General features: G+C 59.5%; 100 protein-coding genes, 2 tRNA genes and 2 pseudogenes. 53 read left to right on the top strand and 51 right to left on the bottom strand.

From position 1 onward, the window contains the following. Positions 1-26: 26 nt before the first annotated feature. Complete coding sequence (locus AC3WN7_RS12915; RefSeq protein ID WP_095964525.1) at positions 27-914, bottom strand: LysR family transcriptional regulator; 888 nt, start codon at positions 912-914, stop codon at positions 27-29. Positions 915-1,042: 128 nt separating this feature from the next. On the opposite strand from AC3WN7_RS12915, the gene lysM reads away from it, so the two are divergent. Beyond that, positions 1,043-1,483 (top strand): peptidoglycan-binding protein LysM, encoded by a 441-nt coding sequence (gene lysM, locus AC3WN7_RS12910; protein WP_102673942.1) that lies wholly within the window; start codon positions 1,043-1,045, stop codon positions 1,481-1,483. Between the two features lie 129 nt (positions 1,484-1,612). On the opposite strand, the gene yrfG is transcribed toward lysM, so the two are convergent. Next, entirely contained in the window at positions 1,613-2,275 is a 663-nt protein-coding gene (yrfG, locus tag AC3WN7_RS12905; protein ID WP_015093038.1) for a GMP/IMP nucleotidase, read from the bottom strand. 88 nt (positions 2,276-2,363) lie between these two features. Here yrfG and nudE point away from each other — a divergent pair, with 88 nt between their 5' ends. Together nudE and cysQ are read left to right on the top strand one after the other, a co-directional pair. Next, on the top strand, positions 2,364-2,930 hold the full coding sequence (gene nudE / locus AC3WN7_RS12900) for an ADP compounds hydrolase NudE (RefSeq protein WP_095964526.1): 567 nt from the start codon (positions 2,364-2,366) through the stop codon (positions 2,928-2,930). After that, positions 2,927-3,754 (top strand): 3'(2'),5'-bisphosphate nucleotidase CysQ, encoded by an 828-nt coding sequence (cysQ, locus tag AC3WN7_RS12895; protein WP_102673941.1) that lies wholly within the window; start codon positions 2,927-2,929, stop codon positions 3,752-3,754. The genes nudE and cysQ overlap by 4 nt, the downstream gene beginning before the upstream one ends. A 132-nt stretch (positions 3,755-3,886) precedes the next feature. Here the strand turns inward: cysQ and AC3WN7_RS12890 are convergent, their stop codons facing one another. The 4 genes from AC3WN7_RS12890 to rfbC all read right to left on the bottom strand — a co-directional run bounded on the left by AC3WN7_RS12890 (position 3,887) and on the right by rfbC (position 8,222). After that, on the bottom strand, positions 3,887-4,342 hold the full coding sequence (locus AC3WN7_RS12890) for a YiiD C-terminal domain-containing protein (RefSeq protein WP_095964528.1): 456 nt from the start codon (positions 4,340-4,342) through the stop codon (positions 3,887-3,889). A 41-nt stretch (positions 4,343-4,383) separates the two neighbouring features. After that, complete coding sequence (locus AC3WN7_RS12885; RefSeq protein ID WP_102673940.1) at positions 4,384-5,778, bottom strand: sigma-54-dependent transcriptional regulator; 1,395 nt, start codon at positions 5,776-5,778, stop codon at positions 4,384-4,386. Further along, a complete protein-coding gene (locus AC3WN7_RS12880; protein ID WP_102673949.1) occupies positions 5,775-7,583 on the bottom strand; it encodes a sensor histidine kinase in 1,809 nt (602 codons plus the stop codon). Before AC3WN7_RS12880 ends, AC3WN7_RS12885 begins: the two co-directional genes overlap by 4 nt. A gap of 93 nt (positions 7,584-7,676) precedes the next feature. Further along, positions 7,677-8,222, bottom strand: coding sequence for a dTDP-4-dehydrorhamnose 3,5-epimerase (gene rfbC, locus AC3WN7_RS12875; RefSeq protein ID WP_095964530.1), 546 nt, complete (start codon positions 8,220-8,222; stop codon positions 7,677-7,679). A gap of 272 nt (positions 8,223-8,494) precedes the next feature. Here rfbC and AC3WN7_RS12870 point away from each other — a divergent pair, with 272 nt between their 5' ends. The 3 genes from AC3WN7_RS12870 to AC3WN7_RS12860 all read left to right on the top strand — a co-directional run bounded on the left by AC3WN7_RS12870 (position 8,495) and on the right by AC3WN7_RS12860 (position 13,265). Beyond that, positions 8,495-11,407: an aminotransferase gene (locus AC3WN7_RS12870; protein WP_102673939.1), complete on the top strand. Its 2,913-nt coding sequence runs from the start codon at positions 8,495-8,497 to the stop codon at positions 11,405-11,407. A 294-nt stretch (positions 11,408-11,701) separates the two neighbouring features. After that, positions 11,702-12,808: an agmatine deiminase gene (gene aguA / locus AC3WN7_RS12865; RefSeq protein ID WP_095964532.1), complete on the top strand. Its 1,107-nt coding sequence runs from the start codon at positions 11,702-11,704 to the stop codon at positions 12,806-12,808. Between the two features lie 244 nt (positions 12,809-13,052). Beyond that, positions 13,053-13,265, top strand: a complete 213-nt coding sequence (locus tag AC3WN7_RS12860; protein WP_007972820.1) for a hypothetical protein — start codon at positions 13,053-13,055, stop codon at positions 13,263-13,265. Between the two features lie 177 nt (positions 13,266-13,442). Here AC3WN7_RS12860 and AC3WN7_RS12855 read toward each other — a convergent pair whose 3' ends face one another. Beyond that, positions 13,443-15,536, bottom strand: coding sequence for a TonB-dependent receptor (locus AC3WN7_RS12855; protein WP_102673938.1), 2,094 nt, complete (start codon positions 15,534-15,536; stop codon positions 13,443-13,445). A gap of 263 nt (positions 15,537-15,799) precedes the next feature. Here AC3WN7_RS12855 and AC3WN7_RS12850 point away from each other — a divergent pair, with 263 nt between their 5' ends. The 7 genes from AC3WN7_RS12850 to AC3WN7_RS12820 all read left to right on the top strand — a co-directional run bounded on the left by AC3WN7_RS12850 (position 15,800) and on the right by AC3WN7_RS12820 (position 20,683). Then, positions 15,800-16,471, top strand: coding sequence for a DsbA family protein (locus tag AC3WN7_RS12850; protein WP_102673937.1), 672 nt, complete (start codon positions 15,800-15,802; stop codon positions 16,469-16,471). A gap of 260 nt (positions 16,472-16,731) precedes the next feature. Further along, positions 16,732-18,018: an OprD family porin gene (locus tag AC3WN7_RS12845; RefSeq protein ID WP_102673936.1), complete on the top strand. Its 1,287-nt coding sequence runs from the start codon at positions 16,732-16,734 to the stop codon at positions 18,016-18,018. 166 nt (positions 18,019-18,184) lie between these two features. Further along, a complete protein-coding gene (locus tag AC3WN7_RS12840) occupies positions 18,185-18,499 on the top strand; it encodes a type II toxin-antitoxin system RelE/ParE family toxin (protein ID WP_095964536.1) in 315 nt (104 codons plus the stop codon). Then, positions 18,499-18,789, top strand: a complete 291-nt coding sequence (locus tag AC3WN7_RS12835) for a helix-turn-helix domain-containing protein (protein WP_095964537.1) — start codon at positions 18,499-18,501, stop codon at positions 18,787-18,789. Before AC3WN7_RS12840 ends, AC3WN7_RS12835 begins: the two co-directional genes overlap by 1 nt. 264 nt (positions 18,790-19,053) lie before the next feature. Then, positions 19,054-19,275 carry a tautomerase family protein gene (locus AC3WN7_RS12830; protein ID WP_008046542.1) on the top strand — a complete coding sequence of 74 codons (222 nt, stop codon included), beginning with the start codon at positions 19,054-19,056 and terminating at the stop codon, positions 19,273-19,275. Beyond that, positions 19,272-19,928, top strand: coding sequence for a DsbA family oxidoreductase (locus tag AC3WN7_RS12825; RefSeq protein WP_102673935.1), 657 nt, complete (start codon positions 19,272-19,274; stop codon positions 19,926-19,928). The genes AC3WN7_RS12830 and AC3WN7_RS12825 overlap by 4 nt, the downstream gene beginning before the upstream one ends. Before the next feature lie 44 nt (positions 19,929-19,972). Continuing rightward, a complete protein-coding gene (locus tag AC3WN7_RS12820) occupies positions 19,973-20,683 on the top strand; it encodes an SDR family NAD(P)-dependent oxidoreductase (RefSeq protein ID WP_007972810.1) in 711 nt (236 codons plus the stop codon). A gap of 216 nt (positions 20,684-20,899) precedes the next feature. Here AC3WN7_RS12820 and AC3WN7_RS12815 read toward each other — a convergent pair whose 3' ends face one another. From AC3WN7_RS12815 to AC3WN7_RS12750, 14 genes are all read right to left on the bottom strand, one after another. After that, a complete protein-coding gene (locus tag AC3WN7_RS12815) occupies positions 20,900-21,523 on the bottom strand; it encodes an HNH endonuclease (RefSeq protein WP_102673934.1) in 624 nt (207 codons plus the stop codon). Positions 21,524-21,527: 4 nt separating this feature from the next. Then, entirely contained in the window at positions 21,528-22,163 is a 636-nt protein-coding gene (locus AC3WN7_RS12810; protein ID WP_102673933.1) for a hypothetical protein, read from the bottom strand. Beyond that, complete coding sequence (locus AC3WN7_RS12805) at positions 22,160-24,442, bottom strand: sensor histidine kinase (RefSeq protein WP_102673932.1); 2,283 nt, start codon at positions 24,440-24,442, stop codon at positions 22,160-22,162. Before AC3WN7_RS12805 ends, AC3WN7_RS12810 begins: the two co-directional genes overlap by 4 nt. A gap of 6 nt (positions 24,443-24,448) precedes the next feature. After that, a complete protein-coding gene (locus AC3WN7_RS12800; protein WP_102673931.1) occupies positions 24,449-25,720 on the bottom strand; it encodes an N-6 DNA methylase in 1,272 nt (423 codons plus the stop codon). A gap of 367 nt (positions 25,721-26,087) precedes the next feature. Further along, entirely contained in the window at positions 26,088-26,363 is a 276-nt protein-coding gene (locus AC3WN7_RS12795) for a hypothetical protein (RefSeq protein WP_102673930.1), read from the bottom strand. Continuing rightward, positions 26,360-27,340, bottom strand: coding sequence for an integrase domain-containing protein (locus tag AC3WN7_RS12790; protein ID WP_102673929.1), 981 nt, complete (start codon positions 27,338-27,340; stop codon positions 26,360-26,362). Before AC3WN7_RS12790 ends, AC3WN7_RS12795 begins: the two co-directional genes overlap by 4 nt. 911 nt (positions 27,341-28,251) lie before the next feature. After that, positions 28,252-29,574, bottom strand: coding sequence for a tyrosine-type recombinase/integrase (locus AC3WN7_RS12785; protein WP_102673928.1), 1,323 nt, complete (start codon positions 29,572-29,574; stop codon positions 28,252-28,254). A 171-nt stretch (positions 29,575-29,745) separates the two neighbouring features. Further along, a tRNA-Thr gene (locus tag AC3WN7_RS12780) sits at positions 29,746-29,821 on the bottom strand. 78 nt (positions 29,822-29,899) lie between these two features. Next, complete coding sequence (locus AC3WN7_RS12775; RefSeq protein ID WP_102673927.1) at positions 29,900-30,724, bottom strand: FkbM family methyltransferase; 825 nt, start codon at positions 30,722-30,724, stop codon at positions 29,900-29,902. A gap of 343 nt (positions 30,725-31,067) precedes the next feature. Continuing rightward, complete coding sequence (locus AC3WN7_RS12770) at positions 31,068-32,297, bottom strand: methyltransferase (RefSeq protein WP_102673926.1); 1,230 nt, start codon at positions 32,295-32,297, stop codon at positions 31,068-31,070. Continuing rightward, entirely contained in the window at positions 32,278-32,967 is a 690-nt protein-coding gene (locus AC3WN7_RS12765) for an ABC transporter permease (protein WP_015093059.1), read from the bottom strand. Before AC3WN7_RS12765 ends, AC3WN7_RS12770 begins: the two co-directional genes overlap by 20 nt. Then, the gene (locus tag AC3WN7_RS12760) at positions 32,964-33,659 is read right to left on the bottom strand and encodes an ABC transporter permease (RefSeq protein WP_015093060.1); all 696 of its coding nucleotides are present in this window, start codon (positions 33,657-33,659) and stop codon (positions 32,964-32,966) included. The genes AC3WN7_RS12765 and AC3WN7_RS12760 overlap by 4 nt, the downstream gene beginning before the upstream one ends. A gap of 72 nt (positions 33,660-33,731) precedes the next feature. Beyond that, positions 33,732-34,481, bottom strand: coding sequence for an ABC transporter substrate-binding protein (locus tag AC3WN7_RS12755; RefSeq protein WP_095964553.1), 750 nt, complete (start codon positions 34,479-34,481; stop codon positions 33,732-33,734). 13 nt (positions 34,482-34,494) lie between these two features. Next, on the bottom strand, positions 34,495-35,268 hold the full coding sequence (locus tag AC3WN7_RS12750; protein ID WP_007972784.1) for an ABC transporter ATP-binding protein: 774 nt from the start codon (positions 35,266-35,268) through the stop codon (positions 34,495-34,497). Positions 35,269-35,831: 563 nt separating this feature from the next. Here AC3WN7_RS12750 and gabP point away from each other — a divergent pair. Then, positions 35,832-37,223: a GABA permease gene (gene gabP, locus AC3WN7_RS12745; RefSeq protein WP_102673925.1), complete on the top strand. Its 1,392-nt coding sequence runs from the start codon at positions 35,832-35,834 to the stop codon at positions 37,221-37,223. Positions 37,224-37,305: 82 nt separating this feature from the next. Here the strand turns inward: gabP and AC3WN7_RS12740 are convergent, their stop codons facing one another. The 5 genes from AC3WN7_RS12740 to AC3WN7_RS12720 all read right to left on the bottom strand — a co-directional run bounded on the left by AC3WN7_RS12740 (position 37,306) and on the right by AC3WN7_RS12720 (position 40,570). After that, positions 37,306-37,512, bottom strand: coding sequence for an AbrB/MazE/SpoVT family DNA-binding domain-containing protein (locus AC3WN7_RS12740; protein ID WP_102673924.1), 207 nt, complete (start codon positions 37,510-37,512; stop codon positions 37,306-37,308). Next, on the bottom strand, positions 37,509-38,009 hold the full coding sequence (locus tag AC3WN7_RS12735; RefSeq protein ID WP_102673923.1) for a hypothetical protein: 501 nt from the start codon (positions 38,007-38,009) through the stop codon (positions 37,509-37,511). Before AC3WN7_RS12735 ends, AC3WN7_RS12740 begins: the two co-directional genes overlap by 4 nt. A gap of 6 nt (positions 38,010-38,015) precedes the next feature. Next, complete coding sequence (locus AC3WN7_RS12730; protein ID WP_102673922.1) at positions 38,016-38,432, bottom strand: hypothetical protein; 417 nt, start codon at positions 38,430-38,432, stop codon at positions 38,016-38,018. A gap of 36 nt (positions 38,433-38,468) precedes the next feature. Further along, positions 38,469-39,443, bottom strand: a complete 975-nt coding sequence (locus tag AC3WN7_RS12725; RefSeq protein WP_102673921.1) for an alpha/beta hydrolase family protein — start codon at positions 39,441-39,443, stop codon at positions 38,469-38,471. A 68-nt stretch (positions 39,444-39,511) separates the two neighbouring features. Continuing rightward, positions 39,512-40,570: a PDDEXK nuclease domain-containing protein gene (locus AC3WN7_RS12720; protein WP_102673920.1), complete on the bottom strand. Its 1,059-nt coding sequence runs from the start codon at positions 40,568-40,570 to the stop codon at positions 39,512-39,514. A gap of 254 nt (positions 40,571-40,824) precedes the next feature. Between AC3WN7_RS12720 and AC3WN7_RS12715 the strand changes: the two genes are divergently transcribed. After that, positions 40,825-41,274: a hypothetical protein gene (locus tag AC3WN7_RS12715; protein WP_095964557.1), complete on the top strand. Its 450-nt coding sequence runs from the start codon at positions 40,825-40,827 to the stop codon at positions 41,272-41,274. Positions 41,275-41,304: 30 nt separating this feature from the next. Here AC3WN7_RS12715 and AC3WN7_RS12710 read toward each other — a convergent pair whose 3' ends face one another. From AC3WN7_RS12710 to AC3WN7_RS12680, 7 genes are all read right to left on the bottom strand, one after another. Then, on the bottom strand, positions 41,305-42,111 hold the full coding sequence (locus AC3WN7_RS12710) for a TSUP family transporter (protein WP_095964558.1): 807 nt from the start codon (positions 42,109-42,111) through the stop codon (positions 41,305-41,307). Between the two features lie 72 nt (positions 42,112-42,183). Further along, complete coding sequence (locus tag AC3WN7_RS12705; RefSeq protein WP_102673919.1) at positions 42,184-43,263, bottom strand: hypothetical protein; 1,080 nt, start codon at positions 43,261-43,263, stop codon at positions 42,184-42,186. 315 nt (positions 43,264-43,578) lie between these two features. Next, a tRNA-Phe gene (locus AC3WN7_RS12700) sits at positions 43,579-43,654 on the bottom strand. Positions 43,655-43,757: 103 nt separating this feature from the next. Continuing rightward, on the bottom strand, positions 43,758-44,030 hold the full coding sequence (locus tag AC3WN7_RS12695; protein ID WP_007972770.1) for an oxidative damage protection protein: 273 nt from the start codon (positions 44,028-44,030) through the stop codon (positions 43,758-43,760). After that, positions 44,027-45,094: an A/G-specific adenine glycosylase gene (gene mutY / locus AC3WN7_RS12690; protein ID WP_095964560.1), complete on the bottom strand. Its 1,068-nt coding sequence runs from the start codon at positions 45,092-45,094 to the stop codon at positions 44,027-44,029. Before mutY ends, AC3WN7_RS12695 begins: the two co-directional genes overlap by 4 nt. Beyond that, positions 45,091-47,322, bottom strand: a complete 2,232-nt coding sequence (locus AC3WN7_RS12685; RefSeq protein ID WP_095964561.1) for an AsmA family protein — start codon at positions 47,320-47,322, stop codon at positions 45,091-45,093. Before AC3WN7_RS12685 ends, mutY begins: the two co-directional genes overlap by 4 nt. 78 nt (positions 47,323-47,400) lie before the next feature. Beyond that, positions 47,401-47,805, bottom strand: coding sequence for an acetyl-CoA sensor PanZ family protein (locus AC3WN7_RS12680; protein WP_095964562.1), 405 nt, complete (start codon positions 47,803-47,805; stop codon positions 47,401-47,403). 230 nt (positions 47,806-48,035) lie between these two features. Between AC3WN7_RS12680 and AC3WN7_RS12675 the strand changes: the two genes are divergently transcribed. From AC3WN7_RS12675 to AC3WN7_RS12645, 7 genes are all read left to right on the top strand, one after another. Next, positions 48,036-49,700, top strand: coding sequence for an OFA family MFS transporter (locus AC3WN7_RS12675; protein WP_102673918.1), 1,665 nt, complete (start codon positions 48,036-48,038; stop codon positions 49,698-49,700). Between the two features lie 269 nt (positions 49,701-49,969). Then, positions 49,970-50,563 (top strand): imidazoleglycerol-phosphate dehydratase HisB, encoded by a 594-nt coding sequence (gene hisB / locus AC3WN7_RS12670; protein WP_003186751.1) that lies wholly within the window; start codon positions 49,970-49,972, stop codon positions 50,561-50,563. Further along, positions 50,563-51,201, top strand: coding sequence for an imidazole glycerol phosphate synthase subunit HisH (gene hisH, locus AC3WN7_RS12665; protein ID WP_102673917.1), 639 nt, complete (start codon positions 50,563-50,565; stop codon positions 51,199-51,201). Before hisB ends, hisH begins: the two co-directional genes overlap by 1 nt. After that, positions 51,202-51,462 carry a DUF2164 domain-containing protein gene (locus tag AC3WN7_RS12660; protein ID WP_095964564.1) on the top strand — a complete coding sequence of 87 codons (261 nt, stop codon included), beginning with the start codon at positions 51,202-51,204 and terminating at the stop codon, positions 51,460-51,462. 92 nt (positions 51,463-51,554) lie between these two features. Continuing rightward, positions 51,555-52,304: a 1-(5-phosphoribosyl)-5-[(5-phosphoribosylamino)methylideneamino]imidazole-4-carboxamide isomerase gene (gene hisA / locus AC3WN7_RS12655; RefSeq protein WP_095964565.1), complete on the top strand. Its 750-nt coding sequence runs from the start codon at positions 51,555-51,557 to the stop codon at positions 52,302-52,304. A gap of 88 nt (positions 52,305-52,392) precedes the next feature. Further along, positions 52,393-53,163, top strand: a complete 771-nt coding sequence (gene hisF / locus AC3WN7_RS12650) for an imidazole glycerol phosphate synthase subunit HisF (RefSeq protein ID WP_007972752.1) — start codon at positions 52,393-52,395, stop codon at positions 53,161-53,163. A 78-nt stretch (positions 53,164-53,241) separates the two neighbouring features. Next, positions 53,242-53,997, top strand: a complete 756-nt coding sequence (locus AC3WN7_RS12645) for a substrate-binding periplasmic protein (RefSeq protein ID WP_102673916.1) — start codon at positions 53,242-53,244, stop codon at positions 53,995-53,997. 147 nt (positions 53,998-54,144) lie between these two features. On the opposite strand, the gene AC3WN7_RS12640 is transcribed toward AC3WN7_RS12645, so the two are convergent. From AC3WN7_RS12640 to gpmI, 4 genes are all read right to left on the bottom strand, one after another. Beyond that, positions 54,145-54,921 carry a divergent polysaccharide deacetylase family protein gene (locus AC3WN7_RS12640; protein ID WP_102673915.1) on the bottom strand — a complete coding sequence of 259 codons (777 nt, stop codon included), beginning with the start codon at positions 54,919-54,921 and terminating at the stop codon, positions 54,145-54,147. Positions 54,922-54,923: 2 nt separating this feature from the next. Continuing rightward, positions 54,924-56,240: a S41 family peptidase gene (locus tag AC3WN7_RS12635; protein WP_015093079.1), complete on the bottom strand. Its 1,317-nt coding sequence runs from the start codon at positions 56,238-56,240 to the stop codon at positions 54,924-54,926. Between the two features lie 31 nt (positions 56,241-56,271). Next, positions 56,272-57,567, bottom strand: coding sequence for a murein hydrolase activator EnvC family protein (locus tag AC3WN7_RS12630; RefSeq protein WP_102673914.1), 1,296 nt, complete (start codon positions 57,565-57,567; stop codon positions 56,272-56,274). Positions 57,568-57,818: 251 nt separating this feature from the next. Then, positions 57,819-59,348, bottom strand: coding sequence for a 2,3-bisphosphoglycerate-independent phosphoglycerate mutase (gene gpmI, locus AC3WN7_RS12625; RefSeq protein WP_102673913.1), 1,530 nt, complete (start codon positions 59,346-59,348; stop codon positions 57,819-57,821). A 153-nt stretch (positions 59,349-59,501) separates the two neighbouring features. On the opposite strand from gpmI, the gene AC3WN7_RS12620 reads away from it, so the two are divergent. The 3 genes from AC3WN7_RS12620 to secB are packed head-to-tail and all read left to right on the top strand — an operon-like array spanning position 59,502 to position 60,713. Further along, the gene (locus AC3WN7_RS12620; RefSeq protein ID WP_095964570.1) at positions 59,502-59,915 is read left to right on the top strand and encodes a rhodanese-like domain-containing protein; all 414 of its coding nucleotides are present in this window, start codon (positions 59,502-59,504) and stop codon (positions 59,913-59,915) included. Between the two features lies 1 nt (position 59,916). Beyond that, the gene (gene grxC / locus AC3WN7_RS12615; RefSeq protein WP_007972741.1) at positions 59,917-60,171 is read left to right on the top strand and encodes a glutaredoxin 3; all 255 of its coding nucleotides are present in this window, start codon (positions 59,917-59,919) and stop codon (positions 60,169-60,171) included. A gap of 56 nt (positions 60,172-60,227) precedes the next feature. Then, positions 60,228-60,713 carry a protein-export chaperone SecB gene (gene secB, locus AC3WN7_RS12610; protein ID WP_015093084.1) on the top strand — a complete coding sequence of 162 codons (486 nt, stop codon included), beginning with the start codon at positions 60,228-60,230 and terminating at the stop codon, positions 60,711-60,713. Between the two features lie 132 nt (positions 60,714-60,845). Here the strand turns inward: secB and AC3WN7_RS12605 are convergent, their stop codons facing one another. Then, complete coding sequence (locus AC3WN7_RS12605) at positions 60,846-61,301, bottom strand: tRNA (cytidine(34)-2'-O)-methyltransferase (RefSeq protein ID WP_102673912.1); 456 nt, start codon at positions 61,299-61,301, stop codon at positions 60,846-60,848. On the opposite strand from AC3WN7_RS12605, the gene AC3WN7_RS12600 reads away from it, so the two are divergent. Beyond that, positions 61,300-61,740 carry a hypothetical protein gene (locus AC3WN7_RS12600; RefSeq protein ID WP_102673911.1) on the top strand — a complete coding sequence of 147 codons (441 nt, stop codon included), beginning with the start codon at positions 61,300-61,302 and terminating at the stop codon, positions 61,738-61,740. The two genes, AC3WN7_RS12605 and AC3WN7_RS12600, sit on opposite strands and share 2 nt — an antisense overlap. A gap of 536 nt (positions 61,741-62,276) precedes the next feature. On the opposite strand, the gene ntrC is transcribed toward AC3WN7_RS12600, so the two are convergent. From ntrC to glnA, 4 genes are all read right to left on the bottom strand, one after another. Beyond that, complete coding sequence (ntrC, locus tag AC3WN7_RS12595) at positions 62,277-63,713, bottom strand: nitrogen regulation protein NR(I) (protein ID WP_102673909.1); 1,437 nt, start codon at positions 63,711-63,713, stop codon at positions 62,277-62,279. Beyond that, entirely contained in the window at positions 63,710-64,795 is a 1,086-nt protein-coding gene (gene glnL, locus AC3WN7_RS12590) for a nitrogen regulation protein NR(II) (RefSeq protein ID WP_095964571.1), read from the bottom strand. The genes ntrC and glnL overlap by 4 nt, the downstream gene beginning before the upstream one ends. 307 nt (positions 64,796-65,102) lie before the next feature. Then, positions 65,103-65,618, bottom strand: a complete 516-nt coding sequence (locus AC3WN7_RS12585; protein ID WP_095964572.1) for a DUF4124 domain-containing protein — start codon at positions 65,616-65,618, stop codon at positions 65,103-65,105. Positions 65,619-65,917: 299 nt separating this feature from the next. Further along, on the bottom strand, positions 65,918-67,324 hold the full coding sequence (glnA, locus tag AC3WN7_RS12580) for a glutamate--ammonia ligase (RefSeq protein WP_007970634.1): 1,407 nt from the start codon (positions 67,322-67,324) through the stop codon (positions 65,918-65,920). A gap of 328 nt (positions 67,325-67,652) precedes the next feature. Here glnA and thiI point away from each other — a divergent pair, with 328 nt between their 5' ends. Beyond that, positions 67,653-69,107 carry a tRNA uracil 4-sulfurtransferase ThiI gene (gene thiI / locus AC3WN7_RS12575; protein WP_015093090.1) on the top strand — a complete coding sequence of 485 codons (1,455 nt, stop codon included), beginning with the start codon at positions 67,653-67,655 and terminating at the stop codon, positions 69,105-69,107. A gap of 139 nt (positions 69,108-69,246) precedes the next feature. Further along, positions 69,247-71,067, top strand: coding sequence for a translational GTPase TypA (typA, locus tag AC3WN7_RS12570; protein ID WP_007970631.1), 1,821 nt, complete (start codon positions 69,247-69,249; stop codon positions 71,065-71,067). Between the two features lie 218 nt (positions 71,068-71,285). Here the strand turns inward: typA and AC3WN7_RS12565 are convergent, their stop codons facing one another. Next, a complete protein-coding gene (locus AC3WN7_RS12565) occupies positions 71,286-71,723 on the bottom strand; it encodes a YkgJ family cysteine cluster protein (protein WP_007970630.1) in 438 nt (145 codons plus the stop codon). Between the two features lie 254 nt (positions 71,724-71,977). Between AC3WN7_RS12565 and AC3WN7_RS12560 the strand changes: the two genes are divergently transcribed. The 5 genes from AC3WN7_RS12560 to AC3WN7_RS12540 all read left to right on the top strand — a co-directional run bounded on the left by AC3WN7_RS12560 (position 71,978) and on the right by AC3WN7_RS12540 (position 81,050). Then, on the top strand, positions 71,978-74,428 hold the full coding sequence (locus AC3WN7_RS12560) for a glycogen/starch/alpha-glucan phosphorylase (protein ID WP_095964574.1): 2,451 nt from the start codon (positions 71,978-71,980) through the stop codon (positions 74,426-74,428). A gap of 156 nt (positions 74,429-74,584) precedes the next feature. Continuing rightward, positions 74,585-77,788: a DUF2339 domain-containing protein gene (locus AC3WN7_RS12555; protein ID WP_102673908.1), complete on the top strand. Its 3,204-nt coding sequence runs from the start codon at positions 74,585-74,587 to the stop codon at positions 77,786-77,788. Continuing rightward, positions 77,785-79,158, top strand: a complete 1,374-nt coding sequence (locus tag AC3WN7_RS12550) for a DUF3999 domain-containing protein (RefSeq protein WP_102673907.1) — start codon at positions 77,785-77,787, stop codon at positions 79,156-79,158. Before AC3WN7_RS12555 ends, AC3WN7_RS12550 begins: the two co-directional genes overlap by 4 nt. Before the next feature lie 275 nt (positions 79,159-79,433). After that, positions 79,434-80,444 carry a class 1 fructose-bisphosphatase gene (locus tag AC3WN7_RS12545; protein WP_007975526.1) on the top strand — a complete coding sequence of 337 codons (1,011 nt, stop codon included), beginning with the start codon at positions 79,434-79,436 and terminating at the stop codon, positions 80,442-80,444. Positions 80,445-80,447: 3 nt separating this feature from the next. Then, positions 80,448-81,050 (top strand): DUF924 family protein, encoded by a 603-nt coding sequence (locus AC3WN7_RS12540; protein ID WP_007975528.1) that lies wholly within the window; start codon positions 80,448-80,450, stop codon positions 81,048-81,050. A 117-nt stretch (positions 81,051-81,167) separates the two neighbouring features. On the opposite strand, the gene AC3WN7_RS12535 is transcribed toward AC3WN7_RS12540, so the two are convergent. Further along, complete coding sequence (locus AC3WN7_RS12535) at positions 81,168-81,932, bottom strand: methyl-accepting chemotaxis protein (protein ID WP_371317842.1); 765 nt, start codon at positions 81,930-81,932, stop codon at positions 81,168-81,170. A gap of 93 nt (positions 81,933-82,025) precedes the next feature. Further along, a pseudogene (locus AC3WN7_RS12530) lies at positions 82,026-83,048 on the bottom strand (HAMP domain-containing protein); the annotation flags it as partial. Positions 83,049-83,345: 297 nt separating this feature from the next. On the opposite strand from AC3WN7_RS12530, the gene AC3WN7_RS12525 reads away from it, so the two are divergent. Continuing rightward, positions 83,346-83,600, top strand: a complete 255-nt coding sequence (locus AC3WN7_RS12525) for a hypothetical protein (protein WP_007975531.1) — start codon at positions 83,346-83,348, stop codon at positions 83,598-83,600. Between the two features lie 30 nt (positions 83,601-83,630). Further along, complete coding sequence (locus AC3WN7_RS12520) at positions 83,631-84,200, top strand: lipocalin family protein (protein ID WP_095964579.1); 570 nt, start codon at positions 83,631-83,633, stop codon at positions 84,198-84,200. 122 nt (positions 84,201-84,322) lie between these two features. Here AC3WN7_RS12520 and AC3WN7_RS12515 read toward each other — a convergent pair whose 3' ends face one another. After that, complete coding sequence (locus AC3WN7_RS12515) at positions 84,323-85,687, bottom strand: formimidoylglutamate deiminase (protein WP_095964580.1); 1,365 nt, start codon at positions 85,685-85,687, stop codon at positions 84,323-84,325. Positions 85,688-85,833: 146 nt separating this feature from the next. On the opposite strand from AC3WN7_RS12515, the gene hutC reads away from it, so the two are divergent. Next, positions 85,834-86,544, top strand: coding sequence for a histidine utilization transcriptional repressor HutC (gene hutC / locus AC3WN7_RS12510; RefSeq protein ID WP_162135916.1), 711 nt, complete (start codon positions 85,834-85,836; stop codon positions 86,542-86,544). 10 nt (positions 86,545-86,554) lie between these two features. Then, positions 86,555-87,127 carry a HutD/Ves family protein gene (locus AC3WN7_RS12505; protein WP_102673906.1) on the top strand — a complete coding sequence of 191 codons (573 nt, stop codon included), beginning with the start codon at positions 86,555-86,557 and terminating at the stop codon, positions 87,125-87,127. Positions 87,128-87,133: 6 nt separating this feature from the next. Here the strand turns inward: AC3WN7_RS12505 and AC3WN7_RS12500 are convergent, their stop codons facing one another. After that, positions 87,134-88,771 carry a methyl-accepting chemotaxis protein gene (locus AC3WN7_RS12500; RefSeq protein ID WP_207258347.1) on the bottom strand — a complete coding sequence of 546 codons (1,638 nt, stop codon included), beginning with the start codon at positions 88,769-88,771 and terminating at the stop codon, positions 87,134-87,136. 452 nt (positions 88,772-89,223) lie between these two features. On the opposite strand from AC3WN7_RS12500, the gene hutU reads away from it, so the two are divergent. The 16 genes from hutU to mdoH all read left to right on the top strand — a co-directional run bounded on the left by hutU (position 89,224) and on the right by mdoH (position 110,678). Beyond that, positions 89,224-90,906, top strand: a complete 1,683-nt coding sequence (gene hutU / locus AC3WN7_RS12495) for a urocanate hydratase (protein WP_095964583.1) — start codon at positions 89,224-89,226, stop codon at positions 90,904-90,906. Positions 90,907-91,069: 163 nt separating this feature from the next. Further along, positions 91,070-92,539, top strand: coding sequence for a purine-cytosine permease family protein (locus AC3WN7_RS12490; RefSeq protein WP_095964584.1), 1,470 nt, complete (start codon positions 91,070-91,072; stop codon positions 92,537-92,539). Positions 92,540-92,608: 69 nt separating this feature from the next. Next, entirely contained in the window at positions 92,609-93,577 is a 969-nt protein-coding gene (locus tag AC3WN7_RS12485) for an ABC transporter substrate-binding protein (RefSeq protein WP_095964585.1), read from the top strand. Positions 93,578-93,647: 70 nt separating this feature from the next. Further along, the gene (locus AC3WN7_RS12480) at positions 93,648-94,499 is read left to right on the top strand and encodes an ABC transporter permease (RefSeq protein WP_007975541.1); all 852 of its coding nucleotides are present in this window, start codon (positions 93,648-93,650) and stop codon (positions 94,497-94,499) included. After that, positions 94,496-95,326: a quaternary amine ABC transporter ATP-binding protein gene (locus AC3WN7_RS12475; protein WP_015093103.1), complete on the top strand. Its 831-nt coding sequence runs from the start codon at positions 94,496-94,498 to the stop codon at positions 95,324-95,326. The genes AC3WN7_RS12480 and AC3WN7_RS12475 overlap by 4 nt, the downstream gene beginning before the upstream one ends. 150 nt (positions 95,327-95,476) lie before the next feature. After that, on the top strand, positions 95,477-97,000 hold the full coding sequence (gene hutH / locus AC3WN7_RS12470) for a histidine ammonia-lyase (protein WP_102673904.1): 1,524 nt from the start codon (positions 95,477-95,479) through the stop codon (positions 96,998-97,000). A 119-nt stretch (positions 97,001-97,119) separates the two neighbouring features. Continuing rightward, positions 97,120-98,652 carry a histidine ammonia-lyase gene (gene hutH / locus AC3WN7_RS12465; protein ID WP_007975546.1) on the top strand — a complete coding sequence of 511 codons (1,533 nt, stop codon included), beginning with the start codon at positions 97,120-97,122 and terminating at the stop codon, positions 98,650-98,652. Positions 98,653-98,761: 109 nt separating this feature from the next. After that, entirely contained in the window at positions 98,762-100,171 is a 1,410-nt protein-coding gene (locus tag AC3WN7_RS12460; RefSeq protein ID WP_102673903.1) for an amino acid permease, read from the top strand. A 17-nt stretch (positions 100,172-100,188) separates the two neighbouring features. Then, positions 100,189-101,394, top strand: a complete 1,206-nt coding sequence (gene hutI, locus AC3WN7_RS12455) for an imidazolonepropionase (protein WP_102673902.1) — start codon at positions 100,189-100,191, stop codon at positions 101,392-101,394. Positions 101,395-101,404: 10 nt separating this feature from the next. Next, on the top strand, positions 101,405-102,208 hold the full coding sequence (gene hutG / locus AC3WN7_RS12450) for an N-formylglutamate deformylase (protein WP_095964590.1): 804 nt from the start codon (positions 101,405-101,407) through the stop codon (positions 102,206-102,208). Between the two features lie 255 nt (positions 102,209-102,463). Continuing rightward, positions 102,464-103,411 (top strand): choline ABC transporter substrate-binding protein, encoded by a 948-nt coding sequence (locus tag AC3WN7_RS12445; protein WP_102673901.1) that lies wholly within the window; start codon positions 102,464-102,466, stop codon positions 103,409-103,411. A gap of 152 nt (positions 103,412-103,563) precedes the next feature. Beyond that, positions 103,564-104,469 carry an alpha/beta hydrolase gene (locus AC3WN7_RS12440; protein WP_102673900.1) on the top strand — a complete coding sequence of 302 codons (906 nt, stop codon included), beginning with the start codon at positions 103,564-103,566 and terminating at the stop codon, positions 104,467-104,469. A gap of 104 nt (positions 104,470-104,573) precedes the next feature. Beyond that, positions 104,574-105,545, top strand: a complete 972-nt coding sequence (pip, locus tag AC3WN7_RS12435; RefSeq protein WP_095964593.1) for a prolyl aminopeptidase — start codon at positions 104,574-104,576, stop codon at positions 105,543-105,545. Beyond that, positions 105,542-105,979 carry a D-aminoacyl-tRNA deacylase gene (dtd, locus tag AC3WN7_RS12430; RefSeq protein ID WP_015093112.1) on the top strand — a complete coding sequence of 146 codons (438 nt, stop codon included), beginning with the start codon at positions 105,542-105,544 and terminating at the stop codon, positions 105,977-105,979. The genes pip and dtd overlap by 4 nt, the downstream gene beginning before the upstream one ends. A gap of 321 nt (positions 105,980-106,300) precedes the next feature. Continuing rightward, positions 106,301-108,115 (top strand): glucan biosynthesis protein G, encoded by a 1,815-nt coding sequence (locus tag AC3WN7_RS12425; RefSeq protein ID WP_095964594.1) that lies wholly within the window; start codon positions 106,301-106,303, stop codon positions 108,113-108,115. Beyond that, positions 108,108-110,678 (top strand): glucans biosynthesis glucosyltransferase MdoH, encoded by a 2,571-nt coding sequence (mdoH, locus tag AC3WN7_RS12420; RefSeq protein ID WP_102673899.1) that lies wholly within the window; start codon positions 108,108-108,110, stop codon positions 110,676-110,678. Before AC3WN7_RS12425 ends, mdoH begins: the two co-directional genes overlap by 8 nt. Positions 110,679-110,878: 200 nt before the next feature. On the opposite strand, the gene AC3WN7_RS12415 is transcribed toward mdoH, so the two are convergent. From AC3WN7_RS12415 to AC3WN7_RS12400, 4 genes and pseudogenes are all read right to left on the bottom strand, one after another. Beyond that, on the bottom strand, positions 110,879-111,592 hold the full coding sequence (locus tag AC3WN7_RS12415; protein ID WP_371317841.1) for a methyl-accepting chemotaxis protein: 714 nt from the start codon (positions 111,590-111,592) through the stop codon (positions 110,879-110,881). A gap of 141 nt (positions 111,593-111,733) precedes the next feature. Further along, positions 111,734-112,795, bottom strand: a pseudogene (locus AC3WN7_RS12410) (methyl-accepting chemotaxis protein); the annotation flags it as partial. A 205-nt stretch (positions 112,796-113,000) separates the two neighbouring features. Next, entirely contained in the window at positions 113,001-113,708 is a 708-nt protein-coding gene (locus tag AC3WN7_RS12405) for a 16S rRNA (uracil(1498)-N(3))-methyltransferase (RefSeq protein WP_102673897.1), read from the bottom strand. Further along, positions 113,705-113,938, bottom strand: a 234-nt coding sequence (locus tag AC3WN7_RS12400) for a twin-arginine translocase subunit TatC (RefSeq protein WP_173862061.1), incomplete at its 5' end; no start/stop codon positions are given. The genes AC3WN7_RS12400 and AC3WN7_RS12405, both read right to left, overlap by 4 nt.

Genomic DNA, 113,938 nt, shown 5'->3' with positions numbered 1-113,938 from the left:
ACTGATCTACCGATAGATGCCGTCGATCAAGCGCTCGCCAGTGATTGCTGATAGATCGCGAAACAGGCTTCCGCCAAGGCCGAGCGTGGCGCGCTGCGACGCATGATCAGCCCCAGGCGGCCAAGGGTCTGGGCGTTCTCGATCGGTTGCAGGCGCAAGTGTTCGGTCAGTCCTTCGAGGCCGCCGTCCAGGGGCATCACGGCGCAACACAGGCCGCCGTGCACGGCTTGAAGCAGTTGATGGACGGCATCGGTCTGCAGCAAGGGTTGTGGGGTGAGGCCGCGGCTATGGAAGTTATGGTCGATGGACTGGCGAAAGTGCATGCCGCTGGTGAGCATGCCCAGTGGCAGTTCGATCAACGATTCCCAGCTCAGCGGCGCCTCGCCAAAGGTGAAGAAGCGTTGGTCGTAGAGCAGACCCATGCGGGTTTCGCTGAAGGCCAGGGAGTCGAAATGTTCGGCGTCCAGGCGTTCCAGGTAGGAAACACCGAGATCCAGGCGATTGTTCGCCAGTTGTTCGAGGATCTGTTCCGAACTCAACGCTGAAAGCTCGAAGCGCAGGTTCGGGTGTTGGGCGTGCAGGCGTTGCAGCAGGGGCAGCGGATCGAAGTTCGACAACGGCACCATGCCCAGGCGCAACGTGCCGACCAGATTGCCGCGACAGGCAGCGGCCTCGGCATACAAGCCGTCATAGGCCGCCAACACCGTGCGCGCCCAGGCCAGCACCCGCTCGCCCGGCGCGGTGAAGCCTTCGAAGCGCTGGCCGCGATTGACCAGCGGCAGCTCGAGTTCTTCTTCGAGGCTGCGCAGGCGCATGGACAGGGTCGGCTGGGTGATGTGGCAGCGTGCGGCGGCCTGGCCGAAATGGCGGGTTTCGTCGAGCGCGATGAGGAATTTCAGCTGCTTGATGTCCATCTTCGCTCCTGGGCGCGGGAAGGGGCGGATTCTATCGCAAGCGGGGTCATTGGTCGGGTTGGATTCGCAAGTGGCGGCCGTGGTCTAGGCTTTTGCGTCTGGAACCCCAACCCCAAGGAGAGTGCACCATGAGTCTTTTGAGCTTTGTGAAGGAGGCAGGCGAAAAACTGTTGGATTTGCTGACGCCAGGCAACGCCAATGCCAGTGAGCAGTTGAAGGAGCACATCAAAAAGGTCGGGCTGGGCAACCCGAATGTGCAGGCGACGGTCGATGGTGACAAAGTGACCGTGACCGGCGAAGTGGCAAGCCAGGAAGAGAAGGAAAAAATTCTGTTGGCCGTGGGCAATATTGCCGGGGTTGGCAGCGTGGATGATCAGATCACTGTGACCGGGCCGGTGGTGAAGGCCGCGGTGTTTGTCACCGTCGTGAAGGGCGACACCCTCAGCGCGATTTCCAAGCGCGTGTACGGCGATGCCAACAAGTACAACAAGATTTTCGAAGCCAACAAACCGATGCTGTCGCACCCGGACAAAATCTACCCGGGGCAGTCGTTGCGGATTCCCGAGTAAGTCGTCAAACCGCGTGATGGCCATCGCGGGCAAGCCACGCTCCCACAGAGTCTGAGCCGTTTCACAATGGATGCGAACGACGCAGATCCTGTGGGAGCGTGGCTTGCCCGCGAAGCAGGCGCCTCGGTATCAAAGTCCTGCAATCAAATCCCGATAATCCCCGACCGCCGCAAACTCCGCCGTATCCTTCGGCCCCTTGCGACTATCCGGCTCGCGCACGGCCAGCAAATGCGCCACACCAAAATCCCGCGCACTGCGCAGGATCGGCAAGGTGTCGTCGATGAACAGGCTGCGCGCCGGATCGAAATCGATATCGGCTTGCAGCGCATCCCAGAACTGCGGGTTTTCCTTGGGGAAGCCGTAGTCATGGGAACTGATCAGGCGTTCGAAGTAGGGTGCCAGTTCGATTTTTTCCAGCTTCAACGACAGCGCATCCCGATGGGCATTGGTGATCAGCACCACGCGCTTGCCGGCCCGTTTGATGGCCGTCAGAAAGGTATCGGCATCCGGGCGCAGGGCGATCAGATGCGCGGTTTCCAGTTTCAGGTCGCGCACCGACAGCTTCAGTTCGGCACTCCAGAAGTCCAGGCAGTACCACTGCAACTGGCCGGCATTGCGCTCGAACAACGGCTGCAATTCCATCTCGGCCATGGCCCGGCTGACCCCGTGCAATTCGGCGTAACGCTGGGGCAGGTGCTCCATCCAGAAGTGGTTGTCGAAATGCAGGTCAAGCAACGTGCCGTCCATGTCCAGCAGAACGGTATCGATGTCGGACCAGGGTAATGAAGGCATGGCAACGTCTCGGGCAGTAGAAAGATTTCTGGCGTAAACAAACGGGAAAGCCGCGTTATAGTAGCGCGTTCACGCCAAGGAGCTTTGCATGCGCCAGAAACCCACCATACTCGCCCGCGAAATTGTCGCCACCAGTCGATTGTTCTGCGTGGAGGAGCTGAAGCTGCGCTTTTCCAATGGCGTGGAGCGTACGTATGAGCGCCTGGTTGGCAAAGGGGCCGGGTACGGCGCGGTCATGATCGTGGCGATGCTCGATGCCGAGCATGCGGTGCTGGTCGAGGAGTATTGCGGCGGCACCGATGAATACGAAATGTCTTTGCCCAAGGGTTTGATCGAGCCGGGCGAAGACGTGTTGGCGGCGGCCGAGCGTGAGCTCAAGGAAGAGGCCGGGTTCGGCGCGCGACAGCTGGAGCACCTGACCGAGTTGTCGCTGTCCCCCGGTTACATGAGCCAGAAGATTCAGGTGGTGCTGGCCACCGACCTCTACGAAGCGCGCCTGGAAGGCGACGAACCCGAGCCGATGCGGGTGGACAAGGTCAATCTGCGTGAACTCTCGGCGCTGGCGCAAAACCCGCAATTTACCGAAGGCCGTGCCTTGGCGGCGCTGTACCTGGCCCGAGACCTGTTGGCTCAGCGCGGAGCGTTCCAGTCATGAATTTCCCGCATCCGTTGATGGCACCGGTCATTGAGCTGGCCCTGCGAGCCGGTGATGCGATCCTGCCGTTCTGGCGTACAGGCACGGCCGTCACGGCGAAGGCTGATGATTCGCCGGTGACCGCTGCTGACCTGGCCGCGCACCACCTGATTCTGGCCGGACTGACGGCGCTGGATCCGGGCATCCCGGTGCTCTCCGAAGAGGACGCCAACATTGCGCAAAGCGTGCGGGCCGGATGGCAGCGCTGGTGGCTGGTCGATCCGCTGGATGGCACCAAGGAGTTCATCAGCGGCAGCGAAGAGTTCACCGTCAACATCGCCCTGATCGAAAACGGTCGGGTGGTGTTCGGCGTAGTGTCGATGCCGACCAATGGGCGTTTTTACGTTGGTGGTGCGGGGCTCGGCGCCTGGCGCGGCGATAAAGGTGGTACGCCCGTGGCGATCAAGGTGCGTGATGCATTAGCGCCCGGAGAGTCGTTCACCGTGGTGGCCAGCCGTCGCCATTCGAGCCCGGAGCAGGAACGTTTGCTGGCCGGATTGAGTGCCAGTCTTGGCGAGCTGCAACTGGCCAACATCGGCAGTTCGCTGAAATTCTGTTTGCTGGCTGAAGGGGGCGCGGATTGCTATCCGCGTCTGGCACCGACTTCGCAGTGGGACACGGCGGCGGCGCAAGGTGTGCTGGAAGGCGCCGGCGGTGAAGTGCTGGAGTTGAGCGGTGAGCCGTTCAGCTATCCGGCGCGGGAGTCGCTGTTGAATGCGTTCTTTCTGGCGCTGCCGGCGAAAGCGGCTTGGCGGGAGAAGCTGCTGGAATTGGCACGCTCCTGAGATTCACACCGTTCTGTGGCGAGGGAGCTTGCTCCCGTCGGGTCGCGAAGCGGCCCCCATGTTTTGTTGCGGCTACTGCGTAGCCGAGCGGGAGCAAGCTCCCTCGCCACAGGGTTTCTACTGATCTGAAGTTCAGCGGTGCAACACGTACTGCCCGACAAACCTCACCGCATCTTCATCACGACCTTCATTGACGACCCGCGTATGCAGCGTCAACCGCGCTCGGCTGTACCGCTGGAACGTGGTCAGAAATTTCTTCCAGATCACCGGATCCGGCGCCTGGCAAATGGCGTTGGCATCGCCCGTCACCGGCAGCGGATAGCTGATCTGCCCTTCCTGAATCACGATGTGCCCGTCCGTGATGCCTTCTTCCTTCAGGCGCAGATGCAGCCAGCCCCAACCGGCCAGGACCGCGCCGCAATACAGGCTGCCGCCGAACATGGTGCTCTTGTGGTTGACGTTGGCGTCCAGCGGCAAGTGCAGGCGCAGTTGCTGGTCATGCCAGTCGAGCACTTTGAGGCCCATGTCCCGGGTGAGGGGAATGTCGTGATGGAGGACTGATTCCAGTTGTCGACTGTCGCGGCTCATTCAGGGGGCCTCTTGCTTGAAGTGGATGATTGGACGGTAGCTCAGTCGAGGTCGTCAGGGTGGGCCGAAGCGCCACTGTCCGAGAAGCTCAAACCGTGCTTGCGCAGTTTGTCGTGCAGGGTCTTGCGCGGAATGCCGAGGGCTTCGGCGACGCTGCGCACGGAGCTGTGCGAGCGCGCGAGTTCGGCGGCGATGAGGGTTTTTTCGAAGTTCTCCACTTGCTCGCTCAACCCACCGCTGACCACTTCGGCCATAGGGCCAGCGCCGCCTTCCGGCGTGCTGTTGTCGAGGGCCAGTTCCAGCCCGAGGGCAAAACGCTCGGCCGCATTTTGCAGCTCGCGTACGTTGCCGGGCCAGGTGTGGCGCAGCAGCAAGGCACGTTGTCCCGGTTGCAGTTCATGGGGCGGCAAGCCGTGGCGGGCACTGGCTTCATCGGCGAAATACTGGAACAGCATCAGCGCGTCTTCGCCCCGTTCGCGCAAGGGTGGAATCCGCAGCGGCGCGACGTTCAGGCGGTAATACAAGTCGGCACGAAAGCGCCCTTGGTCCGCTGCCTGGCGCAGGTCTTCCTTGGTCGCGGCGATGATGCGGATGTCCAGGGGGATCTGTTGATTGCCGCCCAGGCGTTCGACCACGCGCTCCTGCAGCAAGCGCAGCAATTTGACCTGCACATCCAGGCTCATGCTTTCGATTTCATCGAGGAACAAGGTGCCGCCATTGGCGAATTCGAACTTGCCGATGCGGCGTTTCTGCGCGCCGGTGAAGGCGCCGGGCTCGTGGCCGAACAGCTCGCTTTCGACCACTGATTCGGCCAGGGCACCGGCATTGATCGCCACGAACGGACCGTTGCGACGGCTTGATAGATCGTGCAGCGCCCGGGCCACGACTTCTTTGCCGGCGCCGGTTTCGCCGAGGATCAGCACGTCGGCCTTGGTCGCCGCCAAGGCGCCGATCTGCTCGCGCAGGCGCAGCATCGAAGGTGAATGGCCAACCAGGCGGGCGCTCAGCTCGTTGCGGTCGCTCAAGGCCAACCGCAGGCTGCGGTTGTCCAGCACCAGCCGGCGCAGGGCCAGCGCGCGGCGCACGCTGTCGAGCAAGGCGTCGCTGGCGAACGGCTTCTCGAGAAAGTCATAGGCCCCGGCGCGCATGGCCTGCACCGCCAGTGGCACATCGCCGTGGCCAGTGATCAGCAGCACCGGCAATTCAGGGTCCTGGGCGTGCAGTTCGGTCAGCAGTTCCAGACCGTCCATGCCAGGCATGCGGATGTCGCTGACCACCACACCCGGCCAGTCGCGCTCCAGTTGCCCGGCCAGGCCCTTGGCTTCGGCCAGCGGCAGGATCTTCAGGCCGGCCAGATCCAGCGTCTGGCTCAAGGCCTGGCGCAAGTGGGGATCGTCGTCGATCAACACGACCTGAATGCGGTTGTCGATGGTCATGCACTTCGGTCCTCGGACGGTTGCAGGCTCACGCCTGGTGCGCCTGCGCGCAGCTTCAGGGTAATCAGGGCGCCGCCTTCCTTGTGGTTGGCGAACGACAGTTCACCGCCGAAGGCGCGCATCAGGGTTTCGCAAATCGCCAGCCCCAAACCCAGGCCCTGGGTTCGAGTCTTGGTGGTGTAGAACGGCTCGCTGGCGCGTCCAAGGGCCTCCATGCAAAAGCCCGGGCCGTTGTCGCGAATGTACAGGTTGACGCCTTCGGTCGTGGATTGGGCACTCAACCAGAGTTTGCGTGGCGGGCCTTTTTCCGTCAGGGCATCCAGGGCGTTGGCCAGCAGATTGCCGAGCACCTGGCGCAGGCGGGTTTCCCCGGCCTCGACCCACAGGGTGGCGGCGGGCAGATCACGGATCAGCTCGACGTCCATGCTGCGTCGGCGCTTGGCCAGCAAGGCCAGGGCATCATCCAGCGCCGGTTGCAGGGCCACGCTTTCCGGGGCATGCCGGTCGCGCCGGGCAAAGGCGCGCAGGTGGGCGATGATCGAGGCCATGCGACCGGTCAATTCGCTGATCAGCTTGAGATTGCCGCGGGCATCGTCGGTGCGCTGGTGGTCGAGCAATATCTCGGCGTTTTCCGCATAACTGCGAATGGCTGCCAGTGGCTGATTGAGTTCATGGCTGATGCTCGCCGACATGGTGCCCAGTGCCGACAGTTTGCCGGCCTGGACCAGATCGTCCTGGGCGCGGACCAGCTCCTGCTGGGCCTGCTCGCGTTCCAGTACTTCCTGTTTCAGGCGCCGGTTCAGGCCTTCGAGATCGCTGGTGCGCTCGGCGACCCGGCCTTCCAGTTCGCGGCGGGCCTTGGCTTCGAAAGCAATGCGATCAAGGTAATGGCGGCGGCGCTGCATCATCAGGCCAAGCAACAGCATCACCACCAGCAGCGTTGCACCGCCGATGGCCACCACCGTGCGCACCGGGCGGTCGATCAAGGTGCGCGGGGCGAGGATGCTGACATTCCAGCCGGTTTCGGCGATCTGCTGGGTCTGGGTCAGCCAGGCGTTGGGGTTGAGCTCCAGCGGTTTGGGATCGCGGGTTGGATAGGGCTGGATCGCAGTGATGGCTTTGCTTTCGGCCTCGCTCAACGGACGGGTCGAGCGGAATCGCCACTCCGGTCTCGAGGTGAGAATGACCACCCCGTTGTGGTCGGTCAGCAGCAGTTGTTCCGGGGTTTTGCCCCAGAGGCTTTCGGTGTGGTCGAGGTCGACCTTGACCACCAGCACCCCTACGATTTTTTCGCCATTGCGTACGCCGGCGGCGAAGAAGTAACCGCGCTTGGCGGAGGTGGTACCCAAACCAAAGAAGCGCCCGAGCCGCCCGGCCATGGCTTCGCTGAAATACGGCCGGAAGGAAAAATTGCGCCCGACAAAGCTGTCGTGTTTGTCCCAGTTGGAGGCGGCCAGCGTCTTGCCGGTGGCGTCCATCAGGTACATGACTTCGGCACCGGTCTGGGTGGCGATATTTTTCAGCAGGCGGTTGGCATTGCCCTGGGTGACGCCATCGTCCGGTGCACCGACAACAGCGCGCAGGGCCGGCAGGTCACCGAGGATTTGCGGCAACACTTCATAGCGGTGCAGGGTGCCCAACAGGTTGGCGACATAGAGGTCGAGGGTCTGACGATTCTGGCTGGCCAGTTCGCTGCGGTAATAGCGCTCGGCCAGGTGCTCCAGCGGCCACAGCAATGGCGCCAGGCACAGTGCCAGCAGGGCCAGGCTGCGCCAACGGGGTCTGGGGGGGAGAGTTGGTTTCATGAGCAGCATGCGCCTATGGGTACAGGCGCATTATGCCTAGGCTTGCCCGCCTTGGGTCAGCGGCATCTTGAAAGGCGAGTTTCAGCCGGTCTTTCAGGCAAAGACGTCGGCGTCCTTGAAAAACACGCCGGCCTGATCTTTAGCCGACAGTTGCGGTGTGCCTTCGAGTTGCCAGTCGATGGCCAGGTCCGGGTCGTCCCAGCGAATGCTGCGTTCGGCCGATGGCGTGTAGTAGTCGGTGGTTTTGTACAGGAACTCGGCAAATTCGCTCAGTACGACGAACCCGTGGGCAAAGCCTTCCGGGACCCAGAGCTGCCGATGATTGGCGGCGGACAGCCGCACGGCGACCCATTTGCCGAAGTGCGGCGAGCTGCGACGGATGTCCACGGCGACGTCCAGCACTTCACCGACGGTGACGCGGACCAGTTTGCCCTGGGTATTTTCCAGCTGGTAATGCAGGCCGCGCAGTACACCCTTCTGCGAACGGGAGTGATTGTCTTGAACGAACTCAGTGTCCACCCCGGTGGCCTCTTTGAAGGCCCGGGCGTTGAAACTCTCGTAGAAGAAACCACGCTCGTCACCAAAGACCTTGGGTTCGAGGATCAGAACACCGGGCAGGTCGGTGGTCACTACGTTCATGGTGGGCTCTCCAGTTGCATGCGTTTAATGGCCGCCATTCTTGCGCAAAGTGCCATTCGAGGCGAGTGCCAGAACCAAAACCTGTGGGAGCGGGCTTGCTCCGGGCGGCGTTCCGACGAAGGCGGAGTGACAGGCAACCTGAATGTGACTGACACGCCCTCTTCGCGAGCAAGCCCGCTCCCACAAATGCCCTCATAGCAGCTTGCGGGGGGTTGCGTATCGCCCGAAGCAGTGGCGATATAGGCGCCTAATAAAATTTCAGGGGTTGTTGTATGCCGCTCGCCACGTTGATTCATCGCGCCAGTTTGCCCAGCCCGCAGGTGTCTGCGGAGCAAGCGCTAGAGCTCCTGGAAGAACATTACGGGTTCAGCGGCAGACTTCAGGCCCTGGGCAGCCAGCAAGACCTGAACTACCGCGTCGACAGCGAGCGGGGACGTTTCGTCCTGAAAATCTGCCGTGGCGACTACTCGGTCGTTGAGCTTCAGGCACAGCATGCCGGGCTCAAGCATTTGGGCGCGCACCCCGATGTCCATGTGCCGCGTGTTATCGCGGCGAAAAACGGTGCAGACCTGCTGTCTCTGGACGTGGGTGGCCAGGCCGTGCACGTTCGTCTGCTCGACTACATCGAAGGCCAGCCGCTGACGAGCCTCGGTCATTTCAACCCGACGGTGGTGTCCGGTTTCGGTCGCCTGTGCGGTGAAATGGACCTGGCCCTGGCGGATTTCGACCATCCGGGCCTGGTGCGAACCCTGCAATGGGACGCCCGCCATGCTCACGCCCTGATCGCGCACTTGCTGCCGGTGATCAAGGATGAAGCCCAGCGCAAACTGATCGTCGAAGCGTCTGCACAAGCCGAGCGGCATTTGCAGCCGCTGGAAGCCAGGCTGCCGGTGCAGGCCATTCACATGGACATCACCGACGACAACGTGGTGTGGCAGCGCGATGCGCAACGCCATTGGCAACTGCAAGGCGTGATCGATTTTGGTGACCTGGTGCGTACCTGGCGCATTACCGATCTGTCGGTCACCTGCGCCGCGCTGCTGCATCATGGCGAGGGCGATCCGTTCTGCATTTTGCCGGCAATCCAGGCGTACCACGCGGTCAACCCCTTGCAACACGAAGAGCTGCTGGCGCTGTGGCCGCTGATCGTCGCCCGTGCGGCGGTGCTGGTGCTCAGTGGCGAACAGCAGGTCAGCATCGATCCGGGCAATGCCTACAGTCGCGATAACCTGGTCCATGAATGGGAAATCTTCCGGGTGGCCGCGTCGGTGCCGTTGGCATTGATGGAAGCGGCGATCCTCACTGCCGTCGGCCAGAACCTGCCCACCATCGGCAGTGAAGGCTTTGCACCGCTGTTGCCAAGTCTGGTGGGGCGAGAGTTCGCCTTGATCGATCTGGGGGTGCTCAGCCCGCATTTCGAGGCCGGGAACTGGGAGCAGGAGGGTGTCGATCAGCGCCTGCTGGATGAAGCGGCCGTGGCTCATGGTCTGGCGGCCAGTCGCTATGGACAGTACCGCCTGTCCCACACCCGCCCGGACAGCGCCACCGAACCGGACACTTGCCCCTTGCACGTTGAACTGCGTGTACCTCAGGGCACGACGGTCGAAGCACCGTTTGCCGGTGTGGTGCACCACCCGTCGACGGGCGTGCTGCAACTGGACGGCCCGCAATTGAGTGTGCGGCTTTGGGGTGTCACGCCGTCGCTGCACAGTGGCGCGGCACTGGTCAAAGGCCAGGTACTGGGTTCGGTCAGCGGGCCGTTGATCGTGCAGTTGAGCCGTGGCGCGTCGATCGATGCGCCGTTGTTTTGCACGCCATCGCGCGCCGCTGCCTGGCAGGCACTGTGCCCATCACCCGCGGCACTGCTGGGGCTGGCCTGTGATGCCGAAGCAGAACTCGACGGCGCGACCTTGCTGGCCCGGCGTGACGCCAGTTTCGCCCGTACGCAAAAACATTATTACGTCGACCCGCCGCGCATCGAGCGTGGCTGGCGCAACCATTTGATCGACATGCAGGGGCGTTCCTACCTCGACATGCTCAACAACGTCGCGGTACTGGGCCACGGTCATCCGCGCATGGCGGCGGTCGCCAGCCGCCAGTGGTCGTTGCTCAACACCAACTCGCGTTTCAACTACGCGGCCGTGGCCGAGTTCTCCGAACGCTTGCTGAAACTGTCCCCTGACGGCATGGACCGCGTGTTCCTGGTCAACAGCGGCAGCGAGGCCAACGACCTGGCGATTCGCCTGGCGTGGGCCTACAGCGGCGGCCGCGACATGCTCAGCGTGCTGGAGGCCTATCACGGCTGGACGGTGGGCGCGGACTCGGTGTCGACCTCGATTGCCGACAACCCCAAAGCCTTGAGCAGCCGCCCGGACTGGGTACATCCGGTGACCGCGCCAAACACTTATCGCGGTGAGTTCCGCGGCCCCGACAGTGCGCCGGATTACGTGCGCAGCGTCGAGCACAACCTGGCGAAAATCGCCGAACAGAAACGCCAATTGGCCGGCTTCATCTGCGAACCGGTGTACGGCAATGCCGGCGGTATCTCGCTGCCACCAGGCTATTTGAAGCAAGTCTATGGCATGGTCCGGGCCCAAGGCGGCGTGTGCATCGCCGACGAAGTGCAGGTCGGCTACGGACGCATGGGCGATTTCTTCTGGGGCTTCGAAGAGCAAGGTGTGGTGCCGGACATCATCACCATGGCCAAAGGCATGGGCAACGGCCAGCCACTGGGCGCGGTCATCACCCGCCGGGAAATCGCCGAGGCGCTGGAGGCCGAGGGTTATTTCTTCTCCTCCGCCGGTGGCAGCCCGGTCAGTTGTCAGGTCGGCATGGCCGTGCTGGACGTGATGGAAGAGGAAAAGCTCTGGGAGAACGCTCAGGTCGTTGGCGGTCACTTCAAGCAGCGCCTCGAAGCGTTGATCGATATTCATCCGTTAGTGGGCGCGGTGCACGGTTCCGGTTTCTACCTGGGCGTCGAGTTGATCCGCAACCGCGAAACCCTGGAGCCGGCCACCGAGGAAACCACCGCGCTGTGTGATCGTTTGCGTGAGCTGGGGATCTTCATGCAACCGACCGGCGATTACCTGAACATCCTCAAGATCAAGCCGCCGATGGTCACTTCGCGCCAGAGCGTGGATTTCTTCGTGGACATGCTGTCGAAGGTGCTGGCGGAAGGCCTGTAAACACATTCCCCCTGTAAATGCGGGCCAATGTGGGAGCGGGCTTGCTCGCGAAAGCGGCATTCCAGGCTCAATATTTGCGTCGGATGTACCGGCCTCTTCGCGAGCAAGCCCGCTCCCACAGGAAGGGTGGTGTTAATTCGATTGATATCGGCTTTTTGTCGATTATTTTTGTAGCTACGGATTGACGGTGCTTTAAAAGCCGATATTTATCGGATATAAAGTGACCAGTCCACGGCGTGTACCCATGCGCTTTCTTTTCTGTCAGGCATCAACGCCACTCCGGAGTCCTGAGTCATGACCACGTTGAACAGCACCCCTCGCGCCGACGGCTTCTACATGCCAGCCGAATGGGCCCCCCAAACCCAGACCTGGATGATCTGGCCTGAGCGCCCGGACAACTGGCGCCTGGGTGGCAAACCGGCACAGGCCGCCCACGTGGCCGTGGCCAAGGCCATCGCCCGTTTCGAGCCGGTCACCGTGGCGGTTTCAGCCGGCCAGTACGAAAACGCCCGTGCCCGTCTGGACGTGCCGAATATTCGCGTAGTGGAAATGTCCAGTGACGACGCCTGGGTTCGCGACTCCGGCCCGACTTTCGTCATCAATAACAGTGGCGAAGTCCGTGGCGTGAACTGGGACTTCAATGCCTGGGGCGGTTTTGACGGCGGCCTGTATTCGCCGTGGAACCGTGACTCGCAGGTCGGCGGCAAGATCCTCGAGATCGAACGCAGCCCGCGTTACCGCACCGAAGGCTTCGTACTTGAAGGCGGTTCGATTCACGTCGACGGTGAAGGCACGCTGATCACCACTGAAGAGTGCTTGCTCAACCGCAATCGCAACCCGCACATGAACCGTGAAGAAATCGAAGCGGTCCTGAGTGCGAACCTGGCTGTGGATAAAATCATCTGGCTGCCGGATGGCTTGTTCAACGACGAAACCGACGGCCATGTGGATAACTTCTGCTGCTACGTGCGGCCGGGTGAAGTGCTGCTGGCCTGGACCGATGATCCGCAGGACCCGAACTACCCGCGCTGCCAGGCGGCGATGAACGTGCTGCAAGGCAGCACCGACGCGAAGGGTCGCCCGTTCACGGTGCACAAAATGCCGATCCCGGGCCCGCTGTTTGCGACCGAGGAAGAATGTGCCGGCGTCGATCCGGTAGATGGTACTCAGGAACGTAACCCGACTGTGCGTCTGGCCGGTTCCTACGTGAACTTCCTGATCGTCAACGGCGGCATCATCGCGCCATGCTTTGACGACCCGCAGGATGGCCCGGCAAAGGAAATCCTGCAGAACCTGTTCCCACAGCATGAAGTGGTGATGGTGCCTGGTCGCGAACTGTTACTGGGGGGCGGCAATATTCACTGCCTTACCCAGCAGCAACCCGCGCCGCACAAGGAGTGAGTGAGGTTGTAACATCTTGAGTTGATTGCGAAATTTCTCAAACTGTAAATCAGCCTCCCGCCATGCGCAGAGCCCGCAGCCCTTCAGGGTTGCGGGCTTTTTTGTATCCGCGAGGCCACACTTCAGACACCTTGGCACAGCTCTTGTATCTCTGTTGTGGTAACTCGGGGAGGGGGAGGACTTCGATGTTCTGTCATAAACCTTGGATAAGTTAGCCGCTCACAAACCGGGAGAGAGCGCTGAAATGAACGCCGAAGTGAACGTAGTGAGCGACAAGGCGTTGCATCCCCTGGCCGTAAACAGCGAATCGCTCCAGATTCTGGCGCACTGGTTCAAGTCCAATGGAATGCGTCAGATCAGTGAAACTGATCCGCGCCGGACAATGATCGAGCGTTACCCTGCTGGTTTGTTCAGCGAAGCGGAACTGGATGCGTTGTGGGATGTAATGGAAGGATAAGAAGAACAACAACGGATTGATCAAGAAAAAGCGCTGCCGGGATGGCAGCGCTTTTTTTTTCAACACACTGAACACTGTGGGAGCGGGCTTGCTCGCGAAAGCGGTGTGTCTGCAACGTTGCCATCGGCTGACACGACGCCTTCGCGGGCAAGCCCGCTCCCACAGGTTTTGTGGTGTCTAGAAGCTGTAGGTGCCCGTCACCACCAGGCTACGCGGTGCCCCCGGCTGGATCTGGAATGCACTGGTCGCCGACGAGTAATACGTCTTGTCGCTGATGTTGTTCAACGCCGCGCGCAAATCCCAATCCTTCTGACGGAAGCCCGCCAAGGCGTCCCAGCGGCCATAACCCGGCAACACGACGGTGTTGAGGTTGTCGGCATAGCGGTCGCCCACCAGGGTCAAACCGGTTTCGGCATACCAGCCCATTTCCGGTTTCCAGGTCAGAAACAGGCTGCCGTTGTGCTTGGCCACGTTGTTGATGCGCTTGCCTTCCAGGCCGTTGTTGTCCTTTTCGATGGTTGCGTCCTGCAGACCCACGCCACCGCGAACGTACCAGTTGCCGGTAATTCTGCCGGCAGCGGTCAGCTCGATACCACGTGAACGTTGCAGCCCTGAGAGCAGGGTAATGGTCGGGTTGTTCGGATCGCTGGTGCGGCGGTTGTAGAGCTCCAGCTCGTAGATGGCCAGCGTGGTGCTCAGGCGATCATCGAGCCAGTCACTCTTGACCCCGATTTCCTTCTGCCTGGTCAGCTCGGGGCTCAGGTCATTGCTGTTACCGGCCGCACCCGGGGTGATGCCGATCAAGCCACCACCGACCGGCGAGAACGTCTTGCTCCAGGACGCGTAGAAGGAGTGATTTTGCAGCGGCGTCCAGACCACGCCAACGCGAGGGCTGGTGCTATGGCTGTCACGGTCTTCGGAAATGTTGCGCACCTTGTTGGTCGACTCGATATCGAACGTGTCGTAACGCAGGCCGGCGAGCAACTGCCATTGATCGTTCAGGCGCAGTTGATCCTGCACATACACCGCCCGGCTCTCGACCTCGGTATGGGTGTTGCTCGACACCACCATGCGCCCGGTATGACGCAAATTGCGGTCGGGGGCGTACAGGTCCAGCGCCGGCACCGGGGAGCTGCCCGGCCCGGAAGTGGCGGCGGTGTACAGCAGCGGATCGCGGCGCTGACTGCCGATCTCGATGCCGGTGAGCAGGCGGTGCTCCAGGCCGAACGTATCGAAGCCACCTTCCAGCTCGACGTTGTTGTAGAGGTTGCGGGTATTCAGGTCCTGCTGCCAGTGCTGGCGCGTGACCTTGTTGCTGGCCGGGACATAGCCGCTCAAGTAAGTATTGTCGAAATCGCTGTCGAGCTTGAACACACCCAGGGTCTGGCGCAGCTGCCAGTTGTCGCTCAGTTCATACGTGAGTTTCGAGCGCAGGGATTGCGCCTTGTCGTCGATGAAATCGTTTTCACTGCCGTAGGTGGTATCGCGTCCTACGTCGGCCGGGCGCCCATTTACGCCGGGGACGCCACGATCCGGCGTGCGGTTGTAGCGACTGTATTCGTACTGCACCAACCAATTCAGGTCGGGTGTCAGCTGCCAGCTCATCGAGGGTGCGAATAGCTGGCGATTGCCACTCACGCCATCGCGAAAGCTGTTCTCGTCCATGTTGCCCATGTTCAGGCGCAGGCTGATGTTTTCGGAAGGATCGGTGCTGAGGTCGGCATACAGGCTGCGCAAGTCCTCGCTACCGCCCTGGGCTTCAAGGGTCGAGCGGCGACCGAACTCGGGCAGTTTGCTCACCCGGTTGACGATCCCGCCCTGGCTGCCACGGCCATACAACACGGCGGCAGGGCCTTTTAACACGTCGATGCGTTCGATGTTGTGCAAGTCGCGCACGTACTGGCTGTCGTCGCGGATGCCATCGAGATAGAAATCGTTGCTGGCGTCGAAACCGCGGATGCGCAGGCTGTCGAAGCGTGTGTCGGCACCGCTGCTGACGTTGGGGATGCCACTGAGCGCCGTGCCCAGATCGTTGGTGCCGTAATCCATCACGTTCGAGGTTTTGATCGAGTCGATGGCTTGTGGCACGTAGCGCACCGGCGTGGCGGTCCGGGTCGCCGTGTTGGTTTGTGTCACGCGCGGGTCGTCGGCTTCAGCTTCGGCGCTGATCGATGTGGCAGGCAAGGTGGTCGGTGCAGCGAAGGAAAAACCGGCAGACAACAAGGCAGAGAGCCCAAGGCTGTAGGGCGCAAAGCGAAAAGGGGCAGGCATTGAAGAACGCATCCGTAGGATTTTTAGGTTGAAGCATCTGAAGGGCGCGAATAGTAATGCTTGTCATTTGCTGTCGTTAGTGGTTATTGAGAACTTGTCTCATTTGATTGTTTCGAATTATTTCTGAGTCGATACAAAGGGTTTACGCAGTCATTCGACCGATTCAAGCAACAGACTGAAAGCGGATCCGGCGTTTTTCCGGGGTTGCTACGGCACTAATCTGCCGACATCGAATTTTCCTGAATTTCTGTCGGAGCTTTCCCATGATCCTGCACTACATCTATGACCCGTTGTGCGGTTGGTGCTACGGCGCCAAACCGCTGGTGCAAGCCGCCCAGGCTGTGCTGCCCGTGCTTGCCCACGGTGGCGGCATGATGACGGGGACCAATCGGCAAAGGGTTTCGCCACAACTGCGCAGTTACGTCATGCCCCATGACCGGCGCATTGCCGAATACAGCGGGCAGCCGTTCGGTGAAGCTTATTTCGAAGGTTTGCTGCGAGATCACAGTGCCGTGTTCGACTCGGCTCCACCCATCGCTGCGGTGCTGGCTGCCGAGCAAATGGCAGGTCGCGGGCTGGAGTTGCTGGGGCGTTTGCAAAGCGCTCACTACGTGCAAGGGCGCCGCATCGCCGACGAGTCGGTACTGCTTGAACTGGCCAACGGTATGGGGCTGGAGCCTCAAGCCTTCGAAAGAGCCTTCGGGGCAGCCGACACCGAGGGCCATATCAAGGACAGCCGGGCTTTGCTGGCCAAGGTGGGCGGGCAGGGTTTTCCGACCCTGGTACTTGAACACAATGGCCAATTCACCCTGATCGATATCGGGCCATGGCTGGGCAAACCTCAGGCATTTGCGCAATGGCTGAGTCAGTCGCTGCCGGAGCAGCACTCATCCAATACCATAGCAGCCTGTGCTCTCGAAGGCTGCGCGGATTGAATATTTCTGCCGCGTAAAGCAGTTTCTTAGACGTTTTTCGCCTATTTCTAGAAGATTCATGAAATTGACACCTCGTTAAGGGCGCAGCTACGATTCGGCCCAACGCCTGTGGCCGACCGCCACGACTCAAAAACAATAAAAGGCCCGCCGCGAGAAATCGTGGGCGGGCCTTTTTGTTTTCGCCTTGAAATAAGAGCGCAATAGCGCCGTTTCGGCCATTCGACACAGCGCGTATCAACCGTATCAAGGAAAAAAACAAAATGTTGAACAAGAGAATCAGCCTGATTGCTCTGGGGATGTTGAGCGCTACACAGACCATGGCGAACGACCAGGCCGAATCAAAGGGTTTCGTTGAAGACAGCAGCCTCAAAGTGCTGCTGCGCAACGCCTACATCAACCGTGACTACAAAGACGGCAACCCGGATAAGTCCGAGTGGGGCCAGGCGGCCATCGGCACGTTCTCGTCCGGCTTCACTCAAGGCACCGTGGGTGTGGGCGTCGACGCTTTTGGCCTGTACGCATTGAACCTGGAGCGCAGCGAAGACCGTAGCGGCGCGCAAGGCATCGATTTCTTCAAAAAGGGCGACAGCGGCCAGCCGGCGGACGACCTGTCCAAGGGCGGCGCAGCGATCAAGTTCCGCCTGTCCAGCACCACCCTGACCTACGGCGACCAGATGCCGGCCCTGCCGGTGCTGAGCTACGACAACTCGCGCCTGCTGCCGGAAAGCTATACCGGCACCCTGATCACCTCCAGGGAGATCAATGGCCTGCAACTGGACGCCGGGCGCTTCACCGCCGAATCGCGTAAAAGCGCTGAAGGCCGTGACAGTGGTGGCTTGAAGTCGATCAACGTATTGGGCGGTAGCTACCAGTTCACCGAACAATTCAAGGCCGCGCTGTACGCTTCCGACGTCGAAGACGTGCTGAAGAAGCAATACGTGAACGCCAACTACGTGTTCCCGATCGACAAGGATCAGTCCCTGACCCTGGACTTCAACGGCTACCGCACCAAGCTGGACGAATCCTACGTCCGCGAAAACGGTATCACCGGCGACGACAACAAAATCTGGAGCCTGGCGGCCACCTTCATCACCGGCCCGCACTCGTTCACCCTCGCGCACCAGCGCAGCACTGGCGACAGCAACCTGGGCTACGCCTACGGCGGCTACCAGAAAGACCAGGGTCGCATCGGCGACGGTGGCAACACCATCTACCTGGCGAACTCCTACTGGTCCGACTTCAACGCCGAAGACGAACGAAGCTGGCAACTGGGCTACGGCCTGGACTTCAGTACCTTCGGTGTACCGGGCCTGAGCTACAACTTCGCCTACGTACGCGGTGACAACATCACCACCTCCACCAGCGAAGGCGGCACCGAGCGCGAGATTTTCAACCAGATCAAATACGTCGTCCAAAGCGGCCCGGCCAAAGACCTCAGCGTGAAACTGCGCAGCTCGGTGCTGCGCGTGTCGCAGAAGTCGAGTGAGTACAACGTCAGCGGCAATGAAGTGCGTGTGTTTGTGGATTACCCGATCAACATCTTCTGATGATGGGGTGTGGTATCGAGGCCTGATCAGAGGCTGAGAAAGAAAAAGCCCCGACTGGTTCGGGGCTTTTTTTTAATAAAAACGCTGAAATGGAAGACTAATTGCCCTTAACTATCCTGACACCTAGAATTCATGCTATACGCCATTGACGCATAGCAGGGACTGCATGGTCTTCATCGAGACGCCGATTTTTACCGCTGACCTTCCAGGTCATCTGGGCGATCACGAATATGGAGAATTTCAGCAGTATCTCGCCGAGCATCCCGAGGCAGGCGCTTTGATCGAGGGCACTGGCGGGCTTAGAAAAATTCGCTGGGCCGCGCATGGCAGGGGCAAGAGCGGTGGCGTAAGGGTGATCTACTATCACGTAACCTCTGCTTTTCAGATACGTTTGCTACTGATTTACCGGAAAGGGATTCAAGACACCCTTTCGGATAGAGAAAAAGCAGTTCTTTGTGCCATCAATAAAGGATGGAAATAATGGAAAAAAATCTCTTCGATCGTCTTGTTGAAAGCATGACGCAGATGGATGAGATCGACCGAGGTGAGCGAGAGCCATCACGCGAATTCCATGTCGATGCTGCACAGGTTAAAAAAATTCGCCTCGCCACGGGACTTTCCCAGGCAGCGTTTGCCAAGAGAATTGATGTTCCCGTGGGAACGTTACGCAATTGGGAGCAAGGACGTCGTGATCCTGAGGGGCCTGCCCGTGCGTTGTTGCGAGCGATTCATAATGACCCGGAGCATGTACTTGCAGCGTTGGGTTACTGATCAGTCAATCTCAGTTTAATGATTGCGGCGTTTCCAGCCCCCGTCACAAAAAACGCAGCCTCCCAAGGCTGCGTTTTTTGTTGGACGCGGGTCGCATTGACCCGGATGAGCCTTGCAGTCTTGTATTTTCGGTATGCCAAACTCATTACACCACGTAACGAATGAAGTTCCCGTCCCCACCTTTATCCCCTCCCGCCAACCCCATACATTCATCTCCAACGCCTCTCCCATCATCCCGACGGGAAGGTCACTGGAGTTGCCCTCATGCCTTTCGTAACCGTACGCATCACTCGCGATGGCGTTACCACTGAGCAGAAAGCTCAGGTGATCGCCGAAATCACTGAAACACTGGAACGCGTCCTCAACAAGCGCCCTGACCTGACCCACATCGTGATCGAGGAAGTCGACACCGATAACTGGGGTTACGCCGGAATCACCACCACCCAGTACCGCAAGCAACTGGCTGAGGCGGAGGGGCAGTCATGACGTCCTCCGTCACCATCGATTTCATCTCCGATGTGGTGTGCCCTTGGTGCGCGCTGGGGGCGACGGCGCTGGAGCAGGCGATCGAGAACGTGGCCGGGGAAGTCTCGGTCGAGCTGATCTACAAGCCGTTCGAATTGAACCCGAACATGCCGGCCGAAGGTGAGCCAGCGGTCGAGCACCTGATGCGCAAGTACGGGAGAACCGCCGACGACGTCGCTGCCGGCAAGGCGATGCAGATCGCTCGCGCCGAGGCCATCGGCTTCAAGTTCGATCTGGAGAAGCGCACGCATTTCTACAACACCTTTGATGCACACCGCTTGTTGCTGTGGGCGTTGCAGGAAGGGCGGCAAGTCGAGCTGAAGAAGGTGCTGCTGCGGGGCTATTTCAGTGAAGGCCAGAACCCGAGCGATCACCAGGCACTGGTGAGTCTGGCGACTGAAGCGGGGCTGGACGGTGCAGCTGCACAAGGGGTGCTGGCGTCCGGTGCGTTCGCCGCTGAGGTGCGGGAGCTTGAAGCGTACTACCAGCAGCGCGGCATCAATTCGGTCCCGGCCATGGTGCTGAACGGTCGCCACTTGGTGTCCGGCTCCCAATCGGTCGAGTACTACGAACAGATGTTGAGAGAAATGGCCAAGGCATCGGCTGAAGCCTGATTACAGATTTTTACCCCCACTTTTAATTGTCAGAGGTCTTCATCATGAGCATTTCGAAAAAAGTCATCGTCATCACCGGCGCATCCCAAGGTCTCGGCGACGGTATGGTCAAAGCCTTTCGTGAACTCGGTTACCGGATCGTCGCCACTTCGCGCTCGATCAAGCCATCCACCGATCCGGACATTCTCACCGTGGCCGGTGACATCGGCGAACCGGAAACCGCCCGGCGTGTCATCCGTGAAGCGATGTCCCGTTTCGGTCGCATCGATACCCTGGTCAACAACGCCGGGATCTTCATCGCCAAGCCGTTCACCGCGTACACCGCAGAAGACTACGCCAATGTGCTGTCGGTGAACGTCAATGGCTTCTTCTACATCACCCAACTCGCCATCGCCGAGATGGAAAAGCAAGGCAGCGGCCACGTCGTCAACATCACCACCAGCCTGGTGGACCACGCCATCGACGGTGTGCCATCGGTCTTGGCTTCGCTGACCAAAGGCGGCCTCAACGCGGCCACCAAATCCCTGGCCATCGAATACGCCAAGCGCGGAATCCGGGTGAACGCGGTCAGCCCGGGCATCATCAAGACGCCGATGCACGGCGCAGAAACCCATGAAGCACTGGGCAATCTGCACCCGGTCGGGCACATGGGCGAGGTCGATGATATTGCGCAGGCGGTTGTGTATCTGGACGGCGCCAAGTTTGTAACTGGCGAAATCCTGCACGTGGATGGTGGTCAGAGCGCGGGTCACTGAAAGCGATTTTTCAAAGCCCGGAAACAACAAAGCCCCTGCATTTCTGCAGGGGCTTTGTTTGGTATGGTGCGGCACCAGGAGTCGAAAAGATCTTTAACTAACTGTAGTAGCGAGTTATTTTCTTGGTAGGAATTCCAGCTATCTCTAAAACTATCCTTTTCAATATTATTGCTGATTCGTTGTAGTATAAAAAAGAATAGTTTCAGGCTTCGCTTTTCAAAGCTTTGAATAGCTTAGCAGTAAAGCATCTATCTGTTTGCGCCTCTCTGATGTCTGCTCTTTAGTTAGCCGTCCTTCGACCTCTGCTGTGGTCAGAGATTGGGTGAGACGTAGAATTCCCTCTAAAGTGCGAGTTTTTCTATACTCTATGAGTCGCTTTCTTCTGATGTTAACCCTACTGCTTCGGTTTAAGTGCATTTTTTTTATCATGTACTCCACCGGCCCAGCTAATGCGGTGATGTGGCCTGTGTCTTCCACCTTTAAGAACTCATCAATATGACGCTCAAATCGATCAATGTAGCCGATTTTTCCTATAAAGGTCAGAGCGCCATCTTCTTTGGAGCAAGGCCAATCCGAAGTCTTTAGTCCATTGCACTTAGGGCATGATAGGTGTAGGTTGTATGGGTGCGTAGATAGTTTTTCAAAGTGTTCTTGAGGACGGAAATGATCTAGATGCATTTCGTCGCCGCCATGCTCGGTTACTGATATGTCACAGTAAACACATCGTTGTTGGCAGTCCTCGGAAATCTTTTCATAATTTGATCTGTAATCGGCATAAAAATCTTTACGATTGCTAAAATAGTCTTCGATCTTACGGCGAGAAAGTTTGGGGAAAAACATAATGTTATTCGCCGCTCAATTGTTTTAATTGTTTTTCAATTTCCGCAAGCAGTTGTTCTTGTTTGCTCAGTTCTTCAGAAGGGACTATTGCCTCTGTAGTCAGTACTTGGCGAACCCGCAAAAAATCTAGTGCGTTGTATTCTTCGATTTCTTCCGGTGAAAGACTATCTTCTATGGATTTTTTAAGTAGCTCATCAAAACGAATATTTCTAGCGGATTTTATTTCATTGAATGAATTAATATGGCGACGCATTAGGATGGAGCATTCTTCTTTGTAAGCAGGCTGCTCAACCCTGCTTTTGTCTATTATATATTCAACCGAGCCAAATGGAGGCTCAATCAGCCCCATTTCGCTGGTTAGAATGTATAAAGGAAGCTTTGCGTCTAACAAGCGTATAGCTGTGACAAGCTGAGAGCCCTTGTAATCGGCGCCAACTTCGACATGTAATTTTTCATCTATAACAATTGAAACTACTCTCTCGAATTTTTCAATTGTAGCTAACATGGCAGAAATGGTGGGAGATGGCTCTATAGCTAGCACGTCATATTCGTCGCCATAAATGTCTTGCAAAGTTCCTCGATACAAGGTCCTTGACATTTTTTCATCGTCAATGAAAAGAATTACTTCCTTGCTTGTCATTTGTTCTTTCCTCTAATGGGGACTTTGATAGTGAACTCGGCCCCTCCTAAGTCACTATGCGCTGTCGCACTAATAGATCCAAGCATATGGTCTTCGACATGAGTCTTGACTATTGCAAGCCCCATGCCGGTCCCGATAACATTACCACGACCATCTCTTTTACCGCTATTCATCGGTATAAAAATCGACTCCTCAGTACCGGCTTCTAAGCCAATTCCTGAGTCCGTGTAAATGACAGTGATTTCTCCATCAGTTTCATATAGGTCTACACGGATAGTTGATTTTTGGCGTTGCTTTTGTGCTTCAATTGCCCAGATTGAGTTAGTCATGAAGTTTATGACTATGCTTTCCCAGTCTATTTCAAACGCAAAAACTTCGTAGGCAGCCCCGTCTGTATGATTAGTTATCTGAGACGAAACTCCCATTTTGTCAAGCGTGACAGAAAAGATCTCAAACACATATTTAAATACGTCTGAGATATTTACCTTTCTTCGAGTGCGTTTGTCAGGCTTAATATTCTCAATGGCAAACCTTGAGAAGTTGTCCACATATTTGGCCCCGTCCTTAGCAATTTGAATGCAATCTATAGGGGGGTCTAGTAGGCCATCAGGATTGTCTAGTTTTTCTAAATATGCCAATGCTCGAGTAGACCCATTTAGAGCAAATCCAGAGTGCTGTCGGACTTCATGCCCGAAGCTAATTGTGAGAATACCAATTGACGCCAAATTTGAAAGCGTATTTTTTTGCTCTTCTAGTTCTTTTTTCTCTGCACGCAATGCATCTAAATATTCTTGTTCGGCCTGACTTTGCTTGTGTCTAAGTGCTTCAAGATGGCTTAGCCGTTGAGCTACGAGCTGAGATGGGGAGAGCGATTTTTTCTTGTGTTTTTTCTTGCGACTTATAGAGGAGACCGTCTTTTTTAGGTCCTCTATTGCATTTTCTACGTCTTCGTTTGATTTGCTTAAAATTCTTGCAAGCTCAGTAGATAGGTCTAGCTTCCCATCGCTGCTAGCATCTTTTTGTACAAGCGTCTCAAAGGTCTCAATAACCTTTAGTAAGAATGTACGTAACTGAAAGAAAGCGCTGTTTTCTACTATGCCTTCTCGGTTTGCTTGGTCGTTGAGAATAGCATTAGTTTCTCGAGAAATAAGTACTGAGCCTACTATCTGGTTTGGGCCTATTTTCCAACCTAGTTGGGAAAGACCCCCTGGACTGGAAACTTTCCTCAAGCCAATGTCAAGCCAGTCACCCTTGCCTGAAGGCTCGCCATAAGGGCGGACTCGAAAGTGATCTCTGTAAAGTCGAACGCCTTGGTTAAGGCGCATAAACTCCCTGAAGTTTCTAACCTTAAGATTGAGCTTGCTAAGGTTTTCAGTATCTTGCGCTAAATAGTAAAACTCGAATTTTACTGGGCCGAAAAGAGGAGCGGAGCCGCTATTTTTTAACCAGGAGCTCCATGCGATCGGTTCCTGTAAGATGTCGAGTTTTTGCTGGTTATTGGTGTAGCACGCTTCTACGTTGCCATTAGAATCGACAGTGGCTTTGACTTTCCAACGGGCTGCGCTAAGAAATTTCTCTGAGTTCAATGACTTATCGACTTGACTCTCACCCTTCCTTATTTTTAGCCTGATAGAGAACTCATTTTCAGCTTGAAATGGAGAGGTTAAAAGCCTCAGTTCATTTTCTAGAATATCTAGGAAGTTTTGGTCCCATTCATCCTTGAGACCAATGAGAACCATCCGTGTCCCACTGCTCTCAGGGTTAGAAAAAACGCTACCATATTTATCCGTGATAGGTAGGTCTACTTCATAAATTGGATGTTTTATTTCAGATAAGGATTTATTGGTTTTCTCAAAGCGTTTCCAGTCAATATTTAGCTGTATAGCTTTGGTCATTTCTTTGGTTTTGCTATAAAGCACTAATTTTTTGCAAAGGCGATCAATGCCGAGACGGCCCAGGCCCTTTGCACCGGTTAATACCCTACATTTCTCGGCAGAGCGCTCTACTACTGACTTATTGTCAGTGCCGATTTTCAACCAATGCCCTAGCAACGTTTCGGGATCCATCCCGCTACCATTGTCATCTATTACTAGGGTTGAAACAGAATTTTCTCTTAAGTGGAAATCTAAGGTCACATGATCGGCATCCGCATCGTAAGAGTTTTTTATAAGCTCTGATAATGCAACTGTCGAACTGGAGATGCTTTCGCGACCAAGCTGCAGAGTAACCCTAGCAGAAAACTCAAACGGCTTTTCATCGACGAGGGTCCTTTTAATCATATTGAGTCACCATAATGGTATGTCCTTGACTACTCCCACCGTCAGATGGCGGCAACGGATTCTATTGTTAATAAAATCATTTGTGCGTTTAGATTTTAAAACTTCTACTAGCCTGTCGCAGTCCTCTAGGCTATTGGATCTAGGTTTTACGACAATAAGATGGTTTTCAACTGCCACGGGAAATGATTCATTTATTATTGCTGCAGATGCCCGGAATTTGTCCGAGGGGCTAGAAGTGCGTCGAATTACTACGAACGGTGGGTCAATCAGCCTTCCTTTAAAGTTTCGCATTTCCGAAAGATTGGTTATTGAACTCCAAAGTGGCGTATTTTTGGAATGCGCGTAAGGCGAAGATGGGCCTTCAAGAGGATCGCGATATGCTACTAATGGCCCAATGCAAACATCGTAATGCTCAGAAATAGAGGAGCTTCTGCATTGTTTTGGAAACCAAATGATAGTTTGGTTCTGGGGGCGTTTAGCGGAGCCGTGTATTAGAAATACATCAATATCAGTTTTCTCATTGAAGCGACCAGCTATCTCAGCGTGGCCGTCAATATTTTTTTCGACAAAATCACGCCAGTTTTGATAGCGACTCCCTGATCGTAAAACGTCAGGTAGTATTGCGCTTATTGCGCAATTAGGCGGAACGCGACGTAGATAGTGATCGAAAACAACGCCGGCCGCATTGACTTTGCCTATCCTCCAATAATTCTCTCGAGGGGAGTCCCAACTCGAAAATGGAGGATTCATTAGCAAATGTGTCGTTCTGCACAAATCCTGAGCAGTGACGGACATGGCATCTTTTACTACGATTTTTGATAGTAAAAATTGTGCCTCATCAATCGTGCAGTCTTTAATGACTCCACGGTTTAATGCTTCGAGGACAAGGCGTAGTTTTGTAGCTCGAATAAAGGATTCGTGAATGTCGAATCCTACGAGAACTCTTCCCCATAGGCGTAGAGTTTCAGATAGGTACTCTTTTACCTCTAGCCTTCGAGAAAATTCAATTAGCAGGTTTCCAGTGCCGCATGTTGGGTCGAGAACTATTGAATCTAATGAAATAGGTGTGTTGAAGGCAGCTACGGCGCAGGTGGAAAGCTCTTGGCCAGTGAAAAAACTCCCAAACTCTCTCATTTCATCGATAGACAGGAAAGTTCTCAGCACGGAGTCAGCTGAGTCAAGGTTGACCAGCTCAGCTAGCGCTTCTCGGTCAATAGTGTCGATTATTGAGTCGAAAAAATTTTCAAGGGCGTGATTGTGAGGATTAAATTTATTCATAGCGCTGCTTTTCTAAATCTCGAATAAAAGCATCCAAAAAGTTTTGCATGTTAGCACATTTTTAAGCGGCCTCCTAGAGTTGGCGTTAATTGCCATCTCGCTAATACGATATTCAATGTTCACAGATTTTTGCTTGAGCCGTGATTGTCAGCAAAGTGGGCCTCATGCGCTTTAAGTTTATTTATATGAGGCGTGAGTATCTTCTCATTGCGCATAGCCTGCCCGAAGATTACGAAGTCGAAACCGGCGTGTCCATGGTCAGTTTGGTCGGTTGCTATTGCTTATGATTAGGCCATCAGCAAACCATTTCTTTTGGACCGTTTCTGGTCGATTGCTGATAGTGGTGACTAATAACATCAGTTCCGGCTCAGAGATAGAAAACCCATGACTTGTCTAGTCGACGAGCGAGCAGCCGGACCGTTAGCAGGTAGTAGTACCGTGTCGCCTCACTGCGGTGGCTCATGCGGTGCTCGAGAAACCAAGCCACATGTTTTCTCTGCCAACCCCAAGGCGTTTCTTGCAGCCAGCGTTCTGCAATTTCAGCCTGGATGATTTTCGCCTGCCGCACATGGCGTTGCCGAGTTGCGTGCGAGCCTGTCAGCACAGCAGCCAAGAACAGCTCCATGTCGAATTTCTTGCTCATACCCGCCCACCAATGTAGGCCGCGACGACGTCAGTTCGACCGTGCCCCAGCTCATAGCTGATTTGCTCTCGCGCCTCACGATCCAGGCACCGATCTACCTGGCAACATTGACCACCGTTGATAGGTGCGCGGTGCTGGGTGATTTGCTCGTAACGCTCACATGCGTACGCCGCTCGTAGTTCATGGAAGCCTTTGAGGTTGTGTGCATGGAGGGTGACGCGCGCAGGACGGATGATTTCCTGCAAAACGTTGAGGTAGCTTTCGTGTGGCGCAATCAGATTGCGGCAACCCACAGGCGACACCTGCTCTGCAAATCCAAGCGCCTCGTGAACATGGTTATCCACCCCGATCCACCGTGGTGCGGAGGCACCGGCGCGCCCCCCTTTGGTACCGTCCTGGATGTTAATTTTGCCGAACTCTTTAGCCTCACGACTTAAACGTGGGAGGTCCGCCAAGATGGCCTCACGCAAGCGCATGCCGGTTGCTCTCGCCAACAAAACAATCGCTGCAGCCCGTAGCTGATGATTGTTGCAAAGTGCATCGATGATCTGCTTAACCTGTTCGCGGTCTTGGCCTTGCGGCACCGAGTGTCGAACCCCGGTGCGCTGCATACCCAGCGTCTTGCTCGGGCTGGGCAATTTCACGTACTGATCACCGCGAAGCGCTGCCATGGTTCGGTTAACGCTGGACAGCCGATTTTGTGCGGTAGCGATGGCGAGATCGCTGCGCTCAACCAGGTGACGCAGATGCTCCGCGTAATCCAGCAAGGTCTGCCGATCAATCTGCCGTGCGTCATTAAATCCCGGGCCATCCTCCGACCGACACCAGCGCACGAACGCCTGCCAACGATCGCTATGCGCTTTGACCGTGCCGTAATGCCCGCCGCCAAACAGATCTTTTAGCGCTTGCGGCCCGGCATAACTCAGATGTCGGCCATAGCCAAAATTGCGCCCATCCCGTCTACCTACGAGTGCCATTTTCGGACTCCTCTCGAAACCAAACCGTTGAAGCTTTCCCCACGTCATCCCGCCAAGAATGTTGAGTGTTATCAGGGATCAAGGCCCCTGCGACCTGTGAGGGTTGTCCACTCACGTGGGACTGGCGGCTCCTTACGACCGGGAGCTTGGGCATCTCATGATCTGGCCTCCTGAGCACTTCCGAAGAAGTGGGCGGGTGGAGGCTGCACTGGCTGACGAGACCAGCGCCGCGAAATCCTGAGTCGGGTGAAGGCAGCGATGCGATGACCGGGGCGTGCCTGACTGTCAGTCAGGTGCAGTCCATTCCGTGGGCTGCGGCACCATCATCTGCATCGCTGTTGCTGGTGATTTCGGTGTTTGTCACGCCGATTGTCACGAGGGGGAATGCCGCAAAGCCTTGTAAGAGTTGGGCTGCAGCAGTGGTAGGAGCGCCCGTCTCTTTCCGGGAGAAAGAGACGGGCGCAGGTTGGCGCACGGGAATGGCCAAGCGGATAGGTTGCTGCAGGGCAGCTATGAAAGGGGGATGAGTTACCGCAGTGGGCACACTGGTAAAAGTAGGCATCCATCACATCGCTGTGACCGTGCGAGCCGCCGGACGCTAATCGCACTTTGGGAGAACCACCACAGTGTGGCGTAGCCTTAAAGGTTCTGGCTACCTGGGGTTGCTGTCAACGACAGCGCTTTGCCCGATCTTTTCTACGCCTGTGGATAATTCGGGTCAAGGCTCGAATTTTTGGGAGTTCTGCGGCTGTGGATGAAATTATCCACCGGTGGAAATCTGTGGTTTTCCACAGACAGTTGCGTGGGCTTTAGATTTTTTAAGTGAGGTCCATCCAAGCAGGGCGGCTTTGCAGCCCTGTTTGGATGGACCCGCGTGGACAAGCGGATCACTGAGATATGAGACCGAGCGCTTACTCGGTTGCGCCACGTTTTGCTTTTAGGCGAGTAACGTTCGCTCCGGTCTGGTTCGCGAATTCGTGTGGAGTGACATGCTCCTGCCGGTTGGCCTCCAGATACCGGCTCCACCAGTTCATGATCAGCCTGCGCTCCTCAATGAACTCAGCCTTGTGGATGTATGCGGCGCGGACGTTATTGCGTTCCTTGTGGCTCATCTGCCTTTCAATAGCGGTCTCGGACCACAGTCCTGATTCAATCAGTGCGCTACAGGCCATTGAGCGAAAGCCATGGCCGCAGATTTCGGTTTTGGTGTCGTAGCCCATCTTTCTGAGTGCGCTGTTCACCGTGTTTTCAGACATGGGTTTCCAGGGCTTGGCATCGCCTGCAAACACCAGGTCGAATTCGCCAGTGATGGCGTGGATCTGTTCAAGCAGGGCCACGGCTTGGGGCGATAAGGGCACAAGGTGGATGTCCCCGGCCATCTTCGTACCCCTTGTTGAAAAAGGTACTCCGTCCAACGCGGGTCGAGTGTCCGGTATCTCCCAGGTGCCGCGTTTAAGGTCGAATTCGCTCCAGCGGGCGAATCGCAGTTCGCTGGAGCGTACGAACACATGCAGCGAGAGCATGACCGTCAGCCGGGTAAGTGCGCGGCCTTTGTATGTGTCGATACGCTCCTGCAATTCAGGCAGACGCGATAAGGGTAAAGCAGGGCGGTGAATCACCCTCGGAGCTTTGATCAAACCTTCAAGGTCGGAGGCAGGGTTTGCCGCGATCTGTCGAGCACGTTTCGCCTCGCGCATGATGCTTTGCAGGTAGTTTTGTACCCTTAAAGCGACGTCAATCGTGCCACGCTTCTGGATCGCTTCCAGAGGTTGCATCAGGTCATGGGTGTCCAGATCGACAATAGAGCGAGCGCCGATCAGCGGGAAGACATGGGTTTTGAGGCGGCTCAGGACGGTCTTGGCATGGCCCGGAGCCCATTTGGCAGACATCGCTTTGTGCCAGTCCAGTGCGGCGCTTTCAAAGGTTCGGCCTTTGATTGCAGCCTGCGTCTTGGCTTGGTGTTTGGTCTCTATGGGGTCGATGCCTTTCGCCAGCATCCGTTTGACCTCTAGGCGCTTGTTGCGCGCATCGGCGAGTCCGACCACGGGGTAGCTGCCGAACGAGGTTAGTCCTTCGCGTCCATCAGGTTTGACATACCTGAGACGCCAGCCTTTACGGCCATTGGGTTGGACTAGAAGGTAGAGGCCGTCGCCGTCGAAAAGCTTGTAGGCGCGGTCGGTGGGCTTGGCTGAGCGGCAAGCCGAATCGGAGAGTGGAGCAGTGGTGCGCGACATAAGGGTACTCCCCCTTTATCGAATTACCTTACCCCTAACACTACCCCTAAAACGGTTGGAATCCACCAGTTTCTGACGGAAACCGATGGAACGCCAAAACGAAAAAACCCGCCAGAAGGCGGGTTTTTCGGGGGTTTCAGAGATTTTGAAAGCCTTCTCTGGAACCTTGTATGGTGCCGGCACCAGGAATCGAACCCGGGACCTACTGATTACAAGTCAGTTGCTCTACCATCTGAGCTATACCGGCGTGTCAGGGCGACGATTATAGCGATTGGATAGGTTCTGTAAACCCCTGAATTCTGACTATTTTTGCGCGGACTTCGGGTCAGGCGCGCAGCAGGGTTTTCTTGAGTTTCTGAATGGCTTTCCAGGTTCGACTGTTTTGCATTGCGCGCAGCTGTGCTTCGGCCTGTTCGGCGCGTTGCAGGGCGGCGGCGAGCTGGTGTTCGGCATCGCTGACGGGGTGGCTGAAGTTGTGGCCTTTGCAGAACTGGAACTCGTCCAGGTTGCACGGCGGGATGTCGAAGGCGGGTTTGAGGTTCAGGTGTTCTTCGGCGAGGTAGTAGGTGTTGATGCCGTCGAACAGGATGGAGTGGTAGCCGGCGTCGGTGACGAGGGTTTCCCAGGCCTGGTCGCGGGCCCAAGGGGTTTCGATGAGGATCACCCATGGCCGCCACTGGGTGAAGTCCATGCCGCGCAGGACGGTTTCTTCGTGGCCTTCGACATCGATTTTCAGGAAGTGGATGGCGCGGCCCCGAGCGTGTTCTTCGCAGATGGAGCTCAGGGTGCGGGACTTGATCGTCTGGGTGCGAACGTCCATGCCGGCGTCTTTGTGCATTTTCGCCATGGCCGGGTCGAGGGTCGAGAGGCCGGTGCCGGCGATGCCGTAGAAGGTCAGTTCGTCAGCACTTTCCCCGGCCGCGCATTGCAGGTTGGTGTCCTTGGGGCGTTGCTGGCACAGGGCTTCGTAGTAGTTGGGCATCGGTTCGACGTTGATGCCGGTCCAGCCGTTGTCGTAGAACGCCTTGGTGACCGAGTCATGGGTGGGGTCGTTTGCCCCGACGTCGATGTAGAAGCCGTTCTCGACGGTTTTGAGGGCGCGCCACAGGCGTATGTCTTCGAAATTCTGTGCGTAGGAAATGAACGTCACTGGCGCATCCTGTCGGAGGAATGGTCTTGTTCGTGGCCGCACTGCCGGCGCCCTTGCGTGTGTGTATATCAAGAGTAATGAAAGGGTGCAATTTCCCCTGTCTGCGGTCCGGGATTAGGCGTTTATGTCGTTTTGGTTAAATGCTTATGCACAATGGCATTGGCGGCGCACTGGGTTTAGGCCGAATTTGTGGATCCGTTCTCATTTGTCCGCAAATGCCTGTTTTTTCGATTTTTTATGCGGGTGTACAAAAAATGAACAGTGTGGATTTAGCCCTGAAACAGGCGTAGATATTGGATCCACGATTATTTCATCAACAGAGTTATCCACAGGTCGGATGTGCTTAAGCGCGTTCGGCCAGGAGCAGGAAATTACGCGGTGTGAGCGGGGTTTTGCAGAAGGTGCCGACGCGGACGCTGTAGCCCTGCTCGGCGAGGAAAAGTGCCCGGTCAAGAACCAGCCAAAGCTCCAGTGGGCGTCGGAAAAGTCCGCGTAACAGTTCAAGGTTGCGCACTTCGGCCAGTCGCTGCCAACCGGCGGCTTCGAGGGCTGGCCAATTTTGCGGGCCGACTGTGGATAACTCTTTGAGTGCGGCCAGGTGATGGCAGTAATCGGCAAAGGGTTTGTCCAGCCAGGCGCTGGGCAGGGAAGGGGTCGGCAGATACTCGTCCATGCCGCGCAGTTGCCGCTGCAGCAAGTCGAAGCCCAGGCGCCGGGCCATGGAGGTGTCGCGTTGACGGCGCACGCGGGCGCCAGCGGTGACGGTTTCACTCATGGGCAGCGCGAGGTCGTCGAGGGAAAGCTGTAGGCCGGAGCCTTGGGCGGCCGAGGAAATCGGCGAGTATTGGGCAAGACTGATCCGGTTGTAGCAGCACGGCGCGATGGCGAGCTGTTTACAGCCTGTGGCGCTGGCGAGTTGAATCAGCCGCACATGCAAATCACCGCAGGCGTGAAGCGCGACGGGCGTGTGGTGCGCACTCAGTAAAGTAGCAGCGTCTGTCGCGAGCACATCCTGTTCGATATGCAGCGCATGCAGGTGATGACGCTGGCTGAGTGCCTGGCCGCTGGTTACCAGTGCCGGGTCGTATTCCAGGCAAGTCAGTTGTTGCCCAGGTTGCAGCAGGCGGCGCCCCAAGTGTCCCTTGCCCGAGCACCAGTCCAGCCAATGCTTCGGTGTTTCGCAGAACTGCAATCGACTGGCGAAAGCTTCGATCTGCTGCCATTTGCGCCCCGGTACATCGACGTTCAGCCGATGGCCGGCCGCTTCGAGTGCGTGTGCAGGCAATTCATCCACAGCACTCAAGGCAACGGACATCGATGCCAAGGAAGCAAAGGGTTCCGGCGCATTCAGTAGGGCGGGTTGATTGTGGGCGTTTTCCGCGTCTTCCAGCGACCGCTTGCGTAGCCATTCGGCCAGAGCTGGGTAGGACACTTCCCAGGGAAGCTGCAGATGAGTGAACGGCCGAGCTTTCCACTGTGCCTGATGCTCTGTCAGAAACGCATCCAGCGCGGTGAAGCGGGCGAGCAGGGCCTCGCCCGTCAACACGCCATCCTCAACGTCCTTGGCAGGCATCGACGCGCAACCAGCGCTCCAGCAGCTTGAAGCCGCGCACCAGCACGTAAGCCATCACCAGGTAGAACATGCCCGCGGCGAAGAAGATCTCCACCGGCAGGTAGGTCCGGGCAATGATGGTGCGGGCCATGCCGGTCAGTTCCAGCAGGGTCACGGTGCTGGCCAGGGCGCTGGCCTTGAGCATCAGGATCACTTCGTTGCTGTAGGCCGGCAGGCCGATGCGCGCCGCGCGCGGCAGCATGATGAAGAACAGCGCTTTTGGCTTGGACATGCCCAGTGCCCGTGCCGCTTCGATCTCGCCCGGTGGTATCGCCTGGATGGCGCCGCGCAGGATTTCCGCAATGTAGGCTGCCGTGTGCAGGGTCATGGTCGCCGTGGCGCACCAGAACGGATCGCGCAGGTACGGCCACATCGAACTGTTACGGATCGCGTCGAACTGCGCCAGGCCGTAGTAGACCAGGAACAGTTGAACCAGCAACGGCGTGCCCCGGAAAAAGAAGATGTAGCCGTAGGGAAAGGCCCGCACCCACCACAGGCGCGACGAGCGGGCGATGCCCAGTGGAATGGCCAGCAGCAAACCGGCGATCACGGCGATGGCCACCAGTTCCAGGGTCAGGGTCGCGCCCTGGGCCAGTTTCGGCAGCCACTTGATGATGACTTCCCAGTTCATTGGGTGCTCCTCGCGAAGCCGCGAGCGGCACGTTTTTCCAGGAAGTGCATGCCGGTCATCGCCAGCACCGTCAGGCTCAGGTACATGAACGCGGCCACCATATAGAAGGTGAACGGCTGTTTGGAGACGGTCACGCCGATTTGCGCATGACGCATGATTTCTTCCAGGCCGATCACCGACACCAGCGCGGTGTCCTTCATCAGGATCATGAACAGGTTGCCAAGGCCGGGCAGGGCGATGCGCCACATCTGCGGCATGATCAGCCGGGTGAAGATGCGCCACTTCGACAGGCCCAGGGCCACGCCGGCTTCGCGATGGCCTTTGGGGATGGCGAGGATCGCACCGCGGAACACTTCCGTGGCGTAGGCGCCGAAGCACAGGCCCAGTGCAATCACGCCAGCGGCGAAGGCGTTGAGTTCAAGGTCTGGGTTGCCGAAGAACTCGCCTAGGGCACGCATCAGGTTGACCGTGCCGAAGTAGATCAATAGCACCCAGAGCAATTCCGGGATGCCGCGAACCAGGGTCGAGTAAGTGCCGCCAAGCCATTGCAGCGGCTTGTACGGGGAAGTCTTGGCCAAGGCGCCGAGCAGACCGAGCACCAGCCCCAGGCACAGGGCCGAGAGTGCCAGTTTCACAGTCATCAGCGCGCCAGCGGCGAGCGCCGGGCCGAATCCGTAGAGGTCGATAATCATGGATTTCTTTTCAAATCGCGGCAGGCAAGGCCGAGAACCGGCGCCATCAGGCGCCGGTCAGGCAGGTCAGTATCAATAGATGCTGAACGGGAAGTACTTGTCGTTGATCTTCTTGTAGGTGCCGTCAGCGACGATTTCTTTGAGTGCGGTGTTCAGCTTCTCGCGGATCGGGTCCTTCTTGCGCACGGCAATACCGATCTTGTCGCTTTCTTCCACCGGGTCGCCCTTGAACTCGTAGGCACGGCCAGCGTCGCTTTTCAGCCATTCGTAGTTGACGTACTTGTCGGCCAGGATGCCGTCCAGGCGGCCGGAAGTCAGGTCGAGGTAGGCGTTTTCCTGGGTGTCGTAGAGCTTGATGGTGATGTCGTCACCATAGTTGTCTTCCAGGAAGGTGCCGGCCAGGGTCGCGCGCTGGGCGCCGATGATCTTGCCTTTGAGCGCCGCCTTGTCGGTTTTGAAGTCGATGTCTTTCTTGGCGATGAACTGCAGCTTGTTGGAGTAGTACGGGTCGGTGAAGTCCACCGCTTGCTTGCGCTCGTCGGTGATCGACATCGAGGAGATCAGGAAGTCGAACTTCTTGGCGTTGAGGGCCGGGATTATGCCGTCCCAGTCGGAGGTCACGACGGTGCACTCGACTTTCATCTTGGCGCACAGCGCGTCGCCGATCTCTTTGTCGAAGCCGACGACATTGCCACTGGCATCTTTGTTGTTGAACGGCGGGTAGGCCGCTTCGATGCCCATCTTCAGGGTTTCGGCCATGGCACCGGCGCTGAACGCCAGGGTGACGGCGGCAGCCAGGAAGACCTTTTTGTAGTTCTGCATGTGGATAGCTCCGTTAGCGGTTGCTGGACATGAATTGTTTGCAGCGCGCCGAAAGCGGGTTTTCGAACACCTGCTGTGGCGATCCTTGCTCTTCTACCAGGCCCTGGTGGAGGAACACCACTTCGCTGGAGACCTGACGGGCGAAGCCCATTTCGTGGGTCACGAGCAGCATGGTGCGGCCTTCTTCGGCCAGCGCGCGGATGACATTAAGTACTTCCTGGACCATTTCCGGGTCAAGCGCGGAGGTGGGCTCGTCGAACAGGATGACCTTGGGCTGCATGGCCAGGGTGCGGGCGATGGCCGCGCGTTGTTGCTGGCCGCCGGACAATTGCGCCGGGTAGGCGTGGCGCTTGTCGGCGATGCCGACCTTGGCCAGCAGGGCTTCGGCGACTTCGATGGCTTCGGCCTTGCTCTGGCCGAGCACGCGGCGCGGGGCTTCGATGATGTTGTCGAGCACGCTCATGTGCGGCCACAGGTTAAAGTTTTGAAATACAAAACCGATTTCGCTGCGCAGGCGATTGATCTGCTTGCCGTCGGCGGCCACCAGCTCGCCGTTCTTCGCAGCCTTGAGCTTGAGTTCTTCGCCGGCCACCAGGATCTGGCCCTGGTGCGGGTTTTCCAGCAGGTTGATGCAGCGCAGGAACGTGGACTTGCCGGAGCCGGAGGAACCCAGGATCGAGATCACATCGCCGTCGCGGGCGGTCAGCGAGATGCCTTTGAGCACCTCCAGCGAACCGTAGCGTTTATGCAAGTTGCGGATTTCAAGCGCGGGCGTGGCCTCAGCCATGTGCGTTCCTCATATATGTTGCGCTCCTGCTCTTGGCGGCCTTCCTGGCGAGGCGGCCAACCTAGCATAGCGTTTCAATGGCAGCCAACAGCGCTACGGACGGTAAACGGCTGGTACGTGGCAGGTTGTCGCATCGGCGCAGCAGACTGTCGCCCCATCAACAACCGAACAGCCGTTTGAACCTTGCTGTCGATAAAAAGCGCGGTGGCTGCCGCAAAAAAAGGCGCGATGTTGCCAGCTTTGACAGGGTGTTGGAAGCGCTATCCGGCCAAATGCACCGCTTGTGCACTTTTAATGTGCGCGCAGCCATTTTCAGGTGTGTTTCCGGTGCGCTGATTCACCACACAAAGTGGGTCGCAGGGTAACGCTCTGGCAAAGTGCCATTAAATTCAATGGGTTGCGATGACTGTCCGGTCGAGGCGAGGCCGCCGGGTTAGAGGGTTTTGAAATATTTTGGCGCAATTATTGCGTGCAGAATCCAGAACGCCCTGTTGGCTTCTTTTTACGAGAAGGTCCGCCGAACGGGATGCACGCATTCGCTTCTCCTTACAAAGGTAGTTTTAATGAGCAGTACCCAAAGCTCTAATGGCCTCGAACAGGGGCTCAAACCGCGCCATGTGACCATGCTGTCGATTGCCGGGGTTATCGGCGCCGGCTTGTTCGTCGGCTCGGGTCACGCCATCGCCGCTGCAGGTCCGGCTGTTCTGTTGGCTTACGCCGCCGCCGGCATGTTGGTGGTGCTGGTGATGCGCATGCTCGGCGAAATGGCCGTTGCCTCGCCGGACACCGGTTCGTTTTCGACTTACGCCGACCGCGCGATCGGTCACTGGGCCGGCTTCACCATCGGCTGGTTGTACTGGTGGTTCTGGGTTCTGGTGATCCCGTTGGAAGCCAACGCTGCCGCGACCATCCTGCATGCCTGGTTCCCTGGCGTGGATATCTGGGCCTTCGCCCTGGTCATCACGATGCTGTTGACCGTGACCAACCTGTTCAGCGTGAAGAACTACGGTGAATTCGAGTTCTGGTTCGCCCTGATCAAAGTGTTGGCCATCATCGGTTTCATCATTCTCGGCGTAGCGGCGATCTTCGGCTTCCTGCCGAACAGCCAGGTCAGCGGCGTTTCGCATCTGTTCGACACCCAGGGCTTCCTGCCAAACGGCATGGGCGCAGTACTGGGCGCGATCCTGACCACCATGTTCTCCTTCATGGGTACCGAGATCGTGACCATCGCGGCCGCGGAATCGAAAAACCCTGGCAAGCAAATCTCCAAGGCCACGAACTCGGTGATCTGGCGGATCGGCTTGTTCTACCTCGTGTCGATCTTCATCGTTGTGGCCCTGGTGCCTTGGAACGACCCGGTACTGGCAAGCCTGGGCTCCTACCAGACCGTGCTTGAGCGCATGGGCATCCCGAATGCCAAGATGATCGTCGACATCGTGGTACTGGTTGCTGTGACCAGCTGCCTGAACTCGGCGCTCTACACCTCGTCGCGGATGCTGTTCTCCCTGGGCAAACGCGGTGATGCACCGGCCATGTCCACGCGCACCAACAAAAGTGGCACGCCTTACTGGGCGGTGATGTTGTCCACTGGTGCTGCGTTCCTGGCAACATTCGCCAACTACGTGGCCCCGGCTGCCGTGTTCGAATTCCTGCTGGCAAGCTCCGGCGCCATCGCATTGCTGGTGTACCTGGTGATCGCGATTTCGCAACTGCGCATGCGCAAGCAGCGTATGGCTCGTGGTGAGAAAATCGTCTTCAGCATGTGGCTTTTCCCGGGCCTGACCTACGCGGTGATCGTCTTCATCGTTGCGGCCCTGACCATCATGCTGTTCCAGGATGCCCATCGTGTGGAAATCCTCGCGACCGGCTTGCTTAGCGCCCTGGTAGTAGCAGCCGGCTTGCTGGTGGCTCGCCGTCGTCGCAACGAGAGTGGGGTTGCGGCGGTCGCCCGCTGAGTCTTCTGGCGTAAAGCTAACGTTGTTGAAGAAACAAAGAACGGCCTCTGGTAACAGCGGCCGTTCTTTGTATTTTTGATCGTCAGAATGTCTCGCGTTCCTGATCGGCGGGTTGCTCGCGGCCATTCATGCAATCCGAACCGGCCTGATTAGTGTCGTACCAACGGTCCCATATGTCTCCGGTTACGGCGATGTTGTGAGCTTTGCCGACATTCAGACCGGGCTGTTTAAAGCTGCGTGGCATGACGACCGCCTCAGGCAGCAAGACCGGTTCCTTGTCATCACTCATTCAGCGGATTTCGGTGGTTCCAACATGATTTCAATGGCCTGCCGATAACTGTCCAGAGCAGTACCGAAATCTTTGATGACTTCGGGGTCTTCCAGCCAGCGTTGTGCGGTTTCACGATCAATGCCATCAGCCCACATGCGGTAGTCGATGAGCATGTCGGCAGCCAAATGTGTGGCAGCCATGGACTCGTCCTCGGCATTCTCCAAGTCGAGCAGATCTGGCTCGTCGCTGATTATTGTGCTGAGAGATACCAGCATGCTCACCAGCATGTTGACGCGACCTCTTTCTGCTTCTTCCTCTTGCATATTGCTGAACATGGTCAGGATATTTTCAGCAATCCCGTCTTCTCCTTCGGGCAGTTCATCTGCATCGAAGAGTCCGTCTACTTCAGTCGGATCGTTGATGCCAGCCAAAGGCGGTCGGCCGCTGATTCGGATCTGCTTGGCTTTGGCTTTTGCACGCTTGGCGCGTTTCTGTTGCTTGTTCAGGGAGGCCATGGGAACTCAGTTCGGTTTCTGTTGGGTTTGCGCGGCAATGGCGTTGGACGCCGCCACATAGTCGGCCTGGAAGGCCGGAGATTCGATCCACGCCAGGGCGCCGGCTTCGTCTGTTTCGGCCGACCATTGGCGATATTCGATCAGCGCGGCGAGGATGAAGTCCATCGCGCCTTCTTCGCCTTCCTGCTCGTACACCAGCTCCAGCAACGGGTCTTCGAGGAAGGCTGTGCACATGGCTTGCTGGCTGATCTTTTCGGCGTCGATCATTTTCTTGAACAGTTCGGTCAGGTCCACCGATTCGAAATCGATGCGATCGTCGTTCGGGTCCAGTTCGACCGGCGCGGCGGCCCGCTGGGTGCGGTTCTGCTTGGCCTTGGCCTTGGCGCGGGAGGCGCGTTTGTGCTGCTTGTTGGCGGAGGCCATGGGCGTCGTTCCGTATTCGTTGAAAGGGCAATTGACTTAGCTGTGCGGTACTCGCCGCCCGGGGGTATCGGGGGCCAGTTCGCCGTTTTGCAGCCAGGCCAATGCAATGGGCCATAGTGTGGCTTGGTATGGGCTGCGAAAAAAGGCGAAATGTCCGACTTCTTCTTCGCCGATGTCTTCGGGATGGATACGCAGGTGAGCGTTTGTACTGCCGGTGAAGTAGCTGAGCAGGCGTTCGATGGCCGGGACCGTGCCGTAAGGATCATCACTGATGCTGATGGCCAGGGTTTGTGCGGTGACGTCGGCAAAGGGCAGTTGCCCGCTTGTTGTGCTGATCGCGCGGCCGCTGGAGCGTTTTTCGTAACGGGCAGTGGACAGGCTCCAGTCACGGACCACGCCGGCGGGCGTGTCCTCCAGCCATCCGAGGCGTTTACCCGGAAAGTAGCCGTAGATCATCGTCACCAGTGGCATCAGCACATGCCACTTGGCAAACATCCGCCAGCGAAGGGCGGGTGCATAGTCGCGCCAGTAGGCGAATTGCGCTCCGACCGTCACCAGACGCCGGATCAGGTGCCCGGACGCCCCCAGGCCCGCTGCGCAGCCGCCAAAGCTGTGGCCGACCACATCGATAGGCTGCCCGGGGAACTCACGCTGTGCGCGCTTGAGCATCGCCTCGAAATCCAGCGCTCCCCAATCGGTCCATGAGGCCTTGAGACCTTTGAGCGATGCCGGCCGCGACTCGCCGATGCCGCGGTAGTCATAGGTGATGACGTCGAAGCCGTGATCGAACAGATAGTCGGCGAAGCGCGAGTAATGACGACAACGGACCGAGGTGGCGGCGTTGATGATGACGACCGGACGAGCGGCATCCCGGGACGGGTGTCGCCAGGTGAAACCACCGAGGACAAAGCCGTCTGCAGCGGTTTCCTTGAACGGTTCGCCGGACGCAACGCGTTGCAACGGCAACTCGATTTGAGTTGGGACGAGTGAAGGCGTTTCCTGCAAATTCATCGGCGTCGGACCTTTGCGGGTAGCTGCCAACGATAGTCTTGATGCCGTTGATGAACAATCCATTGGCCTCAACGCAGTGATTGATCGGGCAATCGTTCTTCAAGGGCCGCCCGTTCCCGATCCAGTTCGTTACGGAGTTCCTCTTCGCTCGGCAGGACGAGCTTGTACTTGCTGGCGAGCAGTTGTTCGCTTCCTTCCCGCATTGAGTAGCGCACCACGGATTCATCTTTTTGCGCACGGAGAATGATGCCGACGGTAGGGCTGTCTTGCGCGCTGTGTTTCAGGTCGTCGTACATGCGCAGGTACATGTCCATCTGCCCCACATCCTGATGGGTCAGTTCACTGCGCTTGATATCGAAGATGACGAAGCATTTGAGCAAGTAGTTGTAGAACACCAGATCGATGTAGAAGTCTTTGCTGTCGGTACTGATGCGTTGCTGGCGGGCAATGAACGCGAAACCCCTGCCCAGCTCCAGCAAGAAGCCTTGCAGCTGTTCGATCAACGCCTGTTCGATCCCGCTTTCCTGAAGCTTGCCGGCATTGGGCAAGCCCAGAAACTCCATTACCACCGGGTCACGGATGAAGTCCCGAGGGCTGGCCTTCATGTTTTGAATGTTGGTGGCGGCCTCCTGCTTGACACTGCCGCGATCTCGGCTCGCCAGCAGGCGTTCGTAGTACAGCGTATTGATCTGGCGTTCCAGGGCGCGGCTTGACCAGTTTTGGGTGGCTGATTCGTTCATGTACCAGAGACGGGCGCTGTCGTTGTCGACCCGAAGCAGGTGGCGGTAGTGGCTCCAGCTCAATTCGAGACGCAGTGCGTCACGAATTGGAAACGCCTGATAAAACTGGCGCATTTTTCGCAGATTGGTTTCGTCAAAGCCTTTCCCGAATTCTGCAGTAAGCCTGTTTGCCAGGGTCGACAGTATCTCTTTGCCATACCTCACCCGCCGAGCGCCTTCCTGCTCGAACTCGACGATATGTCGACCAATCTGCCAACAGGTTTGCACCTGAACGGTATCGACCGCCCGAAGCACCTTCTGACGTGCCTGATGGATCGATTTGCCAAGGTTCCCAAGCAGTGAAGCCAGATAGGGGTCGTGAGTGTCGTTGGGTGTGAGGGCCGTCATGAGGTCTTCCGCAGCAGATTGGATAGCGAAAGAGAATGACCAGTGAGCACCCTTCGAAGCTGCCGGGAGTGACTGAAAAACAGGCAGGAAATGCCGGGTTCGCTGGCAGGACGCGTCGGAGGGCAGGCGAGGGCTGAGGAGCAAATGGCGTAGTACGTTTCGTACTCAGGCCAAATCAATCTAAAACCCCGCCCTGCGACTGGAAATCCAAAGAATGTAACGATTGGGTTCTGCAGAACCCGGGAGTCGTCATCATGAAGTACCTCCATTCACTCCTGTTGCCACTCACCGCCGTCGGCGTGCTGATGTTTCCATCGATGTCGCCCGCCGCCAGCCTTGATCCAATCGAAAGCACTGGCGTACAGGTGCAGCGCCAGGAGCAAAACGGCATCGCCTACCTGTCCGGCGGTATCGGTGAGGATGAGTCCAGGGCCATCCAGCAGACCACCGGCTATAACCTGCACATGACGTTCTCTGTCGGGGCGAAAAATGAATACATTCCTGACGTGAGCGTGGTCATTCAGAAAGCCCCGGGGCAAACCGTGCTGACACTCAATAACGCCGGTCCGTTGGTTTACGTGAAGCTGCCTGCCGGTAAATACACGGTCATTGCGACGCGCAACGGCGAAACCCGGCAGGACGTTGCCGATGTTGGCGGTGGTGTAGCCCGTAACCTGGTTTTCCACTGGAATGATGCGAGTTAGCGAGACGCTCTAGGCCCTGAGTCCTGCGACTCAGGGTTTATCGTTATTAACGCCTGCGTACGCTTGGATGAGTGCAACGCGTAAAGGGTTGGTTTCTACGCTCAGCAGCTTGATGGCCAAGGCGCAGCAGACCACGATCAACATGGGTTTGATCAACCGTGGTCCGACCCGGACGGCGGCCCGTGCACCCAATTGAGCGCCGATGAAGGCCGCCAAAGCCATGGCTATGGCTAACGGCCAGATAATCACACCTTTGGTGATAAAGACCGACAGAGAGCCGAGGTTGCAAGAGGCGTTGGCAAGCTTGGTAAAACTCATGGCCCGCATCATGCCCAGGCCGCAGAGCAGTACAAATCCGACAATGAAGAAAGAGCCCACGCCGGGGCCAAATACACCATCGTAAAAACCCAGGATAGGTGCCACGGTAAACGAAAACAGCAGTACACCAATTCTCTTGCGTCGATCTTCATTGGCCAGCTTTGGAGATAGCGCAAAATAGATGGCTACCAGAATCAGCATGATAGGCACGCAAACTTCCAGGTAGTGCTTATCAATAGAGCTGACCAGCAAGGCACCACTAGCGCCACCAATAAATCCGCAAATAACCAGGAAACGGCCTTCGCGCCACTCGATCAATCCTTTGCGAGCAAAGGTCACCGTTGCCGAAACAGTTGCCGAAGCGGCCTGGAACTTGTTCGTTGCAATTGCACTGATCGGATCTACACCTGCCAGAAACAATGCAGGCAAGGTGATCAAACCACCCCCACCGGCAATCGCATCAAAAAAGCCGGCGCAAAAAGCGACGAGCGCCAACATGCCAATTACATCCAAGGACATTGCATTCTCTCTTTATGGTTATTGGCCAGTAATCACATGACTGGTCGTTCAACAGCCTGATCACATAAGGAATCAGCCCTGCAGCACTAACGGGTCTTCTGAAACAACGATGGGGGTAGAAAATTTTGAAAGTCCGAAAATACGAACCAAGACCCGTCTGTTGTCTTTGATGACATCGCGACAGTGCAGAGCCCGGATGTTATTGATAACCATGGCTGATTCCTGGGTCAGCGTGCATTCGATCGGAGTTGCTTCATCCACACCTTGGCAAAGGGCGGTGTAAGCCGTTTTCACAAAGGTCGAGGCGTTGTCATTGACCGAAAAGCGATACGAGTTGAAGCGGGCTGCGAACCCTACCTTATCGTCGAACTCCAGAATCGAAACGTTGCGGCCATCCTCCCCTTTGCCACTGACAAAGGAGTCACTACGAGTGAACTGGAAGTTGCCCGTGGTCAGTGCGAGGCAGTTGGTGATGCCGATTTTTTCGAGTATGGGGGGTAGTGCAATGACTCGCGTAGGTTCCAGGCTCGGGTTCCACAAGGCGGAAAGTATGAGCGACGACGGAGAGGGCGAGTGCCCGTCTTTCGCGGTCACGGCGCACCAGTAAGGCGCCTCTGTATGCGGTCCAAGCGCGAGGCCGGAATGGGAACTCAGTTCCTTGATGTCCGGCTCGGCTGGGATCTTGGTCAGTCCGCCGCCCTTGAAGTTGGCCACCAGTCGAATCAGTTTTCCTTCATTGTCCATGTCATAGGCAAAGGCACTGTTATCCACCAGTTTCAACAAGATCTGATTGCGGGCGGCCAGGCAAAGTACGTCGTAACGATTTTCCAGGGATGCCAGATCTGGCAGTTCATTTGGAGGGCTGATTTCGGTGATTTTTTGCAGCCCTTCAAAAATCAACACGGAGATAAGGCCATCGGAATAGGCGCCCAACAGTTCACATTGGTTTTTCGAAAACGAGAGCTTTAATTCGGTCGCTGCCAGAAACGCTTTGGACTTGGCTCCTGGTGCCTGCGGCCCGCCGATGGCGGCCAGTTTTTTGGTGAACGTGTGAAGCAGTGTTGACTGGTGAATATCAAAGCTGAAAGTTCTGATTTCTTGTTCAGTAAAAAACCCAGTGGTTTCGACGTCTGGTTTGATGGCGTCAGTCATTGTCTACATCCTGTTGTGTATCCGCTCCCGGTTATGCGGCAGCTCCTCCTTCGATTCTGCACAAACTGAAGATCAGCGTATGTCATCCGCTTCCGGTAAAGCATACGGAGCGTTCTTACAGACCAAAGACTGCCAGGAAGGGCTGATCTCCAATGCCTGAAGCTTTTCGGGGCTTGGCCCCGGCAACCGTTGCGGATGCTGGCAGGTGTGGTGATAGGGGGGGGAATTGTCGCTTTGATGGTGACCGGACCAGTGCCTAATCAAATCGCAGGCATAAAAAAACCCTGAATCTTGCGATTCAGGGTTTTCGGTATTTGGTGCCCAGAGACGGAATCGAACCGCCGACACGGGGATTTTCAATCCCCTGCTCTACCGACTGAGCTATCTGGGCAACGGGGCGCATTAAACGGGTTTTTCAGGGGGTCGTCAAGCAAGTTTTCAAAAAAATTTTAATTATTACCGTCGCTTACGTTCCGACCCCCGATAAATCGGGGTTATTCCGACGGCGGCACGTAGCCTTCGGCCTTGGCGTAATCCTCGCCGGAGAAGTACTTGTCCATTTCGCCCTGAAGATATTTGCGATCTTCGGCGTTCATCATGTTCAGGCGTTTTTCATTGATCAGCAGGGTCTGGTGTTTTTGCCAGTCGGCCCAGGCCTTGGCCGAGACGTGGTCAAAAATGTCCTGGCCTTTGGCGCCCGGGAAGGGAGCGCGCTCCAGGCCTGGCAATTCTTCTTTGTACTTGCGGCACATGATGGTGCGGGTCATGACGACTCTCCTGCGTTCAATACGGCGGCCGCGCGTTCGAGCAAGGTTTTGACCGGGGCGGCAAGGCCCAGGCGCGGCGGGGTGGCGAGGTTATACCAGAGCCAGTCGGCCTCGGCCACGTGATGGCCGGTCTCCTGGACCTGAACCAGCCAGGGTTCGATGGATAACTGAAAATGGCTGAAGGTGTGCACCAGGCTCGGCAATGCCTGTTGGGTGCCCAGTTCCAGCGAGTGCTGCGCTGCCAGGTGTGACAGGTCGTCGAGGTCGTCGAGTTCCGGCAGGCTCCACAAGCCGCCCCAGAGGCCCGTAGAGGGGCGACGGTAAAGCAGGATGGCGCCTTCGGTGTTGGCCAGCATCGGCATCAGCGTGCGCTTCTGCGGGATGGCCTTGCGCGGCTTGGGGATCGGGTAACGGGTTTCCAGGCCGAGCATGTGCGCCTCGCAGCCTTTTTCCAGTGGGCACAGCAGGCAGCTCGGTTTGCTGCGGGTGCAGAGCGTGGCACCGAGGTCCATCATCGCCTGGGTGTAGGCGTTGACCCGGTCGTGCGGCGTAAAGCGCTCAGCGTTGGCCCAGAGCTGTCTGGCGACCTTCGGCTCGCCCGGGTAGCCCTCTTGCGCGGTAAAGCGCGCCAGGACGCGTTTGACGTTGCCGTCGAGGATTGGCGCGCGCAGGCCCATGCTGATGCTGGCAATGGCGCCGGCGGTGGACAGGCCGATCCCCGGCAGATCGGTGAGTTTTTCCACGTCTCGGGGAAATTCGCCGCCGTACTGCTCGACGACGATCTTCGCGGTCTTCTGCAAATTGCGCGCACGGGTGTAGTAACCCAGGCCGGTCCACAGGTGCAGCACTTCGTCTTCCGGTGCCGCCGCCAGGGCTTCGACCGTTGGCAGCGAGGCCATGAAGCGGTCGAAGTAGTTCAGCACGGTGCTGACCTGGGTCTGCTGCAGCATGATTTCCGAGACCCAAACCCGATACGGGTTGATGTCCTGCTGCCAGGGCAAATCGTGACGGCCGTGGCGGTCGAACCAGTCCAGCACCGCCGTTGAAAACTGCTCGGCTCTCATCGCTTGAACAGGTCCTTGAGCGCGTCTTTCAGTTTCGGGTCGACTTTGTCGCCCCATTTTTCGTCGATTTTGTCGCTGATCCTGTCGCCAGCCAACTTGGTCGCGACCTGGCTCATGCGGTCGTTATCCAAACGGCAAGCCTTGGCGCCCAGCTCCAGCGGGCCGCGGCAGCGCAGTGGCCACTCGATGCCGACAAACTTGTCGCCGACCTGACAGGCCGGGTCCGGCATGGCGCTGGTATCGCCTTCGACGATGATGCCGACGCGGTAGTCCATGCCCAGCACGCGCAGATCGATGTCGCCGTCACCCTTGACGGTCATGCCCGGGATGCGCACTTTCAGGTCCGGGTTGCTGGCCACGCCGTTACGCAAGGTCAGGTTGCCCTTGAGCTCCTGGAACGGAGTGTCCTTGCCGCGCGGCTCGCCGCTGAGGGTTTTGCGGTTGAGCGTAGCGATGCCTTTGCACAGCTGTTGCTCAAGGTTGGCGTTGAGCAGCACGCCATTGTTGATGACGAAGCTGGCGTTGCCGTTGAGGGTATCGATCAACGCCTTCTGGCTGTTGCCGTTGCCGGTCAGGTTGCTGTTGAGCGTGACCAGGCCCTTGACCGGTGGATTCTTGCCCTGGCTTTCGAGGATTTTTTCCGCCGGTACCCGGCTGATCTTCGTCTGCAGATTCAGTGCCGGCACTGGCTGGCGCACATCGAGCGTGCCGGTGGTTTCGAAGTTGCCCTCGTACAGGTCGCCACGCAGGTTGGCCAGCGTCAGCAGGCCGCCCTGGCCGGTGGCCTTGAGCGCAGCGTTATGGATCGGCAGTTTTTGCAGGGTCAACTGGCCGAAGGTCAGGTCGGCGTCCACATCGAGCTTGCTCAAGCGTTCCACTGGCAGCAGGCGCTCGCTGCTCCACGCGTCCTTGGTCGGCGCGGGTGGCAACGGCGTGCTGCCGGCGCCGGCCATGGCATCGGCTTCGGTGCTGGCGACTTCGGCCTGACGCACTTGTGTCGCGCTATTGGCCTCGGCGGATTTCGGCGGCAGGTAACGGTCGACGTTGAAGGTGTCGGCCTTGAGCACGGCGCGCAGCGATTGCCTGGCGAAGTCTTCTACGGCGATGCGGCCGCTGAAGGTGCTGTCGTCGACTTTCAGGTTGAGGTCGTCGAGCGCCAGGCTGGTCGGTGTCGCGGCCAACCGGCTGACCAGCTCGACCTTGCTCAGGCTGCCTTCGGCCATGGCCGGGAGTTTCTGGCCGATGCTGTCGACGAATTTCGCCAGGTCGAACTGGGCAATCGAGATGCCGCCGCTGACCTGTGGGGTCTTGTCCAGATCGTTGACCTTCAGTTCACCCAGTGCCCGCAACTGGTTGGCAGAGACCTTGATGCCGGTCCACTCGGCAACGTTGGCGGCCCTGTCCAGCACCAACTGGCCCTGGGCGGAGAACGTCACGGCCTTGCCTTGCAAGGGGTCGCCGGTCACTTCCCCCGTCAGCTTCATATCCTCGAACTGATAGCGCTGCAGTGCACGTGCGATGCGCAACTCACCGTTGAGTTCGGTACGCACCCGCAGTGCAGGCTGGTTGGCTGACAGGAAAGCCGTGAGCTTGAGCGGAATGTTGACGGAGTCATGGACCGCGCCGGTGCTCAACTGAATGCTTTCGGCGCTGAAGCTCTTGCCGGTTCTTTCGTCGGTGTATTCGACCCGTGCGTTGTTCACGGTCAGGCTGTCGATGTCCAGGCGGATCGGCTGGGACGGTTTTTCCGCCGCGGCGCCGGTTTCGGGCGCAGGTTCGGGAGTGGCTGGCGGGGTGCCGGTCGCGTCGGTGCCGGCCGTTGCAGGCAGCTTGCCGATGTCCTCCCAGTTGCCATGACCCTGCTTGTCGCGGCTCAGGCGCAGGTTCAGGCCTTCGACGCGCACGTCGCTCATCTGCACTTCACGGCGCAGCAGCGGCAGTACGCGCACCGACAGGCCGAGCATCTGCAAGTCGGCGTACGGTTCAGTCGGTTTGACCATGGTCGCGACACTGGCGTCGTGCAACTCCAGGCCCAGCCACGGGAACAGGCTCCAGCCGATATCGCCATTGAGCGTCAGCTCGATGTGGGCTTTGTCGCGGGCAATCTGGCGAATCTCGTCTTTGTAGTCGTTGGGATCGAAGAGGTGGGTCAGGGCAAAGCCCAGCGCCACAATGATCAGCAACAGCCCGAGAAGTACCAGACCCAGGATTTTGCCGAACGCTTTCATGGGCGAGTCCTTGTAATTAGTCGAATTCAAAATTTAGCCGAGGAGTATAGCGCCCCCGAACAGACGACCGGTCAGTGATCACGCCGGCAATACATCCAGCGGCAGTTTCAGCTTGGCGGCCAGCGCCTGCGCCTCCAGATGCCCGGCAGGCGCCAGCAGGCGCAGGGGCATGCCCGATTGCGCGGCCATTTTCTGGGCTTCGGCCACCAGTCGCTCGGCAACACCACGGCGACGGGTAATTTTTCGCACACATATTTGGGACAAGTGCCAGGCGTCTTGGTGCCTTTGCAGGCGGGCGGCGCCCAGCAGGCGATCATTGAAGCGTCCGGCGATCAGTGTGCCGTCGCGCAAACAGTCCTCGATCAACTGCGCTTCGCCGGAAAACGGGGCGAACAACCAGTCTGGAGCGTCGCGGTAGATCTTCTGCAGATCCTGCCGGTCCTGGGACGTGGCTTGGTTCAGCGGCTCGACAATGATCGGCATGGTGATTCCTGTGGGGTCATGAAGCGATGGAGGTCAGACGACGTACCAAAGGTGATGTCAGTTTGGTTTTTCTGTCACTGGCAGATGGTAACCTTTGCCCGTTCGTCCGTCCTTCTGCGACCCGTTGTCGCACAACAAGGCGCTCCACCAAAAAACGGTCATGTCTGCGTGCATAAAGGCCGGGAGTTAACTGTGGCTGGCGAACCCTACTGATAATTGGGGGATACACAATGACCACGAGCATCACGGCGGACGGCTTCGGCGTCGACCAGCCTGCGTTCCTGTCCAAGGAGCGGATCATCGCCAAGCCCGGTTTCAACCGTTGGCTGGTACCGCCGGCCGCGCTGGCCATCCACCTGTGCATCGGCATGGCCTACGGCTTTTCGGTGTTCTGGTTGCCGCTGTCAAAGGCGTTGGGCATCACGGCTCCAGTGGCCTGCGCGCCAGACATGAGTTTTATCGCACAAGTCTTTTCATCCCAGTGTGACTGGCCGATCTCGATGCTCGGCTGGATCTACACCCTGTTCTTCATCTTCCTGGGTTGCTCGGCCGCCATCTGGGGTGGCTGGCTGGAACATGCCGGGCCACGCAAGGCAGGGGTTGTATCGGCGCTGTGCTGGTGCGGCGGGCTGCTGATTTCGGCGCTGGGCGTGTATACCCACCAGATCTGGCTGATGTGGATCGGCTCCGGGGTCATTGGTGGTATCGGCCTGGGCCTGGGTTACATCTCGCCGGTCTCGACGCTGATCAAGTGGTTCCCGGACAAGCGCGGCATGGCCACCGGCATGGCGATCATGGGCTTCGGCGGTGGTGCGATGGTCGGCGCTCCGCTGGCGGCAGCGCTGATGGGGCATTTCGCTTCGCCAACCAGCGTCGGCGTGTGGCAGAGCTTCCTGGTCATGGCCGCGATCTACTTTGTGTTCATGATCGGTGGCGCGCTGTCCTACCGCGTCCCGCCAACCGGCTGGAAGCCTGAAGGCTGGACCGCCCCGGCGAAAAAAGCTTCGAACGCGATGATTACTCATCGTCATGTTCACGTGAATGTGGCCTGGAAGACGCCGCAGTTCCGTCTGGTGTGGCTGGTGCTGTGTCTGAACGTATCGGCCGGTATCGGCATCCTCGGCATGGCGTCGCCGCTGTTGCAGGAGGTGTTCGGTGGCAAGTTGTTGGGCAATGACCTGGCGTTCGGCCAACTCGACGCTTCGCAACTGGCTTCGATCGCCGCCATCGCGGCCGGTTTCACCGGTTTGCTGAGCCTGTTCAACATCGGCGGGCGTTTCTTCTGGGCTTCGTTCTCGGATTACCTGGGTCGCAAAAACACCTACTTCGTGTTCTTCGCCTTGGGCTTTGCCCTGTACGGCCTGATTCCGAACCTCGGTCATCTGGGCAGCATCGCGCTGTTCGTGGCGGCGTTTTGCGTCATCCTGTCGATGTACGGCGGTGGTTTCGCGACGGTTCCTGCGTATCTGGCGGACCTCTTCGGTACGCAAATGGTCGGTGCGATTCACGGTCGTCTGCTGACGGCGTGGGCGGCCGCCGGCGTGCTCGGTCCAGTGCTGGTGAACTACCTGCGTGAATATCAGCTGAGCATCGGCGTTGAGCGTGCAGCAGCGTACGACATTACGCTGTACATCCTCGCCGGCCTGCTGGTGCTGGGTTTCCTGTGCAACCTGCTGGTGCGCCCGGTGGCCGACAAGTACTTCATGACCGACGCCGAACTGGTCGCCGAACAGGCGCTGGGCCATGACAAAGGGGCTGACAGCAGCACCGTGCTGGAGTGGAAAGCCGCGCCTGGCACCAAACCGCTGGCGGTGGCGGCGTGGCTGGTGGTGGGTATTCCGTTGGCGTGGGGTGTGTGGGTGACCCTGCAAAAAACCGCGGTGTTGTTCCACTAACACCAAGGTAAGCCACAGCCCCTGTGGGAGCGGGCTTGCTCGCGAAGAGGGAGTATCAGTCGACATAATTGTGGGCTGATCCACCGCTTTCGCGAGCAAGCCCGCTCCCACATTTGTTCTGTGTTACACCTGAATGGCTTGTACTGACATGTACACCGCTGGCACCCCCGGATTCACTCCGTCAGTGATATCACCTCGCGTGTTTCTGTTTGGCGCCCGCACGCCTATAATGGCTGCCTTTTTCGCCCAATGATTTTGCGGAGCTGGTGATGGCCGAACGTAAGGCGTCTGTCGAGCGCGACACTCTGGAAACCCAGATCAAAGCCTCGATCAACCTCGATGGCACCGGAAAGGCCCGATTCGATATCGGTGTACCTTTTCTTGAGCACATGCTGGACCAGATCGCCCGTCACGGGCTGATCGACCTGGATATTGTCAGCAAGGGCGACCTGCATATCGATGACCACCACACCGTGGAAGACGTCGGTATCACCCTCGGCCAGGCCTTCACCAAAGCCATCGGCGACAAGAAAGGCATCCGTCGCTACGGTCACGCCTACGTGCCGCTCGATGAAGCGCTGTCGCGCGTGGTGATCGATTTCTCCGGCCGTCCAGGCCTGCAGATGCATGTTCCCTACACCCGTGCCACCGTCGGTGGCTTCGACGTTGACCTGTTCCAGGAATTCTTCCAGGGCTTCGTCAACCACGCCAACGTCACCTTGCACATCGACAATCTGCGTGGGCACAACACCCACCACCAGATCGAAACCGTGTTCAAGGCTTTCGGTCGCGCCCTGCGCATGGCCGTCGAGCTCGACGACCGCATGGCCGGGCAAATGCCTTCGACCAAGGGCGTCCTGTAATGCAGACAGTCGCGGTTATCGATTACGGCATGGGCAACCTGCACTCGGTGGCCAAGGCCCTCGAGCACGTCGGTGCCGGCAAGGTGCTGATCACCAGCGATGCCACCGTGATTCGCGAAGCCGACCGGGTGGTTTTCCCCGGCGTTGGCGCCATTCGCGATTGCATGGCGGAGATCCGTCGCCTCGGCTTCGACTCTCTGGTGCGTGAAGTCAGCCAGGACCGTCCGTTCCTTGGCATCTGCGTGGGCATGCAAGCCTTGCTCGACACCAGCGAAGAGAACGACGGCGTCGACTGCATCGGTCTGTTCCCGGGCGCGGTGAAGTTCTTCGGCAAGGATCTGGTCGAGGACGGCGAGCACCTGAAAGTCCCGCACATGGGCTGGAACGAAGTGAAGCAGAAGGTCAGTCACCCGCTGTGGCATGACATTCCGGACCTGGCGCGTTTCTACTTCGTGCACAGCTACTACATCGCTGCCGCCAACGCGCGGCAGGTGGTGGGTGGCGGGCACTACGGTGTCGATTTCGCCGCGGCGCTGGCCGAAGGCTCGCGTTTCGCCGTGCAGTTCCACCCGGAGAAAAGCCATACCCATGGCCTGCAGTTGCTGCAGAACTTCGCTGCGTGGGACGGTCGCTGGTAAATGGCCGTCAAGAAGAAACCGCCGATTCTGACCCTCACTCCCGAGCAGGAGAGCGAGGCCAATCGCAAGATCAAGCGTTTCATGGAAGACCGCTTCGAACTCGACCTCGGCTCGTTCGAGGCGGCGGAGATTCTTGAGCTGTTTACCCGTGAAATTGCTCCGCACTATTACAACAGGGCGATTTTCGATGTGCAGGCGCACCTCAAAGAGAGGTTCGAAAGCATCGAAAGCGACCTGTGGGCGCTCGAAAAGAGCAGCTGAAAGCTACAAGCTTCAAGCTGCAAGAATTAGTACGCGTGCCTGCTTGCAGCTTATAGCTTGCAGCTTGCAGCTCTTTTGACGAAGGAAAAAGCATGCTCATTATTCCCGCTATCGATCTTAAAGACGGTGCCTGTGTTCGTCTGCGCCAGGGCCGCATGGAAGATTCCACAGTGTTCTCCGATGACCCGGTGAGCATGGCTGCCAAGTGGGTGGAGGGCGGTTGCCGCCGTCTGCATCTGGTCGACCTGAACGGCGCCTTCGAAGGCCAGCCGGTCAACGGCGAAGTGGTCACCGCCATCGCCAAGCGTTACCCGAACCTGCCGATCCAGATCGGCGGCGGTATCCGCTCCCTGGAAACCATCGAGCACTACGTGAAAGCGGGCGTCAGCTACGTGATCATCGGCACCAAGGCCGTGAAAGATCCGGCTTTCGTTGCCGAAGCCTGCCGCGCATTCCCGGGCAAGGTGATCGTCGGCCTGGACGCCAAGGACGGTTTCGTTGCCACCGACGGCTGGGCTGAAATCAGCACCATCCAGGTGATCGACCTGGCGAAGCAGTTCGAAGCCGACGGCGTCTCCGCCATCGTTTACACCGACATCGCCAAAGACGGCATGATGCAGGGCTGCAACGTACCGTTCACCGCGGCACTGGCTGCTGCAACGAAGATCCCGGTGATCGCTTCCGGCGGTATCCACAACCTGGGCGACATCAAGACCCTGCTCGACGCCAAGGCGCCGGGCATCATCGGCGCCATTACAGGCCGCGCGATTTATGAGGGCACGCTGGATGTGGCAGAAGCTCAGGCGTTCTGCGATAGCTACGCGGCCAGCTCCAAGCCATAAGCTGCAAGCTGCAAGTTAGAAGCGCGACCGCGATCCGCTCTTTCTTGCAGCTTGAAGCTTGAAGCTTCTTAATCGGAGATTAAGTCTTATGGCGTTAGCCAAGCGCATCATCCCTTGCCTGGACGTGGACAACGGCCGGGTGGTCAAGGGTGTGAAATTCGAAAACATCCGCGACGCCGGCGACCCGGTGGAAATCGCCCGTCGCTATGACGAGCAGGGCGCCGACGAGATTACCTTTCTCGACATCACGGCCAGCGTCGATGGCCGCGACACCACGCTGCACACCGTCGAGCGCATGGCCAGCCAGGTGTTCATCCCGCTGACCGTGGGTGGTGGCGTACGCACCGTGCAGGACATCCGCAACCTGCTCAATGCCGGCGCGGACAAGGTTTCGATCAACACCGCAGCGGTGTTCAACCCTGAGTTCGTCGGCGAAGCCGCGCAGCATTTCGGTTCGCAATGCATCGTGGTCGCGATCGACGCGAAGAAGGTTTCCGGGCCGGGCGAAACCCCGCGCTGGGAAATCTTCACCCATGGCGGTCGCAAGCCAACCGGTCTCGACGCTGTCGAATGGGCAAAGAAAATGGAAGGCCTGGGTGCCGGTGAGATCCTGCTGACCAGCATGGACCAGGACGGCATGAAAAACGGTTTCGACCTGGGCGTCACCCGCGCCATCAGCGATGCGCTGGGCATTCCGGTGATCGCTTCCGGTGGCGTCGGCAATCTGCAACACCTGGCCGACGGCATTATCGAAGGTCACGCCAGCGCGGTTCTGGCGGCGAGTATTTTCCACTTCGGCGAATACACCGTGCAGGAAGCCAAGGCTTATATGGCCCATCGTGGAATTGTGATGCGCTGAACAAACCAGTGCAGGCCAGTGGACATCATGGCGTGCCCAAGGCACTCTTGGGTACGCCATGGATTTCGGTAGCCAGACATGCTTAAACGCTTTCTTCTCGTCCTTGCCAGCGCTTCTCTGTTGTTCATCGGCGCAGCATACGCAAAAGACAGTCCCGATGCCGACATGGTGTTGCTGACTGAAAACTTCCCGCCCTACAACATGGCGAAGAATGGCAAGAACTTCGCTCAGGACGAGAACATCGATGGCATTGCCACCGATATCGTCCGCGAGATATTCAAGCGCGCCAACATTACCTACAGCCTGACGCTGCGTTTCCCTTGGGAGCGAATCTACAAACTCACCCTGGAAAAACCCGGCTATGGCGTGTTCGTCATGGCGCGGTTGCCGGATCGCGAGAAGCTGTTCAAATGGGTCGGTCCAATCGGCCCGGACGACTGGATCATGCTGGCCAAGGCTGACAGCAAGATCACCCTCGAAACCTTGAATGATGCGCGCAAGTACAAGATCGGCGCCTACAAGGGCGACGCGATTGCCGAGACGCTGGCCAAGCAGGGGCTCAATCCGATTGTTGTACTGCGCGATCAGGACAACGCGAAAAAACTGGTCAACGGGCAGATCGACCTGTGGGCCACCGGTGACCCGGCCGGGCGCTATCTGGCGCGTCAGGAAGGGGTCAACGGGTTGAAAACCGTACTGCGTTTCAACAGTGCCGAACTGTACCTGGCACTGAACAAGGACGTGCCGGACGAGACGGTGGCCAAGCTTCAAGCAGCGCTGGATCAGATGCGCAAGGAAGGCAAGGTCGACGAGATCATGGCGCGGTACCTCTAACACCCAGTGCTTAAATGTGGGAGCGGGCTTGCTCGCGAAGGCGGTTTGTCAGACACCATTAATGTCGACTGACACCCCCCCCCCCCCCCCCCCCCCCCCCCCCCCCCCCCCCCCCCCCCCCCCCACAGGGGTTCTGCTGTGTAGCTACTAGCGGTACACCCCGTCTTTGCCATGCGCTGCGGTCGCCCGATTCCCGCGCACACTGATCATCTGCCTGATATCAATCCACTCAATTCCCTGAGCCTTCAGCTTCGGCAGCTCCCGCTCCAGCACCGCGAGTGTCTGTGGATACGGATGCCCGATCATCACCGCCGAACCTTGCTTGCGCGCGAGGCTGATCGCTGTCTGCAACTGGCTGAAGATCGCTGCTTCGGTTCGTTCATCGTCGAGAAACACATCCCGCGAAACGCTGGCCAGGCCGATCTTCTGCGCTTCGGCCGCGGCCACGGTTCGGGCGCTGGTGCGGCTGTCGACGAAGAATTTGTGCCGTCGTTGCAAGTCTGCCATCAGCCAGGTCATGGCCGCGGGTTGTGCGGTCATGCGGCTGCCCATGTGATTGTTGATGCCGCTGGTGTAGGGGACCCTTTTGAACGCAGCGTTCAGGCGCTTTTCCAGCTCATCGACAGGCAATTCGGGATGCCAGGCGAATGGTCCGGTAGCCGGATCCATGGGCATGTGCAGGATGACGATTTTTCCGGCGCGATGGGCTTCGCGGGCGAATTCGGTGGCGTGAGGCGTGTCGGGCATGATCGCCGTGGTCACCGGGCCGGGCAGGGCCAGCACGCGGCGATCCCGGGGCAGGTTCTGCCCCAGGTCATCGATGATCAGGGTCAGGTAGGCTTTTTGCGGGGTGGTCGGGGCGGGTGTTGCGTGAACAACACCCGCCAGACAGCAAAGCAGACCGAGAATGTACCGCAGGCGCATCCTCAACGGCCGGACGTGATGCTCAGCCCTTTGAGCAGGCTCAGGGCCTGGGCCAGTTGGTAATCATCGTCCTGTGGCATCGGCTTGGCCTTGCTGGAGCCGGTCGGTTTGTCCGCACCGCCGTTGCCGTTGCCCAGGTGACCCTGCAAGTCGGCTTCCTTGAAGTAGTCGTTGTCCTGCTCGCTGGTGATCTTGGCCTTGCGCACTTCGATGTCCGGGACGATGCCCTGGGCCTGGATGGAACGGCCATTCGGCGTGTAGTACAGCGCCGTGGTGATCTTCAATGCACGATCATTGTTCAGCGGCAGCACGGTTTGCACCGAGCCCTTGCCGAAACTGGTGGTGCCCATCACCACGGCGCGTTTCTGGTCCTGCAGGGCGCCAGCGACAATTTCCGATGCCGAGGCGCTGCCGCCGTTGATCAGCACGACCATTGGCACGGCTTCGCTTTCGTCCTTGCCGGTGGCAGAGAAACGCAGCTCTGAGTTGGCGATGCGGCCCTTGGTGTAGACGATCAGGCCCTTGGTGATGAAGTGGTCGACCACTTCCACCGCCGCCTGCAATACGCCACCCGGGTTGTTGCGCAGGTCGAGGATGATGCCGTTGAGCTTCTTGCCGTTCTCCTTGCGCAGCTTGGCCAGCGCCTTGGAAACCTCTTCACCGGTCTTGACCTGGAACTGGGTGATGCGGATGTAGCCGTAGCCCGATTCCAGCAGCTGGCTCTTCACGCTCTTGACCTGGATGACGGCGCGGGACAGGGTCACGTCGAACGGCGTGCCGCCGTCGCGCACCAGGGTCAGGGTGATTTTCTGGCCGATCTTGCCGCGCATCTTGTCGACGGCTTCGGTCATGCTCTGGCCGCGGGTGGGCTGGCCGTTGATCTTGACGATGAAGTCGCCGGCCTGAATGCCGGCCTTGGAAGCCGGGGTGTCGTCAATCGGCGACACCACTTTGATGAAGCCGTCTTCGGCGCCGACTTCAATGCCCAGGCCACCGAATTCACCGCTGGTGCTTTCCTGCAACTCGGCGAAATCTTCAGGGCCGAGGTAAGCCGAATGTGGGTCGAGGTTGCTGAGCATGCCCTTGATGGCGTTTTCCAGCAGGGTCTTGTCGTCCACCGGTTCGACATAAGCGGCCTTGATCCGGTCCATCACCTCGGCAAAGGTGCGCAACTCATCCAGCGGCAGTGGCGCCTTGGTGGTCGCAGCAGTGCCCGCAGGCGCAACCGCCGGGGCCGGTTGAGCGGCAAACGCCAGAGGCGCGCCGATCACCAGGGCGATCGTCAGGGCCAGCGAGGTAAGGCGGGACAAATGCAGCATGTCTAACAAACTCCTGAATTAGGTAACGCGCTTATCCTTGCGCGCGGCACCATTGCGCCGGATCACTCGGGTGACCCTGCTGACGAATAGCAAAATACAGCGCTGGCGTGTCTTGCCCGCCACTGTTGCCGACAGTGGAGATGGACTCACCGGCTTTAACCACATCACCCGCAGACTTGAGCAGCGTCTGGTTGTGACCATAAAGGCTCAAAAAACCGTTGCCGTGGTCGAGGATCACCAACAACCCGGCGCCTCGCAGCCAGTCGGCAAACACTACGCGACCACCATGCACCGCATGCACGGTGCTGCCGGCAGACGCGCCGATCATCACGCCATCCCACTTGGTCCGGGCATCGTCACCACGGCTTTCACCGTAGCGTGCCAGCAGTCGACCATCGACAGGCCAGGGAAGTTTGCCGCGGGTTGACGCAAACGGACCACCAAAGGTCTCGCCGGAACTGGAAACCAGTGCGCCGGGAGTCGACTTGACCGGTTTGCGTGGGGCGTCATCGCTGGCATCTGCCTGCGCCTGGGCCTCACGTAAACGCTTTTTTTCGGCTTCCTGCTGGGCAATCAACGCTTTTTGTCGCGCTTCTTCTGCCTCACGGGCCTGGCGGGCCAGGGTTTCTTCAATGGTTTTAAGGACTTTAGACAGGTCTGCCTGATCCTGCTCGCGCGCCGCCAGTTTCTGATCGCGAGCCTTTACGTCGTCATTGAGCTTGGCCAGGACTTGCTGGCGCTCCTTGCGGACTTTTTCGAGCTCGTCACGCTGGGTGTCGAGGCTGCTTTGCTGCACCAGCAGTTGCGCCTGCTGCATGGCGATGTCTTTCTCGACATTGGACAGTTGGCGCAGGGTTTCGTTGAAACTCTTCAACTGCTCCAGGCGAGCCTGGCTCAGGTAGTCGTAATAGGTGAGGGTACGGGCGAATCTTTCCGGATTCTGCTGGTTGAGCAGCAGCTTGAGGTATTCCTGGCGACCGTTCTGGTAGGCCGCCCGGGCCTGAATGGCAATCAGTCGTTGCTGTTCAATGCGCGCGCTCTGGAGTTTTTTTTTCTCCGCATCGAGTCGCTGCAGCTCGGCTTCGCTTTTCTTCAGCTCTTTTTGCAGGGCATCGACCTGCTTCTCGAGCTTGCCCATTTCGGTTTCGGTGCCCTTGAGTTCTTTCTGCACGCCGGACTTTTCTTCCTGCAGCTTGCCCAGCAGCTTCTTCAGCTCGGCAATGTCCTGACGCGTGGCGTCCAACTGTTGTTGGGTGTTTGCGCGCTCGTCAGCAAAGGCCGGTTGGAGCAGGCAAGTCAGAGCTAGGGCTATCAGGACGCGAAGCATAGGGGCGGGCGGCACCAGGGAAAGGGACGGCCTAGTATGCCCGCCATGGGCGGCAAAAAAAATGCCCATTTCTGACTGTGTGATGACTGGAGCAAGCGACAGACTGAATTCCATTTCAAAAACTCCAAAAACCACTGTGGGAGCGAGCTTGCTCGCGATGGCGTCCGATCATTCAACATAGATGTTGGCTGTCAGATTGCTATCGCGAGCAAGCTCGCTCCCACAGATTTTGTGGCGTTTTGGAGATCCGATCAGACCAGAATCGAAGTCCCGGTCATTTCCGCCGGTTGTTCAAGCCCCAGCAGCTTCAGCATGGTCGGCGCCACGTCCGCCAGCACGCCGCCTTCACGGACCTTCAGGTCGCGCTTGCCGACATAGATGAACGGCACCGGCTCGGTGGTGTGTGCAGTGTGCGCCTGGCCGGTGGTTTCGTCGGACATTTGCTCGACGTTGCCATGGTCAGCGGTAATCAAGGCTTCGCCGCCGACTTTTTCCAGGGCATCGACGATGCGGCCCACGCACAGGTCAAGGCATTCAACAGCCTTGACCGCCGCTTCGAACACGCCGCTGTGGCCGACCATGTCGCCGTTGGCGTAGTTGACCACGATCACGTCGTAGCGCTGGTTTTCGATGGCGTCGACGATGCGGTCGGTAACTTCCGGTGCGCTCATTTCCGGCTGCAAGTCATAGGTGGCGACTTTCGGCGACGGAATCAGGATGCGTTCTTCGCCCGGGAACGGTTCTTCGCGGCCGCCGGAGAAAAAGAAGGTCACGTGGGCATATTTTTCGGTTTCGGCGATGCGCAGCTGGGTCTTGCCGTTTTTCGCCAGGTAGTCGCCCAGCACGTTTTCCAGGCTGCCGGCAGCGAAAGCCGACGGGGCAGGAATGCTGGCGGCGTATTGGGTCAGCATGACGAAACCGGCCAGTTTCGGCTGGCGGGCACGCTCGAACTCACTGAAATTGTCTTCGACGAACACGCGAGTCAGTTCGCGGGCGCGGTCGGCTCGGAAGTTCATGAACACCACGGCATCGCCGTCTTCGACTTTTACCGGCTCGCCGATGGAGGTGGCTTTGACGAATTCGTCGCTCTCGCCGCGCTCGTAGGCTGCTTGCAGGCCTTCCTGGGCGGTGGCGGCGTTGAATTCGCCCTGGCCATCGACAATCAGGTTGTAGGCCTGGGAGACACGGTCCCAACGGTTGTCGCGGTCCATGGCGTAGTAACGGCCGATCAGGCTGGCGATCCGGCCTTTGCCCAGGGCCTGGAAGGTCGCGTCGAGCAGTTCGATCGAGGATTGCGCGCTTTTCGGCGGCGTGTCGCGACCGTCGAGGAAGGCGTGCAGGTAGATGTTTTGAGCGCCGCGCTTGAAGGCCAGTTCGGCCATGGCGACCAGGTGGTCCTGGTGGCTGTGCACGCCGCCATCGGACAGCAGGCCCATGAAATGCACGGCTTTGCCGGCGGCGACGGCTTTGTCCACGGCTGCGCAGATGGTCGGGTTCTCGAAGAACTCGCCGTCGCGGATCGATTTGGTGACGCGAGTGAAGTCCTGGTACACCACGCGACCGGCGCCGAGGTTCATGTGACCGACTTCGGAGTTGCCCATCTGGCCATCCGGAAGACCGACGTCCATGCCGCTGCCCGAGATCAGGCCGTTCGGCACGGTGGCCCACAGGCGATCCAGTACAGGCTTCTTCGCCGCGAAAATGGCGTTGGATTCGGGGCTGTCACTGTGACCGAAGCCGTCGAGAATCATCAGGACCAAAGGTTTAGGCGTGGTAGTCATGGAATCCACTCGTGGCTGAGGTAAAAGGGGTAATGGAAAAAGGGAGTCGCAGTTTAAAGCGAAGTTCCGGCCGCGTCACCGCCGGACGGGGTTTGGCCCACCATAGTGGCTGTGTATACTGGCCGACATTTTAACGCCCTGGAACCTCCTTCGATGGTTGCTAACCTGATTCAATTCGCCACTAACCACTACATTCTCGTCGGTATCTTCGTCGTACTGCTGGCGTTGCTGATTGCCTATCAAATGCAGGGCGGCGGCCGTAGCCTGAGCACTGGCGAACTGACCGGCCTGGTCAACAAGGACGCCGGCGTGGTGATCGACATTCGTCCAACCAAGGATTTCGCCGCCGGTCACATTGTCGGCGCGCTGAACATTCCCCAGGACAAACTGATCGCCCGCGTTGGCGAACTGGAAAAGCACAAGGCCAAGACCATCATCCTGGTCGATGCCATGGGCCAGACCGCCGGCACTCACGCTCGTGAATTGGTGAAATCCGGTTTCACCGCCGCCAAGCTGTCCGGCGGTATCTCCAGCTGGAAAGCCGACAATCTGCCGCTGGTGAAGTGATATGAGCAACGTCGTCGTCTATTCCAGCGATTACTGCCCTTACTGCTCGCGAGCCAAATACCTGCTCGAGAACAAAGGCGTGGCCTTCGAAGAGATCAAGGTCGATGGCAAGCCGCAGGTGCGCGCAGCGATGGCCCAGAAGGCCGGACGTACGTCCGTACCGCAAATCTGGATCGGCAGCACCCACGTGGGCGGTTGTGATGATTTGTTCGCCCTGGAGCGCGCCGGCAAGCTCGACGCGCTGCTCAGGGCCTGACGGCAATACCCCAAACAAGCAAACCTAAAAGAACCCTGGATCAAGAAGGATCTGCGATGACTGACCAACAGAACACTGCTGCGAACGAAGAAGAAACTGCACCGCAATTCTCCTTGCAGCGCATTTATGTGCGTGACCTGTCCTTCGAAGCTCCGAAAAGCCCGGCGATCTTCCGCCAGCAGTGGGAGCCGAGTGTCGCCCTGGATCTGAACACCCGTCAAAAGGCACTGGAATCCGACTTCCACGAAGTCGTGCTGACCCTTTCGGTTACCGTGAAAAACGGTGACGAAGTGGCGTTCATCGCTGAAGTGCAACAGGCCGGTATCTTCCTGATCAAGAACCTGGACGATGCTTCGATGAGCCACACCCTGGGTGCGTTCTGCCCGAACATCCTGTTCCCGTATGCTCGCGAAACCCTGGACAGCCTGGTGACCCGCGGTTCGTTCCCGGCACTGATGCTGGCTCCGGTGAACTTCGATGCGCTGTACGCGCAAGAGCTGCAACGCATGCAGGCTGCCGGCGAGACTCCGACCGTTCAGTAAGCATTTCTGAGCGTCGAAGCAAGTCCAATGTGGGAGCGGGCTTGCTCGCGAAAGCGGTTTTTCAGTCAACATTCATGTTGAAGCTGATGACCCTTTCGCGAGCAAGCCCGCTCCCACATTTGCTATGCGGTGTTATTTGAAGTCGTTCTGGCGCCAGGCTTCGTAAACCGCGACGGCCACCGTATTCGACAGGTTCAGGCTGCGGCAGCCCTCGCGCATCGGCAGGCGCAGGCGTTGCTCAGGGGGCAGGGTGTCCAGCACCTCGGCGGGCAAACCCCGGCTTTCCGGGCCGAACAGGAACGCATCGCCTGGGGCGAAGCTGGCATCGTGGAATGGCCGCGAGCCCTTGGTGGTGAAGGCGAACAGCCGTGGATGACCGAGGCTTTCCAGGCAGCTGGCGAGGTCGGCGTGACGTTGCAAGGTGGCATACTCGTGGTAGTCGAGGCCGGCGCGGCGCAGGCGCTTGTCGTCCATCTCGAAGCCCAGCGGCTCGATCAAATGCAGGTGGCAGCCACTGTTGGCGCACAGCCTGATAACGTTGCCGGTATTCGGCGGAATTTCTGGTTGGAAAAGGATGACGTGAAACATGCACGGCTCCGAAGGTAAAGATGACGCGCATTCTACGCCGCAAGCAGACGTGCGTTCGAAACTATTCCTGCGGGTGATGGGCTCGCTGGCGATTGTCGGGATGATGATCGGCCTGATGATCGGTCGCCTGACCACGCCAGACCCGAGTCAGTTGCAGCAGGTTGAGGTGACGGGCGACGGGCTGGTGGTGTGGTTCAACAACGAACCCAAGGTCCATGGCGAAATCGTCGACGGCAGTGTCGCGCTGCTGTTTGGCGCCGAGGGCCAGGCGCAGAAAGGCCAGCTCAAGCTTGGCGGCAAGGATGTGAACTGGCGGGTACGTTTGAGTGATGGAGGGTTGCTGCTGACGTTGGTGGCGGCCCGCCCCCTGCAGGGCGAGTGGGCCGGTAGCGAGGTCGATGACCGCTGGCGATTGGAGATCCATCTCCGGGAGCAATAAAAGAGGGAATCCCCGGCCTGCCTGTACCAAGGTTCCCGAAACGGGAGGCTCGTCGCGAGTGCGGTGTGAGCCTGGTGTAAAGAAGGAACCCCTGACCTGCCTGTATCAAGGGCCCCAAAACGGCTGGGCTCGTCGCGGCTGCGGTGTGAGCCCTGTGTAAAGAGGGGAATCCCCGGCCTGCCTGTACCAAGGTCCCCGAAACCGGGTCGGTGATCGGAATCACTTGAAAGGGATGTTGCAGGGGGCGTGCCAGTTTTCACAAAGAGAAACAAGAAATCCGGTTTGAAACGCTGAAAGCCCCGAGATTCGGGGCTTTCGTGTTTTTTCGGAAGGGATTCGATTGCGAAAGCAGATGGGGATTCGAAGCTGTTTTTGTGCGCGATTGCGGTTCACGGTGCATTCAGGCGGTGCACGCAGCTTTGAATGTGGGAGCGGGCTTGCTCGCGAAAGCGGTGTAACAGTCAACGATGATGTTGAATGTTATGGCCCCTTCGCGAGCAAGCCCGCTCCCACAGGATCGTGTGCTCAGTGAGTAATCAGGCTTCGTCGCCCTCATCATCATCCCCGCCATCCACCTTCATCCCCAATTCCTTGATCTTGCGCGTCAGGGTGTTACGCCCCCAACCCAGCAAAACGGCGGCATCGCGGCGGCGACCGGCGGTGTGTTTGAGGGCGGTCTCGATCATGATCCGCTCAAAGGCCGGCACAGCGCTGTCGAGCAGGCTCGATTGACCACGGGCCAGCGCCTGGTCTGCCCATTGGCGCAGGGCTTGCTCCCAGTTGGTGACCGGTGCTGAATCCTGCGGCAGGCTCAGCAACTCCGGCGGCAGGTCGCCGATGTGCACTTCGCGACCCGAAGCCATCACCGTGATCCAGCGACAGGTGTTCTCCAGTTGGCGCACGTTGCCCGGCCACGGCAGGTTCTTGAGGTATTCCTCGGTTTCGTTTTTCAGCAACTTGGGCTCGACTGCCAGCTCCTGGGCTGCGCGGCTGAGGAAGTGCTTGGCCAGGGTCGGGATGTCTTCGCGACGATCAGACAGGCGCGGGATATGGATGCGGATCACGTTGAGGCGATGGAACAAGTCCTCACGGAATTTCCCGGCATGCACCAGGGTTTCCAGGTTCTGGTGAGTCGCGGCGATGATGCGCACATCGACCTTCACGGGTACATGACCGCCGACGCGGTAAAACTCGCCATCGGCCAACACCCGCAGCAAGCGGGTCTGGGTGTCGGCGGGCATGTCGCCGATTTCATCGAGAAACAGCGTGCCGCCGTCCGCCTGTTCAAAACGCCCGCGACGCAGGTTGGCCGCGCCCGTGAACGCGCCTTTCTCGTGACCGAACAGTTCGGATTCCATCAGGTCTTTGGGGATTGCCGCCATGTTCAGCGCGATGAACGGCGAAGCGACTCGCGGGCTGTGACGGTGCAGGGCGTGGGCCACCAGCTCTTTACCGGTACCGGATTCGCCATTGATCAGCACGGTGATGTTGGAGTGGCTCAGGCGGCCGATGGCGCGGAACACCTCCTGCATCGCCGGCGCCTCGCCGATGATTTCCGGGGTGCGGGTCAATGTCGGGACGACTTCCAGGCCTTGCTGCTCCTGGGCGTGCTGGTTGGCGCGCTTGACCAGGGAAACCGCTTCGTCGACATCGAACGGCTTGGGCAGGTATTCGAAGGCGCCGCCCTGATAGGACGCGACAGCGCTGTCCAGATCGGAGTGAGCGGTCATGATGATGACCGGCAGCCGTGGATGCTGCTCGCGAATCCGCGCCAGAAGGTCCAGGCCACTGGCGCCGGGCATGCGGATGTCGGAAATGATCACGTCCGGTTGCTGGCGTGCCAGGCGGCTCATCACGCCATCGGCGCTGTCGAAGCTTTGCGTGGTCATGCCTTCCTGTTGCAAGGCTTTTTCCAGGACCCAACGGATAGAACGGTCGTCATCGACGATCCACACGGTTTCACTACGGCTCATGTCGATGGGGCTCCTTGTTCCAGTGGCAGAAAGATCGAGAAGGTGGTGTGGCCGGGGTGGCTGTCACATTCGATCAGGCCCTGGTGCTGGCTGATGATGTTCTGGGTAATGGCCAGGCCGAGCCCGGTACCGTCCGGGCGACCGCTGACCATGGGAAAGAAGATGGTTTCCTGAAGTTCCGCAGGGATGCCCGGGCCGTTGTCGATGATCTCGATCTTGGTCACCAGGCGATGGCGCACATGGCCGATGGTGAACTGGCGCATGGTACGGGTGCGCAGGCTGATTCGGCCCAGGCGCAGCTCGTTCTGGCTGCTGATGGCCTGCATCGCGTTGCGCACGATGTTCAGTACGGCCTGAATCATCTGTTCGCGGTCGATCAATACGTCGGGAATGCTTGGGTCGTAGTCGCGCACCAGCGTGATGCAACCCTGGCTTTCGGCTTCCACCAGTTGGCAGACGCGCTCCAGCACTTCGTGGACATTGCACAGGGCCAGTGACGGCAGCTTGTTGGAGCCGAGCATGCGATCGACCAGGTTACGCAGGCGGTCGGCTTCTTCGATGATGACGTTGGTGTAGTCGCGCAGGCTTTCTTCCGGCAGTTCCCGGGCCAGCAATTGCGCCGCGCCACGAATTCCGCCCAAGGGGTTCTTGATTTCATGGGCAAGCCCGCGCACCAGCATCTTGCTGGTCTCCTGCTTGGAAAGCTGTGCTTCTTCCTTGGTGATCCGCAACAAGCGGTCGCGAGGGTGGACTTCAAGCAGCAGCATCGTGTCGCCATTGCTCAGAATCGGCGTTACCGCGTAGTCGACGGTCAGGGTCTGACCGGTGAGGGCGGTCAGCATGGCTTCGCGCTTGGTGAACGGGTGGGCCTGTTCGACAGCCTGGCGCAAGGAGTTCAGCGCTTCGGTCGATTCGGTAAACAACTCACTGATGAACTGTCCATGGCTGCGCTGGCCGCTGATGGCCAGCAGCATCTCCGCCGCCGGGTTCATGTACTCGAGGCGCAGTTCGGCATCGAGCAGAATGGTGGCGGTGGTGAGGTTGTCGAGTAGCAAACGGTGGAGTGCGTCGCTAATGGTCATCGGGACCTCTTTTGGGGCGGAGCATGCGCAAGAAACAAGTGTTGGTAATTAGAAGTTGCAAAAAGTAAACCAAGGCTCCGAAAAGAAGCGCCAATGGCCTGAAACGGGCGTCTGACGCTCGCTTGCGTGGCGTTCTGCCGGCTTTCACGGGTAATTTCGAACCAAAATGGGTTGGAATCTGAGTACGGTGCAAGCAGTTGCACCAATATAGTGCGCAAACCTGCATGAGGTTAGAAAAGTCGCAGGAATGGGGTTTTTCGTGCCGACATCAGCAGTGCAATGAAGCCGGCAATCAGCAGCCAGGCCTTCAGCGCGTGTGCACGCGTTGCAAGGTGAAGGTTGCGGTTGGGCTCTGCTGCACAACGTTTTCGCCATCGATCACTTGCACGGCGAGGCGATGCTCGCCGCGATCGATATTCACCAGTTGCAGGATCGGCACATTGACTGGCTGGCCGTAGGGCTGGCCGTCCAGCAGCAGGCGCAACCGGTGGGGGCTTTTCAGGCGCGGCTTGATCAGTACGTTTATCGTGAAGGTGCCATTGTTGGCGCGCAGGGCTTCGGTATTGGGCAGACCGGTCAGCTCCAGTACTTCATAGGGCTTTTGGGGTGGCTCATTTCGGGTGGTTTCAGCAACAGGCGCGGCTTCGTCGGGAGGCTGGCGCTCAATGCTGTTGAGGGGCGGCAGGTGGACCGGCTGGACGCTGACGCCGTCAGGCGGTTGATTGCTGTACGCAGTGGCGCCGTTGGCGTCTGTGTATTTGTAGATCTGCGCCATGGCGGGCAGGGCGATCAGCAGCAGGATGAACAGAAAACCACGACCCATGGAATCGACCGGAAGCGAAAGCGTTGGGTTGCAGCATAGGTCAGGCCGGGCGGTTAACCCAAGTCGCTAAACATCTGGGCAAGATTTGCCGAGGCCGCCTGAACACAGAAAACCCCTTGTGGGAGCGGGCTTGCTCGCGAAGACGTCAGTACACTCAACATCCTGTTATCAGACAGACCGCTTTCGCGGGCAAGCCCGCTCCCACAGGGATGTGCTTCAGCCGTTGAATCGTTGGCAATAAAAGAGGCCTCCCGAAGGAGGCCTCTTTTTGTCACGCCGCGTGCCGCAGCGCTACCGGATCAGCAGCTGTAGTACAGCTCGTATTCCAGTGGGTGTACGAAGGTGCGTACCTTGATTTCTTCTTCGCTTTTCAGGGCGATGTAAGCGTCGATGAAGTCGTCGCTGAAAACGCCGCCTTTGGTCAGGAACGCACGACCTTTGTCCAGCTCTTCCAGGGCTTCTTTCAGGCTGCCGCAAACTTGTGGAATCTCTTTCGCCTCTTCAGGCGGCAGGTCGTACAGGTTTTTGTCTGCAGCGTCGCCAGGGTGGATCTTGTTCTGGATGCCGTCCAGGCCAGCCATCAACAGTGCGGCGAAGCACAGGTACGGGTTGGCAGCCGGATCCGGGAAGCGTGCTTCGATACGGCGGGCTTTCGGGCTCGACACGTAAGGAATGCGGATCGAAGCGGAACGGTTGCGAGCCGAATAGGCCAGCATCACTGGCGCTTCGAAGCCTGGAACCAGACGCTTGTAGGAGTTGGTCGCCGGGTTGGTGAAGCCGTTCAGGGCCTTACCGTGCTTGATGATGCCACCGATGAAGTACAGGGCGGTGTCCGACAGGCCGGCATAGCCTTCGCCTGCGAAGGTGTTCTTGCCATCTTTCCAGATGGACATGTGCACGTGCATGCCCGAGCCGTTGTCGCCGTACAGAGGCTTAGGCATGAAGGTCGCGGTGCGGCCGTAGGCATCGGCAACGTTGTGCACGACATACTTCAGGGTTTGGGTTTCGTCGGCTTTCTTCACCAGGGTGTTGAACTTGACGCCGATTTCGTTCTGGCCGGCAGTTGCCACTTCGTGGTGGTGAACTTCGACGGTCAGGCCCATTTCTTCCAGTGCGTTGCACATGGAGGTACGGATTTCGTGGTCGTGGTCGAACGGTGGAACCGGGAAGTAGCCGCCTTTGACGCCTGGACGGTGGCCCTTGTTGCCGCCTTCGATGTCCTGGTCGGACATCCAGGAACCTTGTTCGGAGTAGATCTTGAACATGGAGCCGGAAATGTCGGACTTGAACTTCACCTGGTCAAAGATGAAGAACTCTGGCTCTGGACCGGCGAACACGGTGTCACCGATACCGGTGGCTTTCAGGTGCTCTTCGGCGCGCTTGGCGATCGCACGTGGGTCACGGTCGTAGCCTTGCATGCTCGAAGGCTCGATGATGTCGCAGACCAGGATCAGGGTCGGTTCTTCGGTGAACGGATCCAGAACGGCGGTGGAGTCGTCCGGCATCAGGATCATGTCGGAGGCTTCGATGCCTTTCCAGCCAGCGATGGAGGAACCGTCGAACATTTTGCCGACTTCGAAGAAGTCGTCATCCAGCGCATCGCGAGCCGGCATGGTCACGTGGTGCTGAGTGCCTTTGGTGTCCGTGAAGCGCAGATCAATCCATTTGACGTCATGATCTTTGATGAGTTGAACCGACTTCGACATAGTGTCCTCCGGGTGGCTTCGGGCTAGTAGTGGATGCCCTTAAATGTGGGTGATGCCGGCGCGAATACTCTGCCAAGGCAACCTGCCTCACAAGGGAGCAAATTGCATGCCAGTGCCCCAGCATGGGTTTTTTGCCCCAAAAACACGCTTATCAGCCATTAATGCGCTTTAAAGCCGAAAATACCGCCCCGTAATGTGGCGTCAAAATGAATAAATGACCCGTTTTGGTGCGTGCAAAACCTTCTGCACATTAACTGGTTAAACCTTGAGCAATTTCCGCTATAATCCGCGCCCCCCTTTTTCGGCAGGCCCTGCGCGCGCTGTTTCCATGAAATTAATCGTAAAAGTCTTCCCCGAGATCACCATCAAGAGCCGCCCGGTACGGATGCGTTTCATCCGCCAATTGGCCAAGAACATCCGTGCCGTGCTCCGCGATCTGGACCCGGCCGTGGTGGTGAACGGCGTGTGGGACAACCTCGAGCTGGAAACCCGCGTCAGCGATCCCAAGGCCCTGAAGGAGATGGGCGAGCGCCTGAGCTGCATGCCTGGCGTCGCGCACTTCCTGCAAATCGACGAGTACCCGCTGGGTGATTTCGACGACATCGTTGAAAAGTGCAAGCAGCACTACGGTGATGCACTGGCCGGCAAGATTTTTTCCGTGCGTTGCAAGCGTGCCGGCAAGCACCCGTTCAGCTCGATCGATATCGAGAAATATGTCGGCAGCCAGTTGCGCCGTCAGTGTGGTGCCGCCGGGATCGACCTGAAAAAGCCTGAAATCGAAGTCCGCATCGAAGTTCGCGACCAACGGTTGTTTGTGATCCACAGCCAGCACAACGGCATCGGCGGATATCCGCTGGGCGCCCTGGAGCAGACGCTGGTGCTGATGTCCGGCGGCTTCGATTCCACCGTGGCGGCCTACCAGATCATGCGCCGCGGCCTGATGGCGCATTTCTGCTTCTTCAACCTGGGCGGACGTGCCCACGAACTGGGCGTCATGGAAGTCGCGCATTTCATCTGGAAGAAGTACGGCAGCTCCCAACGCGTGTTATTTGTCAGTGTGCCGTTCGAGGAAGTGCTGGGCGAAATTCTCGGCAAAGTCGATAACAGTCATATGGGCGTAGTATTGAAGCGTATGATGTTGCGCGCTTCGTCCCGGATTGCCGATCGACTGCACATCGAGGCCCTGGTCACCGGTGAGGCGATCTCCCAGGTGTCGAGCCAGACGCTGCCGAACCTGTCAGTGATCGATTGCGTGACCGACAAACTGGTCTTGCGCCCGCTGATCGCCAGCCACAAGCAAGACATCATCGACACGGCCAACGAAATCGGCACCGCCGATTTCGCCCGGCACATGCCGGAGTACTGCGGGGTCATTTCGGTTAATCCGAAGACCGCCGCCAAGCGCTACCGTGTCGAGCACGAAGAGAAAGAATTCGATATGGCGGTGCTCGAGCGTGCGCTCGAAAACGCCAAGCTGGTGCCGATCGATCGCGTGATCGACGAATTGGGCCAGGACTTGCAGATTGAAGAAGTCAGCGAAGCGCTGGCCGGTCAGATCGTCATCGACATCCGTCACCCGGATGCCGCTGAAGATGACCCGCTGGAGCTTGCTGGCATCGAGGTACAAACGATGCCGTTTTATGCAGTGAACGCTCGTTTCAAGGAACTGGACCCTACTCGCCAGTACCTGCTGTATTGCGACAAAGGCGTGATGAGTCGCCTGCATGCCCACCATTTGCTCAGTGAGGGGCATGCCAATGTGCGCGTTTATCGACCGAGCTAAGTGCCCGGGGCTGTTTGCCTGTGGCCTGCGTCACCGGCCCCCCGACGCCACCGTCAAGCTGTAACGGCTTTCACGGACGCTACTGTTAATCGCTGCCAAGACTTGTCAGCACACCGAATCCTCTGATCGAGATACACAAGTGATCGAAAATCTACGCAACATCGCCATCATTGCCCACGTTGACCATGGTAAAACCACCCTGGTAGACAAACTCCTGCGTCAATCCGGCACCCTGGAGCGCAACGAGCTCAACGACGAGCGCGTGATGGACTCCAACGACCAGGAAAAAGAGCGCGGTATTACCATTCTGGCGAAAAACACCGCCATCAACTGGAACGGCTACCACATCAACATCGTGGACACCCCGGGCCACGCCGACTTCGGCGGCGAAGTTGAACGCGTAATGTCGATGGTCGACTCCGTTCTGCTGCTGGTTGACGCTCAAGACGGCCCTATGCCGCAAACCCGTTTCGTGACCAAGAAGGCTTTCGAAGCCGGCCTGCGTCCGATCGTGTGCATCAACAAGGTTGACCGTCCAGGCGCGCGTCCGGACTGGGTTCTGGACCAGATCTTCGACCTGTTCGACAACCTGGGCGCCACCGAAGAACAGCTGGACTTCAAAGTCGTCTACGCCTCGGCCCTGAACGGTATTGCCGGTCTGGATCACACCGAAATGGCTGAAGACATGACCCCGCTGTACCAGTCGATCGTCGACAACGTACCTGCGCCGAAAGTCGACCGTGACGGTCCGTTCCAGATGCAGATCTCCGCGCTGGACTACAACAGCTTCCTGGGTGTTATCGGCGTTGGCCGTATCGCTCGCGGTCGCGTCAAGCCGAACACCCCGGTTGTGGCTATCGGCGCCGACGGCAAGAAGCGTAACGGTCGTATCCTGAAGCTGATGGGTCACCACGGTCTGCACCGTGTAGACGTTGAAGAAGCGGCTGCAGGCGACATCGTGTGCATCAGCGGTATGGACTCGCTGTTCATCTCCGACACCCTGTGCCACCCGGACACCGTTGAAGCGATGAAGCCGTTGACCGTCGACGAGCCAACCGTTTCCATGACCTTCCAGGTAAACGACTCGCCATTCTGCGGTAAAGAAGGCAAGTTCGTGACTTCCCGTAACATCAAGGAACGTCTGGACAAAGAGCTGCTGTACAACGTTGCGCTGCGCGTTGAAGAAGGCGACTCGGCTGACAAGTTCAAGGTTTCCGGCCGTGGCGAACTGCACCTCTCGGTACTGATCGAAACCATGCGTCGCGAAGGCTTCGAAATGGCTGTAGGCCGTCCGGAAGTGATCATCCGTCTGGTTGACGGCGTGAAGCACGAACCGTTCGAAAACGTCACCATCGACCTGCCGGAAGAATCCCAGGGCAAGGTGATGGAAGAGATGGGCCTGCGTAAGGGCGACCTGACCAACATGGTGCCGGATGGCAAGGGCCGTGTACGTCTGGAATACAACATCCCTGCTCGTGGTCTGATCGGTTTCCGTAACCAGTTCCTGACCCTGACCAACGGCGCTGGCATCCTGACCTCGATCTTCGACCGTTACGACGTGATGAAGTCCGGCGACATGTCCGGCCGTCAGAACGGCGTTCTGGTTTCGGTTGAAACCGGCAAGGCACTGACCTACTCCCTGGAAACCCTGCAGGCGCGTGGCAAGCTGTTCGTTGAACACGGTCAGGAAATCTACAACGGTCAGATCGTTGGTCTGAACAGCCGTGACAACGACCTGGGCGTCAACCCTACCAAGGGCAAGAAGCTCGACAACATGCGTGCTTCGGGTAAAGACGAAACCATCGCTCTGGTTCCACCTGTTCGCTTCACCCTGGAACAGGCTCTGGAATTCATCCAGGACGATGAATTGTGCGAAGTGACTCCAAAGTCGATTCGCCTGCGTAAGAAAATTCTTGACGAAAGCGAGCGTACCCGCGCTGCCAAGAAAGCCAAGGCATAAGATTTAGCCCCGGCTGAACGAAAACGCCCCCGGTCGAAAGGCCGGGGGCGTTTTTGTTTGTCTGGGATTTGTGTGGTGTTTGTCAGGGCCCCTTCGCGGGCAAGCCCGCTCCCACAGGGTTCAAGGTGAGCCACAAATTGTGTGAACACCGAAAATACCTGTGGGAGCGGGCTTGCTCGCGAAGGCGGCCGATCAGCCACCGAAAATGTCAGGAAATATCAGAACCGCTCGATACTGCGCGAATTCCGCTCGCGCTCCACTTCCTTCGGCTTGTACGCGCAATACCCCGGCCGCGGGCCGATTTTCGGGTGGTTGCGGCAAGTATCCGGGCGCTTATCATAAATAGTGCACAGACGGCTCTTACGATCCAGGTAGAGGCAATCGTTGTTGCTCATGCGCTGGAGGGTAAAGATTCCCGACTTCTGGTTGAAGCGCTCGACCAGACCTTCCTTTTGCAGGCGTTTGGCGATGTTCTTCGGCGGATCGCCCAGCTCGAACTCATCGACCACGCCGATGCGGATCAGGTCCTTGATCTTGACCTCGACGGGCAGGGTGCAGCAGCTGGACATGCACGAGCCGCACATCGGGGCAGAGTACTTGGCCCAGGTATCGAGGCGGTCGATCTCTGCGGCAGCGATCAGGTTCGGCTTCATCATCGTTTGTTACCAGCGTGTGCATCAGGGCGCGCGATCATACCGGGACTGGTGGATTTTTGAACAACCTTTCGCCAGATTTTTTCACTGCCGGCCAATAAACCGCTAATCCGGCACGGCCCCTGCATTGAATCAGGTACTCGACAATGTATTGCCGACCCGATTCGCACTTACAGGAAAACTGCCGAACCAGAGCCTCTACCGCCTGTCAGACCGTCTAGGCTCAGACAACTCCAAGCTCGCTCGAGGTCCTATCGATGACTCAAGAACCACTTGTTCGCGAAGCAGAGGTGGCCGCATTCCGCGACGCCGTCTTGACCAAGCTCACTTATGCAGTGGGTAAAGACCCGGATCACGCCTTCGACCATGACTGGTTTGAAGCCATTGCCCTGGCCGCGCGGGATCACATGGTCGAGCACTGGATGGACCACACGCGGCAGATCTACCGCAAAGGTCAGAAGCGCGTTTATTACCTTTCCCTGGAGTTTCTCATCGGCCGGCTCCTGATCGACAGCCTGAGCAACCTCGGCCTGCTCGACGTGGCGCGTGAAGCCTTGACCGAACTGGGCGTCGACCTTGAGCGCATCCGTCTGCTGGAGCCCGACGCGGCCCTGGGCAACGGCGGCCTCGGGCGTCTGGCGGCATGTTTCCTGGAAAGCATGTCGACCCTCGGCATCGCCGGTCATGGCTACGGCATCCGCTATGAACACGGGTTGTTCCGCCAGGCGATTGTCGACGGCTGGCAGCAGGAGCAGACCGAACACTGGCTGGATTTCGGTAACCCCTGGGAGTTCGAGCGGCCGGAAGTGGTCTACACCATTGGTTTCGGCGGCAGTGTCGAGACCCTGACCGACGACACCGGCAAATCCCGGCAAGTCTGGTCCCCGGCGGAAACCGTACGGGCGATTGCCTACGACACGCCGGTGGTCGGCTGGCGCGGGGCGAGCGTCAACACGCTGCGCCTGTGGCGCGCCCGCGCCATGGAAGATCTGCACCTGGAGCGTTTCAACGCTGGCGACCACCTGGGTGCCGTGGCCGAAGTGGCCCGGGCCGAAAGCATCTCCCGGGTGCTGTACCCGGCGGACAGCACCGAGGCCGGCCAGGAGTTGCGCCTGCGCCAGGAGTACTTCTTCGTCGCCGCCTCGTTGCAGGATCTGCTGCGCCGTCATCGCAACATGCACACCTCGGTGCTGACCCTGGGCGATCACGCCTCGATCCAGCTCAACGACACTCACCCCTCGATTGCCGTGGCTGAACTGATGCGGCAACTGGTCGACGTTTATGACGTGGCGTGGGATGCCGCGTGGCAAGTCACCGTCGATACGCTGTCCTACACCAACCACACCTTGTTGCCCGAAGCGCTGGAAACCTGGCCGGTCGGCCTGATGGAGCGCATGTTGCCGCGGCACATGCAGATCATTTACCTGATCAACGCCCAGCACATCGACTCCCTGCGGGCCAAAGGCATTCACGACTTCGACGTGTTGCGCGCGGTGTCGCTGATCGAGGAAGACAACGGTCGTCGGGTGCGCATGGGCAACCTGGCGTTTCTCGGCTCCCACAGCATCAACGGTGTGTCCGGGTTGCACACGCAACTGATGCGCCAAACGGTGTTCTCCGAACTGCACAAGCTCTACCCGGAGCGGATCAACAACAAAACCAACGGCATCACCTTCCGCCGCTGGCTCTACCAGGCCAACCCCGAGCTGACCTCGATGCTGGTCGATGCCCTGGGTCCCGAGGTGCTGGACAACCCGGAAGAGCGTTTGCTCGCCCTCGAGCCGTTCGCCGAGAAAAGCGCGTTCCGCAAGGCGTTTGCCGAGCAACGGCTGCACAGCAAGAAAGCCCTGGCGTACCTGATTCATGAGCGCTTGGGCGTGGCGGTCAACCCGGCGGCGATGTTCGACGTGCAGGTCAAGCGCATCCATGAGTACAAACGCCAATTGCTCAACCTGATGCACACCGTGGCGTTGTACCAGGCGATCCGCGCCGAACCTGAAATCGACTGGGTACCACGGGTGAAAATCTTCGCCGGCAAGGCAGCTGCGAGTTATCACCAGGCCAAACTGATCATCAAGCTGACCAACGACATCGCCCGGGTGGTGAACAACGACCCGACCGTGCGCGGTTTGCTCAAAGTGGTGTTCCTGCCCAACTACAACGTCAGCCTGGCGGAGAGCATCATTCCGGCGGCGGATTTGTCCGAGCAGATTTCCACCGCCGGTTTCGAAGCGTCAGGCACCAGCAACATGAAATTCGGTCTGAACGGCGCGCTGACCATCGGCACCCTGGACGGGGCCAACGTGGAAATGTGCGACCGCATCGGTGCCGAGCACATGTTCATCTTCGGCCTCAGCGCGCAGCAGGTGGAGGCGCGCAAGCAGAACCATGAGTTCAGTGCCGTACCGGACATCGCCGCGTCCCATCGCCTGAACGATGTGCTGCAAGCGATTCGTGGCGGGGTGTTCTCGCCGGATGATCCGTCCCGTTACACCGGGTTGATCGATTCGCTGGTGGATTACGACCGCTTCCTGGTCTGCGCCGACTTCGATTCCTACTGGCACGCGCAGATGCGCGTCGAAGCCCATTGGCACGATTCGAAGGAGTGGTGGCGTTCAGCGGTATTGAGCACGGCGCGGATGGGCTGGTTCTCGTCGGACCGGACCATTCGCGAGTACGCCACGGAAATCTGGAAGGCGCTGGAGTAAGTCTTCAGGCAGGTGGATATACTGGCGCGCCGGAAAAAATCGCAGCCTTCGGCAGTTCCTACAGGATGGGTGTAGGAGCTGCCGAAGGCTGCGATCTTTATGGATACGGCTGAGCTAATCTTTCCGGATTGGCTAATGCGCTTAGGGATATCGACCATGCAATGGATGTTCATGCTGATAGGGCTGGTGCTCGGCTGGATACTCGACGAGTCATTCAGCGATGCGCTGCTGGGCGCGTTACTCGGGTTGGGTATCGGCCAGGCCCTTCGCTTGGCTCGCATGGACTCGCAGGCCGTCGAGCAGCAGCGTTTGCTGGAGCAGGCGCAGGTAGCCCTGCAAGCGGTGGAGCAACGTCTGGCGCTGCTCGAAGCATCGGGTGTCAAGGCGCCGCAAACCCGCGAACCGCTTGTCTCACCTGAAACCTTCCTTGATGAAACCCCTGCCGCAGCCACGGAACTGATCTGGGAACTGCCGCCCGAACTCGAGCCGATCCAGGCGGCGGCCAGCGAAATCAGGCGTCCGGCCGCCGATGCCTGGAAACCCGAGCCGACCGCTCGCCAAGCACAATCGCCTGGTTCCCCGCGTGGCCCGAATCTCATCGACCGCGCCATCGGTCGCGCCCGTGCCTGGTTGTTCGGTGGCAATACCGTGTTGCGCGTCGGCGTGGTGCTGCTGTTCCTCGGCCTGGCCTTTCTGCTGCGCTATGCCACTGAAGGCGTGGTGGTGCCGGTTGAGTTGCGCTACGCAGGCGTGGCTGCCGCAGCATTGGGGCTGCTCGGGCTGGGTTGGTGGTTGAGGGCCCGCAACAGCAGTTACGCGTTGATCCTGCAGGGTGCCGGGATCGCCGTGATGTACCTGACGGTGTTTGCCGCGATGCGCCTGCATCCGTTGCTCGATCCCTCGGCGGGGTTTGGCCTGCTGGTGGCGGTGACGGTCTGTTCGGCGATTCTCGCCATTGCCCAGGATTCCCTGGGGCTGGCCGCCGCGGCCGCACTGGGCGGATTCGCCGCGCCCATCCTGGCCTCCACCGGCGCCGGCAGCCATGTCGCGCTGTTCAGCTACTTTACCCTGCTCAACGCCGGTATCTTCGCCATCGCCTGGTTCAAGGCCTGGCGGCTGTTGAATGTCATCGGCTTCACCGGCACCTTCGGCATCGGATTCGCCTGGGGCCTGCGCTCCTACTCGCCGGAACTGTTGTGGAGCACCGAGCTGTTTCTGATTTTGTTTTTCCTGATGTACGTGGCCATTGGTCTGCTGTTCGCCCGGCGCAGATTGATGGAGATGGGCGATACACCCGCAGACGGCAGTCGCGAAGCACTGCTGCGCTGGTCGGCGCGCAAGGGTGACTACGTCGACGGCACGCTGCTGTTCGGCCCGCCACTGGCGGGTTTCGGCTTGCAGTTCGTGCTGGTGCAGCATCTGGAATTCGCTGCTGCATTCAGTGCCTTGGCACTGGGCATCATTTATATGGGGCTTGCCCGTTGGCTGATGGTCGGGCGCACGCTGTTGTTGGGCGAAACCTGCCTGGCCCTGGGCGTGATCTTCACCAGCCTGGCGATACCGCTGGGGCTCGATGCGCGTTGGACGACGGCGGCATGGGCGGTGGAAGGCGCGGGGATCTTCTGGCTCGGTCTGCGCCAACAAAGGCCCTTGGGCCGGGCCTTTGCCTTGCTGCTGCAACTGGGGGCGGCGCTGGCGTTTCTCAGCGAGCTGCACGACAGCGAAAGCAGCCTGCTCGGCGGTGTACCGCTAGGTGCGCTGTTACTGGGCGTCGCGTTGCTGTTCAGCTTCTACCAATTACTTAAAGCCTTGCCGGAGCAGATCAGGCCATGGGAGCTCAAAGGCCTGCCGGTATTGGCTTGTCTCGGGCTGGCGTTTCTCTATTTGCTGGCTCCCTTGTTTTTCTTCAGCCACGGCACGGTGATCAGTTGGGCCTTGGCCGGGGCGCTCACGTTGTTTGTTGGCTTGCACCTGCAATCGCGCACGTTCGTGTTCGCCGCGCTCGCTGTGCAACTGTTGGGTGGCGCGCTGTTCCTGACGGCTGGGCCGCAGTTCAGTGACGGTCTGCAGCCCCTGGCCCATGGCGGGTTCTGGGCGCCGCTGCTGCTGGGGCTGGCCGCGATGGTCGGGGCCTGGCGTTTGCAGATCGGTCATTCGTTCACCGCGCTCAAAGGTCTGAGTCTGTTGCGATTGTCCCAGGCGTTGCTGGTGTGGGGCGCGGGTTGGTGGGCGCTGGCCTGGGTTATCGAAGTGCTGCATTTTGCGCCGCAGTCGATGCAGGCGACTTTGTTGTTGGGCATCGCTGCCGTGAGTGTTGCGCTGTGGACGGTATTGGCGCTGCGCCTGAAATGGCCGTCACTGGGGGGACTCGGCACGGTGTTGATACCCGCTGCGGCGCTGGTGCTGCTCGCGGCCTGGCACTCGCGTTATCACCCGGCGGCCAACTTTGGCTGGCTGGCGTGGGCCGCCGTGTTCGTCGTGCATTTCATGTCCCTGCGACGCCTGGCGCCCATGCTGCCAGCGCCCGTGCCGAGCGTCGCCCATGTGCTCGGCTGCTGGCTGTTGATGGGCGTGCTGGCGCTGGAACTGCGTTACGCCTTGCTGGTGTTGTCCGAGCAATACAACGCCTGGCGCTGGTTGGGCTGGGCGATTCTGCCAAGCCTGTATCTGGTGTTGATGGCAGCACCTCGCGCATGGCCTTGGCCGGTGTCGGCCTATCCTCGGGAATACCGCGTGTACGCCGCTGCGCCGCTGGCCTTGCTGATGCTCGGCTGGTTCTGGCTGGCGAATATCGCCAGTGAGGGCAACGCCGAGCCACTGCCCTACGTGCCATTGATCAACCCGCTGGAGCTGGGCCTGTTGTTTGCGTTGTTCGGCGTCTACGTCTGGTCCCGCAGCGCCATGCCCCAACTGGCTGTCCGCAAGGATTACGCCGCCATTGCAACACAAGGGGTCGCAGGTGCCTCGCTGTTCGTGTTCTTTACGGCTTTGGTGATGCGCACGGCGCACCATTGGAGTGCGGTGCCGTTCGAGCTGGATCTGTTGCTGGAGTCGATGCGAGTACAAGCCGGCCTGTCCATTGTCTGGACCTTGATGGCCCTGAGCCTGATGATCGGCGGCCATTTGCATCGCCGTCGCGAAGTCTGGCTGATCGGTGCGGCCTTGATTGGTGTGGTCGTGGCCAAGCTGTTTTTTGTCGAATTGAGCAATCGCGGCGGGCTGGCGAGGATCGTTTCGTTTATCGGTGTCGGCGTGTTGCTGCTGGTGGTGGGTTATTTCGCTCCGCTACCGCCCAAACGTGCCGAAGCCGTGCCGGATAGCGGGAAACCGGTCCCGGAATCACAAGGAGTGTCGTCTTGAGTCAGAAGCTGAGTCTGGGTTGGCTGGGCATTGTTGCCATGGGGCTGGTGTTGTCGGCGGTTGCCCAGGAAAAACCGGCGGATTTCACCACCCAAGTGCCTTTGTCGGTAACGGGCGAAGGACCTTGGTATCGCCTTGAACTGCCCCTGAGCGTACAACTGAATGCACGGCAGGCTGACCTGAGCGATGTGCGTGTATTCAACGCCGTGGGTGAAGCTCAGGCCTATGCCTTGGTCCGGGAGTCGGCGCGGAGCAATGAAACGCGTACCTTGACCGAGGTGAAATGGTTTGCGCTGTACAACTCAGTGGACGCCACTGAAACCGCGCCGAGCGTACGGGTGCAATCGAGCACCAACGGCACGTTGGTCGAAGTGCAGCCCTCCAGTCAGTTGGAGGCGGGTGAGGAGGAGTTGCGCGGCTGGTTGCTCGACGCGTCCGCTATCAAGGCGCCATTGCAGCAATTGATTCTCGACTGGACCAGCGAGCGCGACGGCTTCCAGCGTTTCACCATCGAAGCCAGCGATGATCTGCAGCATTGGCAGTCCTGGGGCGAAGGGCAGGTGGCGCGCCTGACCTTTTCCGACGAGCGGGTCGAACAGCATGAGGTCAACCTGCCGGGTCAGTCGGCGCGCTACCTGCGGTTGCTGTGGATCACCCCGCATTCGGCGCCGACACTGACATCGGCGCAACTGCAAAGCGCCAATACCCGCAGCCTGCCATTACCGTTGGTCTGGTCCCAGGCATTGGCCGGCAGCAGCGTGAAGGCGGGTGAATACACTTGGCAGTTGCCGATGGGGCTTAATGTCGAGCGAGTGCAGGTCGAGTTGAGCCAGTCCAACAGTCTGGCGCCAGTGAGCCTGGCCGGCCGGCGCGACAGCAGCCTGCCATGGCAGTCGTTGGGCAGCGGTTTGCTCTATCGCCTGACGCAGAATGGTCAGGACGTGGTGCAAAACCAATTGCAGTTGTCCGGGCAAATCGTCCAGCAATTGAAACTGACCGTGGACGAACGCGGTGGCGGCCTGGGTGATCAGGCGCCGACGCTGAAGTTTGCCATGCGCGCCACGCAACTGGTGTTTCTGGCACGTGGGCCGGGGCCTTACACGCTGGTGGTGGGGAACACGACAGCGAAGGCGGCGAACTTGCCGCTGTCGACGCTGATTCCTGATTACAGCCCGCAGAAGCTGGCGACCCTGGGCCGGGCCTTGGTGGATGTCGGGGCGGTGACTACGCAGCCGTCGGCAGGCGCCGCGTCTGCGCCGATCGACACCCACTGGAAGAAATTCGGTTTGTGGGCGGTGTTGCTGCTCTGCGTGGTGGTCCTGGCGGCGATGGCATTCAGTCTGTTGCGCAAGCCTTCTGCCAAATCCTGAGAATGGCTGGCGCTACGCGCCATTCGCGAGCAAGCCCGCTCCCACAGGAACAGCGCCGTTCTTGTGGGAGCGGGCTTGCTCGCGAAAGCGGTCAGCCAGACACCCAAAATGTTGAAACAAGCCACCCTTTCCAGGCTCACACCCCGCCCATTTCCATCTACGCTCAACCCCGCGCATGAACTCTCTTCGGCGGATCACGTCTGATAGGAGGAAATGCGCCCCGACTCGCGTTAAACTGCGCGGGTTTTTAGCCCCCCATTCCACCGGAGCCTTCCATGTCCCGCGTTACCTTGAGTCGCTATTTGATTGAGCAGACCCGCAGCAACAACACTCCTGCCGATCTGCGCTTCCTGATCGAAGTGGTGGCGCGTGCCTGCAAGGAGATCAACCACGCCGTGTCCAAAGGCGCCCTGGGTGGCGTTCTGGGCAGCATGGGCACTGAAAACGTCCAGGGCGAAGTGCAGAAAAAGCTCGACGTGATCTCCAACGAAATCCTGCTCGAAGCCAACGAATGGGGCGGTCACCTGGCCGGCATGGCGTCCGAAGAAATGGACAACGCCTACCAGATCCCGGGTAAATACCCGAAAGGCGCGTACCTGCTGGTATTCGACCCGCTGGACGGTTCGTCGAACATCGACATCAACGCCCCGGTCGGCACCATCTTCTCGGTACTGCGTTGCCCGAACGAATACCTGAGCCAGAACGAACCTTTGAATGAAAAGGCCTTCCTGCAGCCAGGCACCCAGCAAGTGGCCGCCGGTTACGCGATCTACGGTCCGCAGACCATGCTGATCCTGACCCTGGGCGACGGCGTGAAAGGCTTCACCCTGGACCGTGAAATGGGCAGCTTCGTGTTGACCCACGAAAACATCACCATTCCTGAAGCCACCCAGGAATTTGCCATCAACGCGTCCAACCAGCGTCACTGGGAAGCACCGGTACAGCGCTACGTCAGTGAATTGCTGGCAGGCGATGAAGGCCCGCTGAAAAAGAACTACAACATGCGCTGGGTCGCCGCGATGGTAGCCGACGTGCACCGCATCCTGACCCGCGGCGGCCTGTTCATGTACCCACGTGACAGCCGCGAGCCGTCCAAGCCGGGCAAGCTGCGCCTGATGTACGAAGCCAATCCGATGTCGTTCCTGGTGGAGCAGGCGGGCGGCGCGTCCACCGACGGCCATCAGCGCATCCTCGACATCCAGCCCGAAGGCCTGCACCAGCGTGTGGCGGTGTTCCTCGGTTCGAAAGAAGAAGTGGCCCGCGTCACGGCTTACCACAAGGAATAAACCATGACCGCGCCCTGGCAGCCGTTGCTTGATTGGTGGTTCGGAAGTTCCGGATCGGCGAGCGAAGTGGCGGCGCAGAAGGGCAGGTTATGGTTCGGCAAGCGCGACAGCCAGGACCTCGAAGCGCGTGAGCGTTTCGGGGACTGGGTCGAACAGGCACTGGCCGGCGGATTGACCGAGTGGATGCAACGTCCCGAAGGTTGGCTGGCCCTGGTGCTGTTGCTCGATCAACTCCCGCGAATGATCTTTCGCGATTCTCCCAAGGCTTTTTCCGGTGACATCAGGGCTCAGGCACTGGTGGCGCAAGGCATTGCCGCGGATTTCGACCGGCAGTTGCAACCGATTCAGCGGGTGTTCATCTACCTGGTGTTCGAGCATAGCGAGAACCTGGCGGTGCAGAACGAAGGCGTCTCGCGCTATATCGAATTGGTGGCGCAGCAGCCGGAGAGCGATCGGGCACTGTTCAGCGATTACCTGGACTATGCCGAGCGGCATCAGCAAGTGATTGCGCAGTTTGGGCGGTTTCCGCATCGCAATGCGGTGTTGGGGAGGGCGTCTACGGCTGAGGAGCTGGCGTTTCTGTCGAAGCCGGGTTCAAGGTTCTGACTTTTCGCTGTTGCTGATGCCGTCTTCGCGAGCAAGCCCGCTCCCACAGGGAACTTTGTCGCACTGGAGATCCAGTGTGGGAGCGGGCTTGCCCGCGAAGGGGCCGGTGAGTGCGCCTTAGATCCTGAAGCTTCCGACCAGCTGCTTCAACCGCGCCGCCTGCTGCTCAAGATCGGCACACGCACGCAAGGTCGCCTGCAGGTTCTCCACGCCTTCCTGGTTCAGCGTGTTGATTTCGGTGATGTCGACGTTGATCGACTCCACCACGGCGGTCTGCTCTTCGGTCGCTGTTGCCACGGACTGGTTCATGCCGTCGATCTCGCCGATGCGCTGGGTCACGCTGCCCAGGCGTTCACCGGCCTGGTTGGCGATGCCGACGCTGCTTTCGCTCTGGCGCTGGCTGTCGGTCATGATGCCCACCGCTGCGCGGGCGCCGACTTGCAGCTCTTCGATCATCGTCTGCACTTGCTGCGCTGAGTCCTGGGTGCGGTGAGCGAGGTTGCGTACCTCATCGGCCACCACGGCAAAACCGCGACCGGCCTCACCGGCGCGGGCCGCTTCGATGGCGGCGTTGAGCGCCAGCAAGTTGGTCTGCTGGGAGATGCTGGTGATCACTTCCAGGATCTGCCCGATGTTGACTGTGTTGCTGTTGAGGGTTTCGATGTTGCCGCACGAGTCGCTGATCTTCGCCGACAACTGTTGCATCGCCGCGATGGTTTTATCCACCACCTGCTGGCCATCTTCGGCCAGGCTGCGGGCGTCGCTGGAGTGCTGCGAGGCGAGGGCGGCGTTCTGCGCGATTTCCTGGGCGGCGGCGCCGAGCTGGTTGATCGCCGCGGCCACGCTGCTGGTGCGCGAGGCTTGCTGGTCGGAGTTGTACATCGACGAGTTCGACGCGGCCACTACGCGTAGCGCTACTTCGTTGACCTGCCCTGTGGCCGAGGCCACTTCGATGATCGAGGTGTGAATGCGTTCGACGAAGCGGTTGAACGACAGCCCCAGCGCGCCGAATTCGTCGTGACCGTGAATGGTCAGGCGTTTGGTCAGGTCACCTTCGCCTTCGGCGATGTCGTGCATGGCGCGGCCCATGGTCAGCAGCGGCTGCATCAGCAGGCTGATCAGCATACCCAGCAGGGCGATGATGATCACGACGGCGATCACCATGGCGATGATCGCCGAGGTGCGGAATTCACTGAGCATCGAGAACGCCGTTTCCTGGTCGAGCACCAGTGCCACGTACCAGTCCGCCGATGGCACGCCGTTGACGTGGGTGAAGGAGATGAACTGGCGCTTGCCGTCGATCTCGACTTCTTTGAGGCCCGGGCTGACTTTCGGCGTGTCGCTCGGATAGGCCTCGGCCAGGTTCTTGAGCACCAGCTTGCTGTCCGGGTGAATCAGGATCTTGCCGTCGGCACCGACGATGAACGCATGGCCGTGACCGCCGAAGTTCAGCGAATTGATGATCGCGCTGACGCTGGACAGATCGATGTCGGCGCCGGCGACACCGATCATCTGGCCCTGGTGCTTTACCGGGGTGGCCACGGTGATCACCAGTTTGCCAGAGGACGCAGCGATATACGGTTCGGTGACAATGGTCTGTTGTGCGCTATTGGCCGCCTTGTACCAGCCGCGGGCGCGTGGGTCGTAGTCCGCCGCGCGGTTGCCGGCCGGGACCGAGAACATCACGCCATCGGCGCCACCGAAGTAGCTCAGCTGGAAGTTGCCGGTGTAGGCGGGCAGGTCGATGATCCGTTTCAGACTGGCGGGTGCATTGCCATCGGCGCTGACCTGTTGGGCCATCGACTGCAGCAATTGCATGCGACTTTCCAGCCAGGTCTGGATGTTGCTGGTGGTCAGGCTGCCGAGTTCCTGCATCGAGGCCTCGGTACTGTTGCGCAGGGTTTCGCGCTGGCGATAGTCGTTGAACAGGATGAAACAAGCGAATGCGACGGCCACCACGAGGGCGGCAGCCAGCAAGATCTTGTGGCTGAACTTCATGTTTCTGGTCATGGGATGAGCTACCGCAGAGGGGCTGTTCTACAAAATGGGGGAGCAAATGCCACCGGCGTGGCATTGCGTTGCATTTATGTCGACTGAACGGCGCCAAAGATTAGGCGGATTTTCCTGAAAAACGACGAAATGCTCGGTGAACGAGGAAAGTGAATGATTTTCGGCAAAAGGCAGACGAGTGGCCCGATAAATAGCCTGCCGGGCAGGGAACCAGACAGGGGTTTTCTCTTCTAAGCTTCAGCTTGGCAGCCATGCCAATCCCCTACGCCCCCCCGGAGTTTCACCATGTCGCTGCGTTCCATCGCCCTGCTTTCATTCTGCGTATTGCTCGCTGCCTGCAGCAAGGTCAATCAGGAAAACTACTCGAAGCTCTCGGCCGGCATGGCCAAGGCCGATGTGGAGACCTTGTTGGGCAAACCCGCCGATTGTTCAGGCGCGCTCGGCATGTCCAGTTGCACCTGGGGCGACAAGAACAGCTTTATCAGCGTGCAGTTCGCCGGTGACAAAGTGCTGATGTTTTCCGGCCAAGGCCTGAAGTAAACCGGGGCGATCGCCCACGGGAGAAAAATAATGAAGCGGTTATTGATCATCCTTTTTGCCGGCCTGGTGTTGGCTGGCTGTGCCACGTCTGGCCCGGACCCTTTGGCGCCCAAGACGGCCAACAGCGTCAACCTCAAGCGCTACCAGGGCACCTGGTATGAGCTGGCCCGTCTGCCGATGTACTTCCAGCGCGACTGTGCGCAATCCGAAGCCCATTACACGCTTAAACCCGATGGCAACGTCGCGGTATTGAACCGCTGCCTGACAGCGCAGTGGCAATGGGAAGAGGTCAAGGGCACGGCTTATCCTGAGGTGCCCGGCAAGAACGACAAGCTGCGGGTCGAGTTCGATACCTGGTTTTCCAGGCTGATCCCGGGTACGGCGAAGGGCGATTATTGGGTGCTGTACGTCAGCGATGACTACAAGACCGCCATCGTCGGTGACCCGAGCCGCAAGTATCTGTGGCTGTTGTCGCGCACGCCGACCGTGAATGGAGTGGTGCGCGAGGAGCTGCTGAGCAGGGCGCGTCAGCAGGGTTACGACACTACCCGGTTGATCTGGCGGGCGTCGGAACAGCAGATGGCCAAGACCTCGAACTAACCGTCAGCACATATCCAAATGTGGGAGCGGGCTTGCTCGCGAAGAGGGTGTCACATTCAACAGAGATGTTGACTGACAGTCCGCCTTCGCGAGCAAGCCCGCTCCCACATTTTTGTTTGATGTCAGCCCAGCAATTCACGCAGGACCTGGGTGAAGGCGCGGCTGCTTTCTTCTTCATCAGCATGGCGCCCATCGCGCACTACCCACTGACCGTTGACCAGCACATCCCGCACCTGACGATCGCCACCGGCAAACAGCCAGCGGTTGAGAATCCCGTCGCCGCTGGCCGTGGCCAGATATGGATCGTTGCCGTCGAGCACCAGCCAGTCGGCGCGCTTGCCGACTTCCAGCGCGCCAATCGGCTGGCCCAGTGCCTGAGCGCCGCCATCCAGCGCGGCATCAAACAGCGTGCGCCCGACCATCGGCTGCTCCGCGCCATACAAACGATTTCGCCGCTGGTCGCGCAGACGCTGGCCGTATTCCAGCCAGCGCAACTCTTCCACCACGCTCAATGACACATGGCTGTCGGAACCGATACCCATGCGACCGCCCTGGGCGAGGAAGTCCACCGCCGGGAAGATCCCGTCGCCGAGGTTGGCTTCGGTGGTCAGGCACAGGCCGGCGATGGCGCGACTCTTGGCCATCGACGTGACTTCTTCCGGGTTGGCGTGAGTCGCGTGGACCAGGCACCAGCGTTGATCGACGTCGACGTTTTCGTACAGCCATTGCAGCGGACGACGGCCACTCCAGGTCAGGCAGTCGTCGACTTCTTTCTGCTGCTCGGCGATGTGGATGTGCACCGGGCACTGCTTGTCGCTGGCTGCCAGCACTTCACTGATCTGCTGCGGCGTGACCGCGCGCAATGAGTGGAAACACAATCCCAGGGATTGAGCCGGTTGCTGCGCCAGGACCGTTTGCAGGCGCGATTGCAGCTTGAGGTAATTTTCGGTGCTGTTGATGAAGCGGCGCTGACCGTCGTTCGGCGCTTGGCCACCGAAACCGGAATGGCTGTAGAGCACCGGCAGCAGGGTCAAGCCGATACCCGCGGAACGGGCAGCCTGGCTGATACGCAGGGCCAGTTCGGCCGGATCCGCGTAAGGCTGGCCACTGATGTCGTGATGCACGTAGTGAAATTCCGCGACCGAGGTGTAACCGGCCTTGAGCATTTCGATGTACAGCTGACGGGCGATGACGCCGAGTTGCTCCGGGCTGATTTTTCCGACGAGGCGGTACATCAGGTCGCGCCAGGTCCAGAAACTGTCGTTCGGATTGCCCGCCACTTCCGCCAGCCCGGCCATGGCCCGCTGGAAGGCGTGGGAGTGCAGATTCGGCATGCCAGGCAGCAGCGGACCGCTCAACCGCTCGGCGCCATCTGCATGAGAATCGGCCTGGATATGGGTCAATACGCCATCGGCGCTGACCTCAAGACGTACATTGTTGGCCCATCCACTAGGCAGCAGCGCGCGTTCGGCAAAGAAGGCGGACATGGTTCAGCACCCCATCGTGTGTTATTTGTATATACATATACAGACGTTTGCCTGCCCGGTAAACTCCGGCAAGCTAGCGATATTCATTAAACGACCAAGGATTAACCGTGCCGACTCCGCCTCCAGTCTCTCCGTTGGCCGCGAACATGGGCGACAGTCCGGCGCCCTTGTACGCCCGCGTCAAACAAATGATCACCCAGCAAATCGACAGTGGAAACTGGCCGCCGCACTACCGCGTTCCGTCGGAAAGCGAACTGGTCAGCCAGTTGGGCTTCAGCCGCATGACCATCAACCGCGCGCTGCGCGAGATGACCGCCGATGGCCTGCTGGTGCGCATGCAAGGCGTCGGCACCTTCGTCGCCGAGCCGAAAAGCCAGTCTGCCCTGTTCGAAGTGCACAACATCGCCGACGAAATCGCCTCCCGCGGTCATCGCCACACCTGCAAGGTCATCACCCTTGAAGAAGAGGCCGCCGGCTCCGAGCGCGCCCTGGCCCTGGACATGCGCGAAGGGCAGAAGGTGTTCCATTCACTGATCGTGCATTTCGAGAACGATATTCCGGTGCAGATCGAAGACCGTTTCGTCAACGCGCTGGTGGCGCCGGATTACCTCAAGCAGGACTTCACCCTGCAAACGCCCTACGCCTATCTGAACCAGGTCGCGCCGCTGACCGAAGGCGAGCACGTGGTCGAGGCGATCCTGGCCGAGCCGTCCGAATGCAAATTGCTACAGATTGAAAAAGGCGAGCCGTGCCTGCTGATCCGTCGCCGCACCTGGTCCGGTCGACAGCCGGTGACCGCCGCTCGCTTGATCCACCCTGGTTCCCGTCATCGTCTGGAAGGTCGGTTTCATAAATAGAGAGCCATAAATGAGCAGTCTGAAAGTTTTACGTGCGGTGGATTACCCGCGCATGCCGTGGAAAAACGGCGGCGGCAGCACCGAAGAAATCACCCGTGATGCCGGCACCGGCCTGGATGGCTTTGGCTGGCGCCTGTCGATTGCCGACATTGGCGAATCGGGCGGTTTTTCCACTTTTGCCGGTTATGAGCGAGTGATCACCGTTTTGCAGGGCGACGGCATGACCCTGACGGTGGATGGCCAGAACACACGGCCACTGTTACCGCTGGACCCGTTTGCCTTCAGTGGTGAAAGCAAGGTGTCCTGCACATTGCTCGGTGGGCCGATTCGCGATTTCAACCTGATTTACGCGCCGCAGCGTTACAGCGCGCGGTTGCAGTGGTTGTCGGGCGAGCAGCGGTTCTTCAGTTCGGCGGGCACGGTGTTGGTGTTCAGCATGAGTGAGCAGGTTGAGGTGTCGGTCGATAACAACGCCCAGCAATTGGGCCGTCATGATTGCCTGCAATTGGAGGCTGATGCCGGATTACTGGATGTCGCCATCAAAGGGCTGTGCTGCGTGATCGAACTGACCTCGCGCGACTGATCCCGGTCATTCCCGTTCGAGGGTAAAACCTCGAACGGTCGCCTCCAGCTCACTCGACATCTGCTTGAGTGCCTGGATGGTTTGCACCGCCTGCTGTTGCGCCGCGACATTTTCCTCGACCCGCTGCGCCACGTTTTCCACATTGCGCGCCACGTCTTCGCTGGCTTCACGCTGTTCCTGCAGGGCATTGGAGATCTGGCTGACGGCATTGAGTGACGCGTTGAGCGCGGTCTTGACGTCATTCATTGACGCGCCGGCGCTGTCGATCAGTTGTTGGCCCTGAAGTACGCGCTCGCGCCCGGTGTTCATGCTGCTGTTGGCCTTTCTCATGCCGCTTTGAATGGTGCTCACCAGCACCACAATCTCGGCGGTAGAGCGGGTCGTGCGGGTTGCCAGTTCCCGCACTTCGTCAGCCACCACGGCAAACCCGCGTCCTTGTTCACCGGCCCGCGCCGCCTCGATGGTGGCATTGAGTGCGAGCAGATTGGTCTGTTCGGCAATGCTGTGGATCATGCCGACGATTTTCCCGATGGCGTTGGAGTGCAGGGTCAATTGGTCTATTTCATCCGACGACTGGGTCACCAGTTGGGCGATCTGCTGCATCTCGAGGATAGAGCGCTCCATGGTGGCAATGCCGAAAGCGGTGATCTGCTCGGCCTTTTGGGTGGTGTCGTGCGCCTGCGCGGCGTTCTCGGCGATGTGTGTAATGTTGGCTGACATCTGTTCCGCGGCGGCGGCAATGGAGGAGGCCGCGCCATTTTGCTCGGCAGCCTGTATCAGGCCTTGTTCAGACGAGATGCTCAGGTTCAGGGTCGAGGACTCGATATGCTGCGAGGCCTCGCGCACCTTGCCGATCATGCTGGCCAGGCTGCGTCGCATGGCCTCGACCGATTGCATGACACCCGTCGACGTCGCGTTACTGTTCACCGGATCGCCGAGCCTGCCCTGGGCAATCCTTGTGCTGATACTGGCCAGCTCGTGAGGCTCGGCGCCCAGGTATCGCGCCAGCCTGGCGCTGAACAGCAGGGCATAAAGACTGCCAAACAACAGTGCCAGAGCCAGGACCACGGCCATCAGCCTCATATTGGTCTCATAGAGTGCCTGGCTGTGCTCGAACTGATGGCGAGCTTCTTTCAGTTGAGCATCCGTCAGCTGCGAGAACAGTGAGGTCAGCGGGTCGATCAAGGGGTAAAGCTGGTGTGTGGCGAACTGCTCCAGGCTCTGACTGGCGGCGTTGTTGCGGTTCAAGACCGCCTGCAAACGCTGGAGCGGTACTTTGGTCGCCTGCATCAGCGGTGTGATTTCGTTGATCAGTCGCACCTCTTCATCAACCAGGCGAGTCGAGAGGTAGGTGCGCCAGAGCGGTTCGATTTCAAGCATCGCTTGCCGTATCTGCTGCGCTGCGTCGACGCCACTGAGGATGCCATCGCGAGCCTTGTGGATAGCGTTGACGATCCGGACTGAATACAGCTCGGAGATTTTCTTCAGGTCCTGTTGCGGAATGACCCGGTCCAGGTAAACCGTCTCCAGTCCCTGGACCGTAGCGCGCATGCCGTACAGGCCGAGTGCGCCGATGCCGGTCAGGCTGCTCAGGAGAATGCCGGCAAGCAGGAGCAGGTGGGTTTGAACTTTCCACTGTTTCATTACGGGTTCCTCGCAGAAGTGACATCAGGGGGCTTGCTCGTGAAGTCGGCGAGGATTGATGGAGGTGGAGTCGGATGTTTCTGATGATGTTGTAGGGTGTTTCTGGAATGCGCTTAATTGGGTATCAGGTGTTACCGAACGCCCCAGCATGGCGCAAAACCACGCTCAAGTAACAAAACCCCCCTCGCTACAAAAATCCCCTCAGAAAAATTTCATCTTCCCCGGAACCCTTGTTCCAGGCGCCCTCCAGCCGTTTCATGATTTTTCTTGAATGCTCATCCAATAAGTTGGCCGCCTGATTGCATATGCTTGTATGTACAAGTAAAGACGTATGCGTATGAGTCACGAGGACTCAACCATCGTCCACTGATTCGCTGGTGTGCACTGATGCCCATTGGCTTGCTCGCCCACTGCCTGGGTTGGTTTGGATTGATTGCTGAGGAGTCTTTTTCGTGACTGACATTAAACCTACTAAGTTTCGTGACGTTGAAATCCGTGCCGCACGCGGTAACAAGCTGACCGCCAAGAGCTGGCTGACCGAAGCGCCGCTGCGCATGCTGATGAACAACCTCGATCCGGAAGTCGCCGAGAACCCCAAGGAGCTGGTGGTTTACGGTGGTATCGGTCGCGCTGCCCGTAACTGGGAATGCTACGACAAGATTGTCGAAAGCCTGACCAACCTGAACGACGACGAGACCCTGCTGGTGCAATCCGGCAAGCCGGTCGGCGTGTTCAAGACTCACGCCAACGCCCCGCGCGTACTGATCGCCAACTCCAACCTGGTGCCGCACTGGGCGAGCTGGGAACACTTCAACGAACTGGACGCCAAAGGCCTGGCCATGTACGGCCAGATGACCGCCGGCAGCTGGATCTACATCGGCAGCCAGGGCATCGTCCAGGGCACCTACGAAACCTTCGTCGAAGCCGGTCGCCAGCACTACAACGACAACCTCAAGGGCAAGTGGGTCCTGACCGCTGGTCTGGGCGGCATGGGCGGTGCCCAGCCTCTGGCCGCGACACTGGCTGGTGCCTGCTCGCTGAACATCGAATGCCAGCAGGTCAGCATCGATTTCCGTCTGAAAAGCCGCTATGTCGATGAGCAAGCCAAAGACCTCGACGACGCGCTGGCGCGTATCGACAAATACACCAAAGAAGGCAAGGCGATCTCCATCGCGCTGCTGGGTAACGCGGCTGAAATCCTGCCGGAACTGGTCAAGCGCGGTGTGCGTCCGGACATGGTCACCGACCAGACCAGCGCCCACGACCCGCTCAACGGTTACCTGCCGGCCGGCTGGACCTGGGACCAGTACCGCGCTCGCGCCAAGACTGAACCTGCCGCTGTGATCAAGGCCGCCAAGCAATCGATGGCCGTGCACGTCAAAGCGATGCTGGACTTCCAGAAAATGGGCGTGCCGACCTTCGACTACGGCAACAACATCCGTCAGATGGCCCAGGAAGAAGGCGTGGAAAACGCATTCGACTTCCCAGGCTTCGTACCGGCCTACATCCGTCCGCTGTTCTGCCGCGGTATTGGTCCGTTCCGTTGGGCGGCGCTGTCGGGCAACGCTGAAGACATCTACAAGACCGACGCCAAAGTAAAAGAACTGATCCCGGACGATGCCCACCTGCACAACTGGCTGGACATGGCGCGCGAGCGCATCAGCTTCCAGGGCCTGCCGGCACGTATCTGCTGGGTTGGCCTGGGCCTGCGCGCCAAGCTGGGCCTGGCGTTCAACGAAATGGTACGTAGCGGTGAGCTGTCCGCGCCAATCGTGATCGGCCGCGACCACCTGGACTCCGGCTCGGTATCGAGCCCGAACCGCGAAACCGAATCGATGCAAGACGGTTCCGACGCCGTGTCCGACTGGCCACTGCTCAACGCCCTGCTCAACACCGCGAGCGGCGCGACCTGGGTGTCCCTGCACCACGGCGGCGGCGTCGGCATGGGCTTCTCCCAGCACTCGGGCATGGTGATCGTCTGCGACGGTACCGACGAAGCGGCCGAGCGTATCGCTCGCGTGCTGCACAACGACCCGGCCACTGGCGTTATGCGTCACGCCGATGCCGGTTACCAGATCGCCATCGACTGCGCCAAGGAGCAAGGGCTGAACCTGCCGATGATTACCGGCAAGTAACGCTGTACTGCTTTATGTGGGAGCGAGCTTGCTCGCGATGAGGCCGGCACATTCAACATCTTTGTTGACTGACAAACCACTATCGCGAGCAAGCTCGCTCCCACAGAAGAGCAGCCACACATCAACTCAACGAATAATCAGAACAATCCATAGAGGTTGAACCATGGCTGTCACTGACGAACGTGCAAGTAACAAACCGTTGATCGAGAAACGCTCGATCGACTACATCCCGGAAGCGGAAAGACACGGTCGTCTGTTTAGCCAGTTCACCCTGTGGATGGGTGCCAACCTGCAAATCACCGCAATTGTCACCGGGGCGCTCGCCGTGGTGCTGGGCGGTGATGTGTTCTGGTCGCTGATCGGCCTGCTGATCGGGCAATTGCTCGGTGGCGGCGTGATGGCGCTGCATGCGGCGCAAGGCCCCAAGCTTGGCCTGCCGCAGATGATTTCCAGCCGGGTACAGTTCGGCGTGTACGGCGCGGCCATCCCGATCGTGCTGGTCTGCTTGATGTACCTGGGCTTCACCGCAACGGGAACCGTGTTATCCGGCCAGGCGCTGGGCCAGTTGTTTGGGGTCAGCGACACCGTCGGTATCCTCCTTTTCGCCAGTGTCATCGTGCTGGTCACGGTGCTCGGTTATCGGGTGATCCATTGGATCGGTCGTGTTGCCAGTGTCATTGGCGTGATTGCCTTTGTTTATCTGTTCAGCCGTCTGATCAGCCAGGTTGATGTTGGCGCTCTGTTGCAGATCCGCCACTTCAGCTGGAGCAGTTTCTTGCTCGCGGTGTCGCTCGCGGCGTCCTGGCAGATCGCCTTCGGCCCTTATGTGGCTGACTATTCTCGCTACCTGCCGAGCAAGATTTCCTCGGTGAAAACCTTTTTTGCCGCAGGCGCAGGTTCGGTCATTGGTGCACAGGTGGCGATGGTCCTCGGCGTGTTCGCTGCCGCTTCGGCCAACGGGCAATTCGCCGGCCACGAAGTGGCGTACATCGTGGGTCTGGGCGGGACCGGTGCCACCGCTGCGCTGCTGTACTTCAGCATCGCGTTCGGCAAGGTCACCATTTCCACGCTGAACTCCTACGGCAGCTTCATGTGCATCGCGACCATCATCAGCGGTTTCCGTGGAGACCTGAAAGTCACGCGCTTGCAGCGTCTGGTCTTCGTGCTGGTCATCGTCGGTGCTGCAACCCTGATGGCGTTGCTCGGCCAGCACTCGTTCCTCGGTGCGTTCAAGTCCTTCATCCTGTTCCTGCTGGCGTTCTTCACGCCATGGAGTGCGATCAACCTGGTGGACTACTACTGCATCACTCGCGAGCGCTATGACGTGCCGGCGCTGGGCGATCCGAACGGTCGCTACGGTCGTTGGAACCTTCTCGGTATCAGCGTCTATGTGTTTGGCGTGTTGGTGCAGCTGCCGTTCATCTCCACCAAGTTCTATACCGGTCCGCTGGTGGCGGCCCTGGGTGATGTGGATATTTCCTGGATCATCGGTCTGGTGATTCCCGCAGCCCTGTATTACCTGTGTGCGAAAAAATGGCACGGCACAGTGCCTGATCGTTTGATCCTGCCGGTCGAGCAGGACGCGGTCACCGAACAAAAGCTGAATGTCGGTCGCGCTGCGGCGCAGGCCTGATTGGACGTGGACAGGGCTGGATGCCTCTTGACTGCCGTAAGCCAATTCATGATTAGGAGCGTCAAAACAATGAAATCGAACAAGACCCTGCTGACCACATTGCTTTCCATGGGCCTGCTGGCCAGCGCTGGCGCCACTCAGGCGGCGGGTTGGTGCGAGTCGGGCAAACCGGTGAAATTCGCCGGTTTGAACTGGGAAAGCGCCATGCTCCTGACCGACGTGATGCAAGTCGTGTTGGAGAAAGGCTACGACTGCAAGACCGACAGCCTGCCGGGTAACTCCATCACCATGGAAAACGCCCTGAGCAGCAACGATATTCAAGTGTTTGCCGAAGAATGGGTCGGCCGTAGCGAAGTCTGGAACAAGGCTGAGAAGGCCGGCAAGGTCGTCGGTGTCGGCGCGCCGGTGGTGGGTGCGATCGAAGGCTGGTACGTGCCGCGCTACGTGATCGAAGGCGACGCCAAGCGCAAGCTGGAAGCCAAGGCGCCGGACCTGAAGAACATCGCCGACCTGGCCAAGTACTCGGCCGTTTTCAAGGACGCCGAAGAGCCATCCAAGGGCCGTTTCTACAACTGCCCGGCCGGCTGGACCTGTGAGCTCGACAACAGCGAAATGCTCAAGAGCTACGGCCTGGAAAGCACCTACACCAACTTCCGCCCAGGCACCGGCCCGGCGCTGGATGCCGCCGTGCTGTCGAGCTACAAGCGTGGCGAGCCGATCCTGTTCTACTACTGGTCGCCAACGCCGCTGATGGGCCAGGTCGACGTGGTGAAACTCGAAGAGAAACCAGGCGTGAACAAGACGGTGACCATCAAGGTCGGCCTGTCCAAGACCTTCCACGACGAAGCCCCGGAACTGGTGGCCGTGCTGGAAAAGGTCAACGTGCCGATCGACCTGCTGAACCAGAACCTGGGACGCATGACCAAAGAGCGGATCGAGTCGCCAAAACTGGCCAAGATCTTCTTGAAGGAACATCCTGAAGTCTGGCACGCGTGGGTGAGCGAAGACGCAGCCAAGAAAATCGACGCGGCCTTGTAGGTTGGGCTTCTCCGACTGCTGGCAACGGCAGTCGGACGCTTGATCGCAACCCCTTGATTGAGAGTCTCTTATGTTTCCCGAAAGCTTTACCTTTTCCATCGCCGACTGGGTCAACGGTTGGGTCGATTCGCTGGTCACCAACTACGGCGACGTGTTCCGGCACATCTCCGATACGCTGTTGTGGGCCATCGTCAATCTTGAAAGCCTGCTGCGTGCGGCGCCCTGGTGGCTGATGCTGGCGATCGTGGCGGGCGTGGCCTGGCACGCGACCCGTAAAGTCGTGACCACGTCAGTGATCGTCGGCCTGCTGTTCCTGGTGGGTGCGGTCGGCCTCTGGGACAAGCTGATGCAGACCCTGGCGCTGATGATGGTGGCAACGATCATTTCGGTGTTGATCGGCATTCCGCTGGGCATTCTCTCGGCACGCAGCAATCGCCTGCGTTCGGTGCTGATGCCGTTGCTGGACATCATGCAGACCATGCCGAGCTTCGTGTACCTGATCCCGGTGCTGATGCTGTTCGGCCTGGGCAAGGTCCCGGCGATTTTCGCCACCGTGATCTACGCCGCGCCGCCGCTGATCCGCCTGACCGATCTGGGCATTCGCCAGGTCGACGGCGAAGTGATGGAAGCGATCAACGCCTTCGGTGCCAACCGCTGGCAGCAACTGTTCGGCGTGCAACTGCCGCTGGCCCTGCCGAGCATCATGGCGGGCATCAACCAGACCACCATGATGGCCCTGTCGATGGTCGTGATCGCCTCGATGATCGGTGCCCGTGGCCTGGGTGAAGACGTGCTGGTGGGGATTCAGACCCTCAACGTCGGACGTGGCCTCGAAGCCGGTCTGGCGATCGTGATTCTGGCTGTGGTGATCGACCGCATTACACAGGCGTATGGTCGCGCACGGCATGAGGTGAGCAAATGAACAACGCAACCGTGAGCAAGATCGAAGTCAAAAACGTCTTCAAGATTTTCGGCAACCGTTCCAAGGACGCGCTGGCCATGGTCGGCCAGGGCAAGACCAAGGATCAGGTGCTGGCCGAAACCGGCTGCGTGGTCGGCGTGAACGACCTGTCGCTGAGCATCGGCAGCGGCGAGATCTTCGTGATCATGGGCCTGTCGGGTTCCGGCAAGTCGACCCTGGTACGCCACTTCAACCGCCTGATCGACCCGACCAGCGGTGCGATCCTGGTGGACGGCGTGGACATCCTGCAATACGACATGGAAGCCCTGCGCGAATTTCGCCGGCGCAAGATCAGCATGGTGTTCCAGAGCTTCGGCCTGTTGCCGCACAAGAGCGTGCTGGACAACGTCGCCTACGGCCTGAAAATCCGTGGCGAAAGCAAAGCCATGTGCGCCGAGCGTGCGCTGCACTGGATCAACACCGTGGGCCTCAAGGGTTACGAAAACAAATACCCGCATCAGCTTTCCGGCGGTATGCGCCAGCGTGTGGGCCTGGCCCGCGCCCTGGCGGCGGACACCGACATCATCCTGATGGACGAAGCGTTCAGTGCCCTTGATCCGCTGATTCGTGCGGAGATGCAGGACCAGTTGCTGGAACTGCAAAAGACCCTGCACAAGACCATCGTCTTCATCACCCACGACCTCGACGAGGCCGTGCGCATCGGCAACCGCATCGCGATCCTCAAGGACGGCCGCCTGATCCAGGTCGGCACGCCGAGAGAGATCCTGCACTCGCCGGCGGATGAGTATGTCGACCGCTTTGTGCAGCGTCGGGCGGCGGTGGTTTAAGAGGTTTGTGGTGGCTGGGCGGGCCCCTTCGCGGGCAAGCCCGCTCCCACAGTGGATCTCCGGTGTTCACAAAACCCTGTGGGAGCGGGCTTGCCCGCGAAGGCGTCAGTGAAGCTGTATCAATATTCAGGTTGTACGCAGAGGTTGAAGATGTCCCAGGCTGAAAAAATCGTTATCACCGAAGCGCAGGTCGCTTGGCAGGATGTGGTCGCCGTCGCTCGTCATGGCGCGCAGCTTGAGCTGTCGGCGCCGATCTGGGCGCGTATCGAAAACGCCCAGGCCATCGTCCAGCGCATCGTCACCAGCGGCGAACGCGCCTACGGCATCAACACCGGCCTGGGCGCGCTGTGCAACGTCTCGCTGCAGGATGAGCAACTCAGCCAATTGTCGCGCAATACCTTGCTCAGCCACGCCTGCGGCGTGGGTGCACCCCTGGCCGACGAGCAGACCCGCTCGATCATGTGCGCCGCCATCGTCAACTACAGCCACGGCAAATCCGGCCTGCACCGTCAGGTCGTCGAAGCGCTGCTGGCGCTGCTCAACCGCGGCATCACCCCGCAGGTGCCGTCCCAGGGTTCCGTGGGCTACCTGACCCACATGGCCCACATCGGCATCGCGCTGCTGGGCGTGGGCAATGTCAGCTATCGCGGGCAGATCGTTGCCGCGCAACAGGCGCTGGCCGAAGAAGGCCTGCAACCGGTCAAGCTCGGCGCCAAGGACGGTTTGTGCCTGGTCAACGGCACGCCGTGCATGACCGGCCTGAGCTGCCTGGCCATTGCCGACGCTACGCGCCTGCTGGAATGGGCCGACGTGATCGGCGCCATGAGCTTCGAAGCCCAGCGCGGGCAGATCGACGCGTTCGATGCCGAGATCATCGCGCTCAAGCCGCACCCTGGCATGCAACAGGTCGGGATCAACCTGCGCGCCTTGCTCGACGGCAGTGAAGTGATCGCCCAGAGCAAAGGCATTCGCACCCAGGATGCCCTGAGCATTCGCTCGATCCCGCAAGTGCACGGCGCTGCGCGCGATCAACTGGTGCACGCGACCAAACAGATCGAAACCGAACTCAACAGCGCCACCGACAACCCGCTGGTGCTGGGCACAGCGGACAACTACCGCGTGGTGTCCCAGGCCAACCCCCACGGCCAGTCCGTGGCAATGGCCGCGGACCTGCTGGCGATTGCCATGGCGGAAATCGGCTCGATTGCCGAACGTCGCCTGGACCGCTTGATCAACCCGCACGTCAGCGGCTTGCCGGCGTTCCTGGTGGCCAACCCGGGGGTGAACTCCGGGATGATGATCGTGCAATACGTGGCCGCTTCCCTGTGTGCGGAAAACCGCCAGCTGGCGCAACCGGCGGTGCTGGATAACTACGTGACGTCGGGCCTGCAGGAAGATCACCTGAGCCTGGGCACCAACGCGGCGCTGAAGCTGCATCGCGCCCTGGAAAACTGCACGCAGATCCTCGCCATCGAGTACCTGTTGGCGGCCCAGGCGTTTGAATTCTTGAAAGAACAACGCTTCGGCGCGGGCACCGATGCCGCTTGGCGTCTGCTGCGCGAGCGCGTTCCTGCCTATGACCAGGATCGCTGGCTGGCGCCGGACATCGCTGCCGCTGCCGGCGTTCTGAAAGACCCTGCTTTGCTGCAAAAAGCCTTACCGAACTTGAACTGATTTCCAAACAAGACCAGCGTGCCAAGGCGCCAGCCCCCTCAAGAAGGGGGAAGCGACGGACAACGGATATTTCCGGAGCGTCTGGTAGTTAACAACAAACTCTCAAAAGGAGAATGAACATGACTGCGCTTAATTTGATTCCCGGCCAACTGAGCCTTGCCCAACTGCGTGATGTCTATCAGCAACCGGTCAAAATCACCCTCGATCACAGCGCTGCAGCCCAGATCGAAGCCAGCGTGGCCTGCGTGGAGCAGATCCTCGCCGAGAACCGCACCGCCTACGGCATCAACACCGGCTTCGGCCTGCTGGCCTCGACCCGCATCGCCAGCGAAGACCTGGAAAACCTGCAGCGCTCGCTGGTGCTGTCCCACGCCGCCGGTGTCGGCCAGCCGATCAGCGACGAGCTGGTGCGTCTGATCATGGTGCTCAAGGTCAACAGCCTGAGCCGTGGTTTCTCCGGCATCCGCCGCGTGGTGATCGACGCGCTGATCGCCCTGATCAACGCCGAGGTGTACCCGCACATTCCACTGAAAGGTTCGGTCGGTGCTTCCGGTGACCTCGCGCCTCTGGCCCACATGTCGCTGGTGCTGCTGGGCGAAGGCAAGGCGCGCTACAAGGGCGAGTGGATGGAAGCCACCGAAGCGCTGAAAGTCGCCGGCCTGACGCCGTTGACCCTGGCTGCGAAAGAAGGCCTGGCGCTGCTCAACGGCACCCAGGTGTCCACCGCGTTTGCCCTGCGCGGCCTGTTCGAAGGTGAAGACCTGTTCGCCGGTGCCCTGGCACTGGGCGGCCTGACCGTGGAAGCGGTACTGGGCTCGCGCTCGCCGTTCGACGCCCGCATCCACGCGGCCCGTGGCCAAAAAGGCCAGATCGACGCGGCCGCCGCTTATCGCGATCTGCTGGGCGAGCGCAGCGAAGTCTCCGATTCCCACGAGAACTGCGAGAAGGTCCAGGACCCGTACTCCCTGCGTTGCCAGCCGCAAGTCATGGGCGCCTGCCTGACCCAGTTCCGTCAGGCCGCCGAAGTGCTGGCGATCGAAGCCAACGCCGTATCGGACAACCCGCTGGTGTTCGCCGCGGAAGGTGACGTGATTTCCGGCGGTAACTTCCACGCCGAACCGGTGGCCATGGCCGCCGACAACATGGCCCTGGCCATCGCCGAAATCGGCTCCCTGAGCGAACGCCGCATCTCGCTGATGATGGACAAGCACATGTCGCAGCTGCCGCCGTTCCTGGTGGCCAACGGCGGCGTGAACTCCGGCTTCATGATCGCCCAGGTGACCGCCGCGGCACTGGCCAGCGAAAACAAGGCGCTGTCCCATCCGCATTCGGTGGACAGCCTGCCGACCTCGGCCAACCAGGAAGACCACGTGTCGATGGCGCCGGCGGCTGGCAAGCGTCTGTGGGAAATGGCCGAAAACACCCGTGGGATTCTCGCGGTGGAATGGCTCGCGGCAGTCCAGGGCCTGGACCTGCGCAATGGTCTGAAGACTTCGCCAAAGCTGGAAAAGGCCCGCGCCATCCTGCGCAACGAAGTGCCGTTCTATGAGAAGGACCGCTTCTTTGCGCCGGACATCAATGCCGCGACCGAGCTGTTGGCTTCGCGTTGCCTGAACGAGCTGGTTTCGGCGAAGTTGCTGCCTAGCCTGTGATGGCCCCTTCGCGAGCAAGCCCGCTCCCACATGGATCGCGTTGAACCTGTAGGAGCTGGCTTGCCAGCGATTCGATTTTGCGTCGAATAAAAATAATTAAGGACGAGCAATGCAACAGCCAGCAAAGGGTTTGAAACGCGGGCTTTCTGCCCGACATATTCGCTTCATGGCGCTGGGGTCGGCAATCGGCACCGGGCTGTTTTACGGATCTGCCTCGGCCATTCAAATGGCCGGGCCTGCGGTGCTGCTCGCGTACCTGATTGGTGGCGCGGCGGTGTTCATGGTCATGCGCGCCCTCGGTGAGATGGCTGTGCACAATCCGGTGGCCGGTTCTTTCGGCCAGTACGCCAGCACCTATCTAGGGCCGATGGCGGGCTTCATCCTCGGTTGGACCTACGCATTCGAAATGGTCATCGTCGGCATGGCCGACGTCACTGCATTCGGTATCTACATGGGCTTCTGGTTCCCGGAGGTTTCCCGCTGGATCTGGGTGCTGGGCATCGTCTCGGTGGTAGGCGGCCTGAACCTGTGCAACGTCAAGGTCTTCGGTGAAATGGAATTCTGGCTGTCGCTGCTCAAGGTCGCGGCCATTGTCGCGATGATCCTGGGTGGCTTCGGCATCATGTTGTTTGGCATCAGCACGGCGCCCGGCGCCCAGGCGACCGACATCAGCAATCTCTGGAGCCATGGCGGCTTCATGCCCAATGGCGTGACTGGTTTGATCGCTTCGTTCGCGGTGGTGATGTTCGCGTTCGGCGGGATTGAAATCATCGGTGTGACCGCCGGTGAAGCCAAAGACCCGCAGCATGTGCTGCCCCGGGCGATCAATGCCGTGCCGTTGCGCATCCTGTTGTTCTACGTCCTGACGATGCTGGTGCTGATGTCGATCTTTCCATGGCAGCAGATCGGCAGCCAGGGCAGTCCGTTCGTGCAGATTTTCGACAATCTGGGCATCGGCTCGGCGGCGACCATCCTCAATATCGTGGTGATCTCGGCGGCGATCTCGGCCATCAACAGTGACATCTTCGGTGCTGGCCGCATGATGTACGGCCTGGCTCAGCAGGGCCACGCACCCAAGGGCTTCGCACGGCTGTCGCGCAACGGCGTGCCATGGATGACCGTTGTGGTGATGAGCGCCGCGCTGTTGCTCGGCGTGTTGCTGAACTACCTGATCCCGGAAAACGTGTTTCTGCTGATCGCCTCCATCGCGACCTTTGCCACGGTTTGGGTCTGGCTGATGATTCTGTTTACCCAGGTGGCCATGCGTCGTTCCATGAGCGCCGAGCAAGTCGCACAATTGAAATTCCCGGTACCGTTCTGGCCCTATGCACCGATAGCGGCGATTGCCTTCATGCTGTTCGTCTTCGGCGTGTTGGGCTACTTCCCGGACACCCAGGCGGCCCTGATAGTCGGCGTGGTGTGGATCGTGCTGCTGGTGCTGGCCTACCTGACCTGGGTGAAACCGGCGGCAGGCCAGGCTGCCCTGGTGACGCCGGCCCCGACTTTTTCTCATCGATAACCTAACGGAGGCCAAGGATGAAAACGCTCTGGCAACACTGTCACGTCGCAACCATGGCGCAAGGCGTCTACTCGATCATCGAGGATGCGGCCATCGTGACGTCAGGCGCGCTCATTGAGTGGATCGGCCCGCGCGCTGAACTGCCGGCGGGGGATTACCCGGCCGTCAACGATCTTGAAGGCGCCTGGGTCACCCCGGGACTGATCGACTGCCACACCCACACGGTGTTTGGCGGTAACCGCAGCGGTGAATTCGAAAATCGCCTGCAAGGCGTCAGCTACGCGGAAATCGCCGCCAGCGGTGGTGGCATCGCCAGCACCGTGCGCGCCACCCGCGCGGCCAGTGAAGACGAACTGTTCGCCAGTGCCGCCAAGCGCCTGAAAAGCCTGATGCGCGATGGCGTCACCAGCATCGAAATCAAGTCCGGCTACGGCCTGGACCTGGCCAACGAGCGCAAGATGCTGCGCGTGGCCCGTCGCCTCGGTGCCGAACTGCCCGTCAGCGTGCGCAGCACCTGTCTGGCCGCTCACGCCTTGCCGCCGGAATACACCGATCGCGCCGACGACTACATCGATCACATCTGCGCTGACATGCTGCCGGCCCTGGCGGCCGAAGGGCTGGTCGACGCGGTGGATGCATTCTGTGAATACCTGGCGTTCTCGCCGGCGCAGGTCGAGCGCGTATTCATCACCGCCCGGGAACTGGGCTTGCCGGTGAAGCTGCACGCCGAGCAATTGTCCTCGCTGCACGGCTCGAGCCTGGCGGCGCGTTACCACGCGTTGTCTGCCGATCACCTGGAGTTCATGACCGAAGACGACGCCATCGCCATGGCCGAGTCCGGTACTGTCGCGGTGTTGTTGCCCGGGGCCTTTTACTTCCTGCGCGAAACCCAATTGCCGCCGATGGATGCCCTGCGCAAGCACGGCGTGAAAATCGCCATCGCCAGCGACCTCAACCCGGGCACCTCACCGGGACTGTCGTTGCGCCTGATGCTGAACATGGCCTGCACCTGCTTCCGCATGACCCCGGAAGAAGCTTTGGCGGGTGCCACGATTCACGCCGCTACCGCGCTGGGCATGGCCGATACCCACGGCTCGCTGGAAGCCGGCAAGGTCGCGGATTTCGTCGCCTGGCAAATCGATCGCCCGGCCGACCTGTCGTACTGGCTGGGCGGCGACCTGGAAAAACGCGTCGTGCGCCACGGCGTCGAAACAACTCTGTAGGAGAGCCGTTGTGGATAAGGTACTTAACTTCAAACAAGGCCGCGTACCGCTGCTGATCAGCATGCCCCACGCCGGTGTGCGCCTGACCCCGGCAGTTGAGGCCGGGCTGATCCCCCAGGCGAAAAGCCTGCCGGACACCGACTGGCACATTCCGCAGTTGTATGACTTCGCCGATGAATTGGGCGCCAGTACCCTGGCAGCCGAATACTCGCGGTTCGTCATAGACCTGAACCGTCCGTCCGACGACAAGCCGCTGTACGTGGGCGCGACCACCGGCCTGTATCCGGCCACGCTGTTCGACGGCGTGCCGTTGTTCCGTGAAGGGCTGGAGCCTTCGAAAGTAGAGCGTGCGACCTATCTGGAAAAGATCTGGACGCCGTACCACAGCACCCTGCAGCAGGAACTGGCGCGACTGAAGGCCGAGTTCGGCTACGCGCTGCTGTTCGATGCGCATTCGATCCGTTCGATCATCCCGCACCTGTTCGATGGCAAGCTGCCGGACTTCAACCTCGGCACCTTCAATGGCGCCAGTTGCGATCCACAGTTGGCCAGTCAGCTGGAAGCCATCTGCGCACGTCACGACAATTACACCCACGTGCTGAACGGACGCTTCAAGGGCGGCCACATCACCCGCCATTACGGCAACCCGGGCGAGAACATCCACGCTGTGCAACTGGAGTTGGGGCAGTGCACGTACATGGAAGAGTTTGAGCCATTCCGTTATCGCGCCGATCTGGCGGAGCCTACGCGGGCGGTGCTCAAGGAGTTGCTGCAAGGGCTGCTGGCCTGGGGCGAGAAGCACTACAGCCATTAAGGCTTGGTGCGGTCTCTGTAGGAGCGAGCTTGCTCGCGAAAAACCAGAGAATGTCGTGGGGTGTCTGACTGGGCGCGTTACCGTTCACGACCATCGCGAGCAAGCTCGCTCCTACAGGTCAGGCTGCTAGTCGCCACCGTGCAAAACACGGTCGCCACAGGTCGCTTTTACCGCTCGTCTGCTGCGTATTGTTCTGGCCACGGTGCAAAAAGACACCGGCCCGACAATAATCCGCTGCCGCACGAGATCATCCTGATGAAAAGACTGTTCAGCCGCTGTTTCTCAATCTTCTGCGGCACCGCTCTGTTGAGCGCCGGCGCCATGGCTGCGGATGACGCCTCCTGCAAGACCGTGCGCATGGGCGTGGTCAACTGGACCGACGTGATCGCCACCAGTGGCATGGCCGATGTGCTGCTCAACGGTCTGGGCTACGAAAGCAGGCAAACCAGCGCCGTGCAGCAAATCATCTTTGCCGGCATCCGCGACAAGCGCCTCGACATCTTCCTCGGTTACTGGAAACCGGCGATGGACAAGAACATCGCACCCTTCGTGGCTGCCAATCAGGTCAAGGTCATGGCCAAGCCGAGTCTGGCCGATGCCCAGGCGACTCTTGCTGTGCCTGACTACGTCGCGGCTGCGGGCCTGAAAACCTTCGCCGATATCGCCAGGTTCAAAGACCAGCTCGGCGGCAAGATCTACGGCATCGAGCCGGGCAGCGGTGCCAACACCACGATCAAGACGATGATCGAGACCAATCACTTCGGCCTGAAGGACTTCAAACTGATCGAGTCCGGTGAGGCCGGGATGCTGGCGGCCGTGCAGCGGGCGGTGAATCGCAAGGAGTTCGTGGTATTCGTCGGCTGGACCCCGCACCCGATGAACATCAACATGAAGATCGACTACCTGACCGGCAGCGAAGACGTGTACGGGTCGAACGAAGGTGCGGCGACCGTATCCACCGTCACCGCCCCGGATTACGCCGAGCGCTGCCCGAACGTCAATCGGTTGCTGGAGAACCTGACGTTCACCGCTGCCCAGGAAAGCCAGCTGATGGTACCGATCATGGAGCGCCAAACGGCTCAGGATGTCGCCAGAAAATGGCTGCGCGAGCATCCCGAAGACCTGCAGCGCTGGCTGGCAGGTGTCAGCAGTTTCGATGGCAAGGACGGCGTGGCAGCGGTTCAGGCCAGCCTGAAGAACTGACCCCAAAACCTGTAGGAGCGAGCTTGCTCGCGATAAACCTGAGAGCGCCGAGGGATATCAGGCTTACCGCGTTATCGTTGACGATCATCGCGAGCAAGCTCGCTCCTACAAGGGGTGGGCGCCACACATACCTCTGAACGGGCACCCGGCTCATGGCTTCTTACCCGCTTTCCAGGCAGATGACGGCATTCGTCGAGAAAACCGTCAGTTTCAACAGCGCCGACAGCAGCCTCGCCGGATTGCGACTGGCCTACAGCGAGATGTGCCGGGCGTTTACTCCGGCACGTCCCGCCGGGTTGTATGTGGTCGACTTCGTGTTGTCCGGCGTTGCCGTCCGTTCCTATCAGCCACCGGCCAGCGCAGCGTCGTGCATCGTTTACCTGCATGGCGGTGGCTGGGTGGTGGGGGACCTGGACTCCCATGACTTCATCTGCGCCGAACTGGCATCGACACTCGGTGTGCTGGTGATCGCCGTCGATTATCGCCGGGCACCGGAGCATCCTTTTCCCGCTGCGTTCGATGATTGCCTGAAGGTCTGGCGGGCGCTGCGCACCGGGCCCTTTCAACTCGATCCGGAGCGCATGCTGGTGGCCGGTGACAGTGCCGGTGGCAATCTCGCAGCAGCGTTGTGCCTGGCACTGCGCGATGCCGGCGAGCCGTTGCCGTGCGCGCAGGTTCTGATCTATCCGGGGTTGGGCGGCGATCACCGGTTGCCATCGCGCAGTGAGTGCGTCGACGCGCCGTTACTCAGCAGCAGTGACGTCGATTGCTATCACGCCCTTTACCTGCGGGGCGCCCGCCATCCGAGCGCCTATGCCATGCCATTGCTCGCCACGGATTTCAGGGGATTGCCCCCGGCCTGGATCGCCGTGGCGCAATTCGACCCGTTGCGTGATGACGGCGTGCGGTATGCCGAGCGACTGAACGCTGCGGGCGGGGCTGCCACGCTGTATGTCGGCGAGGGCCTGGTTCATGGCTGTTTGCGGGCCCGCGGGCAGGTGGCCGAGGTCGATGAGCTGTACCAGGCCCTGTTCGGATACCTGGCGGCAAAACTCTGACTCCGCAGGGGCATGCTCATTGACGTAATTCGGGTTTATGATGCCGGACGGCAGAATAATAGAAGTCCCCCCAGGGATGACCTCGACCCCATACGGAGTGCGCAATGCAGACTTTGTACCCGCAGATCAAACCCTACGCCCGGCACGATCTGGCCGTCGACGAGACCCACACGCTGTATGTCGACGAAAGCGGTTCACCGGAAGGTTTGCCGGTGGTGTTCATCCACGGCGGCCCCGGTGCCGGATGTGATGCCCAGAGTCGTTGCTTCTTCGATCCCAACCTCTATCGCATTGTCACTTTCGATCAGCGCGGTTGCGGTCGCTCCACCCCCCACGCCAGCCTGGAAAACAACACCACCTGGGATCTGGTCGCCGATCTGGAGCGGATTCGCCAGCACCTGGGCATCGACAAATGGGTGCTGTTTGGCGGCTCCTGGGGTTCGACCCTGGCGCTGGCCTATGCGCAAACCCATCCTGAGCGTGTACATGGTCTGATCCTGCGCGGAATTTTTCTGTGCCGTCCGCAGGAAATCGAATGGTTCTATCAGGCTGGCGCGAGCCGTCTGTTCCCCGATTACTGGCAGGACTACATCGCGCCGATCCCGCTGGATGAGCGCGGCGATTTGCTCACCGCGTTCCACAAGCGTCTGGTTGGCAACGACCAGATTGCCCAGATGCACGCGGCCAAGGCCTGGTCCACCTGGGAGGGCCGTACTGCGACCCTGCGTCCGAACCCGCTGGTGGTCGATCGCTTCTCCGAGCCACAGCGTGCCTTGTCGATTGCCCGCATCGAATGCCACTACTTCAGCAACCACGCCTTCCTGGAACCGAACCAGTTGATCCGCGACATGGGCAAGATCGCCCATTTGCCCGGCGTGATCATCCATGGCCGCTATGACGTGATCTGCCCGCTGGATAACGCCTGGGAATTGCATCAAGCCTGGCCGAACAGCGAACTGCAGGTCATCCGCGATGCCGGTCATGCCGCTTCCGAACCGGGCATCACCGACGCGCTGGTCCGCGCCGCCGATCAGATGGCCCGGCGTCTGCTCGACCTGGCGCCTGACGAGGCATGAAGGGTCTGCTGCAACGGGTGCGTGGCGCACGAGTCGAGGTTGCCGGCGAAGTCGTGGGTGCCGTTGATCAGGGATTGCTGGTCCTGGTGGCCGTTGAGCCAGACGATACGCGGGCCAGCGCCGACAAACTTCTTAATAAACTGCTTAACTATCGGGTGTTCAGTGACGCTGAGGGCAAGATGAATCTGTCCTTGGCGGATGTGGGCGGCGGGCTGCTGCTGGTCTCTCAGTTCACCCTGGCTGCCGATACCCGAAGCGGGCTGCGTCCGGGTTTCTCGACTGCGGCCCCTCCGGCCCTGGGTGAGGAACTGTTCGACTATCTATTAAGCAAAGCGAAACAGGTGCATGGCACTGTGGCATCAGGTAGATTCGGCGCGGATATGCAGGTGCACCTGGTCAATGATGGGCCGGTCACCTTCCTGTTACAGACCTGAAAGCGCTTGAAACAAGTTTTTAAGCTCATTTCGACTGAAAACAGGGCTTTATCGCGATAAATACTTTGTTACCCCTGATGCGTTGTAACGCGGCCTACTAGATAATCGCGCGCTACGGGGATCAGCGTTCGTTGGTCCATTTTGACTTAGGTAGAGACTTGTCTGGATCCGATTGGGGAATCATTTCGCCCCAGCGGAGTCGGAACAATGCTCGCCAACTTGGCAAGAGTGGTTTGCAAGGGCGGTTTTTTCAGACCGTGCACCGTGCAGACCCTTTAACTGGCCGTTGGTTTTTTGATCTGTTTTCGGCGAGGGTTGCTCGTGATTGTTAGTCCCTGTAACGCACCAAAATTGTCTGCCAAACGGTTACGCAGCGCCCTGGTAGCGGGCTCTGCACTGCTCTGCCTGCTCAGCGCCGGCCAGCTTTGGGCATTCAGTCTGGATGATGTATCGGCCAAGGCAAAAGAGCTGGCCGCGCAGAAATACGAAGCGCCGCGCAGTAACCTGCCGAACGAGTTCCGCGAAATGAAGTTCGCGGACTACCAGAAAATTCGTTTTCTGACGGAAAAAGCCGAATGGGCTGATCAGAAGACGCCGTTCAAGCTGTCCTTCTATCACCAGGGCATGCACTTCGATACGCCGGTGAAAATCAACGAAATCACGGCGAACACCGTCGAAGAGATCAAATACGATCCAAGTCGTTTCGACTTCGGCGATGTGAAATTCGACCCGAAGGCCACCGAGCAACTGGGCTACGCCGGTTTCCGTGTGCTGTACCCGGTCAACAAGGCCGACAAGCAAGACGAAATCATGACCATGCTCGGCGCGAGCTACTTCCGCGTCGTCGGCAAGGGTCACGTCTATGGTTTGTCCGCTCGCGGCATGGCCATCGATACCGCCTTGCCGTCCGGCGAAGAATTCCCGCGTTTTCGCGAATTCTGGATTCAACAGCCCAAGCCGGGCGACAAGCACCTGGTGATCTTCGCCCTGCTGGACTCTCCGCGTGCCACCGGTGCCTATCGCCTGACCCTGCGTCCGGGCAGCGACACCATCGTCGACGTCAAGGCACAGATGTTCCTGCGTGACAAGGTCGGCAAGCTGGGCATCGCCCCGTTGACCAGCATGTTCCTGTTCGGCGCCAACCAGCCATCGAAAGTACTGAACTACCGCCGCGAACTGCACGACTCCAGCGGCCTGGCGATCCATGCCGGCAACGGCGAGTGGATCTGGCGTCCGCTGAACAATCCGAAACACCTGGCGGTGAGCAACTTCAGCGTGGAAAACCCGCGCGGTTTCGGCCTGCTGCAACGTGGCCGCGACTTCAGCCACTACGAAGACCTCGACGACCGCTACGACAAGCGCCCAAGCGCCTGGATCGAGCCGAAGGGTGACTGGGGCAAGGGCACCGTCGACCTGGTCGAGATTCCGACCGCCGACGAAACCAACGACAACATCGTGGCCTTCTGGAACCCGGAAAAATTGCCGGAACCTGGCCAGCCGCTCGATGTCGCTTATCGTATGCACTGGACCATGGACGAGGCGGCGATTCACGCGCCGGACAGTGCCTGGGTCAAGCAGACCCTGCGTTCGACCGGTGACGTCAAGCAGTCCAACCTGATTCGTCAGCCCGATGGCAGCGTTGCCTACCTGGTGGACTTCGAAGGCCCGTCCCTGGCGGCATTGCCGGCCGATGCCGAGGTTCGCAGCCAGGTCAGTGTCGGCGACAACGCCGAGCTGGTGGAAAACAGCGTGCGCTACAACCCTGAAACCAAGGGCTGGCGCCTGACCCTGCGGATGAAGATCAAGGACCCGGGCAAGTCCACCGAGATGCGTGCCGCGCTGGTGCAGAACATCGTGCCGGCGGACCTGGCCAAGACCTCGATTCCGTCGTCCAACTCGTCGGTTGCCAAGGCCGACAAGGTTGCCGCCAAGCAACAAGAGAAAGCGGACAAGGAAGCCAGGCAAGCAGAGGCCAAGCAGGCTGAAGCCAAGCCTGTTGCAGATGCCAAGGACAAGGCCAATACAGACGCCAAGCAGCCTGTCGCTGCCGACGCGGCCCCAGCCACACCGGAATCGGCGCCGACTGAAGAAGTCCTGACCGAGACCTGGAGCTATCAGTTGCCTGCCGATGAGTAACTCTCAAGTACGGCCAGAAACTCTTTCCGAGTATCTGGCGCATCTGCCGATGACCGACGAGCAGCGCGCGGAACTCGCGGGCTGCCAGTCTTTCAGCGAATTGCACGAACGCCTGTCGTCTTCGACGTTCGACGCCCCGACCGAAGCCGCCCAGGCTTCGGTCGGCAAACGCCTGACCCTGAGCACCGCCGAAGAGCTGCAGGACGCGGAAATGCTGGTGCTCGACGCCAACGGCCGGGTCTGCCTCAAGGCGACCCCGCCGATCCGGCGGACCAAGGTCGTGCCGGAGCCGTGGCGCACCAACATTCTGGTGCGTGGCTGGCGGCGGATGACCGGTCGTACCAACCCGCCGAAGCCGCCGAAGGACGAACGTGTGCTGCCGGCCGCGCGCTGGCGTACCGTCGGTTCGATCCGTCGCTACATTCTGTTGTTGCTGATGCTCGGCCAGACCATCGTCGCCGGCTGGTACATGAAAGGCATCATGCCGTACCAGGGCTGGTCGTTCGTCGACCTCAACGAAGTGCTGCACCAACCGCTGCTGCAAACCGCCACGCAAGTGCTGCCTTACGCTTTGCAGACCAGCATCCTGATCCTGTTCGGTATTCTGTTCTGCTGGGTATCGGCCGGTTTCTGGACCGCGCTGATGGGCTTCCTCGAATTGCTGACTGGTCACGATAAATACCGTATTTCCGGTAAAAGTGCCGGTAACGAGCCGATTCCAAAGGATGCGCGCACCGCACTGGTGATGCCGATCTGCAACGAGGACGTGCCTAGGGTGTTCGCCGGCCTGCGGGCGACCTTCGAGTCGGTTGCGGCCACGGGTGACCTGGACCGCTTCGATTTCTTCGTCCTCAGCGACAGTAACGACGCCGATATCTGTGTTGCCGAGCAACAGGCCTGGCTGGACGTCTGCCGCGAAGCCGGTGGCTTCGGCAAGATCTTCTATCGCCGCCGTCGTCGTCGCGTAAAACGCAAGAGCGGCAACCTCGACGACTTCTGCCGTCGTTGGGGCGGTGACTACAAGTACATGGTCGTACTCGACGCCGACTCCGTGATGAGCGGCGAGTGCCTGACCAGTCTGGTGCGCCTGATGGAAGCGACGCCGGACGCGGGGATCATCCAGACCGCGCCACGGGCGTCGGGCATGGACACCCTGTATGCGCGCATGCAGCAGTTCGCCACTCGCGTGTATGGCCCGCTGTTCACCGCCGGCCTGCACTTCTGGCAACTGGGCGAGTCGCACTACTGGGGCCACAACGCGATCATCCGCATGAAGCCGTTTATCGATCACTGCGCCCTGGCGCCGTTGCCCGGTAAAGGCGCGTTCTCCGGTTCGATCCTGTCCCACGACTTCGTGGAAGCCGCGCTGATGCGTCGTGCCGGTTGGGGCGTGTGGATTGCCTACGATTTGCCGGGCAGCTATGAAGAACTGCCGCCGAACCTGCTGGACGAACTCAAGCGTGACCGTCGCTGGTGCCACGGCAACCTGATGAACTTCCGCCTGTTCCTGGTAAAAGGCATGCACCCGGTACACCGTGCGGTGTTCCTGACCGGCGTGATGTCCTACCTGTCGGCGCCGCTGTGGTTCTTCTTCCTGGTGCTGTCGACCGCGCTGCTGGCGGTCAACACGCTGATGGAGCCGCAGTACTTCCTCGAACCGCGCCAGCTCTATCCGCTGTGGCCACAATGGCACCCGGACAAGGCGATTGCGCTGTTCTCGACCACCATCGTGCTGCTGTTCCTGCCGAAGCTGCTGAGTATCATCCTGATCTGGGCCAAGGGCGCAAAAGAGTTCGGCGGCAAGTTCAAGGTGACCCTGTCGATGCTGCTGGAGATGCTGTTCTCCATGCTGCTGGCGCCGGTGCGGATGATCTTCCACACCCGTTTCGTCCTCGCCGCGTTCCTCGGCTGGGCCGCGACCTGGAACTCGCCGCAGCGTGACGACGACTCCACGCCGTGGAGCGAAGCGGTCAAGCGCCACGGCCCGCAAACCCTGCTGGGCTTCTTCTGGGCCCTGCTGGTGATCTGGCTGAACCCGAGCTTCCTGTGGTGGCTGGTGCCGATCGTCGGTTCGTTGATGCTGTCGATCCCGGTATCGGTGATCTCCAGCCGTGTCGGCCTGGGCCTGAAGTCCCGTGACGAGAGCCTGTTCCTGATCCCTGAGGAATACAATCCGCCGCAGGCCTTGCTGGCCACCGACCAGTACACCCACGAAAACCGCTGGCACGCGCTGAACGACGGCTTCGTCCGTTCGGTGGTCGATCCGCAGCAGAACGCCCTGGCTTGCTCGCTGGCGACCTCGCGGCACAATCAGGCTGAGCCGATTGAGTGGTTGCGCATCGAGCGGGTGCGGCACGCGATGAAGGTTGGACCTGAAGGCCTGACCAACAACGAGCGTGTGCAACTGTTGAGCGACCCGGTGGCCTTGGCTCGCTTGCACGAGCAGGTCTGGAACGAAGGTCACCCAGAGTGGCTGGGTGCCTGGCGCAAGTCGGTGAAGGCCGATCCCCATGCACCGTTGCTGCCGCTCAAGCCGATGAGCGAACAGCCTCAGTTGGCATGATAAAAAAACCCGCGAAAGCGGGTTTTTTTATGGCTTGAAGTTTGTTCTTGAACTTGCGCCAGATTCTGTAACAGCGGTGTCTGGTCGATCGCTTTCGCGGGCAAGCCCGCTCCCACAGGGGACCGCATTTCAGTGTGGGAGCGGGCTTGCTCGCGAAGGCATCACCTCGGTCCTGAGTGAGCCGAGGTCTGCAGATCACCTCAAACCCTGAACTTGCCCACCAGCATCTGCAAATGCGTCCCCAGTCGTGCCAGCTCAACGCTGGACGCTGCCGTCTCTTCACTGGCTGCCGAGGTCTGATCCGACACATCCCGCACGTTCAGCACGCTGCGGTTGATCTCTTCGGCCACGGCGCTTTGCTGTTCGGCGGCAGCGGCGATCTGCTGGTTCATCGCCTGAATCGCCGAGACGGTGCGGGTGATGCTTTCCAGTGAGCCACCGGCACGGCGGGTCAGTTCGACACTGCTGTCGGTCAGGGTGCGGCTGTTGTCCATGATGGTCGCCACTTGCTGCGTGCCGTTTTGCAGGCCGACGATCAGCTCTTCGATCTCTTCGGTGGATTTCTGGGTGCGCTGGGCCAGGCTGCGGACTTCGTCGGCGACCACGGCAAACCCACGTCCGGCTTCACCAGCACGGGCTGCTTCAATCGCGGCGTTGAGCGCCAGCAGGTTGGTTTGCTGGGCCACGGACTTGATCACGTCGAGCACGCTGCCGATCTTGTCGCTTTCGCGCTTGAGTTCGCCCATGGCCTCGGTGGAGTGGCCGACTTCCGCGGCCAGGCGCTCGATCTGGGCGATGGCTTCGCCCACCACTTTGTCACCCTCACGGGCCTGCTGGTCGGCGGCGACGGCGGCTTCGGAGGCCTCTTCGGCGTTGCGTGCCACTTCCTGCACGGTGGCGGCCATTTCATTCATGGCGGTGGCGACCTGATCGGTCTCGACTTTCTGGCTGTTGACCCCGGCGCTGGTCTGCTCGGTGACCGCGGACAGCTCTTCAGCGGCGCTGGCAATCTGCGTGACGCCATCGCTGATGCCGCCGATCAGTTCGCGCAAGCCTTGGGTCATGCTCTGCATGGCGCGCTGCAACTGGCCGAGTTCGTCGCGACGTTGCGACGTCAGATTGTGGGTCAGGTCGCCGCTGGCAACGCGCTCAGCGACAGCCAGGGTCTGGTTCAACGGAATGATGATCTGCCGGGTGATGGCCCAGGCGGCCAGCAGGCCGAAGGCGATGGCCAGAACGGTGGCAAGGGTCAGCATGTTCTTGGCGTGGGCGGCGTCGGTGTCGCGCACGACGGTTTGCGAGAGGGTGAGTTTCTGGCTCATGTCCAACAGGATGTCGCCTTGGGCGGACATGCGTACCAGGGCCTTGGCGCTGGCCACCTGGGAGTCGCGGAACTGGCTGACGGCGGCGCGGTAGGCCTTCAGTGAATCAGTCGCCTGTTGCAGGTTGGCGATGTGTTCTTCAGGCAGTTTGGCCGGCAGGCTCTCGAGGTTCTTCAGGGCGTTGTCGATCGCGTCGAGGGCTGGCTGTTCGGCTTCGCTCTTGCCGCTGTAGGTGTAGCCGCGAACCTGGAAGCGCGCCTGCTGGATCAGTTTGCTCAGGTCGATCACGCTATTGAATGCTGCGACGTTGTCACCTTGCAGCATGGATTTTTCCACTTCGGCGACGCGGGCCACGGCGTTGTCGGCGGTGGCGCCGAGTTTGCTGCGGGCATCTTCACGCTGGGCGCCGGCCTGGGTCATGTCGTTGAAGGCTCGACGGTATTCGGCGACAGCGGCCAGTTGTTGATCGACCATGGCGGTGTCGGCCGGTTGTTCGATCAGGCCACGGGCGGTCTGCAGCCCGCTTTCGAGTTTGCCCAGCAGATCGTTGACGGCCCCGGGGCCTTGTTCACCGCGACGCATCTCGTAATCCAGGCGTGCAATGCGCAGGTCCTTGGTCAGGTCGTTGAGGCTGGCGATGAACCCCAGTTTATCGCCACGGCTGGTGACGCCGCTCAGGCCGCTCCAGCCGGTGAAGGTGATCAGCAGGGTCAGTAACAGCACCAGACCGAAGCCGATCCCCAGCTTGCGTTTGACGCTGACGTTTCCCAGATTCTCGGCTAGCCATTGGTGCATGCTGAATCTCCCCGGACCACAATTTGGTTTTATGGGGGATGTATCGGCAGGGGAGCCTGAATCTGTAGGCGCTGCCCGATGTACGGACGGATGATGACTTGTGGGAGCGGGCTTGCTCGCGAAAGCGGAGTGTCAGTCGGCATTGAAGGCACTGACACACCGCTTTCGCGAGCAAGCCCGCTCCCACAGGGGAATATGTCCGGGATTAGAAAAGTCGGGCCAGCAGCGCGGTCACGGCGGTTTCGACGCGCAGGATGCGCTCGCCCAGTTGTACCGGTTGCAGGCCGGATTTGCCCAGCAGGTCGATCTCGTAGGGAATCCAGCCACCCTCGGGGCCGATGGCCAGGGTCACCGGTTCGCTGAGTGCGCGAGGGCAGGGCGGGTAATTGCCGGGATGCCCGACCAGGCCGAGGGTACCTTCGGTGATCGCCGGCAAACGGTCCTCGACGAACGGCTTGAAGCGCTTCTCGATGACGACTTCCGGCAGCACGCTGTCCCGGGCCTGTTCGAGGCCGAGGATCAATTGCTCGCGAATGGCCTCAGGCTCCAGGAAGGGGGTCTGCCAGAAGCTCTTCTCGACGCGATAGCTGTTGACCAGCACGATACGTGGCACACCCATGGCCGCCACGGTCTGGAACACCCTGCGCAGCATCTTGGGGCGTGGCAGGGCCAATATCAGGGTCAGCGGCAGCTTGGCCGGTGGCGGCTGGTCGAGGGTGACGCGCAATTCCGCTTCGTCGGCGTCCAGGCGCAGCACTTCGGCCGAGCCCATCAGTCCGCCGATCCGCCCTACGCGCATGCTGTCGCCCACTTCGCAGCGGTGGACTTCCTGCATGTGGGTCAGCCGGCGATCACGCAGGATCGCCCGGTCGGCCGCAATGAAGTCGGCCTCTTCAAGGAGCAGCAGGTTCACGCTTGGGTCGCTGGCGGCTGGTCGTTGTGATCGTCAGCCGGTTGGTCGTCCGGATGCTCGCCACGTTTGCTGATCAGGCTGCTGAACAGGATGCCGATTTCAAACAATAGCCACATTGGCACGGCCAGCAAGGTCTGCGAGAAGATGTCCGGCGGCGTCAGGATCATGCCGACCACGAAGCAGCCGATGATCACGTACGGGCGAATCTTCTTCAGGTATTTGACGTCGAC

Source organism: Pseudomonas sp. FW305-70, from assembly GCF_058783925.1.
This window is presented reverse-complemented; position numbering and strand designations above follow the sequence as displayed.

Excerpts from the sequence above, each read along its gene's own strand:
- AC3WN7_RS12915 (WP_095964525.1), bottom strand. The coding sequence starts at position 914 with ATGGACATCAAGCAGCTGAAATTCCTCATCGCGCTCGACGAAACCCGC.
- lysM (WP_102673942.1), top strand. The coding sequence starts at position 1,043 with ATGAGTCTTTTGAGCTTTGTGAAGGAGGCAGGCGAAAAACTGTTGGAT.
- yrfG (WP_015093038.1), bottom strand. The coding sequence starts at position 2,275 with ATGCCTTCATTACCCTGGTCCGACATCGATACCGTTCTGCTGGACATG.
- nudE (WP_095964526.1), top strand. The coding sequence starts at position 2,364 with ATGCGCCAGAAACCCACCATACTCGCCCGCGAAATTGTCGCCACCAGT.
- cysQ (WP_102673941.1), top strand. The coding sequence starts at position 2,927 with ATGAATTTCCCGCATCCGTTGATGGCACCGGTCATTGAGCTGGCCCTG.
- AC3WN7_RS12890 (WP_095964528.1), bottom strand. The coding sequence starts at position 4,342 with ATGAGCCGCGACAGTCGACAACTGGAATCAGTCCTCCATCACGACATT.
- AC3WN7_RS12885 (WP_102673940.1), bottom strand. The coding sequence starts at position 5,778 with ATGACCATCGACAACCGCATTCAGGTCGTGTTGATCGACGACGATCCC.
- AC3WN7_RS12880 (WP_102673949.1), bottom strand. The coding sequence starts at position 7,583 with ATGAAACCAACTCTCCCCCCCAGACCCCGTTGGCGCAGCCTGGCCCTG.
- rfbC (WP_095964530.1), bottom strand. The coding sequence starts at position 8,222 with ATGAACGTAGTGACCACCGACCTGCCCGGTGTTCTGATCCTCGAACCC.
- AC3WN7_RS12870 (WP_102673939.1), top strand. The coding sequence starts at position 8,495 with ATGCCGCTCGCCACGTTGATTCATCGCGCCAGTTTGCCCAGCCCGCAG.
- aguA (WP_095964532.1), top strand. The coding sequence starts at position 11,702 with ATGACCACGTTGAACAGCACCCCTCGCGCCGACGGCTTCTACATGCCA.
- AC3WN7_RS12860 (WP_007972820.1), top strand. The coding sequence starts at position 13,053 with ATGAACGCCGAAGTGAACGTAGTGAGCGACAAGGCGTTGCATCCCCTG.
- AC3WN7_RS12855 (WP_102673938.1), bottom strand. The coding sequence starts at position 15,536 with ATGCCTGCCCCTTTTCGCTTTGCGCCCTACAGCCTTGGGCTCTCTGCC.
- AC3WN7_RS12850 (WP_102673937.1), top strand. The coding sequence starts at position 15,800 with ATGATCCTGCACTACATCTATGACCCGTTGTGCGGTTGGTGCTACGGC.
- AC3WN7_RS12845 (WP_102673936.1), top strand. The coding sequence starts at position 16,732 with ATGTTGAACAAGAGAATCAGCCTGATTGCTCTGGGGATGTTGAGCGCT.
- AC3WN7_RS12840 (WP_095964536.1), top strand. The coding sequence starts at position 18,185 with ATGGTCTTCATCGAGACGCCGATTTTTACCGCTGACCTTCCAGGTCAT.
- AC3WN7_RS12835 (WP_095964537.1), top strand. The coding sequence starts at position 18,499 with ATGGAAAAAAATCTCTTCGATCGTCTTGTTGAAAGCATGACGCAGATG.
- AC3WN7_RS12830 (WP_008046542.1), top strand. The coding sequence starts at position 19,054 with ATGCCTTTCGTAACCGTACGCATCACTCGCGATGGCGTTACCACTGAG.
- AC3WN7_RS12825 (WP_102673935.1), top strand. The coding sequence starts at position 19,272 with ATGACGTCCTCCGTCACCATCGATTTCATCTCCGATGTGGTGTGCCCT.
- AC3WN7_RS12820 (WP_007972810.1), top strand. The coding sequence starts at position 19,973 with ATGAGCATTTCGAAAAAAGTCATCGTCATCACCGGCGCATCCCAAGGT.
- AC3WN7_RS12815 (WP_102673934.1), bottom strand. The coding sequence starts at position 21,523 with ATGTTTTTCCCCAAACTTTCTCGCCGTAAGATCGAAGACTATTTTAGC.
- AC3WN7_RS12810 (WP_102673933.1), bottom strand. The coding sequence starts at position 22,163 with ATGACAAGCAAGGAAGTAATTCTTTTCATTGACGATGAAAAAATGTCA.
- AC3WN7_RS12805 (WP_102673932.1), bottom strand. The coding sequence starts at position 24,442 with ATGATTAAAAGGACCCTCGTCGATGAAAAGCCGTTTGAGTTTTCTGCT.
- AC3WN7_RS12800 (WP_102673931.1), bottom strand. The coding sequence starts at position 25,720 with ATGAATAAATTTAATCCTCACAATCACGCCCTTGAAAATTTTTTCGAC.
- AC3WN7_RS12795 (WP_102673930.1), bottom strand. The coding sequence starts at position 26,363 with ATGAGCAAGAAATTCGACATGGAGCTGTTCTTGGCTGCTGTGCTGACA.
- AC3WN7_RS12790 (WP_102673929.1), bottom strand. The coding sequence starts at position 27,340 with ATGGCACTCGTAGGTAGACGGGATGGGCGCAATTTTGGCTATGGCCGA.
- AC3WN7_RS12785 (WP_102673928.1), bottom strand. The coding sequence starts at position 29,574 with ATGTCGCGCACCACTGCTCCACTCTCCGATTCGGCTTGCCGCTCAGCC.
- AC3WN7_RS12770 (WP_102673926.1), bottom strand. The coding sequence starts at position 32,297 with ATGCCTGCCAAGGACGTTGAGGATGGCGTGTTGACGGGCGAGGCCCTG.
- AC3WN7_RS12765 (WP_015093059.1), bottom strand. The coding sequence starts at position 32,967 with ATGAACTGGGAAGTCATCATCAAGTGGCTGCCGAAACTGGCCCAGGGC.
- AC3WN7_RS12760 (WP_015093060.1), bottom strand. The coding sequence starts at position 33,659 with ATGATTATCGACCTCTACGGATTCGGCCCGGCGCTCGCCGCTGGCGCG.
- AC3WN7_RS12755 (WP_095964553.1), bottom strand. The coding sequence starts at position 34,481 with ATGCAGAACTACAAAAAGGTCTTCCTGGCTGCCGCCGTCACCCTGGCG.
- AC3WN7_RS12750 (WP_007972784.1), bottom strand. The coding sequence starts at position 35,268 with ATGGCTGAGGCCACGCCCGCGCTTGAAATCCGCAACTTGCATAAACGC.
- gabP (WP_102673925.1), top strand. The coding sequence starts at position 35,832 with ATGAGCAGTACCCAAAGCTCTAATGGCCTCGAACAGGGGCTCAAACCG.
- AC3WN7_RS12740 (WP_102673924.1), bottom strand. The coding sequence starts at position 37,512 with ATGAGTGATGACAAGGAACCGGTCTTGCTGCCTGAGGCGGTCGTCATG.
- AC3WN7_RS12735 (WP_102673923.1), bottom strand. The coding sequence starts at position 38,009 with ATGGCCTCCCTGAACAAGCAACAGAAACGCGCCAAGCGTGCAAAAGCC.
- AC3WN7_RS12730 (WP_102673922.1), bottom strand. The coding sequence starts at position 38,432 with ATGGCCTCCGCCAACAAGCAGCACAAACGCGCCTCCCGCGCCAAGGCC.
- AC3WN7_RS12725 (WP_102673921.1), bottom strand. The coding sequence starts at position 39,443 with ATGAATTTGCAGGAAACGCCTTCACTCGTCCCAACTCAAATCGAGTTG.
- AC3WN7_RS12720 (WP_102673920.1), bottom strand. The coding sequence starts at position 40,570 with ATGACGGCCCTCACACCCAACGACACTCACGACCCCTATCTGGCTTCA.
- AC3WN7_RS12715 (WP_095964557.1), top strand. The coding sequence starts at position 40,825 with ATGAAGTACCTCCATTCACTCCTGTTGCCACTCACCGCCGTCGGCGTG.
- AC3WN7_RS12710 (WP_095964558.1), bottom strand. The coding sequence starts at position 42,111 with ATGTCCTTGGATGTAATTGGCATGTTGGCGCTCGTCGCTTTTTGCGCC.
- AC3WN7_RS12705 (WP_102673919.1), bottom strand. The coding sequence starts at position 43,263 with ATGACTGACGCCATCAAACCAGACGTCGAAACCACTGGGTTTTTTACT.
- AC3WN7_RS12695 (WP_007972770.1), bottom strand. The coding sequence starts at position 44,030 with ATGACCCGCACCATCATGTGCCGCAAGTACAAAGAAGAATTGCCAGGC.
- mutY (WP_095964560.1), bottom strand. The coding sequence starts at position 45,094 with ATGAGAGCCGAGCAGTTTTCAACGGCGGTGCTGGACTGGTTCGACCGC.
- AC3WN7_RS12685 (WP_095964561.1), bottom strand. The coding sequence starts at position 47,322 with ATGAAAGCGTTCGGCAAAATCCTGGGTCTGGTACTTCTCGGGCTGTTG.
- AC3WN7_RS12680 (WP_095964562.1), bottom strand. The coding sequence starts at position 47,805 with ATGCCGATCATTGTCGAGCCGCTGAACCAAGCCACGTCCCAGGACCGG.
- AC3WN7_RS12675 (WP_102673918.1), top strand. The coding sequence starts at position 48,036 with ATGACCACGAGCATCACGGCGGACGGCTTCGGCGTCGACCAGCCTGCG.
- hisB (WP_003186751.1), top strand. The coding sequence starts at position 49,970 with ATGGCCGAACGTAAGGCGTCTGTCGAGCGCGACACTCTGGAAACCCAG.
- hisH (WP_102673917.1), top strand. The coding sequence starts at position 50,563 with ATGCAGACAGTCGCGGTTATCGATTACGGCATGGGCAACCTGCACTCG.
- AC3WN7_RS12660 (WP_095964564.1), top strand. The coding sequence starts at position 51,202 with ATGGCCGTCAAGAAGAAACCGCCGATTCTGACCCTCACTCCCGAGCAG.
- hisA (WP_095964565.1), top strand. The coding sequence starts at position 51,555 with ATGCTCATTATTCCCGCTATCGATCTTAAAGACGGTGCCTGTGTTCGT.
- hisF (WP_007972752.1), top strand. The coding sequence starts at position 52,393 with ATGGCGTTAGCCAAGCGCATCATCCCTTGCCTGGACGTGGACAACGGC.
- AC3WN7_RS12645 (WP_102673916.1), top strand. The coding sequence starts at position 53,242 with ATGCTTAAACGCTTTCTTCTCGTCCTTGCCAGCGCTTCTCTGTTGTTC.
- AC3WN7_RS12640 (WP_102673915.1), bottom strand. The coding sequence starts at position 54,921 with ATGCGCCTGCGGTACATTCTCGGTCTGCTTTGCTGTCTGGCGGGTGTT.
- AC3WN7_RS12635 (WP_015093079.1), bottom strand. The coding sequence starts at position 56,240 with ATGCTGCATTTGTCCCGCCTTACCTCGCTGGCCCTGACGATCGCCCTG.
- AC3WN7_RS12630 (WP_102673914.1), bottom strand. The coding sequence starts at position 57,567 with ATGCTTCGCGTCCTGATAGCCCTAGCTCTGACTTGCCTGCTCCAACCG.
- gpmI (WP_102673913.1), bottom strand. The coding sequence starts at position 59,348 with ATGACTACCACGCCTAAACCTTTGGTCCTGATGATTCTCGACGGCTTC.
- AC3WN7_RS12620 (WP_095964570.1), top strand. The coding sequence starts at position 59,502 with ATGGTTGCTAACCTGATTCAATTCGCCACTAACCACTACATTCTCGTC.
- grxC (WP_007972741.1), top strand. The coding sequence starts at position 59,917 with ATGAGCAACGTCGTCGTCTATTCCAGCGATTACTGCCCTTACTGCTCG.
- secB (WP_015093084.1), top strand. The coding sequence starts at position 60,228 with ATGACTGACCAACAGAACACTGCTGCGAACGAAGAAGAAACTGCACCG.
- AC3WN7_RS12600 (WP_102673911.1), top strand. The coding sequence starts at position 61,300 with ATGCACGGCTCCGAAGGTAAAGATGACGCGCATTCTACGCCGCAAGCA.
- AC3WN7_RS12605 (WP_102673912.1), bottom strand. The coding sequence starts at position 61,301 with ATGTTTCACGTCATCCTTTTCCAACCAGAAATTCCGCCGAATACCGGC.
- ntrC (WP_102673909.1), bottom strand. The coding sequence starts at position 63,713 with ATGAGCCGTAGTGAAACCGTGTGGATCGTCGATGACGACCGTTCTATC.
- glnL (WP_095964571.1), bottom strand. The coding sequence starts at position 64,795 with ATGACCATTAGCGACGCACTCCACCGTTTGCTACTCGACAACCTCACC.
- AC3WN7_RS12585 (WP_095964572.1), bottom strand. The coding sequence starts at position 65,618 with ATGGGTCGTGGTTTTCTGTTCATCCTGCTGCTGATCGCCCTGCCCGCC.
- glnA (WP_007970634.1), bottom strand. The coding sequence starts at position 67,324 with ATGTCGAAGTCGGTTCAACTCATCAAAGATCATGACGTCAAATGGATT.
- thiI (WP_015093090.1), top strand. The coding sequence starts at position 67,653 with ATGAAATTAATCGTAAAAGTCTTCCCCGAGATCACCATCAAGAGCCGC.
- AC3WN7_RS12565 (WP_007970630.1), bottom strand. The coding sequence starts at position 71,723 with ATGATGAAGCCGAACCTGATCGCTGCCGCAGAGATCGACCGCCTCGAT.
- AC3WN7_RS12560 (WP_095964574.1), top strand. The coding sequence starts at position 71,978 with ATGACTCAAGAACCACTTGTTCGCGAAGCAGAGGTGGCCGCATTCCGC.
- AC3WN7_RS12555 (WP_102673908.1), top strand. The coding sequence starts at position 74,585 with ATGCAATGGATGTTCATGCTGATAGGGCTGGTGCTCGGCTGGATACTC.
- AC3WN7_RS12545 (WP_007975526.1), top strand. The coding sequence starts at position 79,434 with ATGTCCCGCGTTACCTTGAGTCGCTATTTGATTGAGCAGACCCGCAGC.
- AC3WN7_RS12540 (WP_007975528.1), top strand. The coding sequence starts at position 80,448 with ATGACCGCGCCCTGGCAGCCGTTGCTTGATTGGTGGTTCGGAAGTTCC.
- AC3WN7_RS12535 (WP_371317842.1), bottom strand. The coding sequence starts at position 81,932 with ATGTACAACTCCGACCAGCAAGCCTCGCGCACCAGCAGCGTGGCCGCG.
- AC3WN7_RS12525 (WP_007975531.1), top strand. The coding sequence starts at position 83,346 with ATGTCGCTGCGTTCCATCGCCCTGCTTTCATTCTGCGTATTGCTCGCT.
- AC3WN7_RS12520 (WP_095964579.1), top strand. The coding sequence starts at position 83,631 with ATGAAGCGGTTATTGATCATCCTTTTTGCCGGCCTGGTGTTGGCTGGC.
- AC3WN7_RS12515 (WP_095964580.1), bottom strand. The coding sequence starts at position 85,687 with ATGTCCGCCTTCTTTGCCGAACGCGCGCTGCTGCCTAGTGGATGGGCC.
- hutC (WP_162135916.1), top strand. The coding sequence starts at position 85,834 with ATGGGCGACAGTCCGGCGCCCTTGTACGCCCGCGTCAAACAAATGATC.
- AC3WN7_RS12505 (WP_102673906.1), top strand. The coding sequence starts at position 86,555 with ATGAGCAGTCTGAAAGTTTTACGTGCGGTGGATTACCCGCGCATGCCG.
- AC3WN7_RS12500 (WP_207258347.1), bottom strand. The coding sequence starts at position 88,771 with ATGAAACAGTGGAAAGTTCAAACCCACCTGCTCCTGCTTGCCGGCATT.
- AC3WN7_RS12490 (WP_095964584.1), top strand. The coding sequence starts at position 91,070 with ATGGCTGTCACTGACGAACGTGCAAGTAACAAACCGTTGATCGAGAAA.
- AC3WN7_RS12485 (WP_095964585.1), top strand. The coding sequence starts at position 92,609 with ATGAAATCGAACAAGACCCTGCTGACCACATTGCTTTCCATGGGCCTG.
- AC3WN7_RS12480 (WP_007975541.1), top strand. The coding sequence starts at position 93,648 with ATGTTTCCCGAAAGCTTTACCTTTTCCATCGCCGACTGGGTCAACGGT.
- AC3WN7_RS12475 (WP_015093103.1), top strand. The coding sequence starts at position 94,496 with ATGAACAACGCAACCGTGAGCAAGATCGAAGTCAAAAACGTCTTCAAG.
- hutH (WP_102673904.1), top strand. The coding sequence starts at position 95,477 with ATGTCCCAGGCTGAAAAAATCGTTATCACCGAAGCGCAGGTCGCTTGG.
- hutH (WP_007975546.1), top strand. The coding sequence starts at position 97,120 with ATGACTGCGCTTAATTTGATTCCCGGCCAACTGAGCCTTGCCCAACTG.
- AC3WN7_RS12460 (WP_102673903.1), top strand. The coding sequence starts at position 98,762 with ATGCAACAGCCAGCAAAGGGTTTGAAACGCGGGCTTTCTGCCCGACAT.
- hutI (WP_102673902.1), top strand. The coding sequence starts at position 100,189 with ATGAAAACGCTCTGGCAACACTGTCACGTCGCAACCATGGCGCAAGGC.
- AC3WN7_RS12445 (WP_102673901.1), top strand. The coding sequence starts at position 102,464 with ATGAAAAGACTGTTCAGCCGCTGTTTCTCAATCTTCTGCGGCACCGCT.
- AC3WN7_RS12440 (WP_102673900.1), top strand. The coding sequence starts at position 103,564 with ATGGCTTCTTACCCGCTTTCCAGGCAGATGACGGCATTCGTCGAGAAA.
- pip (WP_095964593.1), top strand. The coding sequence starts at position 104,574 with ATGCAGACTTTGTACCCGCAGATCAAACCCTACGCCCGGCACGATCTG.
- dtd (WP_015093112.1), top strand. The coding sequence starts at position 105,542 with ATGAAGGGTCTGCTGCAACGGGTGCGTGGCGCACGAGTCGAGGTTGCC.
- mdoH (WP_102673899.1), top strand. The coding sequence starts at position 108,108 with ATGAGTAACTCTCAAGTACGGCCAGAAACTCTTTCCGAGTATCTGGCG.
- AC3WN7_RS12415 (WP_371317841.1), bottom strand. The coding sequence starts at position 111,592 with ATGAATGAAATGGCCGCCACCGTGCAGGAAGTGGCACGCAACGCCGAA.